Annotated in this window: 103 protein-coding genes (1 of these 103 cut by a window edge); 25 read left to right on the forward strand and 78 right to left on the reverse strand. The window is 68.4% G+C overall.

All coding sequences use genetic code 11. From position 1 onward, the window contains the following. From IC535_RS06315 to flgB, 57 genes are all read right to left on the reverse strand, one after another. The coding region (locus IC535_RS06315; RefSeq protein WP_228886887.1) for a methyl-accepting chemotaxis protein at positions 1-1,600 on the reverse strand (1,600 nt) is incomplete at its 3' end. A 96-nt stretch (positions 1,601-1,696) separates the two neighbouring features. After that, positions 1,697-2,080, reverse strand: coding sequence for a hypothetical protein (locus IC535_RS06320; protein ID WP_228886888.1), 384 nt, complete (start codon positions 2,078-2,080; stop codon positions 1,697-1,699). 146 nt (positions 2,081-2,226) lie between these two features. Next, positions 2,227-2,718, reverse strand: a complete 492-nt coding sequence (locus IC535_RS06325; protein ID WP_228886889.1) for a chemotaxis protein CheW — start codon at positions 2,716-2,718, stop codon at positions 2,227-2,229. Between the two features lie 623 nt (positions 2,719-3,341). Further along, on the reverse strand, positions 3,342-4,124 hold the full coding sequence (locus tag IC535_RS06330; RefSeq protein WP_228886890.1) for a flagellar brake protein: 783 nt from the start codon (positions 4,122-4,124) through the stop codon (positions 3,342-3,344). Positions 4,125-4,292: 168 nt separating this feature from the next. Continuing rightward, the gene (locus IC535_RS06335) at positions 4,293-6,533 is read right to left on the reverse strand and encodes a methyl-accepting chemotaxis protein (RefSeq protein WP_228886891.1); all 2,241 of its coding nucleotides are present in this window, start codon (positions 6,531-6,533) and stop codon (positions 4,293-4,295) included. A 730-nt stretch (positions 6,534-7,263) separates the two neighbouring features. Beyond that, positions 7,264-9,246, reverse strand: coding sequence for a chemotaxis protein CheA (locus IC535_RS06340; protein ID WP_228886892.1), 1,983 nt, complete (start codon positions 9,244-9,246; stop codon positions 7,264-7,266). A gap of 57 nt (positions 9,247-9,303) precedes the next feature. After that, a complete protein-coding gene (locus IC535_RS06345; RefSeq protein ID WP_228886893.1) occupies positions 9,304-9,669 on the reverse strand; it encodes a response regulator in 366 nt (121 codons plus the stop codon). After that, entirely contained in the window at positions 9,666-9,974 is a 309-nt protein-coding gene (locus IC535_RS06350) for an STAS domain-containing protein (RefSeq protein ID WP_228886894.1), read from the reverse strand. The genes IC535_RS06345 and IC535_RS06350 overlap by 4 nt, the downstream gene beginning before the upstream one ends. A gap of 559 nt (positions 9,975-10,533) precedes the next feature. Beyond that, a complete protein-coding gene (locus IC535_RS06355) occupies positions 10,534-11,703 on the reverse strand; it encodes a chemotaxis protein CheW (RefSeq protein WP_228886895.1) in 1,170 nt (389 codons plus the stop codon). Continuing rightward, positions 11,700-12,482 carry a ParA family protein gene (locus IC535_RS06360; protein ID WP_228886896.1) on the reverse strand — a complete coding sequence of 261 codons (783 nt, stop codon included), beginning with the start codon at positions 12,480-12,482 and terminating at the stop codon, positions 11,700-11,702. Before IC535_RS06360 ends, IC535_RS06355 begins: the two co-directional genes overlap by 4 nt. A 4-nt stretch (positions 12,483-12,486) precedes the next feature. Further along, on the reverse strand, positions 12,487-13,455 hold the full coding sequence (gene motD, locus IC535_RS06365) for a flagellar motor protein MotD (protein WP_228886897.1): 969 nt from the start codon (positions 13,453-13,455) through the stop codon (positions 12,487-12,489). Position 13,456: 1 nt separating this feature from the next. Next, positions 13,457-14,197, reverse strand: coding sequence for a flagellar motor protein (locus tag IC535_RS06370; RefSeq protein ID WP_228886898.1), 741 nt, complete (start codon positions 14,195-14,197; stop codon positions 13,457-13,459). A 110-nt stretch (positions 14,198-14,307) separates the two neighbouring features. Then, positions 14,308-16,119 (reverse strand): chemotaxis protein CheA, encoded by a 1,812-nt coding sequence (locus tag IC535_RS06375; RefSeq protein WP_228886899.1) that lies wholly within the window; start codon positions 16,117-16,119, stop codon positions 14,308-14,310. A 270-nt stretch (positions 16,120-16,389) separates the two neighbouring features. Continuing rightward, on the reverse strand, positions 16,390-17,004 hold the full coding sequence (locus IC535_RS06380) for a protein phosphatase CheZ (protein ID WP_228886900.1): 615 nt from the start codon (positions 17,002-17,004) through the stop codon (positions 16,390-16,392). Beyond that, positions 17,004-17,396 carry a chemotaxis response regulator CheY gene (gene cheY / locus IC535_RS06385; protein WP_228886901.1) on the reverse strand — a complete coding sequence of 131 codons (393 nt, stop codon included), beginning with the start codon at positions 17,394-17,396 and terminating at the stop codon, positions 17,004-17,006. The genes IC535_RS06380 and cheY overlap by 1 nt, the downstream gene beginning before the upstream one ends. Positions 17,397-17,412: 16 nt before the next feature. After that, positions 17,413-18,159, reverse strand: a complete 747-nt coding sequence (locus IC535_RS06390; protein ID WP_228886902.1) for an RNA polymerase sigma factor FliA — start codon at positions 18,157-18,159, stop codon at positions 17,413-17,415. Continuing rightward, the gene (locus IC535_RS06395; protein ID WP_228886903.1) at positions 18,156-19,043 is read right to left on the reverse strand and encodes a MinD/ParA family ATP-binding protein; all 888 of its coding nucleotides are present in this window, start codon (positions 19,041-19,043) and stop codon (positions 18,156-18,158) included. Before IC535_RS06395 ends, IC535_RS06390 begins: the two co-directional genes overlap by 4 nt. Next, a complete protein-coding gene (flhF, locus tag IC535_RS06400) occupies positions 19,030-20,706 on the reverse strand; it encodes a flagellar biosynthesis protein FlhF (protein ID WP_228886904.1) in 1,677 nt (558 codons plus the stop codon). The genes IC535_RS06395 and flhF overlap by 14 nt, the downstream gene beginning before the upstream one ends. 149 nt (positions 20,707-20,855) lie before the next feature. Continuing rightward, entirely contained in the window at positions 20,856-22,964 is a 2,109-nt protein-coding gene (gene flhA / locus IC535_RS06405; RefSeq protein ID WP_429000397.1) for a flagellar biosynthesis protein FlhA, read from the reverse strand. Then, positions 22,961-24,091 (reverse strand): flagellar biosynthesis protein FlhB, encoded by a 1,131-nt coding sequence (gene flhB, locus IC535_RS06410; RefSeq protein ID WP_228886905.1) that lies wholly within the window; start codon positions 24,089-24,091, stop codon positions 22,961-22,963. Before flhB ends, flhA begins: the two co-directional genes overlap by 4 nt. Positions 24,092-24,314: 223 nt before the next feature. After that, complete coding sequence (locus tag IC535_RS06415) at positions 24,315-26,435, reverse strand: putative bifunctional diguanylate cyclase/phosphodiesterase (RefSeq protein ID WP_228886906.1); 2,121 nt, start codon at positions 26,433-26,435, stop codon at positions 24,315-24,317. A 174-nt stretch (positions 26,436-26,609) separates the two neighbouring features. After that, positions 26,610-27,401: a flagellar biosynthetic protein FliR gene (fliR, locus tag IC535_RS06420; RefSeq protein ID WP_228886907.1), complete on the reverse strand. Its 792-nt coding sequence runs from the start codon at positions 27,399-27,401 to the stop codon at positions 26,610-26,612. Positions 27,402-27,415: 14 nt separating this feature from the next. Continuing rightward, complete coding sequence (locus IC535_RS06425; protein ID WP_017356083.1) at positions 27,416-27,685, reverse strand: flagellar biosynthetic protein FliQ; 270 nt, start codon at positions 27,683-27,685, stop codon at positions 27,416-27,418. Positions 27,686-27,744: 59 nt separating this feature from the next. After that, positions 27,745-28,527, reverse strand: a complete 783-nt coding sequence (gene fliP, locus IC535_RS06430) for a flagellar type III secretion system pore protein FliP (RefSeq protein ID WP_228886908.1) — start codon at positions 28,525-28,527, stop codon at positions 27,745-27,747. 2 nt (positions 28,528-28,529) lie between these two features. Continuing rightward, positions 28,530-28,931 (reverse strand): flagellar biosynthetic protein FliO, encoded by a 402-nt coding sequence (gene fliO, locus IC535_RS06435; RefSeq protein WP_228886909.1) that lies wholly within the window; start codon positions 28,929-28,931, stop codon positions 28,530-28,532. Continuing rightward, complete coding sequence (gene fliN / locus IC535_RS06440) at positions 28,928-29,266, reverse strand: flagellar motor switch protein FliN (protein WP_228886910.1); 339 nt, start codon at positions 29,264-29,266, stop codon at positions 28,928-28,930. Before fliN ends, fliO begins: the two co-directional genes overlap by 4 nt. Continuing rightward, complete coding sequence (gene fliM / locus IC535_RS06445) at positions 29,263-30,270, reverse strand: flagellar motor switch protein FliM (protein ID WP_228886911.1); 1,008 nt, start codon at positions 30,268-30,270, stop codon at positions 29,263-29,265. The genes fliN and fliM overlap by 4 nt, the downstream gene beginning before the upstream one ends. A gap of 9 nt (positions 30,271-30,279) precedes the next feature. Next, positions 30,280-30,813 (reverse strand): flagellar basal body-associated FliL family protein, encoded by a 534-nt coding sequence (locus IC535_RS06450; RefSeq protein ID WP_228886912.1) that lies wholly within the window; start codon positions 30,811-30,813, stop codon positions 30,280-30,282. A gap of 489 nt (positions 30,814-31,302) precedes the next feature. Next, a complete protein-coding gene (locus IC535_RS06455) occupies positions 31,303-32,442 on the reverse strand; it encodes a flagellar hook-length control protein FliK (protein ID WP_228886967.1) in 1,140 nt (379 codons plus the stop codon). After that, positions 32,442-32,900 carry a flagellar export protein FliJ gene (fliJ, locus tag IC535_RS06460; RefSeq protein WP_228886913.1) on the reverse strand — a complete coding sequence of 153 codons (459 nt, stop codon included), beginning with the start codon at positions 32,898-32,900 and terminating at the stop codon, positions 32,442-32,444. Before fliJ ends, IC535_RS06455 begins: the two co-directional genes overlap by 1 nt. 3 nt (positions 32,901-32,903) lie before the next feature. Continuing rightward, positions 32,904-34,286 carry a FliI/YscN family ATPase gene (locus IC535_RS06465; protein WP_228886914.1) on the reverse strand — a complete coding sequence of 461 codons (1,383 nt, stop codon included), beginning with the start codon at positions 34,284-34,286 and terminating at the stop codon, positions 32,904-32,906. Beyond that, on the reverse strand, positions 34,283-34,918 hold the full coding sequence (locus IC535_RS06470; protein WP_228886915.1) for a FliH/SctL family protein: 636 nt from the start codon (positions 34,916-34,918) through the stop codon (positions 34,283-34,285). Before IC535_RS06470 ends, IC535_RS06465 begins: the two co-directional genes overlap by 4 nt. Continuing rightward, entirely contained in the window at positions 34,915-35,901 is a 987-nt protein-coding gene (fliG, locus tag IC535_RS06475) for a flagellar motor switch protein FliG (RefSeq protein WP_228886968.1), read from the reverse strand. The genes IC535_RS06470 and fliG overlap by 4 nt, the downstream gene beginning before the upstream one ends. Before the next feature lie 13 nt (positions 35,902-35,914). Beyond that, entirely contained in the window at positions 35,915-37,558 is a 1,644-nt protein-coding gene (fliF, locus tag IC535_RS06480; RefSeq protein ID WP_228886916.1) for a flagellar basal-body MS-ring/collar protein FliF, read from the reverse strand. A 27-nt stretch (positions 37,559-37,585) separates the two neighbouring features. Further along, a complete protein-coding gene (fliE, locus tag IC535_RS06485) occupies positions 37,586-37,948 on the reverse strand; it encodes a flagellar hook-basal body complex protein FliE (RefSeq protein ID WP_228886917.1) in 363 nt (120 codons plus the stop codon). 914 nt (positions 37,949-38,862) lie between these two features. Beyond that, complete coding sequence (locus IC535_RS06490; RefSeq protein ID WP_228886918.1) at positions 38,863-40,359, reverse strand: sigma-54 dependent transcriptional regulator; 1,497 nt, start codon at positions 40,357-40,359, stop codon at positions 38,863-38,865. Beyond that, positions 40,356-40,733, reverse strand: coding sequence for a response regulator (locus IC535_RS06495; RefSeq protein ID WP_228886919.1), 378 nt, complete (start codon positions 40,731-40,733; stop codon positions 40,356-40,358). The genes IC535_RS06490 and IC535_RS06495 overlap by 4 nt, the downstream gene beginning before the upstream one ends. Positions 40,734-40,747: 14 nt before the next feature. Continuing rightward, positions 40,748-42,157, reverse strand: coding sequence for an RNA polymerase factor sigma-54 (gene rpoN, locus IC535_RS06500; protein ID WP_228886920.1), 1,410 nt, complete (start codon positions 42,155-42,157; stop codon positions 40,748-40,750). A 275-nt stretch (positions 42,158-42,432) separates the two neighbouring features. Beyond that, positions 42,433-43,065, reverse strand: coding sequence for a response regulator (locus IC535_RS06505; protein ID WP_228886921.1), 633 nt, complete (start codon positions 43,063-43,065; stop codon positions 42,433-42,435). 119 nt (positions 43,066-43,184) lie between these two features. Continuing rightward, the gene (locus IC535_RS06510) at positions 43,185-43,781 is read right to left on the reverse strand and encodes a PilZ domain-containing protein (protein ID WP_228886922.1); all 597 of its coding nucleotides are present in this window, start codon (positions 43,779-43,781) and stop codon (positions 43,185-43,187) included. Continuing rightward, positions 43,778-44,086, reverse strand: coding sequence for a hypothetical protein (locus tag IC535_RS06515; RefSeq protein WP_228886923.1), 309 nt, complete (start codon positions 44,084-44,086; stop codon positions 43,778-43,780). The genes IC535_RS06510 and IC535_RS06515 overlap by 4 nt, the downstream gene beginning before the upstream one ends. After that, entirely contained in the window at positions 44,086-44,502 is a 417-nt protein-coding gene (gene fliS, locus IC535_RS06520; protein ID WP_228886924.1) for a flagellar export chaperone FliS, read from the reverse strand. The genes IC535_RS06515 and fliS overlap by 1 nt, the downstream gene beginning before the upstream one ends. 133 nt (positions 44,503-44,635) lie before the next feature. Continuing rightward, positions 44,636-46,018: a flagellar filament capping protein FliD gene (gene fliD / locus IC535_RS06525; protein ID WP_228886925.1), complete on the reverse strand. Its 1,383-nt coding sequence runs from the start codon at positions 46,016-46,018 to the stop codon at positions 44,636-44,638. A gap of 434 nt (positions 46,019-46,452) precedes the next feature. After that, complete coding sequence (locus IC535_RS06530) at positions 46,453-47,616, reverse strand: flagellin (RefSeq protein WP_228886926.1); 1,164 nt, start codon at positions 47,614-47,616, stop codon at positions 46,453-46,455. Between the two features lie 81 nt (positions 47,617-47,697). Beyond that, positions 47,698-48,873 (reverse strand): flagellin, encoded by a 1,176-nt coding sequence (locus IC535_RS06535; RefSeq protein ID WP_228886927.1) that lies wholly within the window; start codon positions 48,871-48,873, stop codon positions 47,698-47,700. A 71-nt stretch (positions 48,874-48,944) separates the two neighbouring features. Further along, positions 48,945-50,111, reverse strand: coding sequence for a flagellin (locus IC535_RS06540; protein WP_228886928.1), 1,167 nt, complete (start codon positions 50,109-50,111; stop codon positions 48,945-48,947). 885 nt (positions 50,112-50,996) lie between these two features. Then, on the reverse strand, positions 50,997-52,199 hold the full coding sequence (gene flgL, locus IC535_RS06545) for a flagellar hook-associated protein FlgL (RefSeq protein ID WP_228886929.1): 1,203 nt from the start codon (positions 52,197-52,199) through the stop codon (positions 50,997-50,999). Beyond that, on the reverse strand, positions 52,196-54,076 hold the full coding sequence (gene flgK, locus IC535_RS06550; RefSeq protein ID WP_228886930.1) for a flagellar hook-associated protein FlgK: 1,881 nt from the start codon (positions 54,074-54,076) through the stop codon (positions 52,196-52,198). Before flgK ends, flgL begins: the two co-directional genes overlap by 4 nt. An 8-nt stretch (positions 54,077-54,084) precedes the next feature. Further along, complete coding sequence (locus IC535_RS06555; RefSeq protein ID WP_228886931.1) at positions 54,085-55,314, reverse strand: glucosaminidase domain-containing protein; 1,230 nt, start codon at positions 55,312-55,314, stop codon at positions 54,085-54,087. A gap of 1 nt (position 55,315) precedes the next feature. Beyond that, positions 55,316-56,467, reverse strand: coding sequence for a flagellar basal body P-ring protein FlgI (locus tag IC535_RS06560; RefSeq protein WP_306433100.1), 1,152 nt, complete (start codon positions 56,465-56,467; stop codon positions 55,316-55,318). A gap of 7 nt (positions 56,468-56,474) precedes the next feature. Continuing rightward, a complete protein-coding gene (gene flgH, locus IC535_RS06565) occupies positions 56,475-57,167 on the reverse strand; it encodes a flagellar basal body L-ring protein FlgH (RefSeq protein WP_228886932.1) in 693 nt (230 codons plus the stop codon). Positions 57,168-57,190: 23 nt separating this feature from the next. Then, positions 57,191-57,976: a flagellar basal-body rod protein FlgG gene (gene flgG / locus IC535_RS06570; RefSeq protein ID WP_228886933.1), complete on the reverse strand. Its 786-nt coding sequence runs from the start codon at positions 57,974-57,976 to the stop codon at positions 57,191-57,193. A gap of 115 nt (positions 57,977-58,091) precedes the next feature. Beyond that, the gene (locus tag IC535_RS06575; protein ID WP_228886934.1) at positions 58,092-58,844 is read right to left on the reverse strand and encodes a flagellar basal body rod protein FlgF; all 753 of its coding nucleotides are present in this window, start codon (positions 58,842-58,844) and stop codon (positions 58,092-58,094) included. A gap of 32 nt (positions 58,845-58,876) precedes the next feature. Beyond that, positions 58,877-60,100, reverse strand: coding sequence for a flagellar hook protein FlgE (gene flgE, locus IC535_RS06580; RefSeq protein ID WP_228886935.1), 1,224 nt, complete (start codon positions 60,098-60,100; stop codon positions 58,877-58,879). Positions 60,101-60,132: 32 nt separating this feature from the next. Beyond that, positions 60,133-60,819, reverse strand: a complete 687-nt coding sequence (locus IC535_RS06585; protein WP_228886936.1) for a flagellar hook capping FlgD N-terminal domain-containing protein — start codon at positions 60,817-60,819, stop codon at positions 60,133-60,135. Positions 60,820-60,845: 26 nt separating this feature from the next. Continuing rightward, positions 60,846-61,253: a flagellar basal body rod protein FlgC gene (gene flgC, locus IC535_RS06590; RefSeq protein WP_228886937.1), complete on the reverse strand. Its 408-nt coding sequence runs from the start codon at positions 61,251-61,253 to the stop codon at positions 60,846-60,848. 3 nt (positions 61,254-61,256) lie between these two features. Then, positions 61,257-61,652: a flagellar basal body rod protein FlgB gene (gene flgB / locus IC535_RS06595; RefSeq protein ID WP_228886938.1), complete on the reverse strand. Its 396-nt coding sequence runs from the start codon at positions 61,650-61,652 to the stop codon at positions 61,257-61,259. Between the two features lie 380 nt (positions 61,653-62,032). On the opposite strand from flgB, the gene IC535_RS06600 reads away from it, so the two are divergent. Further along, the gene (locus IC535_RS06600) at positions 62,033-62,971 is read left to right on the forward strand and encodes an IS110 family transposase (RefSeq protein WP_429000398.1); all 939 of its coding nucleotides are present in this window, start codon (positions 62,033-62,035) and stop codon (positions 62,969-62,971) included. A gap of 566 nt (positions 62,972-63,537) precedes the next feature. Here IC535_RS06600 and IC535_RS06605 read toward each other — a convergent pair. Beyond that, on the reverse strand, positions 63,538-64,482 hold the full coding sequence (locus IC535_RS06605; protein WP_228886940.1) for a chemotaxis protein: 945 nt from the start codon (positions 64,480-64,482) through the stop codon (positions 63,538-63,540). 105 nt (positions 64,483-64,587) lie between these two features. On the opposite strand from IC535_RS06605, the gene flgA reads away from it, so the two are divergent. The 4 genes from flgA (at position 64,588) to IC535_RS06625 (ending at position 67,301) form a co-directional block, all read left to right on the forward strand. Next, complete coding sequence (flgA, locus tag IC535_RS06610; protein WP_228886941.1) at positions 64,588-65,238, forward strand: flagellar basal body P-ring formation chaperone FlgA; 651 nt, start codon at positions 64,588-64,590, stop codon at positions 65,236-65,238. Positions 65,239-65,347: 109 nt separating this feature from the next. After that, a complete protein-coding gene (gene flgM / locus IC535_RS06615; protein WP_228886942.1) occupies positions 65,348-65,650 on the forward strand; it encodes a flagellar biosynthesis anti-sigma factor FlgM in 303 nt (100 codons plus the stop codon). Continuing rightward, a complete protein-coding gene (locus IC535_RS06620; protein WP_228886943.1) occupies positions 65,647-65,985 on the forward strand; it encodes a flagellar protein FlgN in 339 nt (112 codons plus the stop codon). Before flgM ends, IC535_RS06620 begins: the two co-directional genes overlap by 4 nt. A 92-nt stretch (positions 65,986-66,077) precedes the next feature. Next, positions 66,078-67,301: an ATP-binding protein gene (locus IC535_RS06625; protein WP_228886944.1), complete on the forward strand. Its 1,224-nt coding sequence runs from the start codon at positions 66,078-66,080 to the stop codon at positions 67,299-67,301. A gap of 628 nt (positions 67,302-67,929) precedes the next feature. Here IC535_RS06625 and IC535_RS06630 read toward each other — a convergent pair. Continuing rightward, a complete protein-coding gene (locus IC535_RS06630) occupies positions 67,930-69,099 on the reverse strand; it encodes an MFS transporter (RefSeq protein WP_228885488.1) in 1,170 nt (389 codons plus the stop codon). 74 nt (positions 69,100-69,173) lie between these two features. Between IC535_RS06630 and IC535_RS06635 the strand changes: the two genes are divergently transcribed. Continuing rightward, positions 69,174-69,617 (forward strand): winged helix-turn-helix transcriptional regulator, encoded by a 444-nt coding sequence (locus tag IC535_RS06635; RefSeq protein ID WP_228885489.1) that lies wholly within the window; start codon positions 69,174-69,176, stop codon positions 69,615-69,617. Positions 69,618-69,887: 270 nt separating this feature from the next. Continuing rightward, on the forward strand, positions 69,888-72,707 hold the full coding sequence (locus IC535_RS06640; RefSeq protein ID WP_228885490.1) for a beta-glucosidase: 2,820 nt from the start codon (positions 69,888-69,890) through the stop codon (positions 72,705-72,707). A gap of 84 nt (positions 72,708-72,791) precedes the next feature. On the opposite strand, the gene IC535_RS06645 is transcribed toward IC535_RS06640, so the two are convergent. Then, positions 72,792-73,688 (reverse strand): LysR family transcriptional regulator, encoded by an 897-nt coding sequence (locus IC535_RS06645; protein WP_228885491.1) that lies wholly within the window; start codon positions 73,686-73,688, stop codon positions 72,792-72,794. A 107-nt stretch (positions 73,689-73,795) separates the two neighbouring features. Between IC535_RS06645 and IC535_RS06650 the strand changes: the two genes are divergently transcribed. The 6 genes from IC535_RS06650 to lldD all read left to right on the forward strand — a co-directional run bounded on the left by IC535_RS06650 (position 73,796) and on the right by lldD (position 79,932). Further along, complete coding sequence (locus IC535_RS06650) at positions 73,796-75,154, forward strand: MFS transporter (RefSeq protein ID WP_228885492.1); 1,359 nt, start codon at positions 73,796-73,798, stop codon at positions 75,152-75,154. Then, entirely contained in the window at positions 75,151-75,576 is a 426-nt protein-coding gene (locus tag IC535_RS06655) for a DUF4440 domain-containing protein (RefSeq protein WP_228885493.1), read from the forward strand. Before IC535_RS06650 ends, IC535_RS06655 begins: the two co-directional genes overlap by 4 nt. Before the next feature lie 103 nt (positions 75,577-75,679). Beyond that, positions 75,680-77,575 (forward strand): CocE/NonD family hydrolase, encoded by a 1,896-nt coding sequence (locus tag IC535_RS06660; protein WP_228885494.1) that lies wholly within the window; start codon positions 75,680-75,682, stop codon positions 77,573-77,575. A 181-nt stretch (positions 77,576-77,756) separates the two neighbouring features. Further along, positions 77,757-78,215: an MgtC/SapB family protein gene (locus IC535_RS06665; protein ID WP_306433067.1), complete on the forward strand. Its 459-nt coding sequence runs from the start codon at positions 77,757-77,759 to the stop codon at positions 78,213-78,215. Next, positions 78,212-78,652, forward strand: a complete 441-nt coding sequence (locus IC535_RS06670; RefSeq protein WP_228885496.1) for a VOC family protein — start codon at positions 78,212-78,214, stop codon at positions 78,650-78,652. Before IC535_RS06665 ends, IC535_RS06670 begins: the two co-directional genes overlap by 4 nt. 122 nt (positions 78,653-78,774) lie before the next feature. Continuing rightward, positions 78,775-79,932 (forward strand): FMN-dependent L-lactate dehydrogenase LldD, encoded by a 1,158-nt coding sequence (lldD, locus tag IC535_RS06675; protein ID WP_228885497.1) that lies wholly within the window; start codon positions 78,775-78,777, stop codon positions 79,930-79,932. 855 nt (positions 79,933-80,787) lie between these two features. Here the strand turns inward: lldD and IC535_RS06680 are convergent. Then, on the reverse strand, positions 80,788-81,105 hold the full coding sequence (locus IC535_RS06680) for an I78 family peptidase inhibitor (RefSeq protein WP_228885498.1): 318 nt from the start codon (positions 81,103-81,105) through the stop codon (positions 80,788-80,790). A gap of 105 nt (positions 81,106-81,210) precedes the next feature. On the opposite strand from IC535_RS06680, the gene IC535_RS06685 reads away from it, so the two are divergent. The 5 genes from IC535_RS06685 to IC535_RS06705 all read left to right on the forward strand — a co-directional run bounded on the left by IC535_RS06685 (position 81,211) and on the right by IC535_RS06705 (position 85,136). Beyond that, complete coding sequence (locus IC535_RS06685) at positions 81,211-81,705, forward strand: DUF1543 domain-containing protein (RefSeq protein WP_228885499.1); 495 nt, start codon at positions 81,211-81,213, stop codon at positions 81,703-81,705. A 118-nt stretch (positions 81,706-81,823) separates the two neighbouring features. Further along, positions 81,824-82,450, forward strand: coding sequence for a decarboxylase (locus IC535_RS06690; RefSeq protein WP_228885500.1), 627 nt, complete (start codon positions 81,824-81,826; stop codon positions 82,448-82,450). A gap of 13 nt (positions 82,451-82,463) precedes the next feature. Further along, the gene (locus tag IC535_RS06695) at positions 82,464-83,261 is read left to right on the forward strand and encodes a CDP-diacylglycerol diphosphatase (RefSeq protein WP_228885501.1); all 798 of its coding nucleotides are present in this window, start codon (positions 82,464-82,466) and stop codon (positions 83,259-83,261) included. A gap of 67 nt (positions 83,262-83,328) precedes the next feature. Continuing rightward, the gene (locus IC535_RS06700) at positions 83,329-84,219 is read left to right on the forward strand and encodes a hypothetical protein (RefSeq protein WP_228885502.1); all 891 of its coding nucleotides are present in this window, start codon (positions 83,329-83,331) and stop codon (positions 84,217-84,219) included. Positions 84,220-84,362: 143 nt separating this feature from the next. Further along, positions 84,363-85,136, forward strand: coding sequence for a SapC family protein (locus tag IC535_RS06705; RefSeq protein WP_228885503.1), 774 nt, complete (start codon positions 84,363-84,365; stop codon positions 85,134-85,136). Between the two features lie 91 nt (positions 85,137-85,227). On the opposite strand, the gene IC535_RS06710 is transcribed toward IC535_RS06705, so the two are convergent. The 3 genes from IC535_RS06710 to IC535_RS06720 are packed head-to-tail and all read right to left on the reverse strand — an operon-like array spanning position 85,228 to position 88,227. Further along, on the reverse strand, positions 85,228-86,229 hold the full coding sequence (locus tag IC535_RS06710) for an NADP-dependent oxidoreductase (RefSeq protein WP_228885504.1): 1,002 nt from the start codon (positions 86,227-86,229) through the stop codon (positions 85,228-85,230). A 57-nt stretch (positions 86,230-86,286) separates the two neighbouring features. Next, positions 86,287-87,075 carry an SDR family NAD(P)-dependent oxidoreductase gene (locus IC535_RS06715; protein WP_228885651.1) on the reverse strand — a complete coding sequence of 263 codons (789 nt, stop codon included), beginning with the start codon at positions 87,073-87,075 and terminating at the stop codon, positions 86,287-86,289. Between the two features lie 57 nt (positions 87,076-87,132). Then, positions 87,133-88,227 (reverse strand): alkene reductase, encoded by a 1,095-nt coding sequence (locus IC535_RS06720; protein WP_228885652.1) that lies wholly within the window; start codon positions 88,225-88,227, stop codon positions 87,133-87,135. Between the two features lie 197 nt (positions 88,228-88,424). Here IC535_RS06720 and IC535_RS06725 point away from each other — a divergent pair, with 197 nt between their 5' ends. The 4 genes from IC535_RS06725 to IC535_RS06740 all read left to right on the forward strand — a co-directional run bounded on the left by IC535_RS06725 (position 88,425) and on the right by IC535_RS06740 (position 93,028). Beyond that, positions 88,425-89,027, forward strand: coding sequence for a TetR/AcrR family transcriptional regulator (locus IC535_RS06725; RefSeq protein WP_228885653.1), 603 nt, complete (start codon positions 88,425-88,427; stop codon positions 89,025-89,027). Positions 89,028-89,158: 131 nt separating this feature from the next. Further along, positions 89,159-91,888: a TonB-dependent receptor gene (locus IC535_RS06730; RefSeq protein ID WP_228885505.1), complete on the forward strand. Its 2,730-nt coding sequence runs from the start codon at positions 89,159-89,161 to the stop codon at positions 91,886-91,888. Between the two features lie 61 nt (positions 91,889-91,949). Continuing rightward, entirely contained in the window at positions 91,950-92,441 is a 492-nt protein-coding gene (locus IC535_RS06735) for a GNAT family N-acetyltransferase (protein WP_228885506.1), read from the forward strand. A 107-nt stretch (positions 92,442-92,548) separates the two neighbouring features. Further along, the gene (locus IC535_RS06740; RefSeq protein WP_228885507.1) at positions 92,549-93,028 is read left to right on the forward strand and encodes a hypothetical protein; all 480 of its coding nucleotides are present in this window, start codon (positions 92,549-92,551) and stop codon (positions 93,026-93,028) included. Positions 93,029-93,039: 11 nt separating this feature from the next. Here IC535_RS06740 and IC535_RS06745 read toward each other — a convergent pair whose 3' ends face one another. The 14 genes from IC535_RS06745 to IC535_RS06810 form a co-directional block, all read right to left on the reverse strand. After that, entirely contained in the window at positions 93,040-93,240 is a 201-nt protein-coding gene (locus tag IC535_RS06745; protein WP_228958660.1) for a hypothetical protein, read from the reverse strand. Between the two features lie 48 nt (positions 93,241-93,288). After that, on the reverse strand, positions 93,289-94,005 hold the full coding sequence (locus IC535_RS06750) for a DUF2968 domain-containing protein (RefSeq protein WP_228885654.1): 717 nt from the start codon (positions 94,003-94,005) through the stop codon (positions 93,289-93,291). Between the two features lie 120 nt (positions 94,006-94,125). After that, positions 94,126-96,291 carry a TadG family pilus assembly protein gene (locus tag IC535_RS06755; RefSeq protein ID WP_267472936.1) on the reverse strand — a complete coding sequence of 722 codons (2,166 nt, stop codon included), beginning with the start codon at positions 96,289-96,291 and terminating at the stop codon, positions 94,126-94,128. Positions 96,292-96,295: 4 nt separating this feature from the next. Next, the gene (locus IC535_RS06760; protein WP_228885510.1) at positions 96,296-96,739 is read right to left on the reverse strand and encodes a DUF3613 domain-containing protein; all 444 of its coding nucleotides are present in this window, start codon (positions 96,737-96,739) and stop codon (positions 96,296-96,298) included. Next, positions 96,736-97,665: a Flp pilus assembly protein TadD gene (locus IC535_RS06765; protein WP_228885511.1), complete on the reverse strand. Its 930-nt coding sequence runs from the start codon at positions 97,663-97,665 to the stop codon at positions 96,736-96,738. Before IC535_RS06765 ends, IC535_RS06760 begins: the two co-directional genes overlap by 4 nt. A gap of 8 nt (positions 97,666-97,673) precedes the next feature. After that, positions 97,674-98,621: a type II secretion system F family protein gene (locus IC535_RS06770; RefSeq protein WP_228885512.1), complete on the reverse strand. Its 948-nt coding sequence runs from the start codon at positions 98,619-98,621 to the stop codon at positions 97,674-97,676. Further along, a complete protein-coding gene (locus tag IC535_RS06775) occupies positions 98,618-99,568 on the reverse strand; it encodes a type II secretion system F family protein (RefSeq protein ID WP_228885513.1) in 951 nt (316 codons plus the stop codon). The genes IC535_RS06770 and IC535_RS06775 overlap by 4 nt, the downstream gene beginning before the upstream one ends. A gap of 2 nt (positions 99,569-99,570) precedes the next feature. Further along, positions 99,571-100,920: a CpaF family protein gene (locus tag IC535_RS06780; protein ID WP_228885514.1), complete on the reverse strand. Its 1,350-nt coding sequence runs from the start codon at positions 100,918-100,920 to the stop codon at positions 99,571-99,573. Further along, positions 100,905-102,188, reverse strand: a complete 1,284-nt coding sequence (locus IC535_RS06785; protein ID WP_228885515.1) for an AAA family ATPase — start codon at positions 102,186-102,188, stop codon at positions 100,905-100,907. The genes IC535_RS06780 and IC535_RS06785 overlap by 16 nt, the downstream gene beginning before the upstream one ends. 25 nt (positions 102,189-102,213) lie before the next feature. After that, positions 102,214-103,593: a type II and III secretion system protein family protein gene (locus IC535_RS06790; protein WP_228885516.1), complete on the reverse strand. Its 1,380-nt coding sequence runs from the start codon at positions 103,591-103,593 to the stop codon at positions 102,214-102,216. Positions 103,594-103,612: 19 nt separating this feature from the next. Continuing rightward, the gene (gene cpaB, locus IC535_RS06795) at positions 103,613-104,626 is read right to left on the reverse strand and encodes a Flp pilus assembly protein CpaB (protein ID WP_228885517.1); all 1,014 of its coding nucleotides are present in this window, start codon (positions 104,624-104,626) and stop codon (positions 103,613-103,615) included. Positions 104,627-104,658: 32 nt separating this feature from the next. Next, a complete protein-coding gene (locus tag IC535_RS06800) occupies positions 104,659-105,150 on the reverse strand; it encodes a pilus assembly protein (RefSeq protein WP_228885518.1) in 492 nt (163 codons plus the stop codon). Then, positions 105,147-105,692, reverse strand: a complete 546-nt coding sequence (locus IC535_RS06805; protein WP_228885519.1) for an A24 family peptidase — start codon at positions 105,690-105,692, stop codon at positions 105,147-105,149. The genes IC535_RS06800 and IC535_RS06805 overlap by 4 nt, the downstream gene beginning before the upstream one ends. Before the next feature lie 128 nt (positions 105,693-105,820). Continuing rightward, positions 105,821-106,000 carry a Flp family type IVb pilin gene (locus IC535_RS06810; protein WP_228885520.1) on the reverse strand — a complete coding sequence of 60 codons (180 nt, stop codon included), beginning with the start codon at positions 105,998-106,000 and terminating at the stop codon, positions 105,821-105,823. 776 nt (positions 106,001-106,776) lie between these two features. Here IC535_RS06810 and IC535_RS06815 point away from each other — a divergent pair. The 3 genes from IC535_RS06815 to IC535_RS06825 all read left to right on the forward strand — a co-directional run. Continuing rightward, positions 106,777-107,763: an AraC family transcriptional regulator gene (locus tag IC535_RS06815; RefSeq protein ID WP_228885522.1), complete on the forward strand. Its 987-nt coding sequence runs from the start codon at positions 106,777-106,779 to the stop codon at positions 107,761-107,763. A gap of 495 nt (positions 107,764-108,258) precedes the next feature. Then, positions 108,259-112,710: a YadA-like family protein gene (locus tag IC535_RS06820; RefSeq protein ID WP_228885523.1), complete on the forward strand. Its 4,452-nt coding sequence runs from the start codon at positions 108,259-108,261 to the stop codon at positions 112,708-112,710. 96 nt (positions 112,711-112,806) lie between these two features. Continuing rightward, on the forward strand, positions 112,807-112,903 hold the 5' portion of the coding sequence (locus tag IC535_RS06825; RefSeq protein ID WP_228885524.1) for an OmpA family protein. It continues 764 nt past the right edge of the window; only the first 97 of its 861 coding nucleotides appear in the window; it begins with the start codon at positions 112,807-112,809; its stop codon lies beyond the right edge, outside the window.

Genomic DNA, 112,903 nt, shown 5'->3' on the forward strand with positions numbered 1-112,903 from the left:
GTTCCTCCATCGAAGCGGCGGTTTCTTCCAGGTTGGCGGCCTGCTGTTCGGTACGCCGCGACAGGTCGCTGTTGCCGGTGGCGATCTCGCTGGCGGCCGAACTGATGGCCTGGCTGGAGTGCTTGATCCGGGTGACGATGCCGCTGAGCTGTTCGGCGGTGGCGTTGGCGTCGTCGCGCATGCTGGCGAACACGCCCTGGAAATCGCCGTGCATGCGCACGCTCAGGTCGCCCTGCGAGAGCGCGGTGAGCAGGCCGGAGATCTGTTCGATGCTGGCTGCGTTGGCGTCGAGCAGGCCATTGATCTGCTGGGCCAGCTGCAGGAAGAAGCCGTCCTTGCCTTCGGCACTGATGCGGCCGGACAGGTCGCCGGCGGCGGCCTGGGCGATCACGCGCGCTACTTCGGCTTCGACCAGCGCTTCGGGGGTGCGGTCGCGCCATTCCACCACGTGGCCCACGGTCTGGCCGTCTTCGTTGCGGATGCTGGAAATGACCTGGGCGAACTGGGCCTGGCCGAACTGCATCGGGCGGCGGGCCACGCCGTGCTGCTTGAGGCTGGACAGCACGTTGGGGTCCATCTCGCCGCGGTGTTCCAGGCTGCTGACCGGGCGGCCGATCAGCGAGGCGCCGGCATCGAAGTCCGGCAGTGCCTGGCGGATGTCGTCCTGGTACTGGCTCAGGGTCTGCTGCAGGGCCCGGTTGCTGTAGACGATGTTGAGGCTGTCGTCGGTGAGGTAGACGCCGGTGGAACTGTAGTCCAGCGCAGTGCGGATGCGCAGGTTCTCGCGGGCGATGGCCTGGTCGGTCTCGGTGCGCTCGCGCAGGTCGCGCTGCATGCGCTGCATGGCCTGCAGCAGGTCGCCCACTTCGTCCTTGCGGGTGATGTCGATATGGCCGTCGAGCTTGCCGCCGGCGACATCGTTGGCCACCGATACCGCACCGCGGACGCTGCCAACCAGCGAGCGGGCGAACAGCCACACCAGCACCAGGCCGGCAGCGGCGCCGCCGAGCAGGGCGATGATCGTCAACGTGGCGGAGGTGGCATAGGTGGACTCGGCTTCCTCGCGCGAGGCGCGGGCCAGCCGGTTGTCTTCGGCGATCAGGGCCTCCAGGGCCGCCGACGCCTTGAAATGCTTGGCACGGGTCTCACCGACGAAGGTGTCGATGGCATCGTCGGGCAGGTCCAGTTCCAGCATTTCGGTGACCGCGTCGTAGGACGCCAGGGTGTCCTTCCAATCCTTGGCGAAGGTGTCGAACAGTTTCTTCTGCTGGGGATTGTCGATCAGTTCGGGGTATTTCTTGACGGCCAGGTCGATCTTGCCGCGCAGCTCGACGGCGCGGGTCTTGGCCTGGGCCTTGACCTCGTCGCTGGCGCGGATCAGGCCCTGGTAGGCCGAATTGCGGTACTCGCCGACCATGCCACGGATTTCGCCCGCGGTGCGGATGCTTTCCATCCGGTGCCCGGCCAACTCGGTGGTGACGTTGTTGAGCGAGTGCAGGCCCTGGTAGGCCACGATGCCCTGCAGCAGCATCACCAGCAGGAGGACGCCGAAGGTCAGCATCAGCTTGGGCATCAGTTTGAGGTTGTTGATCCACGGCATGGTCGGTGCGGTCTCCAGTGGCAAACGCGTCCGGGCTTGGCACCCGGTTGCAGCGACCACGCCGGCCAGGGCCGGCGTGGCAGGGCGTGGGGCGGATTACTTGATGTTGGCCAGCTTCAGGCCGGCCGGCGAGCTGACTTCGATTTCAGCGCGCGAGGCATCGCGGGCGATCTTGCCGATCACGCAGACGGTCTTGCCTTCCAGCGATTCCAGCGGGAAGCTGAACTTGCCGCGGTTGGCGCCGGCGATGCGCGCCGAGAAGGTGTGGCGCGGGAAGGCGCCGCCCATGTACAGGAAGGTCGGCTGGCCTTCGGAGCCTTCGGCGTAGCGGGCCTTTTCGACCTTGCCGCAGACCATGCCGTCCTTGCCGACCGAGCGCGGTGCCAGTTCCGGCGGGATCATGTCGGCCGACTGGGCGAAGGCGGACGAGGCGGTGGTGGCGAGCACAGCGACCGAGAACAGCGCAAACAGGGACTTCATCGGGAGTTTCTCCGGGGGATATGGACAAGTTGGCCCGGCCTGGGCAGCCCTGGACGGCCGGGTCCTGAACCAGCTATCGGCCGTCCTGGACGGAACTTAAGATTTTTTTCACGATGCTGTGCAATTCAGCGGCCGGGCGGGAAAAATCAGGCGGCGGCGTCTTCGACGACCTGGGCTTGGCCCATGTCGGCGCTGTCGAGCAGGGTTTCGATGTCCAGCAGGATGAGCATGCGGTCGTCCTGGGTGCCGATGCCGGAGATGAAGCGGGTATCGACGGCGGCGCCGAACTCGGGGGTGGGGCGGATCTGTTCGGCGCTGAGCGGGATGACGTCGGAGACGCTGTCGACGACGATGCCGACAACGCGGTCCTCGACGTTGAGCACGATCATCACGGTGAAGGCGTCGTAGGTGGCGTTTTCCAGGCGCAGCTTCAGGCGCAGGTCGATGACCGGGACGATGGTGCCGCGCAGGTTGATCACGCCCTTGATGTAATCGGGCGCGTCGGGCACGCGGGTAACCGAGTCGTAGCCGCGGATTTCCTGCACCTTGAGGATGTCCACGCCGTAGTGCTCGGCGCCGAGGGTGAAGCTGAGGTACTCGCCACCGCTGCTGGCGGCGTTGGGATTGTGGTCGTTCATCGAGGGATCCTGGGTCGGGCGTGGCGGTCAAGAAAACCGGGCGTCACGCTGGATATCGGCCTGGATGGGGGCGACTTTAGGATTGTGGGGATTGGGCTTGGAGCTGAAAGCTGAAAGCTGAAAGCGAAGGCGGTGTGCTGGTGCCGGGGAGGGCCAGGCGTGGGTGGGTTGGCGGGACACGCCGCAAGTACGTCCATGTAGGCTTGGCGAAAACATCCATGTTTTCGACAGTCCCGCCAACCCACCCACGCCTGGCCTTTGACGGTTGGCTGGTGCTCATGGGAAAAGCGGACATGCCGCTCTGCGGCTGGATGCGGGGGGTCTTTGCCGAGCATGGCTCGGCACTACCTGCGCTGTGGATGAGCCGCCGGTTGGTGGGGGAGGGTAGTGCCGAGCCATGCTCGGCACCTCCCACCACCATCCGGCTGCTGCTCTCAATTCGGCGCCGGCCAAGCGTCGGAGGGCGGTACGGGTGGGTTGGCGGGACCGTTGGGCGCCATGGATGGCGCTCACGAGCCTCCAGGGATGGATTCACGGCGTGTCCCGCCAACCCACCCGTACCGACCCGCCCACAGCATCCCCAACCGCCGCTTTAACCCGGAAACACAACAAAGCAGCAGCCCTCAACTTTCCCCATTCTTGCGCGCGCTACGTTGCCGGTCGATGCGGAAGATGTAGCGCTGGATCGCGCTGTCGGCGCCACGGGGAAGGTTGTCGAAGCGCAGGCCCACGCGCTTCATTTCCGCCCCGTTGGACAGCTTCTGCGCGCGCATGTTGCAGGCTACCAGCGACAGCGTGATCGGGGTGCTGTCGGGCAGGTCCAGGCGGCAGCCGTCGTAGCGTTTCTGCAGGCCAAATACGTTGCAGTCGGTGGCCACCGTTACTGCCAGGCCGCCGCCGCTGATATCGACTACCCGCAGCGACAAGGGCTCGCCGCGGTCGTCGTTGGCGGGCAGGGTGAGCTGGGGTGAATCGGTGATCGGGGTTTCCAGGCGGTACAGCTCGCGCCGTTGCAGGTGCACCAGCTCGCTGGGGAAGGCGGTGCGGAAGCCGATGTGGCCGTCGTTGTGGACGCGCTGCAGGCCGTCCAGGCGGAAGCGCACCATCACCCGCTCGAGCTGGCCGAAGCAGAGCAGGTGGTCGGCCTGTTCGGCGGCGCGGTTGGACGACTCCGACGGACTGCCGTCCAGCAGCAGTTCGTCCTCGTCTTCGTCCAGCTCCAGGATCGCGGTGGGGAAGGAGTGGTCGCGGCCGTCGATGTGCGCGTTGATCAGCGAACGCTGGTCGATCAGCGCCTGCAGCAGCTGCCGGATCTGCCGGGGATTGCGGACCAGGAAGCGGTCATCCGTACCGGCGTCGGGCCCGGCATGGGATGGGTCGTGTGCGGGAAGGCTGCCTTCGGACATGGAATCTGCTGGGTTGGGCGGGTGCCGGTGTCGCAGGACAGGGCGGCTCTTTCCGTTTATCGGCAGTACGTCACAATTATGTAGGGGCAATCCCGGGCGCAGTCGCTGTGCGCCGCAACAAAAACACCCCGCCGAAGCGGGGTGTCCAGGGTCGGGCGCGGGGCGGGCTCAGAATTCCTGCCAGTCGCCCTCGTTGGCCAGTACCGGCTCGCGGGCCGGCAGGCGGCGCACCGGGGCAGCGGCTGCCGTGCGTGCACGCGGCGCCATTGCCGCGTGGTTTGCGCGCGGGGCAACGGCGGCCTGTACCGGGGCGGCCTGGCCGTCCAGCTTGAACAGCGCGACCGCATCGGTCAGGTGGCCGGCCTGCTCTTCCATCGAGCGTGCCGCAGCGGTGGCTTCTTCGACCAGGGCGGCGTTCTGCTGGGTGGTTTCGTCCATCTGAACCACGGTCTGGTTGACCTGTTCGATGCCGGCCGACTGTTCCTGCGAGGCCGCCGAGATTTCGGCCATGATGTCGGTGACGCGCTGCACCGAGGCGACGATCTCGCCCATGGTGGCGCCGGCCTGGTTGACCAGGGTCGAACCTTCGGCGACCTTGCCGACCGACTCATCGATCAGGCCCTTGATCTCCTTGGCCGCCGCCGCCGAGCGTTGGGCCAGGGTGCGTACTTCGGAGGCGACCACGGCAAAACCGCGGCCCTGTTCGCCGGCACGCGCCGCTTCGACCGCAGCGTTCAGCGCCAGGATATTGGTCTGGAAGGCGATGCCGTCGATCACGGTGATGATGTCGGCGATGCGGCGCGAGGACGCGTCGATCTCATGCATGGTGCTGACCACGCGGCCGACCACCTCGCCGCCCTGGGTGGCCACGCTGTGCGCGCCGATGGCCAGCTGGTTGGCCTGGCGGGCGTGTTCGGCGTTCTGGCGCACGGTGGAGGTCAGTTCCTCCATCGAAGCGGCGGTTTCTTCCAGGTTGGCGGCCTGCTGCTCGGTACGCTGGGACAGGTCGTTGTTGCCCGAGGCGATTTCACCGGCGGCGGTGCTGATGCTGGAGGTTGCCTGCTGGATGCGGCCGACGATCTGGGTCAGCTGGGCCACGGTGGTGTTGGCATCGTCGCGCATGCTGGCGAACACGCCATGGAACTGGCCGTGCATGCGAGCGGTGAGGTCGCCACCGGCGATGGCCTGCAGCAGCTGCGAGAGCTGGGTGAGGTTGCCGTCGGCCACTTCCATCATGGTGTTCAGGTGCTGGATCATCACCCGGAAATCGTGGTCGAAGCGCATCGCATCGCCGCGCTGGCTGAAATCGCCGGCCGCCGCTGCCTGGGCCAGCGACTGGATCTGGGTGTTGATCGCCAGCAGGCTGGCCTTGGCCGCATCCATCGATTCATGCAGGATCGCGCGGCTGCCGGGCAGGCGGCGCGCGTCCTGCGACAGGTCGCCGGAGGCGTACTGGTTGAGTACGTTGATGGCGTCCTTGATCGCATCGAGGTGGTCGAACACCACCGTGTTGGTGCCTACCGCCAGCTCGCCGTAGACGCCCGGGAAGTCCACCGGCATGCGGTGGGAGATGTCCGGGCCTGCATGCATGGCCGCCATCTGCCGGGTTTCATCGGAGTAGCGGCGCAGCATGCTGGTCATCTCGCCGGTGGCGGCCAGCATCTGTCCGGCCTCGTCGGCGCTGGTGCTGCGGATGGTGACGCTGAGGTCGCCGCGGGCCACCGATTTGATCGCATGCACGGCCTGCGACAGCGGGCGGGTGATCACCCGCGAGATGGTCCAGGCCAGCGCGGCGGCGACCAGCGACAGCAGCACCATGCAGATGATGATGGCGATCACGCTGGTGCGGTGGGTGGCGTTGGCGTCGTCGATGCGGCTGGCCATCAGGCCGTTGCTGTAGGTGCCCAGCTCCTTGAGGTCGTCAAACAGCTGGCGGCGCGCCGGGCGCGACTTGTTGTCCGACACATCCCGTGCCAGCACGCCGTCGCCGGCGGCCACGGCGGCGCGCATCTCGGTGTTGGCGGCGAAGTAGGCGGTGGTATCGGCGGCCACCTTGGCATACAGCGCGCGCTCGCGGTCATCGGCCGGCAGCGCCGCATAGGCGGCCAGCTCGTCGCGGACCAGCTTGGCCGAGGCGTCCATGCGCTTGTTGTAGTCGGCCACCTTGTCGGGCTGGTCGAGCATGCTCAGCTGGGCCAGCTCATAGGTGCGGAACTCGCCCAGCACCGAGCGCGCTTCGCCCAGGTGCCGCAGGCTGGGAATGTTGTTGCCGGCCATCGACGCCAGTTCGGCATTGGCGCCGTTGAGGCGGACCAGGGCGAACACGCCCAGGACGACGGTCATCAGCGTGGTGAGGGTGAACCCTACCGCCAGCTTGCGGGCGATGGGCAGATCGTGGAACCACTTCATGGTGTGAACTCCGGACAGGGCGGTGGCGCACAGCCGTGGGGTGCTGGGCGAAAGGTGGTTGCGAGTGCGGTTGGGGCGCGGGCCGCGTGACGATGGCGTCATCGCTCTCCCGGGATAACGGCGCTGTAGTGCCGCAACTTGAGTGTTGGATGTCACATTTTTTTTGTAAGGGCCGCAGGCCGGTCGCATCGGAAGTGGTTGCAGGAGCAAGCATTGGCAAGGGATTGGCCAGGCAGGCCGCGCAGGCGCCTCAATACCCCAACGTATCGCCACCGCGCGACATCACAGTTTCTGCGGACGCGGCCGGCCGGAAATCCCAGGAACGGCACACCCGTAGTGCCGGCCGCTGGCCGGCAACCATGCACCACCAGACAAACCGAAGAGCCGGCCAGCGGCCGGCAATGCGATGCGCCATCAGACAACCCGAAGAGCCGGACAGCGGCCGGCAGTGCGATGCGCCATCAGACAACCCGAAGAGCCGGCCAGCGGCCGGCAATGCGATGCATCATCAGGCAACCCGCGGAGCCGGCCAGCGGCCGGCAGTGCGATGCGTCATCAGACAACCCGAGGAGCCGGCCAGCGGCCGGCACTACCGTGCGCGCAACCCGCAGACCAGGAGCCCCCGCTAGTAGCGGGGGCGCGCCGACAGGCGGGGGGTGTTGGGTGGTGGTAAGCCGGGGCCCAGGGTTTGCGAAGCAAACCCTGGGGAAATCTTCGCGAATGCGCAGATTTAAGCCGCTTGTGGCACCCGCAGCGAGCGCACCAGCCCGCCGATGTCCACGATCAGCGAGACCCGGCCATCGCCTAGGATGGTGGCCCCGGACACGCCGCTGATGCGGCGGTAGTTGTTCTCGATGTTCTTGACTACCACCTGCTGCTGGCCGACCAGTTCGTCCACTTCCAGCGCGATCTTCTGGCCATCGCCTTCGACCACCACCACCAGCGAATCATCGCGGGTGCGCCCGCCGAAGCCGTAGTACTCGCTCAGCGACAGGATCGGCAGGTATTCGCCGCGCACGCGCAGTACGCGGCCTTCGCCGGCCATGGTGCGCACGTCGTCGGGTTGCGGCTGCAGAGCTTCGAGCACGTAGGCCAGCGGCAGGATCACCGTTTCACCGGCCACCGACACGGTCATGCCGTCCAGGATGGCCAGGGTCAGCGGCAGCCGGATCAGCACGCGGGTGCCGTTGCCGGCGCGGCTTTCCAGTTGCACTTCGCCACCCAGCGCCTGGATGTTGCGCCGGACCACGTCCATGCCCACGCCGCGCCCGGACAGGTCGGTGACCGCATCGGCGGTGGAGAAGCCGGGCTGGAAGATCAGGTCCCAGACCTGTGCGTCGGTGGGGTTGTCGGGCACGCTCAGGCCGCGTTCCAGTGCCTTGGACAGGATCTTGTCGCGGTTCAGGCCGTAGCCGTCGTCGCTGACTTCGATCACGATATGCCCGCCCTGGTGCGAAGCGGCCAGGGTGATCGTGCCGGTCTCGTCCTTGCCGGCATCGCGGCGGACGTCGGGCATTTCCAGGCCGTGGTCGATCGAGTTGCGTACCAGGTGGACCAGCGGGTCGGCGATCTTTTCGATCAGGCCCTTGTCCAGTTCGGTGCCTTCGCCCAGCGTGCGCAGGCGCACCTGCTTGCCCAGCCGCGAGGACAGGTCGCGGACCAGGCGCGGGAAGCGCCGGAATACCGCGTCCACCGGCAGCATGCGCACGCCGATCACCGCTTCCTGCAGGTCGCGGGTATTGCGTTCGAGCAGGTCCAGGCCGGTCAGCAGCTGCTCGGCGTGGACCGGGTCCAGCGCATGGGAGACCTGCTTGAGCATGGCCTGGGTGATCACCAGTTCGCCGACCAGGTTGATCAGGGCATCCACCTTTTCCACGGCGACGCGGATCGAGGTTTCCGCTTCATGCGCGGCGACGGCAGCGGGCGCTGCGGCAGGTGCGGCGCTGGCCGCTGCTGCCGGGGCGGCCACGGCGGCGGCCGGGGCGCTGGTGGCCAGGCTCGGCGGTGCGGCCGGGCGGATGTCCAGTTCGCAGTCGTCCACTACCCAGGCGAAGGTGTCTTCAATCTTGCTGCGCGGCACCTTGCCGACCAGGCCAAGGTCCCAGGCCAGGTGCGCTTCGAGCGGGTCGAGTTGGTCGAAGCCGGGCAGGCGGTCCATGCGCGCGGCCACCTGCAGCGCGCCGAGGTGTTCCAGTTCGCGGATGATGCGCAGGGGGTCGTTGCCGCTCATGAACAGCGACGGCGCCGGCGCGAAGCCGATCTGCCAGGCTTCGGGGGTGTCATCGGCCTTGGCGGCGGCCGGTGCGGCGCTGGCCGCCACGGCCTGGCCGGACAGCACCGCTTCCAGGCGCGCCTTGATCGCGGCCACCGCCTGCGGGTCGGCCGGCTGGCCGTGCTCGGCTTCGCGCAGCAGGGCGCGCAGCACGTCCACCGACGACAGCATGGCATCGACCGCGGTGGCTTCCAGCGCACGCTTGCCGGCGCGCAGTTCGTCCAGCAGGGTTTCCAGTACGTGGGTCAACGCGGCGATCGCGTCGAAGCCGAAGGTGCCGGCGCCGCCCTTGATCGAATGCGCGGCGCGGAACACCGAGTTGATGATCTCCGGGTCCTGCTGGCCCGATTCGAGCGCCAGCAGGCCAGCCTCCATCGCATCCAGCCCCTCGCGGCTTTCTTCAAAGAACGTGGCGTGGAAACGTTGCAGATCCATGCTCATGGGGCGTGGGGTCCGGTTGCGGGAAAGGGAAGGGTGGAGCGGTGAACGGTGCGGGGATCAGCCCAGCACTTTCTGCACGGTGGCGACCAGCTGTTCGGGGTTGAACGGCTTGACCAGCCAGCCGGTGGCACCGGCGGCCTTGCCTTCGGATTTCTTGTCGGCGGCCGATTCGGTGGTCAGCATCAGCATCGGGACGAACTTGTAGTCCGGCAGCTGGCGCAGTTCGCGGATCAGCGAGATGCCGTCCATGTTGGGCATGTTGACGTCGGTGACCACCGCGTTGAAGCGCTGGCCCTTGGCCCGGCCCAGGGCGACGGCACCGTCTTCGGCTTCTTCGACGGAAAAGCCGGCCGAGGTGAGGGCGAAAGAGACCATCTGGCGCATCGACGCCGAGTCGTCCACCACCAGGATACGTGCGCTCATGCCGGGTTCTCCACAGATTTCAGGTTGTCATGGGGTGCATCCAGGCCCAGGGCCTGGGTGACGCCGAGCAGGCGCGCGGCGTCACGGAAGGTGGCAGTGCAGGCGTCGAATGCGGTCCGGTGGCCTGCCTGGTGGCGGGCGTGGACGAAGGCGCACAGGACCTGCATTGCCGCGGTATGGATACGACTGACTTCGCTGGCATCCAGCGTCAGTTGCCCGGGCTGGTCCACCAAGGGGGCCAGTCGGGTTTTGAGCTCGGTGCTGGTCTCGATGCCGAGATCACCACCCAGGGCCACAGTGCTCATTGTTGCTCCGGACAAACGGTTCCGAGGTTTATAACGGCCCATTTCGCCAAACCTTTAGGGGGCCTTTGCTGGTAGCGCCGGGTTCTGCCTGGCTACCGCCGCTTTGGTAGTGCCGGCCGCTGGCCGGATCCTCATGAAGCCAGGGCAGGTCATGAAGCCAGGGCAGGATCAAATGCGTTTCGTGCCCCTCCGGGGCGCGAGTCACTTTCTGATGGCGCACATCCCTGTGCGCCACCCTACGGGCCAGCTACGCTGTTCCGCGCCGCTCCTGCGGCGCTGGTGCTCGTGCAAGAAAGTAACCAAAGAACACGCCCCCGTCCGCTCGCCGTCGGGCTGCGCCCGCCGGTGCCCTGTGCTTCTCGCGTCATCGGGGACGGCGCGGAACTCGCTGCGCTCGCGCCACCAGACCAGCGGGCGCCGGAGGTTCCAACGCGTTGCCACGCGCCCATGTGTTGCCGCGCAGCCCTCAGCACGCTTCATGCTTGGCCCGCGCCTCACAGCAACAGCAACAGCAACAGCCGCCGGGCCGGGATTCACCGATCAATGCCGCATGCCGGTGTCAATTCAACAGCTGCGTGGCATCGAGCAGGATCATCGGCTGGGCGGTGACGCGCGCGACGCCGCGGAACAGGTCGTTGGAGATCTGGCAGATGCGGGCGGTGTCGGGCGGTTCGATCTGGGATTCGGTGAGGTTGGCTACGTCCTCCACCGCCGACACGCGCAGGCCCATGGTCTCGCCATCTTCTTCCAGCACTACGATGCGGGTGTTGGCATCGTCCTGGGCCGGGCCGGCGCCGAGGTGGATGCCCAGGTCCATCACCGGCACCACCTGGCCGCGCAGGTTCATGATGCCCAGCATCGCCGCCGCGGTGCCGCGTAGCGGCAGCAGCGGCACCGGCAGCACCACTTCCTGCACCTTCAGCAGTTCCAGCGCATAGGCCTGGGCGCCGCAACGCAGGCGCAGCCAGCGCGTGGTGCGCTCGCTGGCGCGGCGGTTCTCGCGCGGGCTGGAGGCCGGATTGTGCGCCTGCGCCTGCAATTCCTGCCAGCTGCCCGGGCGGGTGTGCGCCGGCGCGGCGGTGCGGGCGCTGGGCGCGCTCATCGGCAGCGCCGCCGGCAAGGCGCGCGCCATGGGCGCCGGCGCCGGGCGCACGGCAGGAGCCGGTGCGGCTGCGGCGATGACCGGGGCGGGGGTGTCGTGGATGACCTCGTCGGGCAGGTCGTCCCAGCCGGGGCGTGCATCGCTGGTGGCGTCGGCGGCCATGACCGGGCCGAGCGCGGGGTCGTTCATCAATTCGTCGAGCAGGGCCAGGTTGGCCGGGGAGCCGGGCGCGGTCGGACTGTCGTGCGCGATGACCACGGCCTCGACCGGTGGGCCGAGCGCGGGGTCGTTCATCAGTTCGTCGAGCAGGGCCAGGTTGGCTGGCGTTCCGGGCGCGGTCGGGCTGTCGTGCGCGATGGCAACGGTCTCGACCGGTGGGTCGAGCGCCGAATCGTTCATTCGTTCTTTGAGCACGGCCGCGTCAGCCGAGCATGGCGCGGCGTCACCTTCCGGCGACGGCGCGAATTCGGCGCTGATCGCCAGGGCGACGCCTTCGGCTTCGGCCTCATCCTGCGCGACCACGGCCGCGGCCGGGGCGGCGGATATCTCCAGCGGCGCGGCGACATCCGGCACGGCATCGCCCAGCAGCTGTTCCAGATAGTCGTCCAGTACGCCGACGGTGCTCATGCCGCGCGCCCCATCTGCAGCGCGTCGTCGGCCAGGATCCATTCCAGCGCGCGGCGGTAGGCGGCCAGGCCGCGGCCGGGGTAGTCCTCCGACTGCGGCGGCACGGTCAGGCTGGCCGCGTTGCAGATGCGGGTGTCCACCGGGATCGCGTCTTCCCAGACCCGGTGGCCGTGCTTGTCCTGCATCAGCTTGACCGTTTCGTTGCCGGCGCGGGTGCGGCGGTCGAACAGGGTCGGCAGGATCGACATCGGCAGCGGGCGGCGGCGCGAGCGTTCGACCATTTCGCCGGTGCGGACCATGCCATCCAGCCCGTGCAGGGCCAGCGGTTCGGCCTGGGTGGGAATGACCAGGCGGTCGGCGGCGGCCAGCGCGTTGATCATCAGCAGGCCCAGGGTGGGCGCGCAGTCCAGCAGGATGTAGTCGTGCTGCCCTTGGTGGCGGGCCAGCGCGTGCTGCAGCGCCAGGCCGAGGCCGGGCTGGTTGGCGCTGCGCCGTTCCAGGGTGGCAAGCGCCGCCTGCGCGCAGACGTAGTCCAGCCCGGGGATATCGCTGCGGTGGGCCAGCGTGGACAGCTCGGCCGGCGGGGTGGCGAACAGTTCCAGCACGCCCGACGGCGGCGGATCCAGCGGCACGCCGAAGGCGCGGGTCAGCGAGGAATGCGGATCGAGGTCGATCAACAACACGCGGTGGCCCAGCGTGGCCAGGCCACGGCCGAGGGCCAGGCTGGTGGTGGTCTTGCCCACGCCGCCTTTCTGATTGGCGATTGCCCAGATGCGCATCGGTTCAGTCCTTCATTGCAGGGGGAGCGGCGGCGCCAACGTGGCTGCCGGCCGGGGTGAGACGTTCGGACCGTGGGTCGGAACCAATGGGGGCGACGGGGGCGTCGGCGGTGAGCTGCGGGCCGATCGGGTCCACGCCCTGGGCGGTATCGGCCAGGATGATCACCATCACCCGCCGGTTGCGGTTGCGGCCTTCGGCGCTGGCATTGTCTTCGCGCGGGCGGAACTGGCCGTAGCCGACCATCGCCAGCCGCGACGGCTGCAGGCCCTGGTCGGCGAACAGGTGCACCACGCTGGCCGCGCGCCCGGCCGAGAGTTCCCAGTTGGACGGGAACAGCGCGGTGGCGATCGGGATGTTGTCGGTATGGCCTTCCACGCGCACCCCGTTGGGCGCATCGCGCAGGACCTGGGCCAGCTTGGAGAGCGTGTCGCGCGCATGCACGTCCAGCGTGGCCGAGCCGGTCGGGAACAGGATGTCGCTGTTGATCTCCACCTCGATCCACAGTTCGGTGCGGCGCACGGTGATCATGCCGCGCTCGATCAGCGGGGCCAGGGTGGCGGTGAGCTTGTCGGCGATGGTGTTGAGCTGGCGCTCGGCGCGCTGCAGCTGTTCCTGGTTGCGCACCGAGACCGGCATGCGCATCTGCGCGGCCATCGCCGGCAGCAGGGTAGGGTCGTTGGACGGCGCCGGCGCGGCCGGGCCGACCCGGTTGCCGGCCTTGATCACAGAAGGGCTGTCCCAGCCGCCGCCCTGTACCTGCTGGTTGCCGACCTGGACCGGGTTGATGGTGCGCGGCGCGCCGCCGAAGGCGGTGGTCAGCGCATCGGCCATGACCCGGTACTTGCCCTCGTTGAGCGAGGAAATGGCATACATCACCACGAAAAACGCGAGCAGCAACGTCATCAGGTCGGCGTACGGAATCGCCCAGGCCTCATGGTTGGCATGCTCTTCGTGGTGCTTGCGACGGGCCATGTCAGTGCAGGAATCCGGACAGGTTGGTTTCGATGTTGCGCGGGTTTTCGCCCTGGGCGATGGAGATCAGCCCTTCGATGATCATTTCGCGGTCGCGGCTGTTGTGCTGGATCACGCTCTTGAGCTTGGCCGACACCGGCAGGAACAGCAGGTTGGCCGAGGCGATGCCGTAGATGGTGGCGGTGAACGCCGCGGCGATGCCGTGGCCGAGCTTGCTCGGGTCGGCCAGGTTCTTCATCACTGCGATCAGGCCCAGTACCGCGCCGATGATGCCCAGCGTCGGCGCATAGATGCCCATGCCCTCGAACACCTTGGAGGCGGCCAGGTCCTGGTGTTCCTGGCTGCTCAGTTCGATTTCCATCATGTGCCGGATGGTTTCCGGCTCGACGCCGTCGACCAGCAGCTGCAGTCCCTTGCGCAGGAACGGATCGTCCTGCGCCTCGACCTGGCCCTCCAGGCCCAGCAGGCCCTGGCGGCGGGCGATGTTGCTCCACTCCACGATCTGGCGGATCAGCGCGTGGCGGTCGCTGCTGGGCGGCAGGATCACCCAGCGCACGATCCGGAAGGCGTGCTTGAACACGGCCGGGGAGGTGTGCAGCAGGATCGAGGCGATGGTGCCGACGATGACGATCACGAAGGCGGCCGGCGACCACAGCGACGCCAGACCGGCTCCCTTGAGGATGCTGCCGCCGACCAGCGAAGCCAGGGCGAGGAAAAGTCCAATGAGGCTGAGTCTGTCCATGGGTCCGTTATCGGCTTGCGTGAAGGGGACTTGAGACGCCGACCGGGAGAGGCGTTGCGGCGGTCACACGTTTGGGGCGATTCGAGGCCGCCGGGAACACCCGGCCCGCCTCAGCGAAGGCCATCCACATCCAGGATCAGCGACATCCGGCCGTCGCCGATCAGGGTGGCCCCGGCGTAGCCGCGCAGCCCACGCAGAGCCTTGGGCAGCGGCTTGATCACCACTTCCTCGCGGCCGCGCACCTGGTCCACCACCAGCCCGAAGCGGGCTTCGCCGGCCTGCAGCACCACGATGGTCAGCAGCGGGGAGGCGGCCGGTTCCACTGCCAGCCAGTGGCGCAGGTCCACCAGCGGCAGGGTGTGCGATTTGCGGTCGAGCACGGCGCGGCCGTCGAACCAGCCCAGCGAGGTGTTGGGCGCGTGCAGCACTTCCATCACCCGGGCCAGCGGCAGCGCGTAGACGTCCTCGCCGGCCTGCACCAGCAGGGTGGGCAGGATCGCCAGGGTCAGCGGCACGCGGATCAGGAAACGGCTGCCGCGGCCCAGTTCGGACTGGATCTGGATCTGGCCGCTGAGTTCGCGGATGCGCGACTGCACCACGTCCATGCCCACGCCGCGGCCGGAGATGTCGGTGACTTCCTGCTTGGTGGAAAAACCGGGCAGGAACACCAGGTGCAGGCATTCCTCGCTGCTCAGGCGGGCGGCCGCCTCGGGGTCGATCAAGCCCTTTTCGCGGGCCTTCTGCCGCAGCCGCTCGGGGTCGATGCCGGCGCCGTCGTCCTGCACTTCGATGCTGACGTAGTCGCCTTCCTGTTGCGCCGACAGGCGCACGTGGCCGCTGCGCGGCTTGCCCTGGGCCTCGCGCAGGTCCGGGGTTTCCACGCCGTGGTCGATCGCGTTGCGCACCAGGTGCACCAGCGGATCGGCCAGGGCCTCGACCAGGTTGCGGTCCAGTTCGGTTTCCGCGCCGACCAGCTCCAGTTCCACTTCCTTCTTCAGATTGCGGGCCACATCGCGGGCGACCTTGGGGAAGCGCGAGAACACCTTGCCGACCGGCTGCATGCGGGTACGCATCACCGCCGACTGCAGGCGCGCGGTGGCGATGTCCAGGGTGGACACGGCGCGGTCGAGTTCCTCATCGTGCAGGCGCGCGCGCAGGGTCTTGAGCCGGTTGCGCGACAGCACCAGCTCGCCGATCAGGTTGACGATCGCGTCCAGCCGCTTGGTGTCCACGCGCACGGTGTGTTCGGCTTCGGCCACCGGTTTGTTGGCGGCCGGCTTGGGGGCCGCGGCCGGCGCCGGCGCGCGCGGCGCGGCCGGCATGGCCGCCGGCGCCGCCTTGGCGCCGGGCACGGCGCCGCCATGCAGCTGGTCGAGCAGGGCTTCGAATTCGTCTTCGCCGATCAGGCCGTCATCGGCCCTTTTCTTCGGCGCCACCGCGCTGGGTGCCGCGCCGCCGTGCAACTGGTCGAGCAGGTTCTCGAACTCGTCATCGGTGATCAGCTCACCGCCGGCCGCAGCGGCCACCGGCGCCGGCGTGGCCGGGCCGTTGACGTCGAACTGGGCGATCAGCTCCGGCGGGGCAAACCCCGGTTCGGTGCCGGCCGAGACCGCATCGAGCATGGACTGCAGGTAGTCCAGCGACTGCTGGGCGGCATCGAAGTGATGCGCCTGCAACGTGGCCTTGCCCGAACGGGCCATGCCCAGGGTTTCCTCGGCGGCATGGCACAGCTCGACCATGGCCTGGATGCCGAGGAAGCCGGCGCCGCCCTTGAGCGTGTGGAAGCCGCGGAACACCGCATTGAGCTGGTCGCTGTCCTGGGGCGACTGCTCCAGCGACACCAGCTGTTCGCCGAGCCGGTCCAGGATTTCCTGGGCCTCGAGGATGAAGTCGGCGGCAATATCGTCTGGAACAGCGCTCATAGGAGGGCTCCATGAGCATTGAAATGAGGTGCGCCGGGCGCCTGTGGCGGTGTGGCAAGGTGCGTGGCGCCGGCTTGGGTGGGCCCCAAGCCAAGCCGCGCGCCGTAGTCCACAGCGCCACAGGCACCCGGCCCTTCGGGAAGGCCCCTGACGCGGGCCGATACTGTGTTGAACGCCTTGCCCAGGCGGCCTGCCTGCGCTGCGGCGTCCGCCTTGTCTCGACCCGCGTCAGGGGCCTTCGCACTCATTTCAATGTTCATGGATCCCTCCTTAGAGTCCCAAATCGGAGAGCAGGTCGTCGGCGTCGACCTGTGACACCTGGTGGCGGTCCAGGCCGGACACGGCCGGGCCGGCCAGGCCGTTGTCACGCTTGCCGGCGGCGTCGTCCTGCGGCGGCAGGCCGAGCGCGCTGAAACCTTCATGCACGCGGCGCACGATTCCGACCACGCGGCGGATGATCTGCCCGGTCAGGTCCTGGTAGCTCTGGGTGAGCGCGATTTCGGTGAGGTTGTGGCGGATCTGGTCCAGTTGCTGGCCCTGGTCGGCGGTCAGGCCGTTGGCACGCAGCTGTTCGGTCAGCGCCCGGCATTCCTCGGCCAGGTCCAGGGTGCGGTGGGTGGCCTGTTCGGTCATCGCCACCACGTGGTCCAGGCGCGCGCAGGCATCGTCCAGTTCGCCGGCTTCGCTGGGCAGGCTGGGCAGCTCGCCCAGCGCCTGGCCCAGCTCGCGTGCGAGCCGGTTCAACCCGGCCATCATCGGCTGGGTGCGCAGGGCGGCCAGTGCGTCGATTTCCCGGCGCCAGCCGGCTTCGTCGCCACTTTCCAGCGCGGCCAGGGCATCCTGCAGGCGCTGCACCAGCGCCGATTTTTCGCTGAGGGTTTCCATCAGGCGCTCGCTGCCAGGCGTTCGAAGATCTTGCCGAGCTTCTCTTCCAGGGTCTGGGCGGTGAACGGCTTGATGATGTAGCCGTTGACCCCGCACTGAGCCGCTTCGATGATCTGCTCGCGCTTGGCTTCGGCGGTGACCATCAGTACCGGCAGGGTCTTGAGCTTGGCATCGGCGCGGATCGCCTTGAGCAGGTCGATGCCGGTCATCACCGGCATGTTCCAGTCGGTGACCACGAAATCGAACGACTGGCTCTGCAACAGAGACAGCGCGGCATGCCCGTCCTCGGCTTCGGCCGTATTGGTGAAGCCCAGATCGCCCAGCAGGTTCTTGACGATACGACGCATGGTCGAGAAATCGTCGACGATCAGGATACGCATGTTCTTGTTCAAAGCACTTTCCTCGGTATCAGTGGTTCTCGAGGCCGGCGTCGGCCGCCTCGAAGATCTTCAATCGGCCGCGCAGGCGCAGCACGGCCTGGCCATGGATCTGGCACACGCGCGATTCGCTGACGCCCAGCACGGCGCCGATCTCTTTCAGGTTCAGTTCCTGCTCGTAGTACAGCGACAGCACCAGCTGTTCGCGTTCGGGCAGCAGGCCGATCGCATTGCCCAGTTCGCGGCCGAACTCGCCGCGCTCCAGTACCTGCTGCGGGGTCGGCCCGCCCTGGGCGACGGTGTCCAGCTCGCCCTGGTCCTCGATGCGCGATTCCAGGCTCAGCACCTGGCCGCGCGCGGCGTCTTCCATCAGGCGCAGGTAGTCGGGCAGCGGCATCTCCATCGCGGCGGCCACTTCGGTGGCGCTGGCGGCGCGGCCGGTGGTCTGTTCCAGGCGGCGGATGGTGGAGGCCGCATCGCGGGCGCGGCGGTGCACCGAGCGCGGTACCCAGTCGCCACGGCGGATCTCGTCGATCATCGAGCCGCGGATGCGGATCGAGGCGTAGGTCTCGAACGAGGCGCCCTGGTCGGCATCGTAGCTGCGCGAGGCCTCGATCAGGCCCATCATGCCGGCCTGGATCAGGTCATCGACCTCCACGCTGGCCGGCAGGCGCGCGGCCAGGTGATGGGCGATGCGCCGGACCAGGTCCGAGTGCTGGGCAATGCACTCGTTGGCAGCGGTGCGCTGGACTTCTTTGTATTGTGCGGCGCCTTTCATGCGGCCACCCCGCGTTGCTTGAGAATGCGTTCCAGGAAGAATTCGACCCCGCCACGCGGTTCGGTGGGGGCCTGCCAGCGCGCGGTGCGGCGGGCGATCTCGGTGATCGCCAGCGCGGCCGGGCTGGACGGGTAGGCCTTGACCACCGGCTGCTGGCGCTGCACCGACAGGCGCAGCCAGTCGTCCTGCGGTACGCAGCCCAGGTAGTTCAGCGAGACATCGGCCAGGAACTTGTCGCAGACCCGGGTCAGTTTTTCGTACAGCACCCGGCCCTCGTTGGGGTCGCGCACCATGTTGGCCACCACCTGGATGCGGTCCACGCCACGTTCGCGCGAGAGCACCTTGATCAGCGCGTAGGCGTCGGTGATCGAGGCCGGCTCGTCGCAGACCACCACCACGGTGTCCTGCGCGGCCTGGCAGAAGGTCAGCACGCCGTCGGTGATGCCCGCGGCGGTGTCCACCACCATGAAGTCCAGCTCGCGCTCCAGTTCGGAAAACACGTTGACCAGGCCGACATGTTCGGCCGGCTGCAGTTCGGCCATGTGGCGGCGGCCGGACGCGGCCGGTACCACCAGCACGCCGCCGGGGCCTTCCAGGATCACCTCGTCCAGCGTGCAGCGCCCGGCGACCAGGTCGGCCAGGGTCAGCTTGGGCTGCAGGCCCAGGATCACATCGATGTTGGCCAGGCCCAGGTCGGCGTCCAGCAACAGCGTGCGCTTGCCCATGTCGGCCAGGGCCACGGCCAGGTTGGCCGACACGTTGGTCTTGCCCACGCCGCCCTTGCCGCCGGTGACGGCGATGGTGCGCACAGGGCCCAGCGGCTGGGCGCGGGTGGCCGACAGCGGGAAGGTCTTGGTCAGCTTGGCATACTCACGCGACGGCATGGTTGAACTCCGGGTTGCAGGGCATATCGGCCGCGCGGCGCAAATCTTCAAGGCGAAGGACCAGATTGGCCGCACTGGCCCGGTGCAGGTCTTCGGGAACGTCCTGGCCATCGGTGACCCAGGTGATCGGCAGGCGGTGGTCCACGGCCACCGACAGGGCGCTGCCGAAGCGGCCGGTTTCATCCAGCTTGCTCAGCACCACGCCCTGCGGGTTGGCCGCGCTGAAGCGGCGCACCACCTCGTCCATGTCGCCGAAACTGGTGTTGGCCGGCAGCACCAGCAGGGTGCGGATCTGTTCGGCCGCGCGCAGCCACTGCAGCTGGGCGGCCAGGGCGCGGTCGCGCGGGCCCAGCCCGGCGGTGTCGATCAGCACCAGTTTGTAGTCGCGCAGGCGCTCCAGCAGCTGGTTCAGGTCGCTGCCGCTGCTGGCCTCGTGCACGGCGATGCCGAGCTGGCGGCCGAAGCCGTACAACTGCTCGCGGGCGCCGATGCGGCCGGTGTCGGTGGTGACCAGAGCCACGTCGCGGGCGGCGTGCTTCTCGGCGAAGCGCGAGGCCAGCTTGGCAATCGTGGTGGTCTTGCCGGCGCCGGTGGGGCCGACCAGGGCGATCACGCCGCCGGCCTCGAGCGGATCGACCGGGGCGATCGGCAGCTTCTTGGACAGCAGCCCCAGCATCAGCCCGCGGGCGCGGTGGGCTTCGGTGTCCAGCGGGATCTGCATGGCCACATCGCGGCTGATGCCGGCATCGAAGCCGTATTCGTCCATCAGGTCCAGCGCCTGCGCGCGCACCGGGCTGCCGCGCAGGCGCTCGTCGGTGAAGCGGTGCATTTCGCGTTCGATGACCTGGCGCATGCCGGCCACTTCATGGCGCAGCTGGCGCAGTTCCTCGTCATCGCGCGGCACCATCACCAGCTCCGGCGCCGGTGCCGGCTGGGTGCTGGCGGGGTCGACCACGATGACCGCTGCGGCGGCCGGCTCGGCCAGCGCGGCCGGTTCGGCGGGCAGCGCCTGCGCCTGGGCCGGGGCCGCCACGGCGGTGATGGTCACCGGCAGCGGCGGCATCGCCACGCTGGCCGCCACCGGGGCGTACGGCAGGTCGTCGGCAAGCTCGTCCAGCGGCGGGTCGATGATGAAGCGGGCGCGGTTGAGCGGGGCGGCCGGGGCGGTGGCCGCGGCTGCGGCCGGCTCGAGCGGGGAGGTGGCGAAGATCCGCTCCGGCAGCGCCACCGCGTTGGCAGCGGTGTCCAGGCCGGCGCGGGCCAGGGTGGCGGCAAAACCGCTGCTGCCCGGCGGCGGCACGATTTCGTTGGCGCTGTCCAGGGTGCGCCCGGTGGCGCCGACCGCGGCACGGGCCAGTGCGGCTACTGCCGAGGTGGTGGCCGCCACCGGTTCGGGCGCGGCGAGCGGTTTGCGCCGGGTCACCGCGGCGATCACCGCGTCGGCGGCATTGCGCGGGCGCGGCGCGGGAGCCGGGGCCACGTCCTTGCGCGCCGCTTCCAGGGCGCGCTGCACGGCACCTTCGTCGTAGTTGGCCGCCGCCACGATTTCGACGCCTTCCTCGATCCGGCGATTGGACAGGATCACCGCATCAGGTCCGTGTTCCTTGCGCACCAGGTTCATGGCCGAGCGCATATCGGGGGCGACGAAGCGTTTGATTTTCATGCTGTGGTACCGGGACTGGGGCGGCGGGGTGGGCGAAGGGAAGCTCTGGTTGTCGGTGGTCTGCACGGTCCGGGTTTCCCTTTATTTCCTGCTGCGGTGGTATCGAATGAGGTGTCTGTTTTCTGGCGCGTTGCCGTCGGAGTTCCGGCTCAACTGATCGTGCCGACCAGCTTCAACCGTTTGTCCTCGGGTACCTCGCTGTAGGCCAGCACCGACAGCGAGGGGACGCTGTGGCGCACCAGCCGTGCCAGCGCGGCACGTACCGGGCCGGGTACCAGCACGACCGCCGGCTCGTTCTTCGCTTCCTGCTTGCCGACGCATTCGGCCAGGCTTTGATGCAGTCGCTCGGCGAGTCCGGGTTCCAGCGCGGCGCCGTTGCCCTGCGTGGACTCCTGCAAGACGCGTTCCAGTTGCGGGTTGAGGGTGAACACCGGCAGCTCGGCCGACATGCCGGCGATCTCCTGCACGATGAAACGGCCCAGCGCATTGCGCACCGCGGCGGTCAGCACGGCCGGGTCCTGGCTGGCCGGGCCGTTCTCCACCAGCGATTCGACGATCTTGCGCAGCTGGCGGACCGGGATGCGTTCGATCAGCAGGTTCTGCAGCACCCGCACCACCACCGACAGCGGCAGGGTCTTGGGGGTGAGGTCCTCGACCAGCTTGGGCGCGCTCTTGGCCAGGTTGGCCAGCAGCTGCTGCACTTCTTCATGGCCGAGCAGCTCGGGGGCGTGTTCGCGGATCAGGTGCGACAGGTGGGTGGCCACCACGGTGGCCGGGTCGACCACGGTGTAGCCCATCGATTCGGCATGGGCGCGCTGGTGCGGCTGGATCCAGGTGGCATCCAGGCCGAAGGCGGGGTCCTTGCCGGCGATGCCTTCCAGCGCACCCAGCGCACTGCCCGGGTCCAGCGCCAGTTCGCGGTCGGGATGGATTTCGGCGGTGGCTACCGGCACGCCATGGATCAGCAGGCGATAGGCGGTGGCCGGCAGTTCCAGGTTGTCGCGGATGTGGACCGAGGGAATCAGGAAGCCGATGTCCTGGGTGAGCTTGCGCCGCACGCCCTTGATGCGCGCCATCAATTCGCCGCCCTGGTTCTTGTCCACCAGCGGAATCAGCCGGTAGCCCACTTCCAGGCCCAGCGGGTCGACCGGGCGCAGTTCGTCCCAGGTCAGCTCGGCGCTGGGCGGCGGGGTGGCGCCGGGCAGGCCGAGCGTCTCGCCGCGGCCGGCGGCCGGGGCGTCGCCGTTGCCGGCCGCGGCCAGGCTCTTCTTCCAGGCCTTCCAGGCCACGAAGCCGAGGATCGCCGCCAGCGTCAAGAAGGCGACGTTGGGCATGCCCGGCACCAGCCCGACCAGGCCCATGATCGCCGCGGCGATGGTCAGCGCGCGGTACTGGCCGAATACCTGGCCCATCATGGCCTGGCCCATGTCCTGCGAGCGCGAGGCGCGGGTGACCAGCATGGCCACCGCCGAGGACACCAGCAGCGCCGGCAGCTGCGCTACCAGGCCGTCGCCGATGGACAGCAGCGTATAGGTGGCCGCCGCATCGCCGAACGGCATGCCGTGCTGGAGCACGCCCACGGCCAGCCCGCCGAGCAGGTTGATGAACAGGATCAGGATGCCGGCGATCGCATCGCCGCGGATGAACTTGCTGGCACCGTCCATCGCACCGTAGAAGTCGGCTTCCTCGCGCACTTCCTCGCGCCGCGCCTTGGCTTCCTCGCGCGTCAGCAAACCGGCGTTGAGGTCGGCATCGATGGCCATCTGCTTGCCGGGCATGGCATCGAGGATGAAGCGGGCGGTCACTTCGGAGACCCGGCCGGCGCCCTTGGTGATCACCACGAAGTTGATGATGGTCAGGATCGCGAAGACCACGATGCCGACCGCGTAGTTGCCGCCGATCACGAACTCGCCGAACGCGGCGATCACCTTGCCGGCCGCTTCGTGGCCGTTCTGGCCGTTGAGCAGGATCACCCGGGTGGAAGCCACGTTCAGGGCCAGCCGCAGCATGGTGGTGATCAGCAGCACGATCGGGAAGATGGTGAAATCCAGCGGGCGCTTCACATACACCACCGCCAGCAGCACCATCAGCGAGATGGCGATGTTGAAGGTGAACAGCGCATCGAGCACGGGGGCGGCCAGCGGCACCACCACCATGGCCAGCAGCGCCAGCACGATCAGCGGGGCGCCCAGCCCGTGCCGGATCATGTCCAGGACCTTGCGGATGTTCATGCCGGCAGCTGCCGATTGGGCGCTCATGGGCGTGCTCCGTTGGCAAATTCATCCACATCGATGCTGGGCGCCGCCGGCATCGGGCCGCCGCGCCAGGTGCGCAGCTGGTAAACGTAGGACAGGACCTGGGCCACGGCCGAATACAGTCTCACGGGAATTTCCTTGCCAAGTTGACCTTCCCGATACAAGGCGCGTGCCAAAGGCGGCGCGGCGACGATGGCGACCTTGTTGCCGTCGGCCACTTCACGGATGCGCAGGGCGGTTTCATCCACGCCCAGGGCCACCACGGTGGGCGCGCCCATCCTGCCGCCCTCGTATTTCAGGGCCACCGCGTAGTGGGTGGGGTTGACCACCACCACGTCGGCGGTCGGCACCGCCTCCATCATCCGGCGGTTGGCCAGCTGCTGCTGCAGCTGCCGGATGCGGCCCTTCACCTCCGGGCTGCCCTCGCTTTCCTTCATCTCCCGGCGCAGCTCTTCGCGGGTCATCTTCAGCTTGCGCATCCAGTTCCAGCGTTGGTAGGGCGCATCGATGGCCGCCAGCAGCAGCATCGCCCCGCCGGTGGCCAGCAGCAGCTTCAGGGTGAAGCCCAGCCCATGCACCATGGCCGTTTCCAGCGGCTGGTTGAGCAGGTCGCGCAGCGGCCGGATCCCGTGCCAGACCACCAGCCCGGCGGCGGTGCCGACAAAGGCGATGCGCAGCAGGGATTTGGTGAATTCGGCGATCGCCTCCGGCCCGTACAGGCGCTTCATCCCGGCCATCGGGCTCATCCGCTTGACGTCGGGCATCATCGATTTGTTCGACCAGCGCAGCCCGCCCATCAGCACCGGCGACAGGAAGCTGGCCAACAGGCAGATCAGCACCAGCGGCCACATCGCCCACAGCAGCTGCAGCAACAGCTGGCCGAAATGCCCGAACAGGGCCTGCGGGTGCAGGCGCAGGCCGGGTTCCGGGCTCAGTGCCAGCTGCATCCAGGCCTTGGCATTGCTGGTGATCGCGCCCGAATAGGCCAGCAGCGCCAATACCCCGGCGCCGAACACCGCCGCGGTGGCCAACTCCCGCGAACGCGGGATGTTGCCCTGCTCGCGGGCGTCGCGCAGGCGTTTTTCGGTGGGTAGTTCGGTCTTTTCGCCGGCTTGTTCGTTCTCGGACATCAGGGGCACGACGCAGGGGGGATTACCCGGGGTCGTGCAAGAACCGTTCCGTGACGGGGGTGGGCTTCGGCAAGGCGCGCCGGCCGGCTTCACATGGCCGCGCGCGACCGGTAGTGCCGGCCGCTGGCCGGCTCCTGGTGAATCTTCGGGCACTGCCTGGAGCCGGCCAGCGGCCGGCGTTACCGGGGTGTTGGGTCCATGAGGAGCCGGCCAGCGGCCGGCACTACGGCTTTTGCCGGCCTGCCGCTACCTCTACCCGCGGGCGGGGGTGGTCGTGCAACTGCATGAACCGCTCCGGGTCGACCGGGCGGCCGAGCAGGTAGCCCTGCAGGTAGTCGCAGCCCAGCCGTTCCAGGTAGGCACGCTGGCCGGCGGTTTCCACCCCTTCGGCGACGATGTCCATGTCCAGGGCGTGGCCCAGGGCGACGATGGCCGAGACGATCACCACGTCTTCGGAGCTGTTTTCCAGGTCACGCACAAAGGCGTGGTCGATCTTGATTTCGGTGGCCGGCAGGCGCTTGAGATACAGCAGGCTGGAATAGCCGGTGCCGAAGTCGTCGATGGAAATGCCCACACCCAGGCTGGCCATGGCCTGCAGCAGCTTCAGGCTGGCCTCGGTGTCGCGCATCACCGTGCTTTCGGTGATCTCCAGTACCAGCCGGCGCGGCTCCAGGCGATGGGCCTTGAGTACGTCGCGCACTTCCTGCAGCAGGTGCGGGGCGCTGAACTGGATCGGCGACAGATTCACCGATACGGTCCAGCTGTCATGGCCGGCATCCTGCCATTGGCGCAGCTGGCGGCAGGCTTCGTCCAGCGCCCAGCGGCCGATGTCGTTGATCACCCCGCTGCGTTCGGCCAGGCGGATGAAGCGGTCCGGCGGAATCAGGCCCTGCTGCGGGTGGCGCCAGCGGATCAGGGCTTCGGCACCGCTGACGCCCTGGCCGGCCACGCGGATCTTGGGCTGGTAGTGCAGGAACAACTGCTCGGTGCCGATCGCGCGGCGCAGGTCGGCCAGCAGCTGGAACTGCTGCTCGGCGCTGTCGTTCATCCAGTCGGCGAACACCGCATACGCATTGCGGCCGGCTTCCTTGGCCTGGTACATGGCCGCGTCGGCAAAGCCCATCAGCTGGCGTTCGCTGGCGGCATGGTCGGGGCAGATGGCGATGCCGATGCTGGCGGTGACCTGCAGGTCGTGGTCGGGCAGCAGCGGGCCGCCGCCAACGGCCTGGATGATGCGGCTGGCCAGGGTGGCGATGTCTTCATCGTTGTCGATGCGCACCACCAGCACGAACTCGTCGCCACCCAGCCGCGCCAGCACGTCGCTGGGGCGCAGCAGCTGGCGGGTGCGGTCGGCCACGGCCACCAGCAGCGCGTCGCCGGTCTGGTGGCCGTAGGCATCGTTGACCTGTTTGAAGCCGTCCAGGTCCATGAACATCACCGCAAAACGCCGGCCGCGCTGTTCGGCGTCGGCCAGCGCCTGTTCGATGTGCTGCTGCAGCAGCCGGCGGTTGGGCAGGCGGGTCAGCGGGTCGTGCAGGGCAGCCTGGGTGAGTTCGGCCTGGGCATCGTCGAGCGAGGTGCGCAGGCGTTCATTGCGCAGGCGCAACAGCTGCGCCTGCATGCGCTGGTCCAGCCACGACACGATCAGCACCACGGCGAGGATGGCCAGGGTGAGCACCAGCACGGTCGCGGCCAGCCAGTGGGTCTGCAGGCCAGCGGCGCCGGCCGCGCCGCAGACGCTGTCGGCCGGAAACCGTGCGGCGGCCATGCCGGTGTAGTGCATGCCGACAATCGCCGTGCCCAGCACCACCGCCGGCAGCACGCGGTGGCGCAGCCGGCGCTGGCTCAGGCGCAGCCGGAAGGCCACGAACAGGGCCACCCAGGAGGCGGCCACCGCGATCAGCAGCGACAGCGTGAACCAGCCGGGGTGGTAGTCGATGCCCGGCTGCATGCGCAGCGCGGCCATGCCCAGGTAATGCATCGAGGCGATGCCGCTGCCCATCAGCAGCGCGCCCAGCGCCAGCCGCGAATGCGGCAGGGTCGGCCGCGACACCAGCCACAGCGCGAAGATCGAAGACGCCATCGCGGCCAGCAGCGACACGCCGGTCCAGCCCAGGTCGTAGCCCAGCGGGATGGGCAGGCGGAAGGCGAGCATGCCGATGAAATGCATCGACCAGATGCCCAGGCCCATCGCGCAACCGCCGCCGAACAACCACAGTGCGCTCAGTCGCGGCGTGGGCGCGGTGGTGACCCGGTTGGCCATGTCCAGTGCGGTGAACGAGGCGAGCATGGCCACCAGCAGCGAAACCACCACCAACGACGGGGCATAGCTGCCGATGAGCATCGATGACTCTCCCTGGTCTGCACATCTGCGTGGGTGTAGGGGCGATGGCGCAGGCATGCCCAGGCAGGGCTGCCACCCACCGACACCGGTACACCGTGCGGTGCCCACAGCCTACCGCCAGTGCCGGGGGGGCTAGCAAGGGGTAAACGAGATTATTTGGTGGTAGCCCGTAAATCAGTGGGTCACGCCGTCGGCGGCCTGGAAGGCGGCATCGAACAGGCGCTGTACCGGCGGGCCCATTTCCCCGGCCAGCACGGTGAGCAGGAACAGGCCCAGCAGCAGCGCCACCGGCAGGCCGAGCTGGATCGGGTTCAGTGCCGGCGCGGCGCGGGCCAGTACGCCGAAGGCCAGGTTCACCGCCAGCATCGCCACCGTCAGCGGCAGGGCAAGCCCGAGCGCGCCGCGGAATACCTGCAGCACGAAGGTGGGCGCGGCGCTGAGGAAGCCGTCGATATCGGGCAGCTGCGCGCCGATCGGCACCGCCTTGTAGCTGTCCATCACCAGCGCGATCACCGCCAGGTGGCCGTTGCTGGCGAAAAACAGCAGCCCGAACAGCAGGTAGAACCACTGCCCGATCACCCCCGAGCTGCCGCCGCGCAACGGGTCGCTCATCTGCGCGAAGGCCAGGCCGGTGCCCTGGGCCACCAGCTCGCCGGCCATCGCGCCGGCCTCGAATACCAGCCGCAGCAGGAACCCGATCGACACGCCGATGGCCAGTTCGCGGGCAATGCTCAACACCGTGGCCGCATCGAAACCGGTCCAGGCCGGCACCGGCGGCAGCAGTGGCGACAGGGCGATCGCCAGGGCACCGGCCAGCATCACCCGCACCCGCGAGGGCACCGCGCGGGTGCCGATCAGCGGCATGGCCATGAGCATCGCGCCGATGCGCAGCATGGTCCACAGGATGGTGCCGATCATGCCGAAGGCCTGCAGGCCATCGGCGGCCATCTGGGTGGCGGAATCCATCAGGGCGCCTCGCGCTAGCCGATCAGGTGCGGAATGCGCTGGAACAGCAGCGTGGTGTATTCGACCAGGTGGCCGATCAGCAGGCTGCCCAGCGCGAACAACACCGCGGTCAACGCCGCCGCCTTGGCCACGAAGGCGATGGTCGGTTCGTTGAGCTGGGTGGCGGCCTGCACCACGCCCACCACCACGCCGACGATCAGCACGGTCAGCAGCAGCGGGCCGGCCACCCACAGCACGGTGATCAGGCCGCCACGCAGTTCAGTCAAAGCAAGTTCTGGAGTCATAAGAGGTCACTACGTACGTTGAGGTGAGGTGCGCCGGGCGCCTGTGGCGGTGTGGCCCTCTACACCGCGTTGAAGCTGGCGGCCAGCGTGCCGACCACCAGCACCCAGCCGTCGACCAGCACGAACAGCAGGATCTTGAACGGGGCCGAGACCAGCATCGGCGAGAGCATCATCATGCCCATCGACATCAGCACGCTGGCCACCACCAGGTCGATGATCACGAACGGGATGAAGATCAGGAAGCCGATTTCGAAAGCGGTCTTCAGTTCGCTGGTGACGAAGGAGGCCACCAGCACCGGGAACGGCACCGCGTCGGGGCTGGCATAGGTGCCGTGCCCGGCCATGCCGGCGAAGGTCATCAGGTCGGTTTCGCGGATCTGCGCCAGCATGAAGGCGCGCAGCGGCTGGGTGGTCAGCGTCCAGGCGGTCTGGAAGTCGATCTGGCCATCGAGGTAGGGCGCCATGCCGGCGCCCCAGGCCTTCTGCCACACCGGCAGCATCACCATCGCGGTCAGGAACAGGGCCAGGCCCAGCAGCACCTGGTTGGACGGGGTCTGGCCGGTGCCCAGCGCCTGGCGCAGCAGGCCCAGCACGATGATGATGCGGGTGAAGGCGGTCAGCACCAGCAGCATCGAGGGGATCAGGGTGATCGCCGTCATCAGCAGCAGGGTCTGCAGCGGCAGGCTGACCGGCGCGCCGCCGATCTTGCCCACGGTCACATCCGGCAGCGACGGGGTGGCGGGCAGGCCGGGCGCGGCCATGGCCAGCGCCGGCAATGCGCACAGCAGCAGGGCCAGCAGCAACGGCGGGTAACGGCTCCAGGAAACGGTCGGGCCACGCATGATCAGGGTTCCTTGCGCAGCCGCTGTTGCAGCAGCTGGGCGAAATTGGGCAGGTGTTTGAAGTCCGGCAGGCGTGCCGGCGCCGGCGCGGGCAGTGGCTCGGGCAGCTGGTGCAGGGTGCGGATGCCGCCGGCGGTGACGCCCAGCAGCAGCTGCTCGCCGTTGACCTCCACCACCACCACCCGTTCCTTGGCGCCGACGGTGAGGCTGGCCACCACCCGCAGCCCTTCGGCCGGGCGGAAGCCGCTGCCGGGCATGCGCTTGAGCAGCCAGCCCAGGCCGACGATCAGCGCCAGCACCGCCAGCAGCGCCAACACCGCGCCGAACATGCTCGGCGCGGCGGCGGCATGCTGGCCGACCTTGACCGCCGGTGCGCCGGCGGCGATGAGCAGCGATGCGATCAACGCAGTCTCCGGATCCGTTCGCTGGGGCTGACCACGTCGGTCAGGCGCACGCCGAAGCGGTCGTTGATCACCACCACCTCGCCATGGGCGATCAGGGTGCCGTTGACGAACACGTCCAGCGATTCGCCGGCGCCGCGTTCCAGTTCCACCACCGAGCCCTGGTTGAGCTGCAGCAGGTTGCGGATCGGCAGGCGGGCGCGGCCCACTTCCAGCGACAGCGTGACCGGTACATCCAGGATCACGTCCAGGTTCAGCTCCGGGCCCGCGCTGATGTCGTCGGACTGCAGGGTGGTGAACTGCGCCGGTGCCGGTTCATTGGATAGGATGTCGTTCATTGCGGGTCTTCCTGGATAACGGGAACACGCGGGCGGGTGCCCGGCGGATGGGTGGCGGTGATCTTCACGGCGTTCATGCCGTTGGCGACGCCGAACTGGCCGGTGAACACCGGGATGTTCTCCACGCACAGCGGCACCTGCGGCGGCAGGTCGATCGGCAGGATGTCGCCGACCTTCAGGTTGGTCAGCTCGCGCAGGCTCATGCGCTTGCTGGCCAGTACGCTGGACAGGGTGACCTCGGCGATGTTGAGCTGTTCGCGCAGCATCGTGCCCCAGCTTTCGTCGCGGTCGTTGCGGTCGCTCTGGATGCCGGCGTCGAGCAGCTCGCGGATCGGCTCGAGCATCGAGTAGGGCAGGGTGACGTGGATGTCGCCGCCACCGCCGTCCAGTTCCACGTGCAGGCGGCAGACCACCACGTACTCGCGCGGGGTGACGATGTTGGCGAAGTGCGGGTTGATTTCCGAGTTGATGTATTCCAGCTCCACGTCCATCACCGGCGCCCAGGCTTCGCGCAGGTCGGCGAAGGTCTGCTTGAGCAGCAGGTGGATCACCCGCATTTCGGTGGGGGTGAATTCGCGGCCTTCGATGCGGGTCGGGTAGCGCCCGTCGCCGCCGAAGAAGTTGTCCACGATGGCAAACACCAGGGTCGGCTCGAACACGATCAGCCCGGTGCCGCGCAGCGGCTTGAAGCGGATCAGGTTGAGGTTGGTGGGCACATACAGCGAGTGCATGTAGTCGTTGAACTTGATCAGCTCGATGCCGCGCACCGACAGTTCGGCCGAGCGCCGGATCAGGTTGAACAGGCCGATCCGCCACAGCCGGGCGAAACGCTCGTTGACCATTTCCAGGGTCGGCATGCGCCCGCGGATGATGCGGTCCTGGCTGGCGAAGTCGTAGTTGCGCGCTTCGCCGGGGGTGACGGCATCGATCTCGGTTTCGACCGCACCCGAATCCACGCCGTGCAGCAGCGCATCGATTTCGTCCTGGGAGAGCAGGTCATTCATGGTGTGCCCTTACTGGGTGACGAAGCTGGTGAACAGCAGTTCGTCGGCGCCGGGCTTGCCGGTCTCGGCCTTGAGCAGCTTCTGCACTTCGGCCAGCGAGTCGGCCTGCAGGCGTTCCTTGCCGGCGCGGTCGGCGATCTGGCCCGGCTGGACCTGCGAGAACAGCATCAGCAGCTTGGCGCGGATGGCCGGGGCGTGCAGCTTGATGCTCTCCAGCGCGGCCGGGTCGCGGGTCATCAGCTGCACTTCCACCTGCAGGTAGCGCGGGCCGTCGAGGCTGCTGTTGAGGTTGACCACGAACGGCGGTTCCAGCCCGAAGTACTGCGCCGGTGCCGGCACGGCCTTGGACGCGGCCGGCTTGGCCGGGGCCTTGTCGTGCTGGGAGGACGTGGCGAAATACCACGCACCGCCACCGGCGGCGCCGGCGGCGAGCACGGCCACCAGGGCAGTGACCAGCAAGGGGCTGCGCGGTTTGGCGGCCTTGTCCTTGTCGGCGGGTTTCTTGGTTTTGTCGGCGGCTGCGGCCACTAGGGGAAGCTCCATTGGATTGCTTCCTGGCTACATGCAAAGGGCGTGCCGAACCACGACGGTTTCTCGTTGCCGGAAATTTGACGGCGAAGGCGACGCCGGAACTCGGCAGTCAGTGGGATGCCGGGCCTTGCCCGGCAGCGTCATGCGCTCAGGCGAACAGCCGGTGGCCAGCGATCCTCTGGTTTGGCGGGACGGTGCGGGTTTGCGGGGGACGCCGTGAACCCATCCATGGGGGCTTGGTCGCCGCATCCATGCGGCTCACACCCCCGCAAACCCGCCCCGACCCGCCTTTGACGGTGTGCCGTTGCCACGGGAGAGCAATAGCACGCTGAAACCACCATGCTTCGGACTCGCTAGGCGAGTCTGCTCTTCCTATGAGGACCGATCCCGCAAACCCGCACCGGACGGCCCAGTTCGGGGCATGCCATCAACCAGCGGCTGTTAGCCTGAATGCATGAAGCCGCTGGCAACGGCCAGCGGCCCTGGTGGTCCTTCGCAGGATCAGGCGTACGCATCCACCAAACCGCGCTGGCGCATCAGCTGCGACGGCGAGACGGTGACGTCGGCCAGCGCCGGGTCCGCGTCGGTGCCGGCCTGGCCGGCCCGGCCGCTGCCGGCCTTGCCGTCCTGGGCGGTGTGCTGCTGGCCCACGTCGGCATTGCCGAGCTGGAAGCCCTGTTCGCCCAGCAGTTCACGCAGGCGCGGCAGGCTGGTTTCCAGCGCGTGGCGGACCTCGGCATGGGCGCTGCTGAAGCTGGCGTGGACCTTGTCGCCGTCCATCTGCAGGCGCACTTCGATCTGACCCAGGTCATGCGGGGTGACCTTGATGACCGCATGGCCGATCTTCTGGTCGGCCAGCCAGCCGATGCGCGCGCCGATGGCGTCGTCGAAATCATCGCCGCCCACCTGTACCGGCGCGGTCGGGTCGCCGCTGAACGGTGCCGCTGCGGCGGCCGTCTTCAGCTCGGCCACGCTGTGCAGGGCGTGCAGCAGCGGGGGGGCGGGAGCATCGGCATCGCCACCTGCGCCGGCGATGGCGTCGGTCACGGCCTGGGGCAGAACGGTGTCGGGGCCAGCCTCGGCGTCCAGCGGCAGGGCGATCGGCGCGGTTGCCGTGCCGGTCGCCGTGGCTGCCGTGCCGGGCAGGCCGGCCGGCGCATTCGGGGCGGCGGCTACGGCCGTCGGCAACGCCGGCAACCGTGGATCTGCCTTGGCCGTTGCCGGTGCATCGGCATTGGCGGCGGGTGCGGCCATCACGGTCACCGCTTCCAGCCCGGCCAGGGCCAGCCCGGCCAGGCCCAGCGGCGGCCACGGCGCGGCGTCGCTGTCGTCGGCCGGCTCGCCAGGGGCGGGCTTGTCGGTGGTGGCGCCAGCGGGCGTGGTGGCGGGGTCGCCGGCCGGCGCCGGTTCGCTGCTGTCGGGGCGGGGTGGGCCGTCGTCGGCCGCGGGGCTGCCGCCGTCGGCAGGCGCGGTGGCGGTGGCAGGCTTGGGCGCGGCGGTGTTGCTGCCGGTGTCGGCCTTGAGCAACGCGTCAAAGTCCCGACGGTCGCTGCCGCCGCCAGCGCTGCGTGGGCCGGCGCCGGGCGTGCCGGCGCCGCCGGTGGAAGCCGGGGCGCTGCTGCCCAGCAGGGTGGGGGGCATCACGGGGTCTCTCCGCTGTCGGTGTCTTCGTTGCGGGCCAGGCGGCTGCGGCGCGCGCCCAGGTCGTCCATCTCGCGCTGGTCGCGGCGGTCGGTGACCACCTTTTCCTGCGCGCGGTAGCTGGCCGCCAACTGCTCCAGCACCGCCTTGTCGCGGCTGGCCAGGATCAAGCGGGCGCGTTCGGCGTCGACCTTTTCGCGGTTGTGGTCCACGGTCTGGCGCTGCTGGGCCACCGCACTGTCCAGGCGGTCCAGGAACGCGCGGCGGTTGAGCAGCTGGGCCGGGCTGGTGGCGGCCAGCTGCGCGTTGGCGTATTCCTCGGCGTAGCGGCGCAGTTCGTCCAGGCGCGACAGATGGGTGTCCAGCGCACTCTGACGTTCGGCCAGGTCGCGCGCCACCTCGTCTTCGTGGTCCTGGGCACGCTTGAGCAATGGGTCGAATCGCTTGGATTGCATCATGGCTTAGCTCTCTGGTTCCACCAGGCGCTTGAGTGCGGCCTGGCTGTGCGGCAGGTCGGCGGCCTTGCCAACGTCCTGGCCGAGGAATTCAACGATGTCCGACCAGCGTTCCAGTGCTTCGTCGGTGGCCGGGTCATTGCCGCGCTGGTAGGCGCCGATCGCGATCAGGTCGCGGTTGGACGAGTACGCCGAGACCAGCCGCTTGAGTTTGCGGATGCGCAGCCGCCACGGTTCGTCGGCGATTTCGGTGACCACCCGGCTGACCGACGATTCCACGTCGATGGCCGGGTACAGGCCGCTGTCGGCGACCCGCCGCGAGAGCAGGATATGGCCATCGAGGATGGCGCGCGCCGCATCGGCGATCGGGTCCTGCGGGTCGTCGCCTTCGGTCAGCACGGTGTAGAAGGCGGTGATGGAACCGCGGCCCTTGGCGCCGTTGCCGGCGCGCTCGACCAGCGCCGGCAGCTTGGCGAACACCGACGGCGGGTAGCCGCGGGTGGTGGGCGGCTCGCCGACCGACAGGCCGATTTCGCGCTGGGCCTGGGCAAAGCGGGTCAGCGAGTCCATCAGCAGCAGCACGTTCAGGCCCTGGTCGCGGAACCATTCGGCAATGGCGGTGGCGCGGTAGGCGCCGTGCAGGCGCGCCAGCGGCGGCCGGTCGGCCGGACTGGCCACCACCACCGCACGGCGCAGGCCTTCCTCGCCCAGGGTGCTTTCGACGAAGTCGCGCACTTCGCGGCCACGTTCGCCGATCAGGCCGACCACGATCACATCGGCGGCGGTGTAGCGGGTCATCATGCCCAGCAGGGTGGACTTGCCCACGCCCGAGCCGGCGAACAGGCCCACGCGCTGGCCGCGGCCGATCGGCAGCAGCGCGTTGATCGCGCGCACGCCCACATCCAGCGGCTGGGTGATGGGTTCGCGCGCCAGCGGGTTGATCGATACCCCGGCCATGCTCACCGTGCCTTCGGCGCGGATCGGGCCCTTGCCGTCCAGCGGCACGCCATCGCTGTCGATGACCCGGCCGAGCAGGCCTTCGCCCACTTCCACGCCGCCGCGCCCCAGGACCGGAATCACCCGTGCATTGGGCAGCAGGCCATGCAGTTCGGCGCTGGGCATCAGGTAGGTGCGTTCGCCGGCGAAGCCGACCACTTCGGCATCGACCCAGCCGCCATCGGCCACTTCGACCTTGCAGCTGGCGCCCATCGGCGATTCGCAGCCGACCGCTTCCAGGGTCAGGCCGACCGCACGGCGCAGCACGCCTTCGCGGATCAGCCCACGGCCATGGGCGCCGTCGGGCTGGATGCCGTCCAGGCGGGCGGCCAGGCGCAGGTTGCGCGCGGCGGCCCAGTCGGCGGCGGGCGGGCTCACCGGTTCGGTATTCATGCGCTGGCTCCGGATTTGCGCAGCACCGCGTCCAGCGCGCCACGCAGGCGCGCCTCCAGGGTGCCGTCGATGCGTACTGCCTCGGCATGCACGCGCAGGTCGCCCCGGCTCAGGCTGAGGTCGGCGCTCAGGCGCTGGTTGGCCGACAGCTGCAGCAACGGGGTGAGCGCGGCGATATCGTCCGGATGCAGGCGCACCTCGACCTCGCGGTTGGCACCGCCGACCGCATCCACCGCTTCATCCACCAGCTGCGCCAGCAGCGCCGGGTCGGCTTGGTAGGCGCGGCCGACCAGGGTGCCGGCGATGCGCACGGCCAGTTCGCCGAGCGCGGCCACCACTTCGTTTTCCAGCCGTACCAGCGGCCGGCCGAAGTTGTCCAGGATGCCCTCGATCTGCGCGATCAGGCGGCGCACTTCGGCCTGGCCCTGGGCCAGACCATCGGCGTGGCCCTGCTCGAAGCCGTCCTTTTCGGCGCTTTCCTGGATTGCCTGGATCTCTTCCAGGGTCGGCAGTTGCAGCAACGGTTCCGGCTCGTGTTCCGGATCCGGGTCGGTGAGTTCGAACTGCTCGTCCTGCGGCGGTTCGGGCACCGCCAGCAGGTCCGGGGCAAGCCAGCGCACGGCGTTGTTCACAGCATCGCCTCCGCGTTGCCGCCGATGGTGACGGTGCCTTCATCGGCCATGCGCTTGACGATGGCCAGGATCTCGCGCTGGGCCACTTCCACGTCCGACAGCCGCACCGGGCCACGCGCTTCCATGTCCTCGAGCAGGATTTCGGCGGCGCGCTGGGACATGTTGCGGGTGATCTTGTCGCGCACCTTGATGTCGGCCCCGCGCAGGGCCAGGCCCAGCCGTTCGCCGCTGACTTCGCGCAGTACCAGCTGCAGTTCGCGGTCCTCCAGGTCGACCAGGTCGTCGAACACGAACATCAGGTCCTGGATGCGGGTGCTCAGCGGTGCGTCGATGCGGGCGATTTCGCCCAGGATCGCCTGGTCCTGGCCGCTGTCCATGAAGTTGAGGATGTTGGCCGCGCACTGCACGCCGCCGATGTTGGACGACTTCAGGTTCTGGTTGCCGGCGAACTGGCGCTCCATGATCTCGTTGAGTTCGTTGAGCGCGTTGGGCGGGATGCCGTCCAGGGTGGCGATGCGCAGCAGCACGTCCACCCGGGTGCGTTCGGGCAGCAGCTTGAGCGCGTCGGCGGCCTGGTCGGTTTCCAGGTGGGCCATGACGATGGCGATGATCTGCGGGTGTTCGTTGCGCACCAGGTCGGCCACCGCGCGCGGGTCCATCCACTTCAGCGCATCCAGGCCGGTGGTGTTGCGCCCGAGCAGGATGCGGTCGATCAGGTTGCCGGCCTTCTCGCTGCCCAGCGCCTGCACCAGCATGTTGCGGATGTAGTCGTCCGAGCCCACCCCGAGCGAGGTCTTGGAACCCAGTTCGGCACTGAACTGGTCCATGACCCATTCGACCTGGTCGCGGGTGATGTCGGTCATGGTCGCCATGGCGATGCCGATCTTCTGTACTTCCTTGGGTTCCATGTGGCGCAGCACTTCGGCCGCGTCCAGTTCGCCCAGCGACAGCAGCAGCACGGCAGCGCGCTGCACGCCGGTCAGCGGTGGGATTGCATCAGTCATTGGCCACCCAGCCCTTGACCACCTGGGCCACGCGCTTGGAATCGGTCTTTACAGCTTCACGCGCCATGCGCAGTCGTTCCTCGTAGGAGTCCACCGGCAGCGCCAGCGGTTCATGCCCGGCCGCATGCAGGCGGTCGCTGCCCAGTACCGGCAGGCCTTCGCCGTCATCGACCAGCTGTACGTCGGCGGTGTGCGGTTCCAGTGCCTGGTCGCTGTCCTTCCTGTTCTGGCCGGTGATCGAGCGCAGCGCCGGGCGCAGTACGCCAAACACCAGGGCCAGCACCACGATCGCGCCGAGCAGCAGACGCAGGCCGTCCTGCACCTGGGGCAGCTCCCACCATTTGGGACCTTCGACCGGCACGACCTCACGCACGAACGGGGCGTTCATCACCGACACCGTGTCGCCACGCTCGGCGTTGAAGCCGACCGCCTGCTTGACCAGGGCTTCGACCCGGGTCAGTTCGGCCGCCGACAGCGCCTGCTCGGTGCTCTTGCCGTTGGCGCCGGCGCGCGGCACGTTGTCCACCAGCACCGCCACCGAGACCCGCTTGATCCGGCCGGCCGGTTGCCGGGTGTGCTGCAGGGTGCGGTCCAGCTCGTAGTTGCGGGTGGCGTTCTTGGCCGTTTCGGTCGGCGCCGCGGCGGTGGCCGGCGCGGCGGCCGGGCCGGGCGGGGTGTTGCTGGCGGCACCGGGCACGCCCTGCGGGCCGGGGGTGCTGGTGCTGTTTTCGCTCATCTGCTCGCTGCGCAGCTTCTGCGGCTCGCCGTTGTAGAGCTCGCGGGCTTCCTCGACCACCGAGAAATCCATGTCCACGCTGGTTTCCGGGTTGACCCGGCCCGGGCCGGTCATCGGTTCGAGCAGTTCGCGGATGCGCTGGTTGAACGAGGTTTCCTGGCGGCGCACCTGTTCGAACTGGGCGGCATTCATCGCCGCATCGCTGTTGGGGTCGGACACGCTGAGCATGCGCCCGCTCTGGTCGACCACGGTGACCCGTTCCGGCGCCAGGTCGGGGATGCTGGCGGCGACCATGTGCACGATCGCATCGATCTGGCCGCGCTCGAGCTGCTGGCCACCGCGCAGTTCCAGCACCACCGAGGCGCTGGCCACGTCGCGCTGGCGGGTGAACGCGCTGGGCTTGGGAATGGCCAGGTGCACGCGCGAATCGCGGACCGGGCGCAGGGTGTTGATGGTGCGCGACAGTTCGGTCTCCAGCGAATGCTGGTAGCGCGCGTTCTCCATGAACTGGCTGACCCCGAAGCCGGGGTCGCGCTCCATCAGTTCAAAACCGAGCCGGCCGCTGTCGGTCAGCCCGGAGCCGGCCAGTTTCAGCCGTGCATCGTGCAGGTTCTTTTCCGGCACGGTGATGCCGCCGGTGGCCGGGTCCAGTTCGAACGGAATCTGCGCGGTGCGCAGCAGGTCGGTGGCCTCGGCGGTGGCCTTCTGGTCCAGCCCGGTGTACAGCGGCACCATGCCCGGCTTCTGCGACCAGAAGAACACGAACAGCCCCGCCGCCACGGCCACGGCGATCATCGCCATCATGCCGAGCCGACGGGTGATCTGCAGACTTTGCAACCGGTCGAACCACTGGCCGGCCTTTTCGGCGTTCAGCGATTCCTTGGAAAGCGACAGGGCCATGCGTTTCTATCCTTGCGACAGCGCGCTTTACAGCGGCATGTTCATCACGTCCTGGTAAGCCTGGACGAGACGGTTGCGGACTTCCACGGTGGCGCGGAAGGCGATCTGGGACTGCTGCGAGGCGACCATCACCTTGGCCAGGTCGGCACCGGGTTCACCCAGTTCGAAGGCCTTGGCCAGCGCGCCGGACTTGTGCTGGGCCTCGTTGACGCCGGCGATGGCGCCACGCAGGGTTTCGGTGAAGCTGGGGCCCTGGACTTCCTGGGGGGAGACCAGGCCCTGGATGGCATTGCTCTTCGGCGCCTCGGTCAGCGGGCTGACGGCGGACTGCCCCATCTGGGTCTGGAGGGTGCGGATCTGGGAAAGGACGGAGGTGACGGAGTGCGACATCTGGAACGTTCCGTAAGCTGGGATGGGGGATACAGGTGAAGACGTTGCAAGTGGCGTGCCGAAACCGCTGCATGGTTCAGCATGGTGGTGGTGAACGGATTTCCGTCGCGGCGGTGCCCGCGCCGGGTGGGGCCGGGCCAAGGTGATGGGGATGGCGCGGACGGTGACGGATAGCCGGCGTCAGAAAACCAGCGGGGCGCTGAATCTCCCGTCGCGTTCCGCCCTGGTAGGGTCGGTTCCCAAGCGACTGCCGATGAACCGTGCCATGCCATTGCACGCATGACCTGGGATCGAAAAGACGCCGTTCCCGTTGTTGGTCATGGCGCCATCGAACGGTGGGGGTGCCATGGCAGTCGTTTGGGAACCGACCCTACCGGCGTGGGATTGCGATGGGTGCCGGCCAGTGCCAGACGACGGTCGGAAATCCGCCCCGTCGCGTTGGCCCGCGTTGGTAGGGTCGGTTCCCAAACGACTGCCGATGAACCGTGCCATGCCATTGCACGCATGAACCGTGATCGAAAAAGCGCCTCCCCGTTGTTGGTCATGGCGCCATCGAACGGTGGGGGTGCCATGGCAGTCGTTTGGGAACCGACCCTACCGGGGTGGGATTGCGATGGGTGCCGGCCAGTGCCGGACGATGGCCGGAAATCCGACCCGTCGCGTTGGCCCGCTTGGTAGGGTCGGTTCCCAAACGACTGCCGATGAACCGTGCCATGCCGTTGCACGCATGAACCGTGATCGGAAAAGCGCTTCCCCGTTGTTGGTCATGGCGCCATCGAACGGTGGGGGTGCCATGGCAGTCGTTTGGGAACCGACCCTACCAGGGTGGGCCTCGTCGGCTGCCGAGGCGCCATCGAATGTGGCGGTGCACCGGCAGTCGTTTGGGAAACGACCCTGCCGGCGTGGTGCCTGGTTCAACCGGCCAGTTCGGCGTGGTCGCGTTCGATGCCGTACTTGCGCAGCTTTTCCACCAGGGTGGTGCGGCGCAGGCCGAGCAGCTGGGCGGCGTGGGCGACCACGCCCTGGGTGCGCTCGAGGGCTTCGTTGATCAGGTTCAGCTCGATGTTGGCCATGTGGTTGCGCAGGTCCAGCCCGGCGTCGGGCAGGGCGGCACTGCGGGTGACCGGGCCGATGCCGTTTTCCAGCGGCGCCGCAGCGCCCGGGGCCGGGGTGTGGAAGGAGAAGCTGCGCAGGTCCAGGCGCTCGTCCACGGCAGGGGCAGATGCAGGCGCGGCGGCGACGGCGCTGGCAGTGAAGTCGCCGCGGTAGCGCGCCGGCAGGTCCTGCACGCGTACGTGGCCGGACGGATGCAGCACCGCCAGGCGTTCGACCAGGTTGGTCAGCTCGCGCACGTTGCCCGGCCACTCGTAACCGGCCAGCGCCTGCAGGGCCTCAGCGGTGAAGCGCACTTCGCCGCGGCCGGTGCGGGCCAGCTGGCCGGCGATGGTGGTCACCAGCGCCGGCAGGTCTTCGCTGCGCTCGCGCAGCGCCGGCACGTCGATCGGGAACACATTGAGGCGGTAGAACAGATCCTCGCGGAACTTGCCGTCGGCGATGCGCGATTCCAGGTCGCGATGGGTGGCGGCGATCACCCGCACGTTGCAGCGGATGGTCTGGTTGCCGCCGACCCGCTCGAAGCTGCGTTCCTGCAGCACGCGCAGCAGTTTGACCTGCATCGGCAGGCTCATGTCGCCGATTTCATCCAGCAACAGGGTGCCGCCCTCGGCCATTTCGAAGCGGCCCTTGCGCGCATTCAACGCGCCGGTGAACGCGCCCTTTTCGTGACCGAACAGTTCGCTTTCCAGCAGGTCGGCCGGGATCGCGCCGCAGTTGATCGCCACGAACGGGCCATCGCGGCGCGGCGAACGCTGGTGGATCGCGCGCGACACCACTTCCTTGCCGGTGCCCGACTCGCCCAGCACCAGCACGGTGGTATCGAAGGCGGCGACCTGATCGATCATCCGGCGCAATGCGGTGACCGCCGCACCGTCGCCGGTGGGGCCCTGTTCCTGCACGGCGCCGGCCTGGTGCTCGGCGTCCAGGCGCTTGAGGCTGGCCCGGCGCAGCAGGGCTTCCATCTGCGCATGCCGCAGCGGCGCCTCCAGCGGCCATACATTGGCATCGTGCAGGCCATGCTGGCGGGCGAACGCGCCGGCGTCGCCGTCGATCAGCATCACCGGCGGCGGCAGCGCGCCCTTGCCGGCCCAGGCGAACAGCGCATCGCTGTGCGCGCCGGGGTCGAGCGTGCCGATGATCACCGCCATCCAGTCGGTGGGGCGCTGACGGGCGGTGTCGAAGTCGGCCGCGTCGGCAACCCAGCGCGGGTTGAAGTCCATGAATTCAAGCAGTGCCACGGTGCGTTCGGCCCGCACCGCGTCGTTGTCCAGCACCAGGATGCGCGATTCGCTCATGCTGCATTCCCCTTCAGGCTTTCCAGGATCGGCATGACTTCCTGGATGTAGGACAGTTTGCTGACGAAGTTGTCGGCACCGGCACGTAAGGCATGTTCGCGGTGTTCGACGTCATCGAAGTGGCTGGCGATGACGATGTAGGGGGCATCGTCCTGCGACTTGATCAGGCGGGTGGCCTGCAGCCCGCCCATCTCCGGCATCGCCAGGTCCATCAGCACCACCTGCGGGCGCAGCGACTCGGAGCGTTCGATCGCCTCCAGGCCGTTGGCCGCGCTGCCGATCACTTCCAGCCAGTCGACCTTGCGGAAGTGGCGCATGGCAGCGTTGATGAAGCCCTCGTGGTCGTCGACCAGCAGGACGGTGAGCTTGTTCATGGCGTGCATTTCCTTCAGCCCACCCGGGCCAATTGCGGGGTGCGGGCATTGCCACGGCGGCGTTCGCGGGCCGGGGCGATGTCCAGTTGTTCGCGGTATTTTGCAACGGTACGACGGGCGATGTTCACCCCCTGGCGCGACAGCAGGCCGGCGATGGCCTCATCGGCCAGCGGCCGCCCGGCCGGTTCGGCGTCGATCAGCCGGCGCACCATGGCCTTGACCGCCTGCCCGGAAACGCTGGCCCCTTCCAGCCTGACGGCGAAGAAGTGCTTGAGCTCCAAGGTGCCGCGTGGGGTCTGCAGGTACTTGCCGGTGGTGATGCGCGACACGGTGGATTCGTGCATGCCGATCGCATCGGCCACTTCCTTCAGGGTCAGCGGCGCCATCGCTTCCTCGCCGCGGGTCAGGAACCCGGCCTGGCGTTCGATGATCACCCGGGTGGTGCGCAGCAGGGTGTCATAGCGCATCGACAGCCCGCGGGTCAGCCAGCGCGCTTCCTGCAGCATCTCGCGCAGCGGCTGGGCGGCGTCGCCGGCCTCGGCCAGGGCGTGCTCGTAGCCGGGGTTGATGCTCAGGCGGCGGCTGGTGGCCGGGTTCAGCGCCACTCGCCACTGGCTGTCGGCGTGCCAGGCGATGACATCGGGGATGACCACGCCGGTGCGGTCCGGCAGCAGGCTTTCGCCCGGGCGCGGCTGCAGCGACAGGATCAGCCGCACCGCCTCGTGGATATCGGCCACTTCGGCGTCGAGCTGGCTGGCCAGGGCGGCGTAGTCGTGGGCGGCCAGGCTGGCCAGCCCTTCATCGAGCACGCGCTGGGCCAGGTGCCGGGCCGGCACGCGGCCGGGCAGGGCGCGCAGCTGCACGCTCAGGCATTCGTGCAGGTCGCAGGCGGCCAGGCCGGCCGGGTCGCCATGCAGGATCTGCTGGCGCACCGCTTCCACCCCGGCCGCGTCGACGTCGCAGCGGGCACTGGCCAGCAGCTGCAGCTGGGCCAGGGGCGCCTGCAGGTAGCCGGCGTCGTCGCAGTGCTCCAGCCAGAAGCTGGCCACCGCCAGTTCGCGCGCATCCAGCTCCAGCGCCAGGCGCTGCAGGGCGCGCAGCTGCGGGTCGCTGGACTCGTCGGCGGCGATGCGCTGCAGGCGGTCGTCGTCGCCGTCCTGCCAGCTGGCGCCGGCCACGTCCCACATCGCGCTTTCCGGCAGCTCGTCGAAGGCGGCCACTTCCAGCGTGGTGGTCGGCTCGCTGGCCTCCTCGGCGGCCGGCTCGGGCGCTTCTTCCAGTTCCAGCAGCGGATTGGTCTCCAATGCGCGGCGGATCTCCAGCTCCAGCTGCATGCCGTCCAGCTGCAGCAGCCGGATCGACTGCAGCAGTTGCGGCGTGAGGTGGAGCTGCTGACCCATCTGGGTCGACATCGTCGGTTTCATGCGTTTTCCCCGTTGCGCCGACTCCCCGGCGCGGTATGGAACGCATCTTGCTTGTGTTCGGGCAGGGGCGGAATCAGGGGGTTCCTGAGTGCTGTCGTTATCGCCCTGACAGTGCGTCAGGAAAATCCCTACGCAGGATCGGCTTTTTGACGCCGCCGCCGGCCGGTGCCTTGCAACTACTGGGCTGGCGTGGCTTGGCGCCGTTCAAAATTCCGACGGTGACCGGTCGCAAAGGGGCCGGGGTGCCGGGGAATCGACGCCGCCGGCGCCGGTGCTCACTCCAGCTCGTGCTGGTGGCGGGCGGCCAGCAGCAGCAGATCGTTGGCGCGGCGGCAGCCCAGCGACTCCATCATGCGCGCGCGGTGGGTTTCCACCGTCTTGACGCTGATGCCCAGGTCGGCGGCGATTTCCTTGTTGCTCTCGCCACGGCCGATCTGGCGCAGGATCTCGCGCTGGCGTGGCGACAGCGCGGCCACGCCGGTCGGCTTTTCCCGGCCCAGCATCGGTGCCAGCATCTTGGCCGAGATCTGCGGGCTCAGGAACACCTGGCCGGCATGGGCCGCGCGCAGCGCCAGTTCCAGTTCCTGCGGGGCGGCATCCTTGACCACGAAGCCGACCGCGCCGCGGTCCAGCGCATCGCGTACGTGCACCGCATCGTCGTGCATGGTCATCATCACCACCCGGCTGCCCGGGGCGCGCAGCAGGATGTCGCTCAGCGCCTCCAGGCCGGTGCGGCCGGGCAGCGACAGGTCCATCAGGATCACATCGGGGCTGTGCTGGATGGCCAGCTGCAGGGATTGCTCGGCATTGCTGGCTTCGGCGACCACGTCCACGTCGGCAAAGCCCTGGAGCAGGCGGCTGAGGCCGGCGCGGACCAGGGTGTGATCGTCGACAATGAGAACGCGCACAGGCAGGCTTCGGCAGATGTTAAGGCGGGGTGACCACCTTAACGGAGTGGCGGGCCAGCGCCAAGCCGATCACGTCACGGTCTGGACGGTCATGGGCCGGCAATCCGCTGGCTGCCGGCTCAGTTGTCCGCAGGGCGGCGCTCGGCCAGCCGCGCCTGGGCGATCTGGCGCCGGTGCAGGCGGAACAGGTGGCGCTCCAGCGCCATTTCCAGCGCATCGCTCATCGGCTCGAAGCGCAGCCACAGGAAGTGCGCGCCGGCGCCGGTGGCCGCTTCGGCCAGCACCGCCACCGGCAGGTCGATATGGTCGGGCAGCCATTCGCAGGGCTGCAGCCGGATCAGGCCCAGGCTGCCGGTGGCCGCGCCGGTGCGCAGGCCCTGTTCCAGCCGGATGCCGCGCCGCGACCAGCGCAGCGGGCGCAGGTCCAGGTCCTGCGCGCTCTGCCGCACCAGCCGGCCCAGCAGCACCATGGTCAGGTCCAGCTTGGCTTCCAAGCGCTGCAGCTGGGCGCTGGATTCGCCGCGTTCGTCGTGGTCTTCCCCGCGCGAATCCTCCACCAGCGCTACGCTGCGCAGCAGCATCTCGGCACTGCCGGGACGGATCACCGCGCTGCCCAGGCGGAACTCGGCCGGCAGCGCCAGCTCGCAGCTCAAGGTCTCATCGAACAGCTCGCTTTCGGCCGGATGGTGGATGGCGCTGGGACGCGGCTCGGTCATGTCAGGGCTTCGGCAGTGAGGTAGGCACGGGCAGCGCGGCCGGCGGCCACGCCCTGGCGCAGGTGCTGGGCAGCGTCATCGCGCTGGCTCGTCATCATCACCATGATGCGCTGCTGGCGGCCTTCCAGGGCGGTCAGCCCGGGCACATCGTCGAAGGCGCCGGGCTGGGCCAGGAAGCGCGCCTGCTGGGCGTTGAGGGTATCCAGGCAGGCGCTGGCCCGGTCGTGCTCATCGCCGAGCAGCGCGGTTTCCAGCGCATCCAGCACGGCGTTGAGGTCGGCCAGGCAGAGCGGGGCGGCGCTCATCAGACCGTGGCCGCCGCAGGCGTGCGCTGGTCGCGCGGGATCGCGTTCCAGGCCGCATCGATCTCGCCCAGCAGCTCCAGCGATTCGCGTAGGGCCTCGGGGTCGTTGTGCAGGTTGGCTTCGGTCAGGCGCTGCATGACGTAGTCGTACAGGGCCGACAGATTGCCGGCGATCTCGCCGCCGGCTTCATGGTCGAGCGAGCCGTTGAGGTGGCCGACGATCGCGCAGACCTCGCCGATCGCCTTGCCCTTGCGGGCCTGGTCGCCGCCTTCCAGGCAGGCCTGGGCCAGCCGCACGCGCTCCAGCGCACCGGCCAGCAGCAGCGCCACCAGCTTGTGCGGGTCGGCATCGGTGATCGAACTCTGCACGCCGACCTGGCGGTACTGCTCGGTGAACTGACGGTTTGAGCCGTACATCAATCATGTCTCCTTCGTGCGGGGCCGCCTGCCTCGCGAGGTCTGCGGCACCGGGGTGGAGCCTGCGTTGGGTGCTGCGTCGCTACTGGTATCGGCCGCGTGCGCGGTGAACTTGAGCACGCCGCCGTATGGATCAGCCGGACAACTGGCTGAGCTGTGAACTCAGCGAGGAGGTGGTCTGGCTGAGTTTGCCCATTAAGGCATCCAGGGCCAGGAACTGCTTCTTGTAGCGCGCCTCGACCCCGGCCATGCGCACGTCCAGCGATTTGCGGCGCTTGTCGATGTCGGTCAGGCTGGCGGTAATGCTCTTGCTGCGCGACACGAACGCGCCTTCCTTGCCGACGGTGGTGCTGACGTAGCCGTCGACCATGGTGAACAGCTTGGCCGCCGCACCGTCATCGCCGGTCAGCGCCTGGCGCACCGCACCAGCCTGGTTGACCAGCGCCGCTTCGAACTTGCTGCCGTCCAGCACCAGGCTGCCATCGGCGTTGGGGTAGGCGCGGGTCTGCAGGCCCAGGGTCTTGGGGTCCAGTCCGACCGCGGCCAGGTCCTTGAGCACGCCGCCCATCATCGCGCGCAGCTGGCTGGACGCGCCGCGCATCTGCGCATCGCCGGTCAGCGACGACGGCTCCTTGTTCTCCATGTCGTACTTGGTTGCGGTGTTGATTGCACTGATCGCACCGTTGTAGGCGGTGACGAAGTCCTGCATGACCTTGCGCGCGGCGGCCACGTCGGTGCTGACGGTGACGGTGCTCTTGCCGGCCTTCTTCAGGTTCAGGGTCAGGCCCGGAACCACGTCGGTGACGGTGTTCTCGCTGGCCACCACGGCCACACCGTCGATGGTCAGCTTGGCGTCGGCGGCCGGGGTGCGCTCGGACATGCTGGCCGCCAGCGCGGTCAGGCCGGCATTGCCGGCCCCGGCGCTGAGCTTGATCGCGTTGGCGGTACCGGCCTTCTCCTGCGACAGCGACAGGAACTGGTTGTCGCCCGAGGCGATCAGGGTGGCCTGCACGCCCAGGCTGCGCCCGGCCTTTTCGATCTTGGTGCGGATCGAGGACAGGGTATCGTCGGCCTCGACCTGGATCTCCAGGGTCTTCTTCTTGTCGCCCACGCCCACCTCCAGCGACAGGGTGCCGGCGCCGAAGGTCTGGGTCTTGGGGATGGCGGTGTCGGCGATCCACTTGTTGGCCGTAGCCAGCTGCTGCACGTCGATCTCATGGCTGCCGGTGGCCGCCGAATTGGTGCTGGTGACCGTCAGGATATCGTCGGTGCCGCTCTTGGTCGCACTGACCAGGCGCGCGTCGAACGCGGTGGAGGCCTTCAGCGCCTTGAGCGAGGTGCTCAGCAGGTCGAACGCGGACTTGACCGTGCCCACCGCCGACAGCTGCATCTTGGCCTTGGACTGCTGCAGGTTCAGTGCATTGTCCGAGGGCTTGCGGTCGGCCGCCACCAGGCTGGCCACCATGCCGGAAATGTCCAGTCCCGAACCGATGCCGCCGTAACCAAAGTCAGCCACGTTGTTTCTCCTGTCTGTGGGCCACCGCGGAGTGCCGCGTGGCCGTGCCGTCAACGAATGTAGCGGCCGTAGCCGCCAGGTCTTTAGAACCACGTTGATGCAGGAGTTGTGCCAGAAGCCCGGCGCGGAAGATTGGCACGCGCATTGCAGGGCAGTTGGGGCGGGACGCGATGCAGGTCCGGCCGGTGGTCTGTAAAAAACCCTCCTCCAATGCAGAGGAGGGGTCAGGCTTACTGAAAAGCGGGGGGAGACGAAGCCACCCGGGGTGTTCAGTCAAAACGCAACGCTGATAACAGTTCTACCGCAGGGGCGGGCCATGGCCACGGTGGCGTGGCTGCCGGGGAGAGTCCGGCCCATGGCCATGGCCCGTTCCTGCGCGATCGTGCCGGGGTTGCCCGCGCCGCCGGCCGGAGCCGGCGGCGTGGACGCGTGGATCAGCGCAGCAGGCTGAGCACGTTCTGCGGCACCTGGTTGGCCTGGGCCAGCATGGCCGTACCGGCCTGCTGCAGGATCTGGGTGCGGGTCAGTTCAGCGGTTTCCTTGGCGAAATCGGTGTCCTTGATCCGGCTGCGCGAGGCCGACAGGTTCTCCGAGGAGGTCTGCAGGTTGGCCACCACCGAGGTGAAGCGGTTCTGGATGGCACCGAGGTCGGCGCGGGTGTTGTTGATCGCACCCAAGGCCTTGTCGACCACTTCCAGCGCCTGCTGGGCACCCTTGACGGTGGACACGTCGATCTTGTCGGCGAACTGCTTGTCCGGCACGGCGGCATTGCCGGTCAGGGTCAGGCCGGTGCTGGACAGCTGCACCACCGCACCTGCGCTGTCGACGCTGTCCTTGACCGAGGTCAGGGTCAGCGCGCCGGTGGCATCGGCTTCGGCATAGACGCCGGTTTCACCGATCTTGGCGTTGATGTGCGCGGCCAGTGCCTTGCCGGCGGCCGGCGCGGTGGTGTTTTCGATCTTCAGTGCATCGAAGGACACCGTGCCCTGGGCGCTGGTCAGCGTGAAGGTGGCAATGTCGGCGGTGGTTGCCGGGGTGCCGGTCAGGGTCGGCGCGGCCACGGCGGCGGTGACGAACTGGGCGCCGCCCAGGGCGTTGGTCTTGGCGTCGACCACCTTGTCGATGGCGATGGCCTGGCCGGCGTTGGCGCCGACCTGGAACAGCTGGCTGGAGAACGAGCCGTCCAGCAGCTTGGTGCCGTTGAAGTCGGACTGCTTGGCGACGCGGTCGATTTCGCTGACCAGCTGGGTCACTTCGGCCTGCAGGGCCTTGCGGTCGCTGGCCGAGTTGGTGGCGTTGGAGGCCTGCACCGACAGCTCGCGGACGCGCTGCAGGTTGTTGCCGATTTCGGTCAGCGAACCTTCGGCGACCTGGGCCAGCGAGATGCCGTCGTTGGCATTGCGGATGGCCACGTCGGTACCGCGGATCTGGGTGCCGAAACGCTCGGAGATCGCCAGGCCGGCCGCGTCGTCCTTGGCGCTGTTGATGCGCGAACCCGAGGACAGGCGCTGGATGGTGGTGGCCAGGGAGCTGCCGCTGGTGCTCAGGTTGCGCTGAGCATTCAACGACATCGTGTTGGTGTTGATGACTTGTGCCATGGGAGTTCCTTCAGGCTTGGGTGGAGCGTGGGACGGTGGAGACGGCGCCGGTCAGCCCGACGCCGTTGCAGCGGGCGTGGATCAGCGCAGCAGGCTGAGCACGTTCTGCGGCACCTGGTTGGCCTGGGCCAGCATGGCCGTACCGGCCTGCTGCAGGATCTGGGTGCGGGTCAGTTCGGCGGTTTCCTTGGCGAAATCGGTGTCCTTGATCCGGCTGCGCGACGCCGACAGGTTCTCCGAGGAGGTCTGCAGGTTGGCCACCACCGAGGTGAAGCGGTTCTGGATGGCACCGAGGTCGGCACGGGTGTTGTTGATCGCACCCAGGGCCTTGTCGACCACTTCCAGCGCCTGCTGGGCACCCTTGACGGTGGACACGTCGATCTTGTCGGCGAACTGCTTGTCCGGCACCGGGGTGGTGGCGGCAAAGCCGGCCAGCGAGCTGCCGATCGCGGCGAACGCACCGCTGCTGTCGACGCTGTCCTTGACCGAGGTCAGGGTCAGCACGCCGGCGGCATCGGATTCGGCGTAGACGCCGGTTTCGCCGATCTTGGCGTTGATCGACGCCGCCACGGCCTTGCCGTTGGCCGCGGTGTTGGCGGCCACGTCGCCGACGCTCTTCACGGTCTGCGCGGCGAAGTTGACCACCGCGCCCTTGCTGTCGGTGATGGTGAACGCGGCAATGGCGGTATCGGTGTCGGCAACGCCGGCAATGGCGGTGGCGGTGCCGCTGGAGAACTGGGCGCCGCCCAGAGCGTTGGCCTTGGCGTCCACGACCTTGTCGATGGCGATGGCCTGGCCGGCGTTGGCGCCGACCTGGAACAGCTGGCTGGAGAACGAGCCGTCCAGCAGCTTGGTGCCGTTGAAGTCGGACTGCTTGGCGACGCGGTCGATTTCGCTGACCAGCTGGGTGACTTCGGCCTGCAGGGCCTTGCGGTCGCTGGCCGAGTTGGTGGCGTTGGAGGCCTGCACCGACAGTTCACGGACGCGCTGCAGGTTGTTGCCGATTTCGGTCAGCGAACCTTCGGCGACCTGGGCCAGCGAGATGCCGTCGTTGGCATTGCGGATGGCCACGTCGGTGCCGCGGATCTGGGTGCCGAAACGCTCGGAGATCGCCAGGCCGGCCGCGTCGTCCTTGGCGCTGTTGATGCGCGAACCCGAGGACAGGCGCTGGATGGTGGTGGCCAGGGAGCTGCCGCTGGTGCTCAGGTTGCGCTGAGCATTCAACGACATCGTGTTGGTGTTGATGACTTGTGCCATGAGGAGAGGTCCTTGAGCAGTGCACGTACGATGGGTTAGACGCTCCTGACGTGCTTCAGGAGCGGCTCATGTCAGCGCTGCAACAGGCTGAGCACGTTCTGTGGAACCTGGTTGGCCTGGGCCAGCATGGCGGTGCCGGCCTGTTGCAGGATCTGGGTACGGGTGAGTTCGGCCGTTTCCTTGGCGAAGTCGGTGTCGCGGATGCGGCTGCGCGAGGCCGACAGGTTTTCCGAAGAGGTCTGCAGGTTGGCCACCACCGAGGTGAAGCGGTTCTGGATGGCGCCGAGGTCGGCGCGCACGCTGTTGACCGATTCCAGCGCCTTGTCGACGATTTCCAGGGCCTTCTGCGCGCCGACGTAGGAGGACACATCCAGGCTCTGGACGAACTCGGAGGTGGCGGTGGCCGCCACCGAGCTGGGCGCGGCGGCGGTGGAGTCGGCCAGGCTGAGCTGGGTGGCGCCGGTGATGACCAGGTCGCGGTCGGCCTGCACCGAGGTCAGCTTCAGGCGCTGGGTGTCCGGGGTGCCGGCGGTGGTGACCACTTCGGCATAGACACCGGCTTCGCCGATCTTGCTGTTGATCTGGGCGGCGGCCGAGGCGGCGAATTCGGCGGTGGTCTTGCCGGTGATGGTGCCGATGGTGGCGCCGTTGATGGTGACCCCGGCCAGGTCGGTGATGGTGGCGATGTCGCCGGTGCTGTCCACCGGGGCGGCGAACTTGGCATTGCCCAGCGAGCTGGCCTTGGCATCGACCACGTTGTTGATGGCGATGGCCTGGCCGGCGTTGGCGCCGACCTGGAACAGCTGGCTGGTGAAGCTGCCGTCCAGCAGTTTGGTGCCGTTGAAGTCGGACTGCTTGGCGACGCGGTCGATTTCGCTGACCAGCTGGGTCACTTCGGCCTGCAGGGCCTTGCGGTCGCTGGCCGAGTTGGTGGCGTTGGAGGCCTGCACGGCCAGTTCGCGGACGCGCTGCAGGTTGTTGCCGATTTCGCTCAGGGAGCCTTCGGCGACCTGGGCCAGCGAAATGCCGTCGTTGGCATTGCGGATGGCCACGTCGGTACCGCGGATCTGGGTGCCGAAACGCTCGCTGATGGCCAGGCCGGCGGCGTCGTCTTTCGCGCTGTTGATGCGCAGGCCCGACGACAGGCGCTGGATGGTGGTAGCGAGCGAGCTGCCGCTGGTGCTCAGGTTGCGCTGAGCGTTGAGCGACATCGTATTGGTGTTGATTACCTGTGCCATGGGTCGTCTCCCTTATTGGAATCCCGGTGGTGAATGGAACGAAGCGCCGCCTGTTTTTTTGTTTGGCTGTGTGCTTCGCTGTTGCCAAATCAATAACGGCGCTTTGTCAACAACCTTTAGGCGGAAATCTCGCTGAGGTTGCCTGGCGGGCCATCCGGGGCCATGGCGGGCCGGCCGGACATAAGGCTTAACGGCCGGGGAAGGCCAAATTCAAGGGTTTAGCCGGCATGGCGGGGTGGCGCCGGGTTCTGGCTGGCTGAACGCTTTGGCCTGCAACCTCATGCTCTTAGGTCAAGAGCAGCGTCTTGGTTTCCGGTCAGGGAGGAGGACGGGCAGCCCCATGCGGGACACGCCGTAAACCCATCCGTGGGGACTTGGCGAAAACATCCATGTTTTCGACAGTCCCGCATGGGGCTGCCCGCCCTCCTCAGGACAGATTCGGGTGTGCGGAGGGCAGAGCAGGTGGTGCTTTCTGCGCCAGCCTGCTCGATGCCTGCTTCATCAGACGGCGACTGTGCGAAGACGACGGAGGTGGTTTCGACCCCGGGGGTGGCATGCCATTCGTTCCATCACGGCGCTGTCTGAGTCTGGCTTGGTCCCATCGCTTTTCTCATGCATGACGGCAATGTGTGGAGGGGGTGGTGTGGGTAGGTTGGCGGGACTGTCGAAAACATGGATGTTTTCGCCAAGCCTCCAAGGATGGATTCACGGCGTGTCCCGCCGACCTACCCGCGCCAACCCAGCACGGGCAGACACAGGCTCACAGCTGTTGATTTACTGCGGCCCATTGGAGTTGCACCCTTTGCAAACGGCGATGAACCAAAAAAGGCCGCGATGCTCAACGCATCGCGACCTTAGGGCCAACCAGGCTTTCGTGTCGCGCGGTCAGCGCAACACGTTGAACAACGACATCTGCTGCATCTGCGAGAACAGGGTCTGCGCGGCCTGCAGGGCGGTGCTTTCCAGCTGGTACTGGCTGATCGCGTCGGCGTAGTCCAGGTCGCGCATCTGCGACAGCGTGCCCTTGAGGGTGACCGTGTTGGACTCGCGCATGTCTGCGGCATTGTCCAGCGCCTTGAGCTGGGCACCGCCGGCGGCGCGCGAGTCGATCATCCGTTCGGAGGCGCGGGCAACGTCGCGCAGGCCGCTCTGCAGCAGGTTCTGCTGGGCGGCCGACTTGCCGGCGCTGCCGGTGTCCATCTTCAACGAGCCGATCAGGCTGTCCAGGGTGCTGAAGATATCGCGGCTGGTGGCCGCGCTGACCTCGAAACGGTCGCCAGTGGCCGGTTTGCCGTCGATGTGCAGGCGCACGCCGTTGAGCACCAGGTCATCGCCGGCCTTCATCGTGCCGGTGGACACCACCGCACCGCCGGCGTCGAGCACTTCATACTGGTCGGCGGCGGTGAAGCGCACGCTGAAGGGCTGGCCGTTCCAGCTGTCGCTGCCGTCGCGGGTGACATTGGTCAGCACCCCGGTGCCGGTGTTGGCGGCGTTGGCCGCGCCGTCGACGTGGCCGTCGCCGGTGCCGATGCGCAGGAAGATCTCGCTGCCGGGCAGGGCGTCGAGCACGTAAGTGTCCGGGCCGACCTCGACCTGGCGCTGGTTCTGGTCGCCGTTGTAGACCACCTTGCCGTCGACCTGGCTGAACGGCGGGCTGTCATCGGCGGTGCCGCCGAACAGGTAGCGGCCGGTGCCGTCGGTGCTGTTGGCCAGCGCCAGCAGGTTGCCGCGGATCGCCTCGATCTCGGTCACCATCGACTGCTTGTCGGCCGCGGCCAGCGCCGGATTGTTGGCGTAGATGGTCAGCTCGGTGATCCGCCCCATCATGTCGCCGACCTGGGCCAGCGCGTTCTCCTGCAGGCCCAGCCGGTTCTGCACGTTGTTGGCGTTGAGCTTCATGCGGTCCAGCGAGGCCAGCGTGCGGTCCAGGCCCACGGCCGCGCCGGAGGCGACCGGGTCGTCCTTGGCGGTGACCAGGCGGCGGCCGGTGGCGATCTGCTGTTCGAGGTGGCTCATCTTGGCCTGCTTGGCCATCATCAGCGATACCGACTGCTGGAACATCATCCCGGTGGAAATGCGGTTGTTCATCGGCTTACGGCTCCGAGGATGGTCTGGAACATGTTGTCGGCGGTGGAGATCAGCTGCGAGGCGGCCTGGTAGGCCTGCTGCAGGCGCAGCATGTCGGCCGCTTCCTCGTCCAGGTTGACCCCCGATACCGCATCGCGCGCGGACTGGGCCTGGTCGGTGATCACCTGCTGGGCCTGCAGCGAGTAGTCGGCTGCGCGTGCGGCCGCGCCCACCTGGGTGGTCAGCCCGCCGAGCGCGCCGCCGAGGGTCACCGTGCCATCGTTGAACGCCTTGGCCTGTTCCACCTTGGCCAGCAGCAGGGCATTGCTGTTGTCCGACGAGCCGGCCGGGGTGGGCGCGATGTTGAAGGTGTCGCCGGTCTTGGGCGCGCCGTCGAGCACGAAGCTCCAGCCGTTGGCGCTGATGGTCTGGCCGGCGGTGTAGGTGAACGGGCCGGCGCCGTCGATGGTGTACTGGGTGCCGCTGGTGAATACGATCGCAGCGGGATTGCGCAGGGCGGCGTTGTTGTGGTCGGTAACTTTGACGCCGGTGAGCTTGCCGGTGCCGGTGTTGGCCATCGCGGCGCTGCCCTTGACCGGCGCGGCCGCGGCGATGCGCGAGGTGTCGGTGATCGCCACCGCCAGGCTGCCGGCCACGCCGGCAGTGGGCTGCAGCAGCATGCGGTCGTTGACCGCCGGAGTGCCGCTCATCACCAGTTCCACGCCATTGAGCACCAGCGGGTCGGCGGCGCTGCCGGTGCCGGTCATCGGGATCGCCGCCCCGGTGTCGGCGCGGCTGGCCTGCCACTGGGTGCCGTCGAACTTCAGCACCACGTTCTGCCCGTCCAGCTTGGACAGGTCGCCGAAACGGGCGGTCATGGCGGCGGTGCCGGTGTTGTTGGCGTTGCCGGTGACCCGCGGGTTGCCGATGTTGAAGAAGTCCCCGCCCAGGTTGCCGTACAGGTCGGCGCCGTGGCGGTGCACATCGTTGAAGCTGCTGGCCATGCCGATGGCCAGCTTGCCCAGCTCGGCCTGGGTGGGGGTCAGCACGGTGTCGCGGAATTCCAGCAGGCCGCCGATCTGGCCGCCCAGGGTCTTGGGCGCCAGGGTGATCTTCTGGCCGGCGCTCTCCAGCGCCAGCTGCAGGCGCTCGGGCATGTACGGGTCGGCCACGGTGGTGACCTTAGACGCGGTGGTGCCCACCACCAGGGCCTGGCCGCCGGCGGTGTAGACATTCATGATGCCGCCGTCCTGCATCACTGCGTTGCCGCCGGTGTAGCCGACCAGGTTGGCGATCAGCTGGTCGCGGCGGTCGAGCAGGTCCGGCGCGGCGTTGGCCGCGTTGCCGCCGATGGCGCCGTTGAGCTGGGCGATCTCCTTGGCCAGTCGGTTGATTTCCGACGCGCCGGCGATCAGGCCGTTGTTGACTTCGCCATTGAGCGTATCGAGCTGGCCGTTGAGCTGCTGGAAGCGGCTGGCCAGGGTCTTGCCGCCATCGAGCATGTTCTGCCGGTCGGAGGTGCCCGAAGCGTTGGAGGACAGCCCGCTGACCGTATCGAAGAAGCTCGACCAGACCCCGGACACGTTGGTGGCGGTATCGGAGAACATCGCATCGACGCGGTCGGCCATGCTCGACAGCTGCTTCAGGCGGGCCAGCTCGCCACTGCCATCGAGCAGGCGCGAGATCGCCAGCTGGTCGGCAACGCGGCGGATGTCGGTGATGCGGGTGCCGTTGCCGACGTCGCCATAGCCGAAGTTCTGCGGGTTGGCGGTGGCGAAGTCGACCTTCTGCCGGGTATAGCCGGGGGTATTGATGTTGGCCACGTTGTGGCTGGTGGTCGCCAGCGCCCGCTGGAAGGCGAGCAGGGCGCTGGTGCCGGTGGAAAGTACGCTGGACATGGATTACCTCAACGGCGGATGGCACCCAGCCCGGTCGGGCTGGCGGTGCTGGCAAAAGTCTGGCCCAGGCGCTGGCTGGCATCGCCCACGGCGGCGATGGCGCGCTCGATGGTCGGGCCGCCGGCAATGGCGGCGATCTTGGCCGCGTAGCCGGGGTCGGTGGCGTAGCCGGCCTTCTGCAGGCCCTGCGCAAAGCCGCGCACATCGCTGCCGGCCTGCAGCGCGTTCTGGTAGCGCGGGCTGTTCTTGAGCAGTTTCACGTAGTCGGCGAAGCTGTCGCCGACCGAGCCATAGGCGCGGAAGCTGGCGGTTTCGTTGCGGCGCACGCCGTCCACGTATTCATGGGTGCCGCTGCGGGCGCGCTCGCCGTTCCAGCCGTTGGCCTTGATCCCGAACAGGTTGTGCGAGCTGCCGCCGCCGTTGCGCTGCACCAGCTTGCGGCCCCAGCCGGTTTCCAGCGCGGCCTGGGCGACCAGCGCCTTGGCGTCCACGCCCAGTTCGCGCGCGGCCTGCTGGGCATGGCCCCAGATGCTGGCCACGAAGCCTTCCGGCGTATGCGGGCCGAGCTTGGCGGCGGCGGTGTTGGCCGCCAGCGTATCGACCGCGCTGGGTCCGCGCGCAGCGGCGCCGTCGTTGACCCCGCTCCAGCGGTCGTTGGCCAGCGCGGCCCAGTTTTCCCGGCTCGGGTCGTTGACCCCCGGCGCGGCCGCATACGGGTCGCTGCGGCCGATCGCCTCGTGCATCTGGCTGCTTTCGCGGCCGGCGATCAGGTCCAGCGCGCGTTCCATCGGCTGCAATACCGCCGACGGATCGGCGCCGCGCAGCTGCTGCAGCATCTCCACTTCGCTGTTGGCGCCGGCCGGGGCGGTAGCGCCCGGCAGCGCCATCGGCGCGGCCGCCGGTGCGTTGAGCCGGTAGGCGCGCAGGGCGGCGGCCGGGTTCAGGGCAGTGTCGGTGGGCGTGGCCGCCTCGGCCTGGGCGCCACCGAGCTGGCGGGTGATCATCGCCGACAAGCCCAGGCCGCGGCCGCGGGTCATCGCCTCTGCGATCTGCTTGTCGTACATCTCGCGGAACATGGTGTTTTCGGCCGGGAACAGCGCATCGCCGAAGCTGGCATCGCGCATGCTCTTGACCAGCATCTGCGCGAACTGGCCTTCCAGCTGGCGGGCGACCTTGTCGACCTTGGCCGGGCTGTTGGCCTGGGCCGGGTTGAGTTCCAGTGCGGGGGTGATGCGCATATCAGATCACCTCGAGTTCGGCGCTGAGCGCGCCGGCCTGCTTGAGGGCTTCCAGGATGGCGATCAGGTCGCCCGGGGCGGCGCCCACCGCATTGACCGCGTGCACGATCTCATCCAGCGTGGTGCCGCCGGTGAACTTGAACATGCGGCTGCCGTCGTTGGTGGCGGTGATGGTGGACTGCGGCGTGGCCACGGTCTGGCCGTTGCCGAAGGCATTGGGCTGGCTGACGTTGGTGTTCTCGTTGATCGTCACCGTCAGCGAGCCGTGCGAAATGGCCGCAGCGCCCACCCGCACCTGCGAACCGATCACCACCGTGCCGGTCCGTGCATTGACCACCACCTTGGCCGGCGCGCTGCCGGGGGTGAGTTCCAGGTTTTCGATGCGGGCCAGCAGGCCGATCCGGGCGCCCGGGTCGCTGGGCGACTGCACCGCCACGGTGACCCCGTCGATCGCCCGCGCCGCGCCATCGCCGAAGGCATTGTTGAGCGCGGCGACCATCCGCGACACGGTGGTGAAGTCGTTCTTGTGCAGGTTCAAGGTGATGTCGCCGCCACCGCTGAACACATCCGGCAGCGCGCGCTCGACGGTGGCGCCATTGGGAATGCGGCCGACGCTGGGCACGTTCACCGACACCCGCGAGCCGTCCTTGCCCTGCGCGCCGAAGCCGCCGACCACCAGGTTGCCTTGGGCGATCGCATAGACCTGGCCATCGGCGCCGCGCAGCGGTGCCATCAGCAGCGAACCGCCACGCAGCGAGACCGCGTTGCCGACCGAGGACACGGTGATGTCGATCGGCTGGCCGGGCTTGGCGAACGGCGGCAGCTCGGCGTGGATCGCCACGGCGGCCACGTTCTTCAGCTGCGGGTTGACGTTGGCCGGCACGTTCACGCCCAGTTCGCCGAGCAGGTTCTTCAGGCTCTGCACGGTGAAGGGCGCCTGGCTGGTGCGGTCGCCGCTGCCGTCCAGGCCGACCACCAGGCCGTAGCCGACCAGTGCATTGGTGCGCACGCCGCCGACCTGGGCCAGGTCCTTTATGCGTTCGGCAGAGGCCGGTGCGGCAAGCGCGAACATCGCCAGCAATGCGATGGCGACACGCATCGCGTAGAGCGACGCCATGCGTCGCTGCCCGAACAGGGAGAAGGAGAAGGTCATGTCAGGCTCAGAACGGCGTCAACGCCGAGTTGAAGAAGCGGCTCAGCCAGCCCATCGCATTGGACTGGGCGACCGGGCCGCGGCCGCCGTAGACGATGCGGGCATCGGCAACGCGGCTGGACGGAATGGTGTTGTCGGGGAAGATGTCCGCCGCGCGCACGATGCCCTGCACCTGCACCAGCTCATCGCCTTGGTTGAGCCGCAGGTTCTTGGCGCCCTGGACCACCAGGTTTCCGTTGGGCAGGCGCTGCATCACCGTGACGGTCACGCTGCCCTGCAGCCGGTTGCTCTGCGCGCTGGTGCCCTTGCCGGCGAAATCGCGCTCGCCCTTGGCGCTGGCGCTGAGGATGTCCTTGCCGCCCAGGGTCACCGGCGCACCGAACAGGTTGGGGCTGCCGATGGTCAGCTCCGATTCCTTGGCGGTGGTGGTGTTGGCGGTGGTCTGGGCAGTGGTGCTTTCGGTCAGGGTGATGGTCAGCAGGTCGCCGACATCGCGCGCGCGACGGTCCGAGTACAGCTGCAGGCCGGGGCCGGCGGCGTAGATCGCACCGGCGGTGGCCGGCGCGCTGGGCGCCACGATCGGAGTGACCGGCGCCATCGCCGGGTAGGGCCGGACATCGCCGGCGATGACGCAGCCGCCGAGCAGGGCGACCACGGCACAGGCCGGGAGCAGGCGGAGGGTGGGGCGCAGGAGCGACATGGCAGGGTTCCCGGTTCGACCGATCAGACGTTCTGGTTGAGGTAGCCGAGCATCGCGTCGGTGGTGGAGATCGCCTTGGCGTTCATTTCGTAGGCGCGCTGGGTTTCGATCATCGACACCAGTTCTTCGACCACGTTGACATTGCTGCCTTCCAGCGCGCCCTGGACCACGCTGCCCAGGCCGTTCAGACCGGGGTTGCCGTTCTGCGCCGGGCCGGAGGCGGTGGTTTCCAGGAACAGGTTTTCGCCGCGCGCCTGCAGGCCGGCCGGGTTGACGAAGTCGGTCAGGGTCAGCGCGCCGATTTCCACCGAGGCGGCGTCGTCGGCCATCTTCACGCTGATGGTGCCGTCGGTGCCGATGGTCAGCGACTGCGCGCCTTCGGGGATCTGGATGCCCGGCTGCACCGGGTAGCCGCTGTTGGTGACCAGTTCGCCCTGCTGGTTGCGCTGGAACGAGCCGTCACGGGTATAGGCCGACGAACCGTCGGGCATCTGCACCTCGAAGAAACCGCGACCGTTGACCATCACATCCAGCGCGCGGCCGGTTTGCTGCTGGCTGCCCTGTTCGAAGTTCTTGGAGGTGGCCACCACCCGCACGCCGGTGCCGATCTGCAGGCCGGTCGGCAGTTGGGTCTGCGCCGAGGATGCACCGCCGGGCTGGCGCACCTGCTGGTAGAGCAGGTCTTCGAAGCTGGCACGGTCCTGCTTGAAACCGGTGGTATTGGTGTTGGCGAGGTTGTTGGAAACCACCGACATGCGCGTCTGCTGCGCATCCAGTCCGGTCTTGGCGATCCACAATGCCTGGTTCATGGCGATAGTCCTGTGTTGGTACGGGTGGCCACGTGGGGTGGCCGTTGCAGGGGCAGATGCATGGCGCGTGCCACAACCGCGCCGGTTTCATGGCGCCGGCGCGCCGGCGCGGCGATCAGCCGCCCAGGCGCAGCAGGCTGTTGGCGCTGCGCGCGTTGTCGTCGCCATGCTTGATCACCTTCACCTGCATTTCGTACTGGCGCTGCAGCTGGATCATCTGCACCAGCGCACCGGCCGCATCGACGTTGCTGCCCTCCAGCTGGCCGCTTTCCAGCGACTTGCCCTGGGCCTGCACGAACGGCTGCCGCGGGTCGGCGTTGCGCATCAGTCCGTCCAGGCCGCGTTCCAGGCGTTCGTCGGCAGCCGCCACCACGCGGATCCGGCCGATGTTGGCCATGGTCTGCGGGCCTTCGCCCAGCGGAATGATCGAGATCGTGCCGTCGTTGCCGATGTCCATCGCCTGGTGCGGCGGAATGGCGATCGGCGCGCCGTTCTCGTCCAGCACCGGATGGCCGCCGGCGGTCACCAGCTGGCCATTGGGGGTGATCGACAGCGCCGCACCACGGGTATAGGCCTCGCCGCCGCCGGCCGGGGCCTGCACCGCCAGCCAGTTGCCCGACTGCAGCGACAGGTCCAGCGGGTTGCCGGTGATCTGCTGGGCGCCCATGCGCCGGTTGAAGCCGGCGTCCACGTGCAGGGCGTCCACCCGCGAGGCGTAGCCGGAACCCTTGATCGGGAAGGCCTCGGTGTTGGCCAGGGCCTCCTTGAAGCCGGGGGTATCGGTGTTGGCCAGGTTGTGCGAGAGCGTGCCCTGTGCCTGCAGCGAGGCGCGTGCGCCGGTCATCGCCACGTAGAGCGCCTTGTCCATGCTTGTAATCCCGTGATGCGGTCAGTGGCTCATCAACGGATGTTGATGATGGTCTGGGTGATCTGGTCCATGGTCGAGACCATCTGCGAGTTGGCCTGGAAATTGCGCTGGGCGGTGATCATGTTGACCAGCTGTTCGGTCAGGTCGACCGTGGAGGCCTCCAGCGAACCGGCCTGGACCTTGCCCAGGTTGGAGCTGTCCGGCGCGCCGGTACGCGGGGTGCCGGAGTTGAAGGTTTCCACCCACAGGTTGTTGCCCTTGGCTTCCAGGCCCTGGGCGTTGTTGAAGGTGCTCAGCGCGACCTGGCCCAGCGCCTTGTCATCGCCATTGGAGTAGCGCGCGTAGACCACGCCTTCCTCGGACACGGTGATCTCATTGAGCTTGCCGGCGGCGTAGCCGTCCTGCTGGGTGTTGCGCAGCGCGAACTTCTCGCCGTACTGGGTGGACCCGCTGATGTCCAGGGTCAGCGCCAGCTGGCCGGCGCCGGTGCTGGGGGTGAACGGATCGAGGGTGATCTTGCCGTTGGCCGGCGCGGTCAGCGTGCCGCCGTCGTTGAAGGTCAGCGTGGTCGGCGTGCCGGCGGCCTGGCCGTCGACGTAGTTGTAGACCTGCCACTGGTTGGCGGTGGCGGTCTTGACGAAGTAGGAGGTCTGGGTATGGCTGACGCCCAACGAGTCGTACACGGTGATGCCGCCGGTGGACTGGCTGTAGCTGTTGGAGTCGGCCGGGCTGAACGGGGTGACCGTGGGTACCTTGGCGTTGGCCGGCAGGGTGAAGCTGACATTGACGTTGCCGGTCTGCTTGGGCGGGCTGTCGGTGGTCAGCAGCTGCAGGTCGACCAGGCGGCCGGCGTCGAAGCTGGTGCCATCGGCATTGGGCGCGAACACCTGCAGGCGCGCGCCCTGCGGGTTGGTTACAAAGCCGGCTTGGTCGGTCTGGAAGTTGCCGGCGCGCGAATACACCCGGGCACCGTTCATGTTCATGGTGAAGAAGCCCTCGCCGGCGATGGCCATGTCCAGGCTGCGCCCGGTCTGTTCGTTGTTGCCCTGCGAGAACTGCTGGGCCACGTTGGTCAGCCGCACGCCCTGGCCGATGGCGTTCTTGGACAGGCCGTAGCTGGTGGCCGAGAACAGGTCGGCGAACTCGGCGCGCGACTGCTTGAAGCCGGTGGTGTTGACGTTGGCGATGTTGTTGGCGGTGACGTTCAGATCGGCATTGGCGGCGTTGATGCCGGACAGCGAAACATTGAAGCCCATGGGATTGCTCCTGGTATGCGGGGTGGGGCGGCTCAGCTGATGCGGAGCACGTAGTCGATCGGGGCCGTACCCAGGCCCTTGAGGTTGAGGTACAGCCCGTCCGAGCCGACGGTGACGCTCTCCACCGGTGCTTCGACGTAGGTATTGGCCTTGGTCTTGGCGCCGGCGCTGTCGGTGAAAGTGGCCGCGATGGTGTAGCTGCCCGGCGCCATACGGTTGCCGTTGGCGTCCTTGCCGTCCCAGGCGAAGCTGACTTCGCCGCCGGCCTTGGCTTCCACGCTCAGGGTGTTGACCTTGACCCCGTTGGCATCGGTGATGTCCACGTTGACGAAGCCGGCGCCGGGGGCGGCGACCATGCCGTTGGTGCCGCCTTCGGCTTCCAGCGACCACTTGGCCGAGGGGATCAGCACCTCGTGCCCGACCAGGGCGGCACCGCGCAGGATCTGGTCGCCGGACATCTGGTCCTGGAAACCCTTGACGGTGGTGTTGAGGTCGGTGATGCCCTGGACCTGGGACAGCTGCGCCATCTGCGCCACCATCTGGGTGTTGTCCATCGGCTTGAGCGGGTCCTGGTGCTGCAGCTGCTCGGTCATCAGGCGCAGGAAGTCGGCCTGGTCGAGCGTGCTCTTCTTCTTGCTCATGTCGCTGTTGGGCGCGTTGAGGCCAAGCGCCTTGTAGATGTCGCTGTTGTTCTGGCCGACGCCGTTGGTGCTGCTCATGACAGGGTGTCCTGGGGAGTGTGGGGTCAGCGACCCATGGTCAAGGTGGCCAGCGCCAGTTCCTTGGCGGTGCTCAGCATTTCCACGCCGGCCTGGTAATTGCGCGAGGTCGAGATCAGGTTGACCATCTGCGCGACCGGGTCGACGTCGGGCTGGTAGATGTAGCCGTCGCCGTCGGCCAGCGGGTGGCCGGGCTCGTAGCGTTTGATCGGCGCGGCCTGGCTCTGGTTGATTTCCTTGACCTGGACGGTGGTGATGTTGGGGTCGGTGCGGCTGGTGACCGACTGGAAGATCGGTTCGAGCGGCTTGTAGACCGCATCGGCCGAGCCGGCCACGCTGTCGGCGTTGGACAGGTTGGAGGCGATGGTGCTCATGCGCACCGACTGGGCCTGCAGGGCCGAGCCGGCGATGTCGAAGATGGGCAGGTTGCTCATGGCTTATTGGCCTGTGATGGCGGTGAGCATGGAGCGCACCTTGGATTCGACGAAGCTGAGCGATGCGCGGTATTCCAGCGCGGCGCGGCCATAGGCGGCCCGTTCGGCATCGGGGTCGACGGTGTTGCCGTCGATGCTGGGCTGCACGCCCTCCTTGGTGACCTGGAAGGGGTTGAGGCCGCCGCCGATGGCGTAGTGCTGTTCGTTGGTGGTTTTCATCAGGCCGTTGCTGTCCAGGCCCTGGGCGTTGCGCAGGGCGGCATCGAAGTCCAGGTCCTGGGCCTTGTAGCCGGGGGTGTCGGCGTTGCTCAGGTTGCTGGCGATCAGCTTCATCCGCTGCTCGCGCAACGGCATGGCCTGGGCATGGACCCCCAGATAGTCGGAAATCAGATTGGGCATGGCGCTCTCCCACGGGACGATGTGGGGAGTGGTGCAAGGGCTGTGCCAGTTTGGGTGGCTGTGCAGGTCTGTCCGGGATGGTGTGGTAGATCCGAGCCACACTCGAATGGCTGCGCAGAAAGCGTTCGGCTGTTTGTTGCAGCGAGTAGGCCGCGCGGGGTTAGCCCCTGCCGGGACACGCCGTGAACCCATCCATTGCGTCTTGGCTTGGTGGTAAAACTACCCTTGGCGCGGCAGATCGACCATCCATGGCACCCCCAACGGGAGTGCGTCCCCCAGCGGGATCGCCGCGCCTTTCTTTCCAGAAGCCCGAACAGTTGCCCGGGGTTCGACCCCGCATGCAAGGCAGGGACAGGAAAGGCCGACGACGGAGGTGTGTCATGCGTATTTACGTAGGTATCGATGTTTCCAAGGCGGTGCTGGACGTTGCCGTGGGCCTGAAGCAGGCCTGGCAGGTGCCCAATGACGCGGCAGGCCAGCGCGAGCTGGCCCAGCGCCTGGCCGGGCTGGACCCGGAGTTGATTGTGATGGAAGCCACTGGCGGGCTGGAGCGTGCTGCGGCCGCTGAGCTGGCAGCGGGAGGCTTGCCGGTGCGGGTCATCAATCCGCGGCAGGTCCGCAGTTTTGCCCGGGCCAGAGGATTGCTGGCCAAGACCGATCTGATCGATGCGCGGGTCCTGGTGCAGTTTGGTGAGGCGATCAAGCCTGAAGCACGCGCGCAGCCCGATGAGAATACTCGGCAGCTACAGGCGCTTTTGACCCGTCGCCGCCAGTTGCTGGAGATGCTTGGCATGGAGCGCAACCGCCTCTGCAGCGCCCACCGGGTGGTGCGTCCGCAGGTGCGACGCACGATCGCTTGGCTTGAGCAGCAGTTGCAGCAGTGCGATCGGGACACCGACGGCAGCCTGAAGAGCTCCGGCGTGCTACGCGACCAGGTTGAGTTGCTGACCAGCGTGCCCGGCATTGCGCAACGGACCGCGCTGAGCCTGCTGACCTGGCTACCTGAACTGGGTCGATTGAACCGGCGTGAAATCAGCGCCCTGGTGGGGGTGGCACCGTTCAACCGCGACAGCGGTCGAACGCGCGGCCGGCGCACGACCTATGCCGGGCGCTGCGCGCCCCGCGCGGCCTTGTACATGGCCGCGCTGGTGGCAGCGCGTCACAATCCGGTGCTGCGCGTCTTCTACCAGCGGCTGCGCGCGGCCGGGAAGCCGGGCAAAGTGGCGCTGGTAGCCCTCATGCGCAAGCTGCTCTGCATCATCAACGTCATGTTGCGGAATGCCCAGCCTTGGCAGCCCACATTGCCCAAAGCGGCTTGATCCCAAGACAGTTGCTGGGGGCTTGGCGAAAACATCCATGTTTTCGACAGTCCCGGCAGGGGCTAACCCCGCGCGGCCCCATGGTTCTACTTCAACGGTTGGGCAGGCACGGCAAAAGCCCAGCAACTCAGTGAGTCGGGCAGTGATGCTTGGTCGCTCGAACCTGCGCAGCAGGTGAGGGGAAGGGGTAGAGCCGAGCTTGCTCGGCTCCTACCAGCCAGGGCAAGGGAGGCGGCTGGCCAGATCAGGCGTTCATGGCCATCCGGCCAGCGGCCGGCACTACCGGAGAGGCGAGGCGGCGGGAAATCGTAGAAATGGTGAAACGCCGTAGAGCCGGGCTCTGCCCGGCTCCTCCAACCCCAAAAGACTGCTTGATCTCAAGGCGCCGACCCGTTGTCGGCGGGCTGGGGCGAATGGGGTGGCGGGACTGTCGAAAACATGGATGTTTTCGCCAAGCCCCCAGCCCCCATGGATGGGTTCACGGCGTGTCCCGCTACCCCATTCGCCCCAGCCCGCACCCAGCCATCCAACCGCGGCTTGAAACACCGGTCAACCAACAACCAGCATCAAGCAGCCAACGCCACCTTCCGCAGGCGGTCCAGCACGAAGTCGGCCAGCTCGTGGGGCGAGTACTTGGCCACGAAGGCATTGGCGCCCACCCGCTCGACCATCGCGTTGTTGAATACCCCCGACAGCGAGGTGTGCAGCAGCACATACAGCCCGGCCAGGCCCGGATGGCGCCGGATTTCCGTCGTCAGCGTATAGCCGTCCATCGCCGGCATCTCGATGTCGGAGATCACCATCGCGTAGCGTTCGGCCGGGTTCTCCCCGGCCGCATGGATCTGCAGCAGGTGGTCCAGCGCCTGCCTGCCGTCCGACAGCAGGGTCGCGCCCACCCCCAGCTGGTCCAGCACGCTGCGGATCTGCTGGCGGGCCACCCGCGAATCGTCCACCACCAGCACCTGCAGCTGCGGGCCATCGGCCGGCATCGCCAGCGACGGGTCCAGCACCGCCTCGCCGCGCACCTGGGCGATATCGGCCAGCACGCTTTCCACGTCGATCACCTGGATCAGCTCGCCCTGGAAGCGCGTCACCGCGGTCAGGTAGCTCGATTCGGCGCCCAGTTCCGGCGGCGGGTGGATGTCCTCCACCGCGATATTGACGATCCGTTCCACGCCGCTGACCAGGAAGCCCTGGATCGAGCGGTTGAATTCGGTCACCACCAGATAGCCCGGCGCCTTGTCGGCGTCCGGCTCGCGTTCGGGGTGGCCGATCGCCAGGCCCAGGTCCAGCACCGGCACCGAGCGGCCCCGCACATCGGCCACCCCGGCGAACTGGCTGGGCAGCCCGGGTACCTGGAACAGGTCCGGGCGGCGCAGGACTTCCTGCACCTTGAATACATTCACGCCAAAAAGCTGACGTCCGCCGAGCCGGAACAGCAGCAGGGCCAGACGATTGTGGCCGGCCAGGCGCGTACGCTGGTCGATGCGGTTGAGCAGGTCATGTGACATGGAAGCAGTATCGGCGCTGGCGCGCCCGACTTGAGCGGCCCGCCCGGCGATGTCCGGCACGCCGCTTGCAGGACGCTGCCCATGTGCCTTGCCCGTGGAGTTGCCATGCGTTGGATCATCCTTGTCCTGCTTGCCCTGGCCGGCGTGCCCGCGCTCGCCGCCGGCACCTGGCAGCCGGTGGACAGCATCCGCGCCGCCGCCCTGTCGACCTTGCCGGCCGGCAGCGAAGGCGACACCACCCTGGATTCGGCGCTGCGCCTGCCGGCCTGCGGCCAGGGCCTGCGCGCCCAGCCCACCGGCACCACTACAGTAGAAGTGAGCTGCCCGGACGCCGGCGGCTGGCGCCTGTTCGTCCCGGTCAGGATCCGCCGCAACCAGACTGTGCTCATTCTCAATCGCGGCATCGCTGCTGGAGAAACCATCGCCCTGGCCGATATCACGACTGCCCAGCGCGACGTGGCCCGCATCGCCGGCGCCGCACTGGCCGACCCGGCCGCCGCAGTCGGGCGGGTGGCACGGCGCACCCTCAGCGCCGGCAGCCTGCTGGCGGCCAACGATCTGGTCGCCCAGCGCCTGGTGCGCCGCGGCGACAGCGTCGCCCTGGTGTCGCGGTTTGGCGGGGTCGAAGTCCGCGTAGCGGGCAAGGCCTTGGCCGATGCCGGTGAAAATGAGCGGGTCTCGGTGGAGAACCTGTCCTCGCGCAAGATCGTGCAGGGCACCGTGGCGGCCACCGGCGACGTTTTTGTGACGCGCTGAACACATTGCTGAACCGGCGCCCGAATGCGACGAAAAAGCTGCAGAATCCCCTAAAGATGGCGGTCCCCATGCCGTTAACCCTTGTGAACCGCACACCCAGGACAACTTCATGAGCCAGAAAATCGACGGCAACCTGCAGGCCACTGCCCATCTGCGCAGCGTCGCCCTTGGCAACAAGCCGGCCGCCAGCACCGATGCGCCGACCCGTCCGGTCGAGGCGGCCGACAGCCTGCGCCTGACCGGCGAGGCCACCAGCCTGCAGGCCATGCAGCGCGAACTGAGCGCCGCCCCGGCGATCGACGCCGAGCGCGTGCAGGCCGTGCGCCAGTCGCTGCAGGACGGTACCTACAAGATCAATCCCGATGCGATCGCCTCGCGCATGCTCGAGCTGGACCAGCAGCTGCAGGGATGAACCTGGCGATGAGCGAGCCATTGCAGCGCCTCAGCGATGCCTTGGACGTCGAGCGCCAGGCATTGATCGAACATGATGTGCATGCCCTGATCCGTGCCACCGGTGCCAAGCTGGACGCCCTGCGTGCGCTGGAAGCGGTGCTGCCGGTCGGGCAGGGCGAACGCCTGCAGGAGCTGGCCGAACGCAACCGCGCCAACGGCGTGCTGCTGTCGCGCCGGCGCCGCGAGGTCAACTGGGCGCTGCGCCAGCTCGGCCGCAGCGAGGATGCCTCGGCCTACGATGCCAAGGGCCAGGCCAATATCATGCACACCCGGCGGCCGCTGGCCGTGGCCTGAGCGCCCGCCGCGGCCGCTATCGCGCGGGCGTGGCTGTGGTCTGTTCAGCCAACGCGTATATTGGGCGCCTGTTCCGACTGCCCGATGTGACCGTGACCGCTTCCTCCAACCTTGTCACCGCACCGCTGCCGCCGCAGCCGGTCCTGCTCGCCCTGTTCGAGCGGATCAACGAAGGCGTGCTGCTGTTCCGCGAAGACGGCAGCGTGGCCCTGGCCAATGCCGCGCTCAACGAAATGCTCGGCCAGGCCGAGCAGGATGCCGGCGTGGGCCCGGCGCAGTGGCTGCGCCAGCTGCTGCCGCCCGATGCGCTCGAGCATGCGCGCCTGCACGGCCACTGGAACGGCAGCCTGCCGGTCGGCGAGCGCATGGTCATCGCCGATGTCTACCAGCACGAAGAAGCCGGCCAGCGCCATTACCTGGCCCTGTTCCGCCGCATCGAAGGCCAGGAAGACTACGAACGCGAACTGCAGCAGCGCCATGCCGAACTGCGCCAGGCCTATCTGCGCCTGAACGGCACCCAGGAAAAACTGCTGCAGTCGGAAAAAATGGCCTCGATCGGCCAGCTTGCCGCCGGCGTGGCGCACGAGATCAACAACCCCATCGGCTACGTGCACTCCAACCTGGGCAGCCTGCAGGAATACCTGCGCAGCCTGTTCACGGTGATCGAAGCCTACGAGCGTGCGCTGCGCGCGCCCGACCCGAAGGCGCTGATCCCGGAGATCGACGATATCCGCAACCGCTTCGACATCGACTTCATCAGCCGCGACCTGCCGCAGTTGATGGCCGAATCGCGCGAGGGGATCGAGCGGGTGACCCGGATCGTGCGCGACCTGAAGGACTTTTCGTACTCCGGCCGCGACGAATCCTGGAAGCTGGTCGACCTGCATTCGGGGCTGGAGTCGACCATCAACATCATCTGGAACGAGCTCAAGTACAAGGTGACCCTGCAGCGCGAGTTCGGCCAGCTGCCGCTGGTGGAATGCCTGCCGTCCGAGCTCAACCAGGTGTACATGAACCTGCTGCTCAACGCCGGCCACGCCATTGCCGAGCGCGGCACCATCACCGTGCGCAGCGGGGTGGACGGGGACCATGTCTGGGTGGAATTCGAGGACACCGGCGGCGGCATTTCGCCCGAGCTGCGCCAGCGCATCTTCGATCCGTTCTTCACCACCAAGCCGGTGGGCAGCGGCACCGGCCTGGGCCTGTCGATCTCCTACAGCATCATCAACAAGCACCACGGCCGCATCGACCTGGACAGCACCCCGGGCCAGGGCTCGAAGTTCCGCCTGGTACTGCCGATCAAGCAGCCGCGCTGAGGGGCGCTATGGCCGTACCGCTGTGGCGGCGGTTGGTGCCCGTCCTGGTAGTGCCGGCCGCTGGCCGGATGCTGTTGCTTTGGCTTTTTCCGCTTCGCGGTTCTTAACTTCAAAAGCGTTTCGTGCCCCTTCGGGGCGCGAGTCACTTTCTTGCTCGTGCAAGAAAGTAACCAAAGAACACGCCCCCGTCCGCGATCCGTCAGGCTACGCCTGCCGGTACCCTGCGCTTCTCGCGTCATCGGGGGACGGCGCGGAACTCGCTGCGCTCAGACACCCGCGCCTCTTCGCCCCCGCTGCCGCTGCGATGCTCGGCTCGCTCCAAGGGGGAGGTCGATCAAAATCCACGGCAACAGCAACAGCAACAGCAACAGCAACAGCAACAGCAACAGCTGTCCGACCACGGTCTGACGTTGTTCCAGTTCCTGGAAACCCCATCACAGGTAGGTCCGACCCATGGTCGGACACGCATCGTCTCGGCATCACGCTGTCCGAGCGTGGCTCGGACCTACGCTTTCCCACCCGCGCCAGCCCGGCCACCGCCGAGCCGGACGCAGGGCCAGCAACGCCATTGAACTGAAGCTGCATGACTGCGCTGACAATCACACCAGGACGGACAGGCGTTGCCGGGTCATTCCGGCCGGCGCACGCGGCTCCACACCACCAGCGCCAGCAACGAGACCAGGGCCCCGGCGGTGCAGACGCCGTTCCAGCCCCAGGCGGCATACAGTGCCGGGCCGGCCAGCGCGCCCAGCCCGCTGCCGGCGGCATAGAACAGCATGTAGGCGGCGATCACCTGCGCCTGTGCGTGCGGCGCGGCGGCCAGGATCAGGCTCTGGTTGGTGACGTGCAGGGCCTGCACGGCCAGGTCCAGCAACAGCACGCCCAGTACCAGCCAGCCCACGTGCAGTGGCAGCGCGGCCAGCGGTGCCCAGCTCAGCAGCAACAGCGGCAATGCGGCGCAGGAAACGCGTTCGGCATGGCCGCGGTCGCTCCAGTGCCCGCTGCGCGCGGCGGCCAGTGCACCCAGCAGGCCGACCAGCGCGAATGCGCCGATCGCGGTGTGGCTGAGCGCATACGGAGGGGCGCTCAACGGCAGCGCCATGCTGCTCCAGAACAGGCCGAACGCGGTGAACAGCAGCAGCCCCAGAACGCCGCGCCGGCGCAGCACCGGTTGCTGGCGCAGCAGCGTGGTCAAGCCCACCGGCGGCCTTGCCGCGGCCACCTCCAGCCGTGGCAGGCGCAGCCATAGCAGCGCGCCGCTGACCAGCATCAGGCCCGCCGACAGCAGGTAGACCGCGCGCCAGCCGCCGAGGTCGGCCACGCCGCCGGCCACCACCCGGGCCAGCAGCAGGCCGACCACCACCCCGGCCTGGGCGGCACCGACCACGCGGCCACGTTCGTGCGGTGCGGCGGCCGCGGCGGCATAGGCGATCAGGCCCTGGGTCATCGCGGTGCCGAGCAGGCCCACCGCCAGCATGCCCAGCAGCAGCGCCAGCGCATTGCCGGTCAGGGCCACCCCGAGCAGGGCCAGCACCAGGGCGAGGTTCTGCACGGCCATCAGCCGGCGGCGCTCGACCCGGTCGCCCAGCGGCACCAGCCACAGCAGCGCGGCAACCGAGCCAAGCTGGGTGGCGGCGATCACCACGCCGATCCGGGCAGTGCCGATGCGCAGGTCGGCGGCCAGCGCGTCCAGCAGCGGCTGGGCGTAGTAGACATTGGCCACGCTGAGCCCGGCGGCGCAGGCGAACAGCAGCAGCAACAGGGTGGCGGTGCGGGGCAGCGACGCAGCGGTTGACATATGTAGTCTCAAAATAGAACCAGTTGATTCTGGATTATTTGGTTCTAAAATGAAACCACTTTCGGAGGGCGGCCATGCACGACGATCCCAATCTGACCTGCCCGGTGGCGCGCGCGCTGGAGGTGGTTGGCGACCGCTGGTCGCTGCTGCTGGTGCGCGATGCCTTCGACGGGATCCGCCGTTTCGGCGATTTCCAGCGCAGCCTGGGCATGTCGCGCAGCATGCTCAGCCAGCGCCTGCAGGCCTTGCAGGCGGCCGGTGTGCTGGTGCAGCAGCCGGCCGCCGACGGCAGCCGTTACCACGACTATGTGCTGACCGCGCAGGGCCAGGCCCTGTTCGCGCTGGTGGTGGCGCTGCGCCAATGGGGCGAGGGGTTTCTGTTCGCCGAAGGTGAACCGCGCTCGCAACTGCTGGCCCTGGCCGATGGCCGTCCGCTGGCGCCGCTGCTGCCGCGCGATGCCGATGGGCAGGTGCTGGAAGCGTCGGCAACCCACGTGGTCAGGCCGGACGAAGGCTGAGTGACGGCCGTCGCATACGCAGGCGAATATGAACACGGTGTTGACAGGCATGAACAGGGTCGACGACTCTTCACCGGATGGGTGCCGTCCGCGGTGCCCGCCGGGCAGGGTGGCTGTATCGGCAGGCGGAGGGGCCTGGTCGTAGCTGCATTGCCCGGGTAGTCCCCGATACCGGCCTGCAAGGCGCCGGCATCCGCCATCTTGGCGCTGCACCCTTCTGCGGCACGACTCCCTGGATTTTTTGCGCAAGCAAAGGTGTTTCGCCCGCTTATGAAAACGATTACAAAGCCACTGGCCCTGACGGCCGCCATCACGCTCTCGCTGGCCGCCTCGGCCTGGGCCGCGCCCACCGCCACCACCGACGGAGCCGACGCCTTCACCGTGCTCAGCCTGGAACAGGCGCCGAAATGGCTCGATGCGGCCGACGTTGCGGCCCAGCTGCAGGCCATGAACGTGGACGCGCTGACCATCGGCAACGTGCACCGCGAAGCGGACACCAGCGGCACCAGCCGCGTGCCGGATCCGCTGGAAGCCCTGGCCGACCAGCTGGGCTACACCTACCGCTTCGTCAGCGCCGACCCGGCTTCGGCCGAGCGCCGTGGCAGCATCGTGATCTCGCGCCTGCCGGTGGAAGCCGAGTCGGGCATCGAAGCGCCGGGCATGAACTACCTGCGCTTGAACGACGGCCGCCACGTGGTGGCGCTGTACACGCATACCGCTGCTGCCGATGGCGCGCGCTTCAAGCAGCTCATCGAGGCCTCGCGCGTGGGCGCGCCGGCGGTGCTGCTGGGCGCGAACGATGCGGCCGTGGCCGGTTTCGACGCCAAGGATGAGGTGGCCCGTTCCAACGGCTTCCAGTCGGCCACCAGCACGCCGGTCACGCTGCGCATCGATGCCGACAGCCCGGCCATCGCCGGCAAGCTGCTGACCCTGGGCTACGCTGCCCCGGCCGGCGGCGACACGCCGTGGATGGACACCACGCTCAACGCCGATGCACGCGCCAGGCTGATCGTGGCGAAGATGACCGACGATGAGAAGTTCCAGATGCTGCACAGCTATTTCGGGCTGGGCAAGGATGGCGGCCCGCTGCCGGAAGGCGCGGTCGGCTCGGCCGGTTTCGTGCCCGGCGTGGCGCGGCTGGGCATTCCCTCGCAGCAGTCGGCCGACGCCGGCGTGGGCGTGACCAACCCCGGCGGCATCCGCAAGGGCGACCATGCCACCGCGATGCCGTCGGGCCCGTCCACCGCATCGAGCTGGAACCCCGAAGTGGCCTTTGCCGGTGGCGCCACCATGGGCCGCGAGGCCTGGCAGCAGCGGTTCAACATCCTGCTGGCCGGCAGCGTCAACCTGCAGCGCGACCCGCGCAATGGCCGCAACTTCGAATATGCCGGCGAAGACCCGCTGCTGGCCGGCCGCCTGGTCGGCGAGTCGATCCGCGGCGTACAGAGCCAGCACGTGGTCTCGACCATGAAGCACTTCGCGCTCAACGACATGGAAACCTCGCGCAACTTCCACAGCGCCGAAATCGGCGAGCAGGCGATGCGCGAATCGGACCTTCTGGCCTTCGAGATCGCCCTGGACATCGGCAAGCCCGGTTCGGTGATGTGTTCCTACAACCGCATCAACGGCACCTACGGCTGCGAACACGATTACCTGATGAACCAGGTGCTCAAGCAGGAATGGAAGTTCCCCGGTTTCGTGATGTCCGACTGGGGCGGCGTGCACAGCGGCTCCAAGGCGGCGCTGGCAGGCCTGGACCAGCAGTCGGCCGGTGAAGTGTTCGACAAGGCGGTGTACTTCGACCAGCCGCTGCGCCTGGCCGTGGCCGGTGGCGTGGTACCGCGTTCGCGCCTGGACGACATGGTCGTGCGCATCCTGCGCGCGATGTTCGCCAACGGCAATTTCGATGTGCCGCCGCAGCACCAGCCGATCGATGATGCGGCCGGCTTCGCCGCCGCCCAGCGCACCGTGGAAGAGGGCAGCGTGCTGCTGCGCAACGCCGACAATCTGCTGCCGCTGGGCCCGGAGGTCAAGCGCATCGTCATCATCGGCGGGCATGCCGACAAGGGCGTGATCGGCGGCGGTGGTTCGTCGATGGTGGGCTGGACCGCCAAGGGCACCAACGCGGTGCCGGGCGTGCTGCCGACCACCTGGCCGGGCCCGGTGATCTTCCACCCGTCCTCGCCGCTGGAGGCCCTGCGCGCCGAGCGCCCCGACGCCAGCATCGAGTACGTGGATGGCCGCAACGTGGCCGCCGCCGCGCGCGCTGCCGCCGCGGCCGACGTGGCGATCGTGTTTGCCACGCAGTGGTCGGCCGAATCGGTCGACCTGCCGCACATGAAGCTGCCCGACAACCAGGACGCGCTGATCGCCGGGGTGGCCAAGGCCAACCCGAAGACCGTGGTGGTGCTGGAAACCAACGGCCCGGTCGAGCTGCCGTGGCTGCAGCAGGTGCCGGCGGTGCTGCAGGCGTGGTACCCGGGCATCCGCGGCGGCGAAGGCATTGCCGCGCTGCTGACCGGCAAGGTCAATCCGTCCGGCCGCCTGCCGGTGACCTGGCCTGTGGATGCCAGCCAGCTGCCGCGCCCGGAAGTGAACGGCCTGGGCTTCAAGCCCAAGCACAAGCCCGATGACACCATCGACTACGACATCGAAGGCGCCAACGTCGGTTACAAGTGGTTCGCCGCCAAGGGCCTGACCCCGCAGTTCGCGTTCGGCCATGGCCTGTCCTATACGCAGTTCAGCTACGAAAACCTGAGCGCCACCGCGATGGGCCAGCGTCTGGTGGCCACCGTGGACATCCGCAACACCGGCAAGGTGGCCGGTGCGGACGTGGCCCAGCTGTACCTGAAGATGCCCGAAGGCAGCGCCACCCCGATCCGCCTGATCGGGTTCCAGAAGGTCACGCTGCAGCCGGGCGAATCGCGCCGGATCCGCATCGAGGCCGAGCCCAAGACGCTGGCCAGCTTCGACACCGCCGACAAGCAGTGGAAGATCGCCGAGGGCCGCTACGAACTGCAGCTGTCGCGCTCGGCCAACGAGCCGCTGCAACGCATTCCGTTCGTGCTCGGCGATACCGTGGTGCATTGAGCAAGGCCGGTACCGACCAACGGTCGGTACCTACCCGGCCGGGAACCCGGTAGGCCACGACCGTTGGTCGTGGCTGCCGTTGCGTCACCCCGGCAACTGCTGGCGCAGGTGCGCCAGCAGCAACTGCACCCGGCGCGAAGGATGTGCGGTGTTGGGAAACACCGCATACACGCCCTGGCGCGGGAAGCGGTGCCCGCGCAGGATCGGCAGCAGCCGGCCTGCATCCAGGTCGGCATCGATCAACCACTGCGGCAACACCGCCGCACCGGCCCCGGCCAGTGCGAACGCGCGCAGCGTGGAGGCATTGTCGACGGTGGCCACCGCATCGGCGGGATTGCTGGCAAATACTTGGTCGCTGCCATCGGGGGCGATCACCGGCAGGTCCGCCAGGCGCGGGTAGCCCAACCGTGGCAGCGTGCGCACCCAGTGCGGGTCATCGCGCGCGGCGTCATTTGGCAAGCTGGACAACAACGACGGCGCGGCCACCGCGCACAGCGCATGCTCGTCGAGCAGGGTGGCGCGCAGCCGTGAATCGGCCATGCGGCCCAGCCGGATCGCCAGGTCGAAACGTTCGGGAATCAGATCGGCATGCGCCGGCGAGGTGGACAGGTGCAGGCGCAGCTGCGGGTGCAGCGCACGGAAGCCTTCCAGCAGCGGCACCAGCCTGGCGGCCGCATATTCGGGCGTGCTGGTCAGGCGCAGCGTGCCGCGCAGTTGCCGTTGTTCGCTGCGCGCCTCCTCGATGGCCTGTTCGGCGGTGGCCAGCATCGCCACGCAATGCTGGTGGAAGCGTTCACCGGCTTCGGTCAGGGCCAGGCTGCGGGTATTGCGTACCAGCAGGGTCACGCCCAGTTCCTGTTCCAGCCGTTTCAGGTTGAAGCTGACCACTGCCTTGCTCTGGCCCAGCAGCGACGCGGCAGCAGTGAGGCTGCCGGCGTCGACCACTGCCTTGAAGGTCTGGAAACGGTCCAGGCTGACCATGGCATGTCGCCTAACTGTCAAAAATGGTTTGACAGTTTTGCATGGGATGTTCGGTTTATCCAGGGCTTGCCAACGCGCATGCTGCCGCCTCGTCCCCGGAGCCGCGCATGACCTATCGACGCAAAATGGAATGGCTGTACCTGCTGGGGTTCTCGCTGGACCTGGTCAACATGTTCATCGGCACCGTGGCCTATCCGGCCCTGGCCGCCGATCTGCACGCCTCGGTGACCCAGCTGGCATGGATCGGCAATGCCTACATGCTGGGCCTGACCGTGGTGATTCCGCTGGCGCCCTGGCTGGCCGCGCGGCTGGGCGAGCGCCGGCTGCTGTACCTGTCACTGGCGGTATTCGCGCTGGGCGCGATCCTGGCCGGCAGCGCGCCGCGCATCGAGGCGTTGATCGGCTGGCGGCTGCTGCAGGGGTTGGGCGGCGGCCTGCTGATTCCGGTCGGGCAGGCGATGGCCTACCGGCACTGCCCGCCGGCCGAGCGTGGCCGGCTGACCGCACGGATCATGGCGGTGGCATTGCTGGTGCCGGCGCTGTCGCCGACCTTGGGCGGCATCCTGGTGGATTGGGGCTCGTGGCGGTTGGTGCTGCTGGTGAGCGTGCCGCTGGCACTGCTGGCGCTGCTGCTGGCGGCGCTGTGGGTGCCGCGCGGTGCTGCCGTGGCCAGTGCACCGCTGGATCGGCGTGGCCTGCTGCTGGGTTCGCTGGGCCTGAGCCTGCTGCTGGTCGGCCTGAGCCTGGTCGCCGACGCCGCCCAGCGCATGCAGGGGATCGCGGTGCTGGCCGCCGCCGCGTTGATCCTGCTCGCCTATGCGCGCAGCGCGGCGCGCACGCCGCACCCGGTGCTGCAGTGGTCGCTGCTGCGGCACCCGTCGTTGCGCCTGGCCATGCTGGTGTACCTGCTGGTGCCCGGTACCTTCATCGGCACCCAGCTGGTGGCCACGCTGCTGCTGAGCCGGCAGGGCTACCCGCCGGCCGCGATTGGCGGCTTCATGCTGCCCTGGGCAATCGCCTCGGGCTGCGCCATCGCCGCCACCCGGCACTGGCTGCCCACGCGGGGGCCGCGGCTGCTGCTCAGTGCCGGCATGCTGTGCCAGGCGGGGGGCATCGCGCTGCTGCTGGGCGTGCAGGCAGGTCAGCCGATGTTGCCGGTGCTGGCCTTCGCGCTGATGGGGCTGGGCGGCAGCCTGGGCAGCAGCAGCGCACAGACGCTGGCCTTCCAGGGCCTGCACGGCGCGGACCTGATGCCCGGCAGCGCGCTGTGGAACCTCAACCGCCAGCTCAGCTTCTGCCTGGCCGCCGCAGTGCTGGCCTGCGTGCTGGGCGCGCTGTCGGCCGCGCTGCCCGAACGCGCCTTCACCCTCACGCTGCTGCTGGCCAGCGGCATGACCCTGCTGCCGTTGCTGCTGCTGTGGCGGCTGCCGGCCGCGTCCCTTTCCCTACGAGTGAACTCCCCATGATCGAAACGAAAGAATCTTCCGCCGCTGCTTTCGAACAGGCCGCCCATGAAGAAGTGCGCGTGCTGCACGTGCTGATCGAAGACTGGTTCAACGCCCGCGTGCCGGCCACCGCGCTGGACGCGCTGTTGTCGCGGTTCGGCGATGACTTCAGCATGGTCGGCATTGCCGGCGTACGCATGGACAAGGCCACCGTGGCCGGCTTCTTCGCGGCGATGCATGGCCGCCGCCGCGGCCTGCGCATCGAGGTCGATGACCTGGCCTGCACCGCGCTGCCCGGCGGCGCCTGTGCGGTGCGCTATCGCGAAGACCAGACTGAGGTACAGGGCGCAACCACCCGGCGCGAGGCGCTGGCGCTGCTGGTGGCTGCGCCCGGCGGCGGGCTGCAGTGGCAGGCTTTGCAGGAAACGTCGGTTGGCGGCTGAATGCGCGCAGCGTGGTGTCGACCAACGTTTGGCACCTATCCGGGCCGACGCCGCGGCGCTAGGCTGCGGAGATTGTTCGCCGCCACCTGCCGGGAGAGAGCCCATGCGTGTCCGTGTCGTGCCTGTCGTGTTGTTGAGCCTCATGGTTGCCGCCAGCGTCGCGGCGCAGACCGCGCCGATGACGCCGGACATCCCCGCCAGGGGCTTTGTCACGCCTACCGCCAGCGACAACTACGACAAGCGCGTGGTGATGGTGCCGATGCGCGACGGTACAAAACTGTACACGGTGATCGTGGTGCCCAAGGGCGCGAAGAACGCCCCGATCCTGCTGACCCGCACGCCATACGACGCGGCCAACCGGGCCAAGCGGATCGACTCGCCGAACATGCGCGACATCCTGCCGCAGGGCGATGAAGTGTTCGTCGATGGCGGCTATATCCGGGTATTCCAGGATATCCGCGGCAAGTACGGTTCCGAAGGCGATTACGTAATGACCCGGCCGCTGCGTGGGCCGCTCAACGGCAGCAAGGTCGACCACGCTACCGATGCCTGGGACACCATCGACTGGCTGGTCAAGCACGTGCCCGAAAGCAATGGCAAGGTCGGCATGCTGGGCTCTTCGTATGAAGGCTTCACCGTGGTGATGGCGCTGACCAACCCGCACCCGGCGTTGAAGGTGGCCGCGCCGCAGAGCCCGATGATCGATGGCTGGATGGGCGATGACTGGCTCAACTACGGCGCGTTCCGCCAGGTCAACTTCGGCTACTTCGCCGGGCAGCTGGCCAAGCGTGGCAAGGGGCCGGCCATTCCCAGCGTGGGCTATGACGACTACACCACCTTCCTGCGCGCCGGCTCGGCCGGCGATTATGCCCGTGCCAACGGGCTGGACCAGCTGCCGTGGTGGCACAAGCTGATCGAGCACCCGGCCTACGATGCGTTCTGGCAGGAACAGGCGCTGGACGCGCAGATGGCCAAGACCCCGTTGAAGGTGCCGACCATGTGGCTGCAGGGCCTGTGGGACCAGGAAGACATGTGGGGCGCGGTGCACAGCTATGCGGCGATGGAGCCGCGCGATACCGGCAACGCGCTCAATTACCTGGTGATGGGGCCGTGGCGGCACAGCCAGGTCAACTACGACGGCAGCAGCCTGGGCGCGCTGAAGTTCGACGGCGACACCGCGCTGCAGTTCCGTCGCGATGTGCTCAAGCCGTTCTTCGACCAGTACCTGGTCGATGGCGCGGCCAAGGCCGACACGCCGCCGGTGCTGATCTACAACACCGGCGAAAACCACTGGGACCGCCTGCAGCAGTGGCCGCGCACGGCCGCGCAGACCAAACCGCTGTACCTGCGCGCCGGCGGCAAGCTGTCGTTCCAGGCGCCGCAACCGGGCGAGGAGAACTTCGAGGCGTATGTGTCCGACCCGGCCAAGCCGGTGCCGTTCGTGCCGCGCCCGGTGCGCTTTGCCGACCGCGACATGTGGACCAGCTGGCTGGTCAAGGACCAGCGTTTCGTCGATGGTCGCCCGGACGTGCTGACCTTCGTCAGCGAACCGCTGACCGAACCACTGCGTATCGGCGGTGCCCCGCAGGTCAACCTGGCCGCAGCCACCAGTGGCAGCGACGCGGACTGGGTGGTGAAGCTGATCGACGTGTATCCGGAGCAGACCCCATCCACCCCGGAAATGGGCGGCTATGAACTGGCGGTATCGATGGCCATTTTCCGCGGCCGCTACCGCGAGAGCTTCAGCGACCCCAAGGCGATCGCCGCCAACCAGGTGCTGGACTACCGCTTCGGCCTGCCCACCGCCAACCATGTGTTCCAGCCCGGCCACCGGGTGATGGTGCAGGTGCAGTCCAGCCTGTTCCCGCTGTACGACCGCAACCCGCAGACCTTCGTGCCCAACATCTACCTGGCCAAGCCCGGCGATTACCGCAAGGCCACCCAGCAGATCTGGCACGCGCCGCGGCAGGCCAGTTTCATTTCCCTGCCGGTGTACTGAGCCGCGGCAGCGGCATTGCGTGGCGCCGGCCTCTGGCCGGCTGCTTCGGCTGTCGTATGCACGCCAGCGGGGACGACAGGGCCCCACCGCGCCGTGCACGCCCGCCTCACGCCGGCATTCACGGCGCTGCCACGGCCGGCACGCAAGGCTGTGGCGAAGAAGGCGAGGTAAACAAATGATGATGGGAATGGAACAAGACCTGTCGATCCTGCTGCGGATTGCCGCGGCCATGGTGCTGGGCGGGGTGATCGGCATCGAGCGCGAGATCGGCAAGCATGCAGCCGGCCTGCGCACGCATATGCTGATCGCCGGCGCGGCGGCGTTGATCGTCGGGCTGGGCGACAGCATCGCCGAACATTTCCAGCAGGAACGCTACCGCGATCTGCTGCAGGTCGACCCGGTGCGCCTGATCGAAGCGGTGGTGGCCTGCGTCGGCTTCGTTGCGGCCGGCACCATCCTGCGCGGTACGCGCGATGACCAGGTCAGTGGCCTGACCACTGCCAGCTCCCTGATCATGTCCGCCGCGATCGGGATCGCAGTGGGCATCGGCGAGTACGTGATCGCCGTTGGCGTCAGCCTCCTGTGCCTGGTCGTGCTGGCGGTGTTCAGTCGTATCGCCAGAAAACTGGAGGCATCATGAACAACGCTCGCCCCTTCGAAATCCAGCGCATCGACCACGTGGTGCTGCGCGTGCAGGACCTGCCGCGTGCGCTGCGCTTCTACCGCGACGTGCTGGGTTGTACGGTGGCGCGCGAGCGGCCGTCGCTGGGCATGGTGCACCTGCAGGCCGGGGCATCGATGATCGACCTGGTCGACATCGCCGGGCCGCTGGGCGCGCCGGGCGGCCCGGCCGCCGGTGCGCGGGGCCGCAACCTGGAGCATCTGTGCCTGCGCGTGGAGCCGTTCGATGTGGAGCACCTGCGCGCGCACCTGCAGATGCATGGGGTGGCGTTGACCGGTAAGCCGGAGAGCAATTTCGGTGCCGAGGGCGAGGGGTTGTCGGTGTACCTGCACGATCCCGACGGCAACGGCGTGGAGCTCAAGGGGCCGGCCAGCGACTGCGGTTGCGCCGAATGACCCGACCGGCGGCAGGGTCTGGGCCGATCGTCGAATAGGCCGGGCCTGCGCAGGATGTTCCAATGGGCGGCAACCGGCCCGGCGCACCCGCCTGGCCGCTCCCTTCCGCCCACGGTCGAGCCATGATCATTTCCGCCCCCGCCGATTACCGCGCCGCCGCCCGGCGGCGGCTGCCGCCGTTCCTGTTCCACTACATCGATGGCGGCGCGTATGCCGAGCATACCCTCAAGCGCAATGTCGCCGACCTGGCCGACATCGCGCTGCGCCAGCGCGTGTTGCGCGACGTGGCCGAGCTGCGCCTGGACACCGAGCTGTTCGGTGAACGCCTGGCGATGCCGGTGGCGTTGGCCCCGGTCGGCCTGACCGGCATGTATGCGCGGCGCGGCGAAGTGCAGGCGGCGCGGGCAGCGGCCAGCCGCGGCATTCCGTTCACCCTGTCCACCGTGTCGGTATGCCCGATCGAGGAAGTGGCGGCAGCCATCGAGCGTCCGATGTGGTTCCAGCTGTATGTGCTCAAGGACCGCGGGTTCATGCGCAATGCGCTGGAACGTGCCAGGGCGGCAGGGGTGAACACGCTGGTGTTCACCGTGGACATGCCCACGCCCGGCGCGCGCTACCGCGACGCGCATTCGGGCATGAGCGGGCCCCACGCGGCGCTGCGGCGCATGCTGCAGGCGGCCACCCATCCGCGCTGGGCGTGGGATGTGGGCCTGCGCGGGCGCCCGCATGACCTGGGCAATATTTCGGCCTACCGCGGCCACCGGACCGGGTTGGCCGATTACATCGGGTGGCTGGGCGCCAATTTCGATCCGTCCATTGGCTGGAAGGACCTGGAGTGGATCCGTGAGTTCTGGCCCGGGCCGATGCTGATCAAGGGCATCCTCGATGCAGAGGATGCACGCGATGCGGTGCGCTTCGGCGCCGACGGTATCGTGGTCTCCAACCACGGCGGGCGCCAGCTCGACGGGGCGTTGTCCACCGCACGGGCGTTGCCGGCGATCGCCGATGCGGTCAAGGGCGAGCTGAAGATCCTGGCCGACTCGGGCATCCGCAACGGGCTGGACGTGGTGCGGATGCTGGCGCTCGGCGCCGACAGCGTGCTGCTTGGGCGTGCTTTCGTGTACGCGTTGGCCGCGCAGGGGCAGGGTGGGGTGGCCAACCTGCTGGATCTGATCGGCAGTGAAATGCGGGTGGCGATGACGCTCACCGGCGCCAGGACTATCGCCGACATCAGCGGCGATGCGTTGGTCGATGCCGGTCGGCGTCTGGCGGTGCCGTAGCGCCGGGCGCTGGCCGGCAGCCGTTGCCTTTGCTGCCTTTGGTAGTGCCGGCCGCTGGCCGGATGTTTTTGCTTTTCCGCTTCGCGGTTTTAACGTCAACAGCGTTTCGTGCCCCTACGGGGCGCGAGTCACTTTCTGATGTCGCACATCCGTGTGCGCCACCCTACGGGCCAGCTACGCTGTTCCGCGCCGCTCCTGCGGCGCTGGTGCTCGTGCAAGAAAGTAACCAAAGAACACGCCCCCGTCCGCTCGCCGTCGGGCTACGCCCGCCGGTTCCCTGCGCTTCTCGCGTCGGCAAGGGACGGTGCGGAACTCGCTACGCTCAGACACCCGCACCTCTTCGCCCTTGCCGCCGCTGCGATGCTCGGCTCGCTCCAAGGGGGGGAGGGAGATCAACAGCAGCAACAGCAACAACAACAGCAACAGCAACAGCAACAGCAACAGCCGCAACAGCCGCAGTCTGACCTTGCTCCAGTTCTTGGCAACCCCGTTGCAGTAGGTCCGACCCGTGGTCGGACATGCTTCGTCTCGGCATCACGTTGTCCGAGCATGGCTCGGACCTACGCTTTCCGGTGCGTGCCAGCCATGTGTGGAGGGTTGGCGTGGGTGGGTTGGCGGGACTGTCGAAAACATGGATGTTTTCGCCAAGCCCCCACGGATGGGTTCACGGCGTGTCCCGCCAACCCACCCGCGCCAGCCCAATCAGCGCAGACATCGGCCACTGCTTTTGATCTGAGGCCGTAGTTCGCAGCTGGCCTCCCGGAATCTGCAGGTTTATGCACCAAGGCGCTGCCCGGGTGCGCCAACCGTATCGGCATAGCAACCCTGTCATAGGCCGCTGCGCCGCACAGGCAATTACTCGCAACGCACGGCAGTAATCACATTGCCCTTGTCGATGAACACCCGCAGCCGGTCCTGGCGCAGGTCGCGGGTGGTGATGGTTTCCGGGCCGATCGGGTTGACCAGGCCGGCGCCGCTCTGCGCGGCCAGCCTGCGCATGTTGGCTTCATCGGCCGGCTGGCCGACTGCCCAGTCCAGACCCTGTGCCTTGCACAGGCCCCGGCCGGCGACCGCAGAGCCCGGGCTGCTGACGCAGGCGCTCAGGGCCAGGCTGCCGGCGATGGCCAGCACGGGGAACAGACGGCGGGACAGTGCATTACGGGAAAGGGACATCGGGACGCTCCTGCGGAATCAGGCACCGACCTTACCATCGCCACCGGCAGGGCCGTGTGCGCGCCCGGCTACACTATGCGCTGCCCTTGCCGACCCGGAGCCGCCGTGCTGCACGTGTTCATGCTGGGCGGGCGCCACCCGCACGCCCGCATCGAAGTCCATGACGTGGCCTTCGCCAATGTCGAGCGCATCGAAGATGCCTACCCGCAGCTGCGCCGTGACTGGTTCGGCCAGGCCAAGGGGCTGCACCTGGATGGCTGGCTGGCGGTGGATGGGGTGGAGGACTGCAAGGTCGAGTTCGCCGATACCGCACCGGCGGCCGATGCGCCGCGCCTGTTCTTCGTCAACCTCGGCGGCTATGTGCCGCAGTCGCTGGGCGAGGTGCACGATTACCGGCTGCTGCTGGCCGCCGATGCGCAGCAGGCCAGGCTCAAGGCCAGGCAGTTGTGGGACGCGCAATGGGCGGCACCGCATACCGACGCGCTGATCGAAGTCGATGACTGCATCGCCATCGACCAGGTCGGCGGCCGCCACGTGCAGCTGCGCCGTGCCCCGCACCAGGGCATCGCCCTGGTCAGCGACTACATCGTGATCGGCTGACGGTTGCAGGCGTGCGGGCAGCGCACGCACGGGATTGCCCCGCTGCAGGCGCGGGCGCATAGTGTCGCGGCCATGTGAAAGATGGCGTGGTATCACTCTTGAGACGGACGAATAGACGATGCACAACGCAAGGTTCCGCGGGTTGCTGGCGCTAGCCCTGGGCTCATGCCTGCTGTCGGCCACGGCCGCCGCGGCCGATGCCCCGGTGTTCGGCGGCTGGCGCAAGCTGCATTCGGCCAATGGTGCCGAACCGATGCTGCAGGACCTGCCGTTCGCGGTGCTGCCGCAGGCCGCGGCCAAGGGCGCGCGGTTTGCCATTTTCGACCGCGAAAGCAGGCGTGTGGTGTGCTGCCTGGTGGTGGACAGCGAGCGGCTGGATGCGATCAGCCTGGAAACCCGCTACCGGCTGCCCGGGGTGTGGATTGCCGACCTGCTCGGCAGCGAGGACTACAACGCGCGCCGCGGCCAGCCCCAGGTGTATGCGATGAAGCGCGACGGCGCGCTGGTCGGCTACGCCTTCAGCGATGCGCTGGGCGCCTACAGCGACCTGGGCGGGCTGTTGCTGCCGGCCAATGCCACCCTCGATGCGGCCGGGGCGGTCGTGCTGGGCACCGACAGCTACCGGCTGCAGTTTCAGTCGTTGCCGCTGGCCGATGAGAACGGCGCACTGGACCGCTATACGCTGCAGCCGGCCGCTGCCGGCGCGGCGCCGGTGGTGGTGGAAGTGCCGTTCAGTACGTACTGAACCGCGCATCCTCGTGCCCGCTCTTCGCCTGCTGCTGTGTTCCCTGCCGTTGCTGCTGGCCGCCTGCGCCACATCGCCGGCCCAGGCGCCGGCCGCAAAGCGCCCGGTCAACCCCGATGCGCTGTGGGGGTTGATCCAGCGCGATTGCGTCGGCGCGGGCACCCCGCGCGGGGATTGCCTGGCCGTGGCCGCCGAACCGGGCCGCCGCGATGTGCTGTTGAAGGACGCGCACGGCCGGTTCCAGTTCCTGCTGTTGCCGCTGGACCGTATCAGCGGCATCGAAAGCCCGGCCCTGCTGCGCGCCGATGCGCCGAACTATTTTGCCGCCGCCTGGGAGGCGCGCTGGCGCACCGGTCGCGCGCTGGGGCGGCCGCTGCCGCGCGAGGTGGCCAGCCTGGCCCTGAACTCGCCGCAGGGGCGTTCGCAGCACCAGCTGCATATCCACGTGGACTGCCTGCGCGCCGACGTGCTGGCCCAGCTGCAGCGCATGGGCGGGGCGATCGGCAGCCAGTGGCAGCCGCTGCCCGAACCGCTGCGTGGCCATCGCTACCAGGCCCGGCGCCTGCGCGGGGCGCAGCTACAGGACAACCCGGTGCAACTGCTGGCGACCGAACTGGCCGGGGCGGCCGATCTGCGCAACTGGTCGCTGGTGGTCAGTGGCAGCCGCCAACCCGATGGCACGCCGGGTTTCCTGCTGCTGGCCACGCGGGTGGATGCGGCCAGCGGCAACCAGGCCAGCGGCGAAGAGCTGCAGGACCACGCGTGCGCCGTAGTGACCGGCGCGGGCGGGCCGCTGGACGGCGTGCGCTGAGCAGCGCCATCGCTGGGCTATCATGCCGCCTCTCGACAGGCGCCATGCGGCGCGCAGGATGCGATCCATGGCAAGGAAGCGTGACCCGATGTACCCCCGTCTGATCCTGGCCGCGCTGTGTGCATTGGGCGCCGACGTCGGCCTCGCCGCCGGGGCCACCGACCGTGCCGGCAACCGGCTGGAGGCGCTGATCGAGCAACCGGCGCCCAAGACCCCGGATGCGGACGACCGCGACGCCTCGCCGCGCTACTGCACTGCCGACCACCAGTGGTGCGTGCGCACCCGCGCCGACGGCGAGGACAGCACCGCCCAGCTGGAGGTGGAGCATCGGGTGGCGGGCGAAGCCGCGCCGCGCATGCGCTTCGTGCCGCTGACGGCGCTCGATGAATCCGGCAGCGCGCGGCCATGGCCGTTCATCGTGCGCATGGCGCCGGGGATCGGTGCGCCGCGGGTGCCGGCCGATGCGGTCCAGGCACAGCTGCAGAACGTATTGGTGGGCGTGCTCGACGAGGCCACCACCAGCTACTCCGGCGGCGGCGCCAGCGCTTCGGAGGTGCGACTGGCGCGGATCTACCACCAGGACGACGGCGTCCAGGTGGACGCGGATGTCCTGATCCTGCCGGCCAACGGCAGCGAGATGATCCGCGCGTGTTTCAGCGAGGCCGACAGGACGCAGCGGGCCGGTGCCTGCCATGACGAGTACAGCTTTTCCGCCGAGCTGACCCTGGACCCGGCCGGGCAGGGCATGCCGGTGCTGCGCTACCGCACCACCGCCACCCGCTACCCGGCGGGGGTTTCGCGGCGCGAGGATTCGCTGGCCAAACCACCGCTGCGGCGCAAGGACCTGCGCACCGAGACCGTGGCCGCCTGCTCGTTCCTGCGTGTGCTGCACTTCGATGGCGCCCGCTACCAGCCGGATGCCCCGTTGCCGGACTGCGCACACTACCCCACGCTGTAACCGGTAGCGCCAGTTCAGGCCAGATGCATGCGGTCCGTGATCCACGGTCGCACATTCGCCATGGAGCCACGTTATAGTGCCCGATCAATGCAGTGCCCGCTTTCGCGCCCGGGCTGTCTGGCGCTTCGTACCTGACCTAATCCATGACTGCTGAAACGACCTCTTCGCCGGCCGACCAGGCCCCGTCCTCCGGCCCGCTGTTCTACCGCGAACCGCTGCCGCTGCAATCGGACAAGCATGCCGCCTGGCGCCTGCTGCCCGGTTCGCTGGCCTTCGCCGCGCAGACCAACGCCATCCCGGCGGTGGCCGGTGAGTTCGGCATGGCCGCCCAGCACTTCCCGATCCTGTTCACCGGCAAGGATGCCGCGCCGATCGTGGCGGTGGGCCTGGCCCGCGACAACCTGTTCGTCCGCGACGGCGTGTGGGCCGAGGACACCTACGCCCCGGCCTACCTGCGCCGCTACCCGTTCGTGTTCATGCAGTCCGAGGCCGATGACAACTACCTGCTGGCCATCGACGCCCAGGCCGAGCACCTCAATCAGGGCGGCAGCGATGAAGGCGAGCCGCTGTTCGTCGACGGCAAGGCCACCGAGCTGGTCGACAACGCGATGCGCTTCTGCGCCGACTTCACCCGCGAGCACGAAATGACCCGGCAGTTCAGCGCCGCGCTGGTCGAACAGGACCTGCTGGTGGAACGCAGCATCGATGTGACCTTGAACACCGGCGAGAAGATGTCGGTCAATGGCTTCCACGTGGTGGATGTGGAAAAGCTGGCCAAGCTGCCCGATGCGGTGGTGCTGGCCTGGCACCGCAATGGCTACCTGGCGCTGGTGCACCATCACCTGAGCTCGCTGGCGCGCTTCAGCGCACTGGTCAAGCGCCAGAGCGAACTGACCGCGGCCACGCCGGCGGCCTGATCGCGCGCTGCAGCAACACCAGGCGTTCCGCCGGACGCAACGTCCGGCGGAACGGTTCTGATGGGGCGGCCCGCCCGCATCCGCAGGGGCCTCAGATCATCTGCACCACGACTTTGCCCTTGGCACGTCCGCCTGCCACGTAGGCCAGCGCGTCATGCGTGTCGGCGAACGGGAACACCTTGTCGATGACCGGGCGGATCGAGCCGGCCTCCACCAGCGCGGTGATCTGGCGCAACTGCGCCCCGTCGGCGCGCATGAACACGAAGGTGTAGGTAACGCTCTTCCTTTTTGCCTTGCGCCGGATGCCGGAACTGAGCAGGCGCACTGCCTGCCGGAGCGGCCAGGCCAATCCCCGCGCGGCGGCGAATGCCGGGGTGGGCGGCCCGGAGATGGAGATCAGGTGCCCGCCGGGCCTGAGAATCTGCAGCGATTTCTTCAGTTCATCGTTGCCAAGGCTGTGCAGCACCACATCGTAGTCATGCAGCACGCTGGCAAAGTCTTCCTTGCGGTAATCGATGACCCGGTCTGCGCCCAGCGACGTCACCAGTTCGACGTTGGCCGTGCTGGTGCTCGTCGCCACGAAGGCCCCCAGATGCTTGGCCAACTGGATGGCGACGGTGCCTACGCCACCGGAACCGGCCTGGATGAAGACCTTCTGTCCCTTTTTCAGCTTCGCCGTTTCCACCAGCACCTGCCAGGCGGTCAGCGCCACCAGGGGCAGCGAGGCGGTTTCGCCCATGCCGAGATTCCCGGGCTTGGGCGCCAGCGACCAGGCCTTGACGGCAATCAACTCGGCGAACGCGCCGATGCGGTCATCGTCCGGGCGCGCGTAGACTTCGTCGCCAGGACGGAAGTTTCCGACGGCGGCGCCCACCCGCACTACCGTGCCGGCCAGGTCGTTACCCAGGATCAAGGGCAGGCGGTAGGGCAGGATGAGTTTGAACTCCCCCGTTCTGATCTTGAGGTCCAGCGCGTTGACGCTCGCGGCGTGGATCCGGACCAGGACGTCGTCGTCTCCCACCTGCGGCTCGGCCACCTCAGTGACATGGCCCGGCTGCTGCTTCCCGTACCGCTCGATGACGAATGCTTTCATGGGGATGCTTCCTCGCGATGGGTGGATGACAGTGGCTCGGGCCGTGGCTGTGCGTGGTCAGGGTGCAGGCTGGTAGCGTCCGGCCACCTGTGCCTGCCGCAGGTCGGCAAGCAGGCCGCGCCGGGCGCCGTCCAATGCCTCCCAGTTCGCGGCATCCTGCAGCGGCGGAATGGTGACTGCTTCGCGACGGTCGAAGCCGACCAGGGCCGCATCGACCAGGTCGTTGACGTCCATCAGGTCGGAAAGGGTGTTGACGTCGATGCCCGCGCGGTCCCAGATTTCGGTGCGGGTACCGGCAGGCAGGACGGCCTGCACATAGACGCCCTTGGGGGCGAGTTCCAGGCTCAACCCCTGGGACAGGAAGAGCGCGAATGCCTTGGTGGCGCCGTAGACGGACATACCAAATTCCGGTGCCAGGCCGACCACCGAGCCGATGTTGACGATCGCGCCTGTGCCGGCCTGCGCCAGGCGCGGGGCAATGGCACTGGCCAGCCTGACCAGCGCGGTGGTGTTGAGGGTGACCAGGCGGGCGACATCCTCGGTGGATTGATCGATGAAGCGGCCGGACAGCGCGGCCCCGGCGTTGTTGATCAGGGTCTGGATGCCGGCGTCCTCGCGCAGCCGCGCCTCGACGGTGGCCAGGTCGCCCGGTTGGGTCAGGTCGGCGGGGAGAATGTCGACATTGGCGCCGGTTTCCTGTTGAAGGCGGGTGGCGAGAATCTCCAGGCGCGCCTTGTCGCGGGCGACCAGGACAAGATCGTGGCCACGGCGAGCGAAACGCTCGGCATAGACGGCGCCAATGCCGGTGGAAGCGCCGGTGATGAGAACGGTGTGTCGAGTGGTCATGGGTTTCTTCTTGTTTGAATGGTGAGCCCATGCCGCGGCATGCGGCATGGGCTGTGCTTAGCCGGCGTTGCCGCCGTCCAGCGACGGGTAGTCGATATAGCCGGCCGCGCCCCCGCCATAGAGCGTGGCGGGGTTCAGTGGAGCCAGGGCGGCGCCGGTCTTCAGTCGCTCGACCAGGTCGGGGTTGCTGATGAAGGGGCGCCCGAATGCGAACAGGTCGGCCTTGCCCTGGGCCAGGCGGGCGCTGGCCAGATCCAGGTCGTAGCCGTTGTTGGCCAGGTAGGCGTGCCTGAAACGGTTGCGCAATGCATCGAAGTCGAACGGCGCCACATCGCGTGGGCCGCCGGTGGCGCCTTCCACGACATGCAGATAGACAATGCCCAGCGCGCTGAGCTGCCCGGCGATGTAGTCGTACTGCGGCTGTGGATCGCTGCAGGAAATACCGTTGGCCGGCGAGACCGGGGAGATCCGTACGCCGGTGCGCTCGGGGCCGATTTCTCCGGCCACCGCGGCGGTGACTTCCAGCAGGAGACGGGCGCGGTTCTCGATGGAGCCGCCATAGGCGTCGTTGCGGGTATTGGCGCCGTCCTTGATGAACTGTTCCAGCAGGTAGCCGTTGGCGCCGTGCAGTTCCACCCCGTCGAACCCTGCGGCGATGGCATTGGCCGCGGCCTTGCGGAAGTCCTCGACGATGCCCGGAAGCTCATCCAGGGCCAGCGCACGCGGCGCGGAGACATCGGTGAAACCATTGTTGACGAAGGTCTTGGTCTCCGCGCGGATGGCCGAGGGCGCGACCGGGGCAGCGCCGCCGGGCTGCAGGTCGACGTGGGAGATGCGGCCGACGTGCCACAGCTGCACGAAGATCCGCCCGCCCTTGGCGTGAACGGCGTCGGTCACCCTGCGCCAGCCATCGATCTGCGGCTGGGTGTAGAGACCGGGCGTGTCCTGGTAGCCCTGGGCCTGCGCCGAGATCTGGGTGGCTTCGGTGATCAACAGGCCGGCCGAAGCGCGCTGGCTGTAATAGGTGGCGGCATGCTCGCCGGGTACCAGCCCGGCGCCGGCGCGGTTGCGCGTCAGCGGGGCCATCACGATTCGGTTGGAAAGCTGGAGCGGGCCCAGGGCATAGGGCTCGAAAAGCGTCTGCTCGGTCATGGTCATCTACGGTTTCGTTGTACGGGGAAGGGGCGGTTCGCGGCGGCGATGTACTGGCGTGCCGCCGTTCCCATGAGGAAGCGGGAGGGTTTATTAATGATGTCGATCATAATCTTTGGTGTCAACGGGTTTGATGATGGTTGACATCAATGTATAGTGGCGACGTTAAGGGTGGAACATCCAGCGAGGTCCGGCACATGAAGGTGACAAAGGCGCAGGCACAGGCGAATCGGGCGCACATCGTCGCGACGGCCTCGCATCTGTTTCGTGAGCGCGGTTACGACGGGGTGGGGATCGCCGACCTGATGGCCGCTGCCGGGTTCACCCATGGCGGCTTCTACAAGCATTTCCGTTCCAAGGCCGAGCTGATGGCCGAAGCGGCCAGCTGCGGCTTCCAACAGGGCACCGCCAGGGTCGACGGCCTGTACGCGCAGGATTTCGTCAGCCACTACCTATCCCGGAAACACCGGGACAACCGTGCCGACGGCTGCACGATGGCCGCGCTCAGCGGCGATGCGGCGCGCCAGCCGGCGGCCACCAGGGCGGCTTTTGCGGCCGGCCTGGAAAGCATGCTGGACGGCCTGGCAAATGGCGCGGGCCCGCCACAGGACGGCAACGACGACGCCGACGCACGCGCCCGGCGTATCGGGATGATCGCGCAGGTGGTGGGCGCGCTGGTGTTGTCGCGCGCGTGTCCTGACGATTCGCCGCTGGCCGACGAAATCCTCGATGTCTGCCGCACCGCTGTGCTGGCCGGGCTGCCGGCGCCGGCGCCGCAGCAGGGCGCACCCGCGACTTAGGCGCAAAGCCACTATGGATATCGCGGTCGGTCATTTCCGCCGCAGGTGCCCATTCAGCAGACTGGCCTGCCTCCCCCGGCATGGCCAACGCGCGCCAGCGGCGGGGTGACTCCTCCCACTCTGGAACCTGCATGTCCCTGCTTCGTCGCCTGCTGCGCCTGCGGCCCCTGGTTGTGTCCCTGTTGCCGCTGCTTGCCATCAGCCCGTTGACCGGCGCCGCCGAAGGCGCCGCACCGACCGAACTGGAGGCGGTGAAGATCACCGGTTCGCGCATTCCGCGCGCCAGCGTGGAAGGCCCGTCGCCGGTCACGGTGATCACCCAGCAGCAGATCCAGGCGCAGGGGTATCGCAGCGCCTTCGAAGCGCTCAGCGCGCTGACCGAGAACACCGGCAACGTGCAGGGCGAGGACTTCGGCAATACCTTCACCCCGGCCGCCAACACCATCAACCTGCGCGGGCTCGGCCCCAACCGCACCCTGGTGCTGGTCAACGGGCGCCGCCAGTCGGACTATCCGCTGGCCTACGAAGGCTCGGTCAACGTGGTCAACCTGGCCAACATCCCCAGCGCGTTGATCGACCGCATCGAAGTGCTAACCGGTGGCGCCTCGGCGGTGTACGGTTCGGACGCGATCGCCGGGGTGGTCAACATCATCCTGAAGAAGTCCTACCAGGGCGTGGGCATCAACCTCAAGGCCGGCACTACCGAGCAGGGCGGCGGCGACAACCAGCGCCTGCAGGTGGTGGGCGGCAGTTCGAATGAACGCTGGGATGCGATCTTCGGGCTGGAAATAGCCAACCGCAAGGCGATCTACGGCTCGCAGCGCGATTTCATGGACTCGCTCAGCGACGATCCGCGCGGGGTGGCGCCGCTGGCTACCGCAGTGGCCTACCGGCGCAACGCCAGCACCGGCCGCAACATCGATCCCGGTGCCGCCGGCTGCGATGCCGTCAGTGGCCTGTACGGCGGCAGTGTGTTCCGTGCACAGAACCCGCGGCAGGGCGCCTACTGCGGCAGCAACGAGGCTTCTGCCACGTTCTGGACGGTGCAGACCGAGAAGCGCAACATCGATGCCTACAGCGCGCTGACCTGGCACCTCAACGACCGCCAGGAACTGTTCGCCGACGTGGCCATCGGCACCGCGCGGATCTACAACAACACCCGCGCGCCGACCTGGACCTCCTCGCGCAATTACTTCTACAACCAGAACAGCGGGCAGCTGGAGAGCTGGTACCGGCGCTTCGCCCCGGAGGAGATCGGCGGCGTGCAGCGCAATGCCAACCGCTTCCTGGAATCGTCGTGGTCGTTCAACGTCGGCGCGCGTGGCAGCCTGGGCGGTTCGGAATGGGACTACGAGGCCGCCTACAGCCGCTCGCGCTACGAAAACCGCACCCGCCGCCCGGTGCTGCTGGCCGGCATCAACCCGTACCTGCTCGGGCCGCAGCTGGGCACCCGCAATGGCGTGGAGGTCTACGCCCCGGACCCGGCGCGGCTGTACCAGCCGTTGACCGCGCAGGAGTACGCCAGCCTGTCCGGCAGCCAGGAAAGCCGCAACGCGGCGTGGCTGCAGTCGGCCAGCGTCACCGTCAACGGCCGCCTGTTCGACCTGCCCGGCGGCAGTGCGGGGCTGGCGGCGGTGCTCGAAGCGGGCAGCCAGGGCTACCGCAACCGGCCCGACCCGCGGCTGGGCAGCGGCGAGTTCTGGAACACCAGTGCCGGCATCGGTTCCGGCGGCGAGCGCGACCGCTATGCGGCCGGGGTGGAACTGCAGCTGCCGTTGCTGCAGCGGCTGACCGCCACCGTGGCCGCGCGCTACGACCAGTACCGCGCCGCCGGCGACCATATCGGCAAGGCCACCTGGAGCGGCGGGCTGGAGTTCCGGCCGGTGGACAGCCTGCTGCTGCGCGCCAGTGCCGCCACCAGTTTCCGTGCGCCGGACATGAACTATGTGTTCGCCAGTGAAACTCGCGGCTACAACCCCGGCATGACCGACTACTGGCGCTGCCGCAGTGCCGGGCAGGCCTACGACGACTGCGACTACAGCGGCCTGTCGATCGATTACACCAGCGGCGCCAACCCGCAGCTGCAGCCGGAAACCGCCAAGTCCTACGGTGCCGGCCTGGTCTGGTCGCCGTCGCCGAACCTGGATGTCAGCGCGGACTACTACGACATCCGCATCGAGCAGGAAGTGACCAACCTGGATTCGTCGCGGATCCTGCGCGATGAAGCCGATTGCCGGCTGGGCCAGACCGTCGGCGGTGAAGCGCGCGACATCGGTTCGGCGCAATGCCAGGACGCGTTGTCGCGGGTGATCCGCAACCCGGCCGATGCCGCGGTGCAGCCCAACCAGGTGGTGCGGGTGCTGATCAACCCGATCAACGCCGCGTCCGAAACGGTGCGTGGCGTCGACCTGAAGGCCAATGCGCGCTGGGATGCCGGGCGTTACGGGCGGCTGTCGGCGCGGTTGGCCTACTCGCTGGTGATCGACCATGCGTACCGCCAGTTCGCCGACGACCCGGCGCAGGACCAGCGCAATTCGCTGGATTCCTACCAGTGGCGCAGCAAGGTCAACGGCAGCGTGACCTGGGCGGTCAACGACTGGACCGCCACCTTGTACGGCATCCGCTACGGTTCGCTGCCCAAGAGCGACGGCAGCGGCCGCATCGCCCCGTACATGACCTACAACGCCAGCGTGTACCGCAAGCTGGGCGACAACGTCAGCCTGGGCCTGATCGTCAACAACCTGCGCGACAGCCGCCCGCCGGCCGACAAGAACGGCGGTGGCTGGCCGTTCTACCCGGTCGGCAATTACGATCCGTACGGCCGCCAGCTGTGGCTGGAGTTCGACTACCGCTTCCTGTGACCGACGCACCCCATCAATGGCATGCTCTGCGCAGTCTGTATGCCATCCCGGGAATTGCTCCATGTCCATCGTCTACCGAAATGCCGTACCTGCCGACGCGGCCGATTGCCTCGACCTGCGCGGCCGCACCCGCGAAAACGCGTTCTCCGCCGCCGAGTTGGCCGCGTTGGGCATCACCGTGGAGAGCTGGCAGGCCGGCATTGCCGATGGCACGCTGCCGGGGCATGTAGCCACGGTGGACGGGCGCGTGGTCGGCTATTGCTTTGGCGATCGCGACAGCGGCGAAATCGTCGTGCTGGCCCTGCTTCCCGACTGGGAAGCAAAGGGCATCGGCGCACGGTTGCTGGCGCGCATGGTCGAAGACTTCCGCGGCTGGGGCTTCCAGCGCCTGTTCCTGGGCTGCGCCGCCGATCCGGCGGCGCGTTCGCACGGCTTCTACCGGTATCTGGGCTGGCGGCCCACCGGGGAGATCGATGGCCTGGGCGATGAAGTACTGGAATACCACCTGCCGCAGGCAGCGACGGCGCCGGCGGCGGGAAGCGTGCAAGGGTAGCCCGCGCACATTCGTAGGGCTTGCGCTGATCGGCGTTGAACCGTGCGATGCATCGTAGTTGCCGCGGGCGCGGCGCGCGATGCTGGCATCAGGTCACGGAGCCCGCCATGTCTGCCCGCCGTTGGTTGTTGCTGTTGCTGCTGCATGCGTTGCTGCTGCTACCCGCTACTGCCGGAGCCCAGGCGCCGGTGCAGCGTATCCACAAATGCCGCGTGGATGGGGTGGCCAGCTACCAGTCGCTGCCGTGTGCGCAACACCGCACCGAGCAGGTCTGGGAGGTGGACGTGCTGCCGCCCGGGCGCCAGCATGCGGCGCGGATCGAGGCGATCCGGCGTGAACTGAAGGCGCGCGAACGCGAGCGCGTCCGTGCTGCGAAACACCCGCCGCACCGCAGCGGGCATCGCCCCCATCGTCGAACGAATCGGCCCAGGGCGCCGCCGGGCGCGGTCATTTCGTGGCACGCGCAACCGGCACGGTGCGATAGCGCGCGTCGGCAGCGGGAGGCGGCCTACCGCAAGGCCGGGCTGCAACGCAGCTTCGCCTTGAGCCGGCGCATGGACGACCTGGTGCACGCCGCCTGCCGCTGAGGCGCGCTGCCTCACCCGGTGCAGTCGCAGGAGAACTGGATACCGGCGGTGGCATCGGTTTCAATGAAGAGGTTCATGAGGGTCGGGACGGTGTCGCTGCGGTTCCCGTCGCGCTGCCGTTCGCAGGACAGCATCGAACAGGCCGGGGCGGTGCCGCCCGCTGCATCGACCACCACGTAGACCTCATGGCCCTTCTTACCCCATGGCCGCACGAGGCGGTGCCGGTACGAACAGGTCCGACCACGGGCCGGACCTGTCCTTCAGCGTGGCGGCGTGCCCGGTTCGCCGGTCGGCGTTGCCGCCGGGTCGGCGCTGGTCTCCGGGGCCGGCAGCGACAACGCAGGGTTGCCCTGCTGTGCCTGCAGCGCCTGGATGCGCTGGTTCAACGCATCCAGCTGGCTGTGCGTGCTGCGCAGATCGGTGCTGAGCGTGACCGCCTGCTGCTTGGCCTGCTGGATCGAACTGCTGACCTGCAGCGACTGCTGGCGTTGCAGTTCGGCTTCCTGCTGCAGGCTGCGCAGGCGCTGCTCGTTGAACGCCACCAGGTTTTCGGTGTAACGCTTGCCCGCTTCCAGGCGGGTGGTGTCGATGTACACCTGGGCCAGTTCTTCGGTCTGCTGCACGAAGGTGCGGTACACCTTCTCGGCGTTGTCGACCGAATCGGTCTTGATCACCCGCCAGAAGTCCTTCTCGTGGAACAGCGCGGCGTAATACTGCAGCGTGCTGCTGTTGAACAGCAGGCTGGCGCCGTAGCTGCCGTTGTAGGTGGTGCGCAGCTCGGTCAACTGCTGCGAATCCATCAACTGGCGCAGTTCGTCCACGGTATTGCGGACCACCGGCGCACTGCGCTCTGCCGGTGCTGCATCGGCCTTGGCCGCGCGCGCGGCCAGGGCCTGCGGCGCGATGGCCAGCGACAGCAGCAGGCTGCCGGCAAGCGCGCACCGGCGGGCGGAAACAACCGCTTTTCTCTCTCGCATCATCAGGCCGTCCAAGAATGGCTCAATCGGTGAAAGTTCGTCTGTGTACTTCCAGTCCCCGCAGCAGTCTAGCACGCAGCCTGCGCGGTCCTTCATCCCCGGCGGCGGGCTGCCGGGCACTCAATACACCAGCTGCGCGGGGTTGCATTGCACCGCCTGCAGGTGCACGTCGGTACGCCCCAGTTCCAGGCCCAGCACCTGCGCCAGGGTCTGCGTAAGCAGGGTGCCCACGCCGTTGAGCAGCGGCTTGAGCAGGCCCTCCAGCACCGGGCGCAGCAGGGTGCACAGCAGCCCGCTGCAGGCCACCGCGTTGGTGCCCGGGTCGACCACGCTGCCGCTGCCCTGGTAGCTGTCGAGCATGCCGGCCTGGGCGGTCTGCAGGTAGCTGGCCAGGTTGCCCTTCATGCAGGTGTTGTACGAGGCCAGCAGCGCGCTGCAGCGGTTGATCACCAGCCCGCCGAGCAGCGAGCCGACCAGCCCGTCGATGGCGCCCAGGCCGTCGCCGGTGACCGTCACCCGGTACGCGTCCCAGGCCATGCCGTCCTTGTAGCAGGTGGCCAGCCACAGCAGTCCGCACGCATAGGGCATGCCGTTCTTGACTTCCCAGTCGCCGAACTTCTGGATGCCCAGCGGGGTCGAGCCGTTGCGCAGCAGGTTGATCACCGCATCCACGTCGTAGCTGCCGTTGCTCTTGCGCGTGGCCTGCAGGAACTGCTCGGCCAGCTGGTTGGCGGTGGCGGCCTTGTCCATGCCCTTGGGCGCGGGGTTGAGCATGCCGCCGAGCACGCGCAGCAGTTCACCGACCAGGTCCGACACCGCCGTGCCGATCTGCGCGCCGTTGATCCAGGTCGAGCGGGTTTCCCCCGGCGACAGCGTCACCGCTTCGCTGTGGGTGAGGGCGTTGAGTTTGATCTGGTTGTTGATCAGCGGAGTGCCGAGCAGGGTCAGCAACTGCTCGTTCTGCAGCGCGTTTTCGCAGACATTGGCGGTGGAGAACCTGGCGCCGGGGTCGACCTTGCCGACACAGGCGCGCAGCACCGAGGACTCCACCTGGATGGTGGCGGTGGCCGGTTGCGCGGCGCATTGCAGGGCGGTCAGCGTGCCCATCGCGTTGGTGACATCGGCATGGATCGGCAGGTGCAGGCGGATGCCGAGCAGCCCCAGCACCTTGCCGAGGCCGAGCAGCAGGTTGTTGCTGTCGATGTCCAGGCTGACCCGCACCTGGGCGTTGTAGGCGCGTGCGCCGATGCCGCCGATGGCGATCGAGGGCGGTTGGATGATCGCCGCCTGGGCCTGGACCAGGCCGAGTACGTTGAGATTGTCGACCGCCACGCCCTTGCCGCCGTTGGCGATGCCGATGCTGGTGGTGATCAGGTCCAGTGCGCTGACCTGCGCCTGCAGGGCGGCCGAGGCCGGGCCGTCGGGCGCCACGATGCTGCCGAACAGGCCGCTGCTGTTCGCATTGCTGCCCAGCTGGATGTTGAGCTGGCTGATGTCCAGCTTGGCCGCCAGCGCATTCTGCAGGGCCCGCAGGTCCGCATGGGCCACCCCGCTCTGGGCCAGCACGCTGGCGGTGGCGTCGAGCAGTTGGCCGAGCGAGACCTTGTGCGCGGCCAGCAGGGCATTGAAATCGCCGACGCTGATGTTGGCATCGACCGGAATGCCCAGTGCCTGGAGCAGGCCGCCGGGGGTGACCTTGGCCTGGGCCAGGCCGTCGTAGCCGAGCAGGGTGGTCTGGTCCAGGTCCACCCCGACCAACCGCAGTACGCTGCCCAGCGGGGTGTTGCCGTTGACCCGCAGCAGCTGCGAGCCGACGCTGAATACCGCCAGCGGCGCGGCGCGGGTGGCCACGGCCTGTGCGCTGACCGTCGGCAATGCCGAGGCCTGGCCGAACAGCGGCAGCACCGGGCGGCTGGCCACTACCTTGACCGCATTGACCGTGGTGCTGGCCAGGAAATGGTCGGTACTGGCGTGGCCGGGATTCCAGTGGCCGCACTGGATGGCCAAAGCGCCGGCAAAGCGGTTGGCCTGCTGGGCGTTGCTGCGCGCGGCGCTGTTGTCGGCGCGGTCGGCGCTGCACAGATCCAGCCGTTGCGCGCCGGCCAGCGCGGACAGATCGGCGATCTTCTGCACATCGCGCTTGGCCCAGTACAGGTAGCCGACCTCGACCAGCCCGAGCATGGCCACCAGGCTGAGCATAACCAGCATCATCGTCACCGACATGCCACCGCGTTGGCGCCTGCGCGCCGACGCAGCCGGACGTCGGGTCGATCGCGATCGGTTCATGGGATCACTCTCCGCTGCTGGCGCCGGCACCGTCCTTGCGCACGGTGTTCTTGAGGTACTCGGGAATGGGGTGTTCAAAACTCTTCAGGTAGCGCGCATAGCTCAACGTGGCCTGGTCGCCGAGGATCGGCAGGCGCGGACCGGCTTGTTCGCCGCTGGCCTGCAGGCGCAGCGCGGCGCGGGTGGCATCGCCGATCTGGCTGCGCGGCCGCCCGCGCGATGCCTGCTGCGGTGGCGGCAAGGGATATGTGGCCGCCGGCGGTGCCGGCGCGGCCAGGTCCACGCCCGGTGCTGCAGCGGGGCGCTCGACCGGTGCAGCCGGCGCGGCCGGGTCGGCCAGCATCTGCCCGGTCAGCGGGCGTTGCTGGGCCGGCGCGGTGGTGCACGCCAGCAGGCAGCCCAGGGCCAGCACGGAACGCAGGACGGCAGGCGCGGCGATGATGGTCATGGCGTGCTCTCGTTGGCAGGGTCGGGGCCACCGAAGCGTTCCAGCATCGACGGGGCAATACGGGCATCGCCACGCACTGGCCGCGGGCCTTCGGCAGCGACCGGTGGGCGTGCAGGCACGGCGATCTGCAGCGGCGCCTCCACGGCAGGCGTTGCCGGTGCTGCCGGCGTAGGCGGTGCGGGTGCAGCGGGTACGGTCGCCGGCAACGGCGCGGCGGTGGCCACCGGTGCGGGGGCCGGCGTTGGTTGCCGCAGCTGGGTGGCCAGGCGTTGCACTTCCTGGCGGGCCGCGTCGGGCAGCCCGGCACTGCGCATGATCTGCTCGGCCATGCGGGTGTCGTTGCGCAGCAGCGCCCATACCGCCAGGTTGGCATTGGCCTTGACGTTGCCCGGGGCCAGTTCGGCGGCCATGGCCAGCGGTTCGCGCGCCTGCGCCAGTTGACCGGCGCGCAGCCGGGCAAAGCCGAGGTCGCCCAGGTAGTCGGTGTTCAAGGGCTGCAGCTGCACCGCGCGTGCCAGCGCCTGTTCGGCCTGGGCGGCATCGCCGGCGCGGGCGGCCAGCAGGCCCAGCCCGTGCCAGGCCGCCGCTGCCTGCGGGCCGCTGGTCAGGCTGGCATAGAGCGCCCGGGCGGCCTGCAACTGGCCGGTTTCGCGCAGGCCATCGGCCTGCAGCAGGCGCAATGCCGGTGCATCGCCGTACCGCTGGCGATAGGCATCCACATGCGCCAGCGAAGCGTAGTACGCGCCTTGGCGCTGCATCTGCGCGATCAGCTCCAGGTACATGCGCTTGTCGTCCTGGGCCGGCCTTTCATCCGGGGCCAGGTGCATCGGGTCGGGCCGGTAGGCGGTGAGCGTGCTGCTGCAGGCCGCGCTCAGCGCAACGGTGAGCAGCAACAGGCAGCAGCGGAGCGGGGAGCGGGTTGGCATCGGAGTCATCACATGGTGGCCAGGGCATGGGCCAGGGCGATGATCGCCGGGCCGGACAACACCAGCATCAACGCTGGCAACAGGGTCAGCATCATCACCACGGTCATCTTCACCGAGAGCTTGCCGACCTTTTCCTTGAGCGAGGAACGGCGCTGTTCGCGCAGGCGCGCGCTGAACTGGCGCAGCGGTTCCTGCACCGCGCCACCGTGCTGATGGACCTGCAGCATCAGCTGCACCAGGCTGCGCAGGTCTTCATCGTCGAACGATTCGCCGAGCCGGCGCAGCGACTGCTGGCGGGTACGCCCGTGCATGTAGGCGATGTTGGCCTGGTGGATTTCCCGGCCGAGCACCGGGATGGCGGTGCGCAGTTTGTCGCCCAGCGTCTGCAGGCTCTGGTCCATGCTGAAGCCCACGCCCTGCAGCAGGCGCAGCAGGTCGATCAACAGCGGCAGCTCGTTGCTGACCCGGCGGCGCAGGCGCTTGGCCCAGGCGCGCAGCGCGAACTTGGGCAGCAGCACGCCGAAGGCCAGGGCGGCCAGCAGGGTTAGCGCCCGGCTCACTCCGCTGCCGCTGTACAGGCTCCAGGCCAGCAGCAGGCACAGCGCGGCCAGCAGCAGGCGCAAGGCCAGGAAGGTGGCGGTGCCGGTGCGCGTATTCCAGCCGGCCTGGTCCAGCAGCAGGCGGTCTTCGGGGGCCAGCAGCGCCGCCTCCAGGCGGCCGCCGTTGCAGCGTTCGCCGAGCGCGGCCAGCCAGGACAGGCCACGCTGCACCGGTTCGGCGCCGGGCGCGGCCGCTGCGTCGCTGGGCGTGCCGGGCTGGCGGCTGCGCAGCGCGCCCTGCAGGGTGGCTTCGGTGCGCTGCTGATGGCCGCTGAGCAGCAGCCAGGCCAGGCCGAGCAGGGCGATGCCCAGGGCCAGCAGCAGCAAGGCGGCGGTCCACAGCAGGCTGGCGCTCATAGCGAACGCGCCAGCCGGTACAGCGCGAACGCACCGATCAGTTCCAGCGCCAGCGCGATGCCCAGCAACTTGTGGCCCAGCGGGGCATGCAGCACCGGCTCGAAGAATTCCGGGCTGGAAATGGCCATCAGCAGCGCGCACAGCGGCGGCAGCAGGCCCAGCACCCAGGCCGACATACGGGTTTCGGCGGTGGTGGCCACCAGTTCCTGCTGGGCCTGGTCCAGGTCGCGCATGAAATCGCTCATGCGCTGCAGGATCTGGTCCGAGCGGCCGCCGATGCGGATGCTCACTCCCAGTACCACCGCCAGCACCTCCAGCGCCTCCAGCCGGTAGGGCTGGGCCGACTGGCTCAGCGCGCGGTCCAGGTCCAGCCCGCTGCGGGTGCCCGACAAGGTGTCATCGAGCAGGCGGCGCAACGGCATCGGCACCTGCTGGGCGGCGGTCTGGAAGGACATCTGCAGGCTGTTGCCCAGCCCGGTCAGGCGCACCAGGTTGTCGAGGAAGTCCGGCAGCTGGCGCAACAACCGTTGCCGCAGGCCGTTGATCCGGCGCGACACCCACAGCCCCAGCACCAGGGCGTACAGCAGCAGGGTGATCGGCCACATCCAGGCGGTGCCGATGCGCATGGCCGACGCCCATGCCAGCAGCAGCCCGCCCAGCAACCACAGCACCGGCAGGCGCCAGCCCGGGCGCAGGCCGGCGCGCTGCAGCAGCGCGTCCCAGCGCAGTGCGCCGCTGCGGGGCGGATTGCCCGGCACGGCTGCGGCCGCAGCCGTGCGTGCCGGCGCACCGGCCAGCGCAGGCGGTGCCGGGGTGGCGGCCAGGCGCTGTTCGGTATGCTGCAGCGAGCTGCGCTGGCGCGCGCGGCGGCCCGCACCGGCCCACAGCTCCACGGCGATGGCCACCAGCACCAGCCCCGCACTGCACAGCAGCAGCACCGTGATCATGCTCAGTACCCTCCTTCCAGGGCTTCGCGCAGCTGGCGCCGGAACGGCTCGAGCTTGTGCGAATGCGGATGGAAGCCCAGCCCGACCCAATGGTCGCGTTCCTTGCCGTCGGCATCGAGCTGGATTTCGTGGCGGAACATTTCCTGGGTGCTGATCAGGTTGTCGCCGACCCCGGTGATTTCGGTGATCGAGACCAGCACGCGGCGGCCACTGCCCAGCCGCGAAATCTGCACGATGAAGTCGATGGCGCTGGCGATCTGCCGGCGCAGGCTGTCTTCGCTGCCCTGGAAGCCGGCAAAGCCGGCCAGCATCTCGATCCGGTACAGGCAGTCGCGCGGCGAGTTGGCGTGGATGGTGGCCATCGAACCGTCGTGGCCGGTGTTCATCGCCTGCAGCATTTCCAGCACTTCGGCGCCACGCACTTCGCCGACCACGATGCGGTCCGGGCGCATGCGCAGGCTGTTGCGCACCAGGTCGCGGATGCTGACCGCGCCGTTGCCGTCGGCACCGCCGATACGGCTTTCCAGGCGCACCACGTGCGGATGGTTGAGCGAGAGCTCGGCGGTGTCTTCCACCGTGATCACCCGCTCGTCGGGCGGGATGTAGCTGGCCAGCGCGTTGAGCAGGGAGGTCTTGCCCGAGCTGGTGCCGCCGGAGACCAGGATGTTGCAGCGGCCCAGCACCATCGCATGCAGCAGCGCCTGCATGGCCTGGTCGAAGGTACCCATGCGCAGCAGTTCGTCGGGGGTGAACGGGTCCTTGCGGAACTTGCGGATGGACACCATCGGGCCATCCACCGCCAGCGGGGAGATGATCGCGTTGAGGCGGCCGCCGTTGGGCAGCCGCGCATCCACCATCGGGTTGGACTCGTCCAGGCGCCGGCCCAGCGGGGCCAGGATGCGGCGCAGGATGCGCAGCAGGTGGCTGTCGTCGCTGAAACGCTGCGGGGCGCGCAGCAGCCGGCCACCCTGGGAGACGTGGATGTCCTTGTAGCCGTTGATCAGGATGTCTTCGATGGTGGGATCGTGCAGCAGGTCTTCGAGCGGGCCGAAACCGGTCAGCTCCTTGACCAGTGCCGCGGCGACCACCTCCATTTCCGCTTCGTTGATCGGAATGCGCCATTCCTGCACGAAGCTGGCGGTCTGGGTATGCACGTAGCGCACCACCGTGTCCGGGGCCCAGGCATCGATGTCGATGCGTTCGTCTTCGATGCTGTTGAGCAGGTGCTCGTGCGCGGCGACCAGTACCTTCTGGTACTCCTCGGACTGGGCGAACGGCGGGTGCGCGGGCTCGGCCGCATCGGCGTCGGCGCGTGCCGGCGGGGGAGCGAACGGGGTCACTTTGTCTTCCATTGCAGGCCACTCAGGCGGAGGGCGAGTTTTTCCCGCCAGCCGCGCGGCAGGGCCCCGGCCACCGCCGGGTCCAGTCGCGCCAGCAGCGGGGTCAGGGCACGCAGGTACGGGTCACGCGGGGCATCGTGCAGCAGCAGATGCCCGTGGTTGGCGCTGGCACGCAGGCGGTTGCAGTCGGGCAGGGTGGCCAGCAGCGGCAGCGCGAACCGCTGCGCGATCTGCGCCGGGGCCAGCCCGCCGGCTTCATCGTGGCGGTTGACCACCAGTTGCAGGCGGCCATCGCGGGCGCCGAGCGTGTCCAGTTGCTTGAGCATCAGATCCAGCGACACCAGGGTGCCGATGGCCTGGTCGGCGACCAGCCAGATGTCGTCGGCGCTGTTGAGCAGCGAGCGGGGGATCTGTCGCAGCGGCGCCCCGCCCAGGTCGCACAGCACGGTATCGAACACCCCGCGCAGGCGCTGCACCAGGACGGCCGGGTCGGCGATCGGGCCGGCCTCGCTGCCGGCCGGTTGGCCGAGCAGGGCCAGCCCGCCGGGATGGCGGGTCATCGCGGTGCGGGCCAGGGTGGCATCGATGCGGTTGGCGTTGCGCAGCGCATCGTCGTAATGGAACTGGCTGTCCAGGTTCAGATACAGCGCGACATCGCCGGCCGGCTGGCCCAGGTCGAGCAGCAGCAGGCTGTTGCTGTGCCGGGTGGGGTCGCTCTCCAGCGCGGTGGCTGCGGCCGGATGGCCAAGCTGCTGGGCCAGCACGCCGACGTGGGCGGCCAGGGTGCTGCTGCCGACCCCGGCCCGCGCGCCCAGCACCAGCACCAGCCGCGCCTTGTGCGGCGCCTCGGCCGGCACGGCGCGCACGCCGGCGGTACCGGCGGCGCGGCGCAGTACGGCGTCGATGTCGGCGGTGTTCGATTCCAGGTCGAGGATGTCGCGCAGGCCGGCGCGCACCGCCGCCACGATGCCGTCGACCTGGTCGCTGGCGGTGGAGCCCACCGCCACCAGCGGCAGCTCGGGCAGGCTGCGCTGCAGCTGCCGGCCCAGCTCGGCCGATGCGGTGGCCTGTTCGCGGCGGTAGTCGAGCAGCACGATGCAGGCCCCGGCGCGGCGATGGGCATCCAGCGCGGTTGGCGATGCGCTGTCTTCCCAGTGCAGCGGCGTGCCTACCGGCAGCTTGGCGGCCAGTGCCGCCAGCAGGCCGCAGTCGGGGGCCAGCAGCACCAGCGTCATCGGCGGTGCCATCGGTTGCAGCAGCTGGAGGGAGGCGGCGGACATGGGCGGCAGGTTCCTGGCATCGGGCTCAGCGCGAGAAGCCGGGCAACTGGTCGGAGCTGGCCGGGCTCAACAGCCACGCGCCCCACACCGGCTGGTTCGGCCTGGCCTCGCGCTCGCCGGGCAGGGCCACCTCGGTGCCCTTGGCCAGCGGCTGTACCAGCCGCGGGGTGACGATGATCACCAGTTCCTTTTCCTCGCGCTTGTAGCTCAGGCTGCGGAAGAACGCGCCGATGATCGGCAGGTCGCCGAGCAGCGGTATCTTGTCCACGCTGGAGCTGACCGTGTTGCTGACCAGCCCGCCGATCACGAAGGTTTCGCCGTCGCCCAGTTCCACCGTGGTGTCGGCGCGGCGGGTGGTGATCGAGGGCACCTGCACGCCGTTGTAGGTGATGCCGGCGGCGTAGTTGAGGTCGCTGGCTTCCGGGGCGACCTTCAGCGCGATGCGGTTGGGGCCCAGCACGGTGGGGGTGACGGTCAGGCCGATGCCGAACGGCTTGAAGGTCACTGTGGTGGTACCCAGCCCCTGCGGTTCCAGGATCGGCAGCTCGCCACCGGCCAGGAAGCTGGCGCTTTGCCCGGACAGCGCCACCAGGGTCGGTTCGGCCAGCACGCGGGCCATGCCGTTGCTCTGCAGCAGGTCGATGTTGGCATCCCAGCCGTGCGTCAGCGACTTGAACACCAGCCCGAACGCGGAGGACAGCGGGTTGGTGACCACGATACCGTCGGGCACGGTGCCGGTGCCCGAGTCGGTGGCCGGCAGCACGCCCGGCAGCGACGCACCCGGGCGGGTGATGCCGTAGTAGAAGCCGTTGCTGCCGTTGAAATTCTTGTTGGCAAAACTCATGCCGATCTGGCGCAGTACCGACTTGTTGAATTCCACCACCTTGACCTCGACCTGGACCACGCCGCCGCTGCCGATGGTGGACACATCGGCCAACTGGCCGTCCTCGCCCACCGCCAGGGCGGCGGCCTTGCGGCTCTGCTGGTGGTCGAGCAGGCTGGGCGCGCTGCCCTGCAGCAGGCCTTGCTGGCCCTGCAGGGTCAGCTGCAGGTCCGGGTTGTCCGGCAAGGCACCCTGCAGCGCGCTGCGTACCTGCACCTGCACGCGCTGTGGTTCGGCCTGCCCGCGCCGCCACAGCAGCAGGGTGGTGCTGCCGTTGGACTTGCCCACCAGCAGCGCCTGGCGTTGCCCGCGCAGCATCACCAGGTCGGCCACGCCCGGGTCGGCGATGGCCACCCGTTCCAGGTCGGCCGGCAGCGTCCACGGCCGCTGTTCGCGGGTCTGCAGGACCACGTCGGCGCTGGCCATGCCGGCCATTGGACAGCTGCCGAGCACGAGCAGCAGCGCCAGGCTGGGCAGCCAACGCGGGGCGGGGCGGTGCGCCGGGGCAGGGCGTGGCGTCATGTAGGGTCTCGGCATGGGCTCAGGGCGAGCCACTGGGGGAAGCGGCGTCGCCGCGGATGATCTCGATGCCGCGGTCCAGCCGCGGCGCTGCACGCGGCGCGCTGGACGGGTGGACGGTGGGCGCGCGCCGCGCCGCGCCGCGTCCGGCCAGGCCGTCGCTGTCGATGCCGGCATAGGCGGCGTTCTCCGGCGACTGCAGTGCCAGCCGCTGTTCCGGGCTGAGTTCGCCGCGCGCGCTGAGCACCGCCCCGGGTTGGGCGAACAGCGCCAGGTCCGGCCCGCCGACATCGGCCGGGTTGCGCAGGGCCAGGAACAGCTTGCCCTGCTGGGCGCCCAGCAGCAGCCGGTTGGCCTGCGCCACCGGTACCGCCAGCACCGCGCTGCGGATCGGGGTGTTGCCGTTGCTGGCGCCACTACTGCTGGAGGCGCCGCTGATGTCCTGTGCGCGGCTGTCGTTGCCGGCGCTGGCGGTGGCTACATTGGCTTGTCCAGGCGCGCTGTCGGCGGCGCCGTAGCTGAGCACGCGCAGCCGCGACAGCAGCAGGCGCGCCTGGGCCTGGCCGTCGGTGTGCAGCCCGGCCGGCGCCTGCAGGTTGAGGAACACATCCACATAGTCGCCGGGCAGGATGCGGTTGCCGGCGGCGACCAGTTCGTCCACCGGCAGCGCCAGCGCACGCTCGCCCGGATTCAGGCGCAACGCGTAGCCCTGGGCCATCAGGCTGCTGTCCAGCGCGGTGCCGGCGGCGATGTCGCGCACCGGCACCGCACCGGTGGCCGCGGCGATGCTGCCGTAGCCGCTGGTCGGCGCCTGCGGCGCGCTGCCGATGCGCAGGTCGGATGCGTCGATCGGGCGCCCGGCCGGCAGCGCGTTGGCCGCCTCCACCACCAGCCAGCTGCGCGGCTGCCCGGCCACCTGCGGCGACAGGGCGGCCACCTCGGGCGCGGCGCGCCGGCTGACCACGATGGCGATCACCGCCAGCAGCAGGGCCAGGGCGATCAGGGCCACGGCGGCGATGCGGGTCAGCTTGAGCATGCGGTGCCTCCGGCGGAAAAGGGTGCGGGCATTCAGGGCGTGCCCAGGTCGAGCTGGGCCACGGCGGTGCTGCGGATCGGTTCGCTCACCATCCAGCCGTACAGGCGGCCGGTGCCGGGCAGGAACGGTTTGCTGCCGTAGTCGTAGCTGACCGAGACCTGCATGCATTGCGCGCTGGCCAGCCCGGCACAGGGCGCCGGGGCGGACACCACGATCGGCGGTGCGCCGGCGTTGCTGCAGTCCGGGGTCTGCCCGGCGTAGTTGAGCAGCCACTGCATCGACCGGCGTGCGGCCAGGCAGGCCGCGGCGCGGCGGTCGCTGTTGCTGGCATAGCGCAGCGAGGCGCGCGCGCCCTCGGCCGAGGCCATCGACAGGGTCTGCTGCACGGCCATGATCATCACCCCGGTGTAGGTGAGCAGCAGCAGCGGCACCAGTCCGAGGATCAGCATCAAGGCGAATTCGAGGGTGACCACGCCGCGTTGCCGGCGCCGGCACGCACGCGCAGGGCGGACGGTCGGGTTCATGGCGCGTCTCCATAGTGCGCGTGCAGCACCACCAGCACCGTGGCCACCGCCATATAGGCCGCATAGGGAATGCCGACCCGGCCCTGGCGTGCGCCGTGCAGCTGGCGCGCACCGGGATGGGCGCGCCACTGTTGCTGGACGCGTTCGCTCAACCATTGCGCGCGCAGCGGCAACGCCGCGCGCAGGTGCGGTGCCAGCAGCAGGCACAGGGCATGGCCGCCGGCCAGCAGGCTGCTGATCAACCAGATAGGCAACAATGCCGGTGCGCCCAGCAGCAGGCCCAGCACCGCGAAATACTTCACATCGCCGGCGCCCATCCAGCCCAGCAGGTAGAACGGCAGCAGCGCGGCCAGGCCCAGCGCCATGCCGGCCAGATGGCTGCCGGGAAAACCGCGCTCACCCATCGCCCAGGCCGCCGCCAATGCGATCAGGGCGACCACTGCGGTGCACAGCAGCCACCGGTTGGACACGCGCCGCGCATACAGGTCGCTGATGGCGACCTGCACGCTCAACAGCATGGCCAGTAGGGGCAGCAATGACATGCGGGCTCCTCCATGAAGGGGCACCGGCCCGGTGGGCGCAGGGCAAAGCGTTGCCATTGCCGCAGGCCGTCAGGCCTGCGGGAATACCGCATCGTTGTCCTGTGCCGGCGTGCCGGCCGCTGGATGGACTAGGTGGTGGCGCTGGTGGCGACGGCCTTGAGCTTGTCGAACAGCGTGCCGAACATGTCTTCCAGCGCGGGCTTGGCCACTACGATCAGCACCCCGGCGATGACCGCGGCGAGCAGGCCATATTCCAGCGCGGTGACGCCATCTTCTTCGGCAACGAACTTGCGGATTGAAGCGTTCATGACGGACTTCTCCTTGTTCCAGGTCAATCGATCAACTACCTGCGGGAGGATGGCCGGATCCGGTTCCACCGGGGCCTTCCAACGACCCGGGCTCCTGCCCAGGGCGCGGCCGGACTACAGCCGCTGGTCCGGCCGGTCGCTACCGGGCTGGACGTTGCGCGGACAGAAGGTGGCGGGCAGGGTCGTTGTGCGCGGGCCGGGCACCGGCGCAGCTGCGCTCGGTGCACGGAGCGGCGTGGAATCGTCGAGCCTTGTCATTGCATCCCCCTGTTGAACCAACCCGGCTCCGCCATGGAGTGCCGGGTATGCGATTGCCAAAATAGTCGGGCAATCCAAGTAAACCTAATGCACCAAATCGGCATGCCGGCCTGGAAATTTATCTTCGGTGCCGGTGCCGCGTTTTTCGTGCGGGTTTGACTTCCATTTAATGTTTATAAAGTGAAGGCGGTGTGTTTATTGTGTGATGGCGTTGTGATGGCGGTTTTTTGACGCGCTTTGGCCGGGTTTTCAATGGCTTTGTTGGTAGTTTAGGAGGCGTTGCGGCATATGCGGTTTCACGTATTGACCTCTGCCCAGTTCAGGCATACTGGCGAAAAATGCGCATCGAATATCCGGCACTGCCGCTGATGCGCCGCAGAAGATAAAGGGACATTCTTTCCGTCGTGGCACTGGCGGTGCGCGCACGGGTTTATCGCGGTTGGCATGCATGAAGCAGGGATGGGGTGCGGTGCGGTCATGATCGCGCCGGCGGCCGGGCCAAAGGGGGCGTCACTATCATGGTTGATGGTGCAGTGGATGGCAGTGGCGACAGCGCGCTCAGGTCGTTCGACCTGGCCACGCTCAGCGGCGTGCTGCGCGTGTGCGACATGGAGGTGGTGCTGCTCGACGGCAATGGCCCGCGTGCGGCAGTGCATTCGCAGGTACACGACGAGGCGTTGTTCTGCACGGCCGAGTGCGGCTTCCACTTCCGTGGACGTTTCATGCTGCCGCAGGACTGGTGCCTGCTTGGTTTCATCCACGCCACCGATGCCGCGCGCAGCTGGTGCCACGGTATTCCACTGAGCGCCGGCATGGCCCTGACCGTGCTGCCCGAAGGCATCAGTGAGTTCACCCTGAGCGCCGGTACCCGGCTGAGTCTGCTGCTGGCACCGATGCAGCGCGTGCAGCGCAAACTGACCGAATTGAGCCTGCGCAATACCTTGCCGTCCGGGCAGGCCCTGTCGTTGTTCAGCCCCGGCGGAGGGCTGGGACCGGCGCCCCTGCAGCAGCGGTATGCGCAGCTGCACCAGCAGCTGGGCCAGGGCAGCGGATTGGCCGGCGACGCGGTGGAGTCGCTGCTGCACGAACACGTACAGGCGCTGCTGGCAGCCGGCAACGAAGACCGGCCCGGCAACAGCCGCGCGCGCCGCACCCATTACCTGATCGCCCAGCGTGCCGAGAATTTCATGCGGCTCAATCTGCGCCGTTATATCTACATGCACGAAATCTGCGATGCGGCCGGCGTCAGCGAACGCGCCTTGCGCTATGCGTTCGAGGACCTGTTCGGCACCTCGCCGAACCGCTACCTGTCGATGCTGCGCCTGTGCGCGGCCTGCCGTGGCCTGTCGATGGCCGATTCCAGCCGCAAGTCGGTCAAGGCCGTTGCGTTGAGCTGCGGGCTGTGGGACCTGTCCCGTTTTGCCGACAACTACCGCCGTGTCTTCGGTGAGCTGCCACGCGACACGCTGATGCGCGCCCCGGCCCAGATCGGCAGCCCGGCCTGAGTTAGATGGCTCTGGCGATTGCTGTCATGCCAAGGATCGGCTCCCTTCGTTGCGGCATCGCGATGTCCGAGCCGTGCCCGGGCTTACCGCTCTTTCTGTGCGCACCGGCAACGTGTGAAGGGTTGGCACGGGTGGGTTGGCGGGACTGTCGAAAACATGGATGTTTTCGCCAAGCCCCCACGGACGGGTTCACGGCGTGTCCCGCCAACCCGCCCGTGCCAACCCAGCGCAGCGCAGGCACGGATTCGCTGCTTTTGATCTGCGGCCGGCCCTCAAGCAGAACTGCTGAAGGACAAGAAACGCCGCCCCATGCACGTTTCCGGCAATCTGCCGGAATTGCGCATGCCGCTGCCGGTTATCCCCGTTGTCTTGCCGGAACGCACGCTGGCGCTGCCGGAATGAAGTGCCCCGCCGCTGACGTGGCCGCTGTAATGACCTCCAAGTGCCAACAGGCATGGATGTCGCAGCCCACAACGTCACACGGGGGAATACCTGATGAACCGCATCTTCCGACTGGTCTGGAGTCACCGGCTCAACGCGCTGGTGGTGGTCTCCGAAATTTCCACTTCCCGCGGCAGCCTCGCCGCAGGCCCGACCGTGGTGCATCTGCGCGTACCACTGTCGGCGTTGTCGCTGGGCCTGTCGATGGTGCTGTGCGCCGGCACGGCCTGGGCAGGTGAAAACCAGACCATGACCGACCTGGAGGCGCTGACCGCCAAGTACGCGCCACTGCCGGTCAAGATCGACGCCGAGGCCGCCCTGGCGGCGGTGGCGCACAGCCGCAACAGCGCCCCGGCGCTGAGTGCGCAGGCCAATATCGATCTCAACCTGGGCCTGGGCGCGCGCGCGGTCGGCGTCGCACCCGCAGCGCCACAGCAAGTGGCGGTGCCGGGCACGGCCACGGTCGGCCTGCAGGTAGAAGTCGCAGGCAAGCCGCTGGCGCTCAACGCCGGCGTGACTGCCGTCGCCACGCCGCAGGCCAGGCTCGGCGCAACCGTCGTCGCGAAGGCCAAAGCCGGCCCGACGGTGGCGGTGCAAGCCAAGGCCGCGGCCACCACCACGCTGGTCCGCCCCGCGGCGGCTGCGCTGGCGGCCAAGGCCGATGTCGGCGTCGATGGCGCACTGGCCAAGCTCGATGCCACCGCCGAGGCCGATGCCAGCGTCGCGCTGGGCAGCGGCGAGACCGTTACCGACGGCGTCGATGACGCGGTCAACGCAACCCTGGCCAGCGGCGTGGCCGGCGGAGTCAAGGTCGATGCGCTGGGCCATCTGGTCGATGCGGCCGACCGTAATCCCAAGCTGGTCGATGCCGGTGCGGCGGTGATGCAGACCACCTCGCTGGGCATCGCGCCCAGCGCCAGCGGCGGCCTGCTGGGCGGGGTCGGCGACCTGCTCAACGGGGTCGGCAGCAAGGTGGGCAATATCGTGGGCGGGCTCTTCCCGGCGCCGACCGTGCAGCCGACCGCGATTCCGCCGGGCAGCCCCAAGGCACCGGCACCGGCCGACCCCGACGCCGGCCTGATCATCGGCACCGGCGGCCTGGTCGGCTCGCTGTCCACCCTGGTCGGGCCGACCGCGCAGGGCCTGCTCGGCGGCGACGGCTATGTGCGCAACGGCAACCTGGCGGTGAGCAGCGCCAACGTCATGCAGACCTATTCGGTGACCAATGTGCTGGGCATTCCGCTGGTCAACCTGACCCCGGTCGGCACCCTGCTCAACGGGTTGGACGGGGCGGTCACCGGGGGCAGCTCGCATTTGACCCTGATCGGCGGAGTGACCTCGGACAGCTACATCTACAACATCAACAACGGCGACCCCAACGGCCTGCTCGGCCTGGTGCTGCCCGACCAGGCGCCGGGCTGGTCGAACCAGTGCGTGGACCTGCTGGTGGCCAGCGTCGATTGCTGGGCGGTCAATGCCGCGCAGGACTACCAGGTGCTGGTCGGCGACGGTGCCTATGCCAACGGCTCCAAGGAAGTGGTGATCGGCGCCAACGCGCGCCATGAGCTGCCGCTGCAGGATGCCAACCTGGCCTTCCCCGGCGCCGGCCTGAACGACCCCACCGATCCCACCGGCGTGCCCACGGCCGACTATGCCGCGCGCATGGGCCATTCGGTGGTGGTCGGCGACAGCGCCCGCGGCACCGCCAATGGCCAGGTGCTGCTGGGTGCCGAGGCGACCTCGGACAAGGCCAACAGCGTGGCGGTGGGCTACCGCACGGTGGCCAACCGCGGCGCTCAGGCCAGCTACAGCGCCTTCGGCCTGAACACCGCGCAGGTGTCGGCCGGTGAAGTGTCGGTGGGCTTTGTCGGCGGCGAACGCCAGCTCACCAACGTGGCCGCCGGCAGCGCGTCCACCGATGCGGTCAATGTCGCCCAGCTGCAGGGGGCGATCGGCCAGATCGACGCGCTGGACGGTTTTGCGGTGACCTACGACGACGACGGCGCCGGCGGTGCCAACTACCGCCGCATCACCCTGGGCGCCGGTACCGGCACTAGCACCATCGCCAACCTGGCCAACGGCGCCATCGGCGCCACCAGCACCGAGGCGGTCAACGGCGCGCAGCTGTTCTCCACCAACCAGGCCATCACCGAGTACTTCGGCGGGCTCACCGCGTTCGACCCGACCACCGGGGCATGGACCGCGCCGAGCTTTGCGATCAGCACCATCTCCACCGACGGGACGATCGCCCCGGGCGTGTACGACAACGCCACCGACGCGTTCTCGGCGGTGGACGGTTCGCTGGTCAACCTCAATACGCAGATCACCGACATCCGCAACGGCGCGGGCAGCCGCTACCTGAAGATCAACTCCACCGGCGCCGATGCGGCCGCCGCTGGCGTGGACAGCATCGCCGTCGGTACCGGGGCCAGTGCCACCGCCGACAACGCGGTCGCGGTCGGCGCCGGGGCGGTGGCAGATCGTGCCGGTACGGTGTCGGTGGGTGCGGCGGGCAGCGAACGCCAGGTGGTCAATGTGGCTGCCGGTACCCTGGCCACCGACGCGGTCAACCTTGGCCAGCTGCAGGCCTCGGCCGACGGCGCGCTGCGCTACGATGAAAACCCCGATGGCAGCGTCAACTACGCCAGCGCCACGCTGGGCGACGGCGCCGGCCCCACCGCGCTGCGCAACCTGGCCGCCGGCAGCGTCGGCGCGCTGAGCACCGAGGCGATCAACGGCGCCCAGCTGTTCAACGCCAGCCAGGCCGTGGCCACCCACCTGGGCGGTGGCGCGACGGTAGATGCCAACGGCCTGGTGACCGCGCCCACCTACACCATCAACGCGGTATCCAGCACCGGCCAGGTCACCCCGGGCAGCTATGACGATGTGGGCACCGCTTTCGATGCGGTCAGCCAGTCGCTGGCCAACGTGGCCGACCAGACCGATACGGTGGACAGGCTGGCGGTGAAGTACGACGTGGACGGCAGCGGTAATGCCACCAACCAGATCAGCCTGGCCGGCGACGGCAGCGGCACGGCGGTGGGGATCGGCAACCTGGCCGACGGCAGCGTGCTGGCCGGCAGCCGCGATGCGGTCACCGGCAACCAGCTGTTCCAGACCAACAATGCCCTGGTCGGCTACTTCGGTGGCACCACCAGCTTCGACCCGGCCACCAATCTCTGGACCGCGCCGACCTTCAGCATCTCCTCGATCGCCACCGACGGCAGCGTGCTCGGCAACACCTATGGCAACGTCACCGCAGCCTTCGCCGCAGTGGATTCCTCGCTGACCAACCTCAACACCCGCATCGACCAGATCCAGCCGGGCGCGGGCAGCCCGTTCGTGCAGGTCAATTCGGCCAAGGCCGCGGCCAGCGCCACCGGTGCCAACAGCATCGCGATCGGCCCGGTGGCCTCGGCCAGCGGCAGCGGCAGCACCGCGATCGGCGATGGGGCCACCGCCAGTGCCGACAACAGCGTGGCGCTGGGCAGCGGTTCGGTCGCCAGCGTGGGCGCGCAGGCCGGCTACACCGGTGCCTTCGGCGCGGCCGGGGCCAGCAACTCGGCAGGCGAAGTGGCGGTGGGCAGCACCGGTGGCGAGCGCAAGGTCACCCACGTGGCCGATGGTTCGGACCGCTACGACGCGGTCAACGTCGGCCAGCTGCAGAACGGGGTCAGCTACGCCATCGATCAGTCCAAGGCCTATACCGATACCCAGATCAACAACATCAACAACGGCACCTCGGGGATGTTCCAGGTCAACGACAGCAACAACCTGGCCGCACCGGCGGCTACCGGGGCCAACTCGGCGGCCGGCGGGGTCGGGTCGAGCGCGGCCGGTGCCGACAGCACCGCGCTGGGCAACGGGGCCAGCGCCCAGGGCAACAATACGGTGGCGCTGGGCGCCGGCTCGGTGGCCAGCCGCGACAATACGGTGTCGGTCGGCAGCGCCGGGGCAGAGCGCCAGATCACCCACGTCGGCGATGGCAGCGCGGCCACCGATGCGGTCAACGTGCGCCAGCTGCAGGCCTCGCAGCAGGGCACCATCCGCTACGACAACAATATCAACGGCACCACCAACCTCAACAGCGTCACCCTGGGTAGTTCCAGCACCGGCCCCACCAGGGTCCGTAATGTCGCCGCTGGCACCGCGGGCACCGACGCGGTCAACGTGGACCAGCTGCGCGCCGGCATGAACCAGACCCTGGACTGGTCCAAGGCGTATACCGACGAACGCTTCGATTCGTTCGACCGCAACCTGCGCCGTACCGACGACCGCGCCTCGGCCGGGGTGGCCGCGGCGATGGCGGTGGCCGGGCTGCCGCAGCCCTACGAGGCCGGGCGCAGCATGGCCGCCATCGCGGCCGGCAGCTACAACGGCGAGTCGGGGGTGGCGGTGGGCATCTCCGGGGTATCCGACGGCGGCCGCTGGATCTACAAGGTGGCCGGCACCACCAACAGCCGCGGCGAGGGCGGGGTTTCGGTCGGCGCCGGGATCCAGTGGTAGGCCACTTTCGTTGAACCTGCTCTGTTGACCGTTCCCGCTGCCGGCACTGTCTGGCAGCGGGGATTCCAGCGCGTATCCGCGCCCAAGGGGGAATCCATGTACGCATCCATCCATACCGACCACACACCACTGCTGCGCTCGCTGTCGCTGGGCCTGGCGGTGCTGCTGATCAGTGCCTGCGCCAGCGGCGGCA

This window comes from Stenotrophomonas rhizophila, from assembly GCF_020857975.1.
Lineage (GTDB): Bacteria > Pseudomonadota > Gammaproteobacteria > Xanthomonadales > Xanthomonadaceae > Stenotrophomonas > Stenotrophomonas rhizophila_C.

Excerpts from the sequence above, each read along its gene's own strand:
- IC535_RS06320 (WP_228886888.1), bottom strand. The coding sequence starts at position 2,080 with ATGAAGTCCCTGTTTGCGCTGTTCTCGGTCGCTGTGCTCGCCACCACC.
- IC535_RS06325 (WP_228886889.1), bottom strand. The coding sequence starts at position 2,718 with ATGAACGACCACAATCCCAACGCCGCCAGCAGCGGTGGCGAGTACCTC.
- IC535_RS06330 (WP_228886890.1), bottom strand. The coding sequence starts at position 4,124 with ATGTCCGAAGGCAGCCTTCCCGCACACGACCCATCCCATGCCGGGCCC.
- IC535_RS06335 (WP_228886891.1), bottom strand. The coding sequence starts at position 6,533 with ATGAAGTGGTTCCACGATCTGCCCATCGCCCGCAAGCTGGCGGTAGGG.
- IC535_RS06340 (WP_228886892.1), bottom strand. The coding sequence starts at position 9,246 with ATGAGCATGGATCTGCAACGTTTCCACGCCACGTTCTTTGAAGAAAGC.
- IC535_RS06345 (WP_228886893.1), bottom strand. The coding sequence starts at position 9,669 with ATGAGCGCACGTATCCTGGTGGTGGACGACTCGGCGTCGATGCGCCAG.
- IC535_RS06350 (WP_228886894.1), bottom strand. The coding sequence starts at position 9,974 with ATGAGCACTGTGGCCCTGGGTGGTGATCTCGGCATCGAGACCAGCACC.
- IC535_RS06355 (WP_228886895.1), bottom strand. The coding sequence starts at position 11,703 with ATGAGCACCGTCGGCGTACTGGACGACTATCTGGAACAGCTGCTGGGC.
- IC535_RS06360 (WP_228886896.1), bottom strand. The coding sequence starts at position 12,482 with ATGCGCATCTGGGCAATCGCCAATCAGAAAGGCGGCGTGGGCAAGACC.
- motD (WP_228886897.1), bottom strand. The coding sequence starts at position 13,455 with ATGGCCCGTCGCAAGCACCACGAAGAGCATGCCAACCATGAGGCCTGG.
- IC535_RS06370 (WP_228886898.1), bottom strand. The coding sequence starts at position 14,197 with ATGGACAGACTCAGCCTCATTGGACTTTTCCTCGCCCTGGCTTCGCTG.
- IC535_RS06375 (WP_228886899.1), bottom strand. The coding sequence starts at position 16,119 with ATGAGCGCTGTTCCAGACGATATTGCCGCCGACTTCATCCTCGAGGCC.
- IC535_RS06380 (WP_228886900.1), bottom strand. The coding sequence starts at position 17,004 with ATGGAAACCCTCAGCGAAAAATCGGCGCTGGTGCAGCGCCTGCAGGAT.
- IC535_RS06390 (WP_228886902.1), bottom strand. The coding sequence starts at position 18,159 with ATGAAAGGCGCCGCACAATACAAAGAAGTCCAGCGCACCGCTGCCAAC.
- IC535_RS06395 (WP_228886903.1), bottom strand. The coding sequence starts at position 19,043 with ATGCCGTCGCGTGAGTATGCCAAGCTGACCAAGACCTTCCCGCTGTCG.
- flhF (WP_228886904.1), bottom strand. The coding sequence starts at position 20,706 with ATGAAAATCAAACGCTTCGTCGCCCCCGATATGCGCTCGGCCATGAAC.
- flhA (WP_429000397.1), bottom strand. The coding sequence starts at position 22,964 with ATGAGCGCCCAATCGGCAGCTGCCGGCATGAACATCCGCAAGGTCCTG.
- flhB (WP_228886905.1), bottom strand. The coding sequence starts at position 24,091 with ATGTCCGAGAACGAACAAGCCGGCGAAAAGACCGAACTACCCACCGAA.
- IC535_RS06415 (WP_228886906.1), bottom strand. The coding sequence starts at position 26,435 with ATGCTCATCGGCAGCTATGCCCCGTCGTTGGTGGTGGTTTCGCTGCTG.
- fliR (WP_228886907.1), bottom strand. The coding sequence starts at position 27,401 with ATGGATTCCGCCACCCAGATGGCCGCCGATGGCCTGCAGGCCTTCGGC.
- IC535_RS06425 (WP_017356083.1), bottom strand. The coding sequence starts at position 27,685 with ATGACTCCAGAACTTGCTTTGACTGAACTGCGTGGCGGCCTGATCACC.
- fliP (WP_228886908.1), bottom strand. The coding sequence starts at position 28,527 with ATGCGTGGCCCGACCGTTTCCTGGAGCCGTTACCCGCCGTTGCTGCTG.
- fliN (WP_228886910.1), bottom strand. The coding sequence starts at position 29,266 with ATGAACGACATCCTATCCAATGAACCGGCACCGGCGCAGTTCACCACC.
- fliM (WP_228886911.1), bottom strand. The coding sequence starts at position 30,270 with ATGAATGACCTGCTCTCCCAGGACGAAATCGATGCGCTGCTGCACGGC.
- IC535_RS06450 (WP_228886912.1), bottom strand. The coding sequence starts at position 30,813 with ATGGAGCTTCCCCTAGTGGCCGCAGCCGCCGACAAAACCAAGAAACCC.
- IC535_RS06455 (WP_228886967.1), bottom strand. The coding sequence starts at position 32,442 with ATGCCCCCCACCCTGCTGGGCAGCAGCGCCCCGGCTTCCACCGGCGGC.
- fliJ (WP_228886913.1), bottom strand. The coding sequence starts at position 32,900 with ATGATGCAATCCAAGCGATTCGACCCATTGCTCAAGCGTGCCCAGGAC.
- IC535_RS06465 (WP_228886914.1), bottom strand. The coding sequence starts at position 34,286 with ATGAATACCGAACCGGTGAGCCCGCCCGCCGCCGACTGGGCCGCCGCG.
- fliF (WP_228886916.1), bottom strand. The coding sequence starts at position 37,558 with ATGGCCCTGTCGCTTTCCAAGGAATCGCTGAACGCCGAAAAGGCCGGC.
- fliE (WP_228886917.1), bottom strand. The coding sequence starts at position 37,948 with ATGTCGCACTCCGTCACCTCCGTCCTTTCCCAGATCCGCACCCTCCAG.
- IC535_RS06490 (WP_228886918.1), bottom strand. The coding sequence starts at position 40,359 with ATGAGCGAATCGCGCATCCTGGTGCTGGACAACGACGCGGTGCGGGCC.
- IC535_RS06495 (WP_228886919.1), bottom strand. The coding sequence starts at position 40,733 with ATGAACAAGCTCACCGTCCTGCTGGTCGACGACCACGAGGGCTTCATC.
- rpoN (WP_228886920.1), bottom strand. The coding sequence starts at position 42,157 with ATGAAACCGACGATGTCGACCCAGATGGGTCAGCAGCTCCACCTCACG.
- IC535_RS06510 (WP_228886922.1), bottom strand. The coding sequence starts at position 43,781 with ATGACCGAGCCGCGTCCCAGCGCCATCCACCATCCGGCCGAAAGCGAG.
- IC535_RS06515 (WP_228886923.1), bottom strand. The coding sequence starts at position 44,086 with ATGAGCGCCGCCCCGCTCTGCCTGGCCGACCTCAACGCCGTGCTGGAT.
- fliS (WP_228886924.1), bottom strand. The coding sequence starts at position 44,502 with ATGTACGGCTCAAACCGTCAGTTCACCGAGCAGTACCGCCAGGTCGGC.
- IC535_RS06530 (WP_228886926.1), bottom strand. The coding sequence starts at position 47,616 with ATGGCACAAGTCATCAACACCAACACGATGTCGTTGAATGCTCAGCGC.
- IC535_RS06535 (WP_228886927.1), bottom strand. The coding sequence starts at position 48,873 with ATGGCACAAGTCATCAACACCAACACGATGTCGTTGAATGCTCAGCGC.
- IC535_RS06540 (WP_228886928.1), bottom strand. The coding sequence starts at position 50,111 with ATGGCACAGGTAATCAACACCAATACGATGTCGCTCAACGCTCAGCGC.
- flgL (WP_228886929.1), bottom strand. The coding sequence starts at position 52,199 with ATGAACAACCGCATTTCCACCGGGATGATGTTCCAGCAGTCGGTATCG.
- flgK (WP_228886930.1), bottom strand. The coding sequence starts at position 54,076 with ATGTCCAGCGTACTTTCCACCGGCACCAGCGCCCTGCTCGCCTTCCAG.
- IC535_RS06555 (WP_228886931.1), bottom strand. The coding sequence starts at position 55,314 with ATGCGCATCACCCCCGCACTGGAACTCAACCCGGCCCAGGCCAACAGC.
- IC535_RS06560 (WP_306433100.1), bottom strand. The coding sequence starts at position 56,467 with ATGACCTTCTCCTTCTCCCTGTTCGGGCAGCGACGCATGGCGTCGCTC.
- flgH (WP_228886932.1), bottom strand. The coding sequence starts at position 57,167 with ATGTCGCTCCTGCGCCCCACCCTCCGCCTGCTCCCGGCCTGTGCCGTG.
- flgG (WP_228886933.1), bottom strand. The coding sequence starts at position 57,976 with ATGAACCAGGCATTGTGGATCGCCAAGACCGGACTGGATGCGCAGCAG.
- IC535_RS06575 (WP_228886934.1), bottom strand. The coding sequence starts at position 58,844 with ATGGACAAGGCGCTCTACGTGGCGATGACCGGCGCACGCGCCTCGCTG.
- flgE (WP_228886935.1), bottom strand. The coding sequence starts at position 60,100 with ATGGGCTTCAATGTTTCGCTGTCCGGCATCAACGCCGCCAATGCCGAT.
- IC535_RS06585 (WP_228886936.1), bottom strand. The coding sequence starts at position 60,819 with ATGAGCAGCACCAACGGCGTCGGCCAGAACAACAGCGACATCTACAAG.
- flgC (WP_228886937.1), bottom strand. The coding sequence starts at position 61,253 with ATGAGCAACCTGCCCATCTTCGACATCGCCGGCTCGGCCCTGCAGGCC.
- flgB (WP_228886938.1), bottom strand. The coding sequence starts at position 61,652 with ATGCCCAATCTGATTTCCGACTATCTGGGGGTCCATGCCCAGGCCATG.
- IC535_RS06600 (WP_429000398.1), top strand. The coding sequence starts at position 62,033 with ATGCGTATTTACGTAGGTATCGATGTTTCCAAGGCGGTGCTGGACGTT.
- IC535_RS06605 (WP_228886940.1), bottom strand. The coding sequence starts at position 64,482 with ATGTCACATGACCTGCTCAACCGCATCGACCAGCGTACGCGCCTGGCC.
- flgA (WP_228886941.1), top strand. The coding sequence starts at position 64,588 with ATGCGTTGGATCATCCTTGTCCTGCTTGCCCTGGCCGGCGTGCCCGCG.
- flgM (WP_228886942.1), top strand. The coding sequence starts at position 65,348 with ATGAGCCAGAAAATCGACGGCAACCTGCAGGCCACTGCCCATCTGCGC.
- IC535_RS06620 (WP_228886943.1), top strand. The coding sequence starts at position 65,647 with ATGAACCTGGCGATGAGCGAGCCATTGCAGCGCCTCAGCGATGCCTTG.
- IC535_RS06630 (WP_228885488.1), bottom strand. The coding sequence starts at position 69,099 with ATGTCAACCGCTGCGTCGCTGCCCCGCACCGCCACCCTGTTGCTGCTG.
- IC535_RS06635 (WP_228885489.1), top strand. The coding sequence starts at position 69,174 with ATGCACGACGATCCCAATCTGACCTGCCCGGTGGCGCGCGCGCTGGAG.
- IC535_RS06640 (WP_228885490.1), top strand. The coding sequence starts at position 69,888 with ATGAAAACGATTACAAAGCCACTGGCCCTGACGGCCGCCATCACGCTC.
- IC535_RS06645 (WP_228885491.1), bottom strand. The coding sequence starts at position 73,688 with ATGGTCAGCCTGGACCGTTTCCAGACCTTCAAGGCAGTGGTCGACGCC.
- IC535_RS06650 (WP_228885492.1), top strand. The coding sequence starts at position 73,796 with ATGACCTATCGACGCAAAATGGAATGGCTGTACCTGCTGGGGTTCTCG.
- IC535_RS06655 (WP_228885493.1), top strand. The coding sequence starts at position 75,151 with ATGATCGAAACGAAAGAATCTTCCGCCGCTGCTTTCGAACAGGCCGCC.
- IC535_RS06660 (WP_228885494.1), top strand. The coding sequence starts at position 75,680 with ATGCGTGTCCGTGTCGTGCCTGTCGTGTTGTTGAGCCTCATGGTTGCC.
- IC535_RS06665 (WP_306433067.1), top strand. The coding sequence starts at position 77,757 with ATGGGAATGGAACAAGACCTGTCGATCCTGCTGCGGATTGCCGCGGCC.
- IC535_RS06670 (WP_228885496.1), top strand. The coding sequence starts at position 78,212 with ATGAACAACGCTCGCCCCTTCGAAATCCAGCGCATCGACCACGTGGTG.
- lldD (WP_228885497.1), top strand. The coding sequence starts at position 78,775 with ATGATCATTTCCGCCCCCGCCGATTACCGCGCCGCCGCCCGGCGGCGG.
- IC535_RS06680 (WP_228885498.1), bottom strand. The coding sequence starts at position 81,105 with ATGTCCCTTTCCCGTAATGCACTGTCCCGCCGTCTGTTCCCCGTGCTG.
- IC535_RS06690 (WP_228885500.1), top strand. The coding sequence starts at position 81,824 with ATGCACAACGCAAGGTTCCGCGGGTTGCTGGCGCTAGCCCTGGGCTCA.
- IC535_RS06700 (WP_228885502.1), top strand. The coding sequence starts at position 83,329 with ATGGCAAGGAAGCGTGACCCGATGTACCCCCGTCTGATCCTGGCCGCG.
- IC535_RS06705 (WP_228885503.1), top strand. The coding sequence starts at position 84,363 with ATGACTGCTGAAACGACCTCTTCGCCGGCCGACCAGGCCCCGTCCTCC.
- IC535_RS06710 (WP_228885504.1), bottom strand. The coding sequence starts at position 86,229 with ATGAAAGCATTCGTCATCGAGCGGTACGGGAAGCAGCAGCCGGGCCAT.
- IC535_RS06715 (WP_228885651.1), bottom strand. The coding sequence starts at position 87,075 with ATGACCACTCGACACACCGTTCTCATCACCGGCGCTTCCACCGGCATT.
- IC535_RS06720 (WP_228885652.1), bottom strand. The coding sequence starts at position 88,227 with ATGACCGAGCAGACGCTTTTCGAGCCCTATGCCCTGGGCCCGCTCCAG.
- IC535_RS06725 (WP_228885653.1), top strand. The coding sequence starts at position 88,425 with ATGAAGGTGACAAAGGCGCAGGCACAGGCGAATCGGGCGCACATCGTC.
- IC535_RS06730 (WP_228885505.1), top strand. The coding sequence starts at position 89,159 with ATGTCCCTGCTTCGTCGCCTGCTGCGCCTGCGGCCCCTGGTTGTGTCC.
- IC535_RS06735 (WP_228885506.1), top strand. The coding sequence starts at position 91,950 with ATGTCCATCGTCTACCGAAATGCCGTACCTGCCGACGCGGCCGATTGC.
- IC535_RS06740 (WP_228885507.1), top strand. The coding sequence starts at position 92,549 with ATGTCTGCCCGCCGTTGGTTGTTGCTGTTGCTGCTGCATGCGTTGCTG.
- IC535_RS06750 (WP_228885654.1), bottom strand. The coding sequence starts at position 94,005 with ATGCGAGAGAGAAAAGCGGTTGTTTCCGCCCGCCGGTGCGCGCTTGCC.
- IC535_RS06755 (WP_267472936.1), bottom strand. The coding sequence starts at position 96,291 with ATGAACCGATCGCGATCGACCCGACGTCCGGCTGCGTCGGCGCGCAGG.
- IC535_RS06760 (WP_228885510.1), bottom strand. The coding sequence starts at position 96,739 with ATGACCATCATCGCCGCGCCTGCCGTCCTGCGTTCCGTGCTGGCCCTG.
- IC535_RS06765 (WP_228885511.1), bottom strand. The coding sequence starts at position 97,665 with ATGCCAACCCGCTCCCCGCTCCGCTGCTGCCTGTTGCTGCTCACCGTT.
- IC535_RS06770 (WP_228885512.1), bottom strand. The coding sequence starts at position 98,621 with ATGAGCGCCAGCCTGCTGTGGACCGCCGCCTTGCTGCTGCTGGCCCTG.
- IC535_RS06775 (WP_228885513.1), bottom strand. The coding sequence starts at position 99,568 with ATGATCACGGTGCTGCTGCTGTGCAGTGCGGGGCTGGTGCTGGTGGCC.
- IC535_RS06780 (WP_228885514.1), bottom strand. The coding sequence starts at position 100,920 with ATGGAAGACAAAGTGACCCCGTTCGCTCCCCCGCCGGCACGCGCCGAC.
- IC535_RS06785 (WP_228885515.1), bottom strand. The coding sequence starts at position 102,188 with ATGTCCGCCGCCTCCCTCCAGCTGCTGCAACCGATGGCACCGCCGATG.
- IC535_RS06790 (WP_228885516.1), bottom strand. The coding sequence starts at position 103,593 with ATGACGCCACGCCCTGCCCCGGCGCACCGCCCCGCCCCGCGTTGGCTG.
- cpaB (WP_228885517.1), bottom strand. The coding sequence starts at position 104,626 with ATGCTCAAGCTGACCCGCATCGCCGCCGTGGCCCTGATCGCCCTGGCC.
- IC535_RS06800 (WP_228885518.1), bottom strand. The coding sequence starts at position 105,150 with ATGAACCCGACCGTCCGCCCTGCGCGTGCGTGCCGGCGCCGGCAACGC.
- IC535_RS06805 (WP_228885519.1), bottom strand. The coding sequence starts at position 105,692 with ATGTCATTGCTGCCCCTACTGGCCATGCTGTTGAGCGTGCAGGTCGCC.
- IC535_RS06810 (WP_228885520.1), bottom strand. The coding sequence starts at position 106,000 with ATGAACGCTTCAATCCGCAAGTTCGTTGCCGAAGAAGATGGCGTCACC.
- IC535_RS06815 (WP_228885522.1), top strand. The coding sequence starts at position 106,777 with ATGGTTGATGGTGCAGTGGATGGCAGTGGCGACAGCGCGCTCAGGTCG.
- IC535_RS06820 (WP_228885523.1), top strand. The coding sequence starts at position 108,259 with ATGAACCGCATCTTCCGACTGGTCTGGAGTCACCGGCTCAACGCGCTG.